We start from the raw sequence: 115343 nt of genomic DNA, 5'->3' as shown, positions 1-115343 counted from the left end.
CCACAATCATTTTCATGGATTGGTGAAGCTGAAATCCGCAATCACAACGCTTGCTGCCAAAAATATCCCCAGTATGGCAAATACTATGCATACGAACAAGTGCATTTTCCGACTGTTGAAGATCGCCATATACCAATACACTTGACTGTTGTCCCTCTGCCAAATTCAGTGTCGACAATCGCTTCACAATCGTGTCAGCGGTCGCGTTCAGCAAGTCCTGACGATCAGCCTCATCCCGCACAGGCAACCAGCAATACCATTGGAAAACAACGGTTTCCCCTTCCAGATTAACTGGCAGCTTGATCGGTCCTACCAAAATCGTCGAAGATTGCTCTCCACGAATCGTTTGAATCTTATCGTTAAGCAGCGTAGCTACATCTTTTTGGTTCATCTCTTTGCACCATCCTTTATATCACTCTATCTATTTGAAAGCCCTTGGTTATTCAAAGGCTAGTGGTTGATTTACACGATTGGGCTACCTATTTGTGAAAAATGCTCATGAAACGTGGATTCCATCGTCAGTTGCCGTTCCTGAAGCTCGGTCACAGCCGGTCGCCGTCCGTCTTCGAACGCCTTCAAGCCTGCTGCGGTGTATCGCCCCGCCTGACGTAAACGAAGAAGCTCGCTCGCCAGCACATCGGCATCCTTCAAGGCTGCATTCAGGCCAAAAGCTCCGGTAGGTGTCATCGTATGCGCCGCGTCTCCAATGAGGACCAGTCCGTTCTGCGTCCACGTCTCACTGCGGCTGCTGAAAATATCCAGCGGCACAAAGTCCTTCCATGAACGGATGTGATCATGCACGCTATGCTCCAAATCCGGGAACGCTTCTGTAAACAGCTGTATGAACGGTTCAAAAGATTGCTTAAACAGCGTCGAAAAGCTGCCCTCCTCCACATTCCAGCCAATTTGGATATAGCCCTCAGCCTGCGAAAATAAAGACAGCTGTCGTCCGTTGACCAGCGCCAGGCGTGTCACAGGCTCCCATCCGGCAGGTGCCGTGATTTTCGCCCATAGCAGATCATAGCCGTGCCGGATGTTCGTCACAGGCATCTGTGCCAGCTTGCGCACCGTTGAATAGCGACCGTCCGCCCCGACAATCACAGAGCTGTGAACCGTAATCTCATGGCCGCTTTTTTCGCGAGCGGTCAGGCCCGTGTAGCCCTGTTCACTGTCACCTTGCAAAGCAGTCACTGTCGTGCCAGCCAGGTAACGAAAGGATTCATACGTTGAAGCCTGTTTCAGCAGAGCCTCTAAAAAGCGGGGCTGTGGAATGTGAATCCCCACATTCCCGTCCGGGGAGTCCGGCTTGACCATTTTCATCTGCTGCTGATGCTCCCAATATTCGATTCTCGTTGAGGGAAGAATGTAATCCTCATGAATTTGTTCGAGCAGCTTATGCTTCCCAATCACCTGCTGACCTTCATCATTTAAAATTTCACCGCGGAAAGCCTTTCCCGCCACACTCTGCCGCTCAACCAATATTGTAGAAACACCGTGCTCCGCCAGCAAACAGGACAATAAAGTCCCTGCCGGTCCCCCGCCAACTACGCACACTTCACATTCCAGCTTCATCTGACTTCCCCCTACATCCAAACCATGACCTCAACGCTTAGTCCATACTTTATTCATTAAATCACATTATCATTATAATATTAAAATTTTAAGTATCATATATGAATGTACATATTGAATCCAACGAGTTACTTTATGTAACAAAGTATATTTATATCATACAATTTCGTCAAGTAATAAATTTATACAAAGTAAAATCATTTACTTTTAACAGTGAATCGTTAATAATAGGAGCATGAGGTGATCTTATGAACATTCCGCAAATGTGCCCACGGTTTGAAAAAGCTATGGAGCTACTGAGCAAGCGCTGGACGGTGTTGATCGTATTTCAACTAACTAACGGTCCGCAGCGTTTCGTCGCTATTGAGAATTCAATCCCCAATTTAAGCGGGAAGGTCCTTTCCGATCGCTTGAAGGAGCTTGAGGAAGAAGGAATCATACAACGTATGGTTTATCCTGAGAAGCCGGTTCGGATCGAATACTCCCTTACGGATAAAGGACGCGATTTAGCTCCATTGTTTGACCATATCGGTAGTTGGGCTACCCGCTGGATTGAAGTATGCCATGATAAATAACACGATCTGCTAACATGCCAAAGAACGCCTTTGCCCGGGTACAATTCGTACTCATCCGCAAGGCGTTCTATTTCTTTATGGACGTAGTAAGTGAAATGTTCCACTTATATATCGCTTATATCGCTGCCGCGCTCCATTTCCTCACGGATAGCTTGCACCCGTTTTTTCCCCCAGTCATACATCATCTCTACAATCGGTAAAATCGTCATCCCCAGTTCGGTCATCGAATACTCCACCTTTGGCGGCACCTCCGGATATACTTCCCGGTGTACAATACCGTCCTCCATCAGCTCCCGCAACTGGTTGGTCAGCACTTTATGAGACAGCTTCGGAAACAGCCTCTGCAGGTCGCTAAAGCGGTGCGGCCCTTCCACACCCAAATGCCACAAAATAACAACCTTCCACTTCCCGCTTAACACCGACAGCGTCAATTCCTTTTCGCAATTATAGTCTCCGTTGACGATCTTCTCCCGTATTTCTTCTCTTAGCGTATCAGACATATATCGATTAACTCCTTCTAATTCATCATGTTCCTACAGCCCATAGTAACCTGCAGGTAACCTCCTTACTTGAAAGTGCATTCTTCACAGCCTGACGAAACCATCCTACAATAATAGTATCATTTTACATTCAAGGAGGAATCAAGTATGAGTAAAAAAGCTCTTTTTATTATACCCCCGGAGCGCTTTAATGAGGATGAATTGTTTAAACCCAAGGAAGCGCTGGAGCAAGCAGGCGTTACGGTGACGCTGGCGAGCACAAAAACAGGTGAAATCATCGGTGACTACAACGGTAAAGCGACTGCTGAAATTATTTTCTCAGACGCGGTCCCTGCCGATTATGATGTAGTATCTGTGATCGGTGGTTCAGGAACGAATGACTATCTGTGGAATAACGCAGATCTCCAAGCCCTGCTAAAACAAACTCATGAGCAAAAGATTCTGTTGTCCGGTATCTGCGCGGGTTCCGTAGCTGTGGCCCAAACTGGACTGCTCTCCGGCAGAACGGCTGCGTGCTATCCAGTGGACGTACAGAAAGATCAACTCCAATCGCATCAAGCCAAATATGTGGCTCAGCATGTCGTTGCGCATAGCGACATTATTACAGCCGATGGTCCAGATGGCGCTCAGGCGTTTGGCGAAGCTCTCGTTCAAGCCCTGCAATAAATCACAGCCGAAGCTCCCGGCAGTTGTCCTTAGCTAGCAATACAAAAAACCGCTTCACGTTCTCGCCTTAGTGAAGCGGTTTCTTTGTGCCGATTTCGTGCCGATGTGTCCAAATGAATTGTCGTATCTGGATTGGCGTGCTAAGTTAGAGAAATCGACGTTTTAGCATAGGAGGCTTCTGCCGTGATTATGAAGGGCAAAATCCATTTACATCAGGTAACGTCCGAATCATTACGACTGGGCGCCTTACTTTCATTAGTAGGGGGCTTTTTGGACACATATACCTTTGTTGGAAGAGACGGCGTATTCGCCAACGCACAGACAGGCAATATCGTACTGCTGGCTGTCAAAATCATTCAGGGACACTGGGTTCAGGCGTTAGTTTATATCCCGCCCCTGATCGCCTTTACGCTGGGTGTTTTTGTTGCTGAAGGGATTAAACGAAAATCGACCCACCGCCTGACTCCAGACTGGACTCGCGCTATTCTTTTACTGGAAATTGCAATTTTCTTCATCGTAGGACTCATTCCGCAGGGGGTTCCCAATACCGTGGTGGTGGTGATCGTCTCATTCGTCACTTCTGTCCAAATGACTTCCTTCCGCAAGCTCATTGATGTGCCATATACCTCAACCGTCAGCACCGGCAACCTTAGATCAGCTTCTGAGGCTTTGTATATTGCCATTACGACCAAGGACACGAACGCTGCCATTCGAGCGATGCGTTACGGTGTCATCCTGGCAGCCTTTTTGGTTGGTGCCTTGCTGGGGGGATTTCTGACTTTGGCTATTGGGGATATTGCCATTTGGGGCGCTGTTGTTGCACTCATTTTTTCTTTTATTTTATTTACGGAAAAAGAAAAGTGGAAGCTGCCCCTGCGTCACTAAGTCTGTAGTATTACATTACCTCTGAACAAACTGCCGCTGGGCCGTTTCAAAAAAACTCAAAAGATCCTCGCGGGATGGGAATGCGGCCTGTGCTGATTGGTTGCTGCCGCCCCCCTTCCCTTGGAATGCGCCCAGATTCTCCTTAAAAAATGCCCCGCAGGCGACCGCCTGTGTGCCGTTATGTGCCAGAATGATTTTGTTGTCTGCTGTCGTCGCTAATAAAACAAGCAAATCATGTTCAGCTGTCAGCTTGGCAGCCATTTGCTGTACTTCCTGAAACGATTTTTGTTCAAACATATGGGCAAGAACGTGCCCCTGAACAGCAGACAGCAACTCTTTCGCCTGATACGAAGCATTTTCCTCCTGCAGGAGTTCCATTTGCGCCCTGAGCTGCTTGTGCTCCTGCTCCCACTTTTCAAATCGGGTCAAAATGTCCTTTCGCCCGGTATTAAACTTCGCAGATAACACGTCCAGAATCCGAACACCCTCGTTAAAGTCCTGAAGCGCACGTGCACCGCATTTGAAATGAATTCTCGCCATGCCCTTCTGCTTTTCCCATTTCAGACATTTGATCATCCCAATTTCCCCGGTCTGAGCCACATGTGTGCCACCGCAGGCATTATATTCAATGCCTTCAATCTCAACAATGCGAATATTCTCCGTCACCTTGGGCGTTTTCACAAGCGGGATATCCTTTAATTGCTCATGGGTTACAAAATAGCTTTTTATGCTGCGGTTGCTGTAGATTTGGTGATTTACTTCCTGCTCGATTGCCGATAGCTGTGCAGGTGTTATATCCGAACAGTTTACATCAATCGTGGCGTACTCTTGTCCCAAATGAAAGCTTTCTGTACGCGCGCCCAACAGCTCCAGACAAACCGCTGACAGCAAATGCTGCCCGCTATGCTGCTGCATATGGTCAAATCTGCGCTCCCAATCCAATTGGCAGGCCACTTTCCCCTCCTCCGGCAAACGTTCTACCTGATGCCAAATGTCCCCATCCTCAAGAACAACATCTAATACACGAATGCCCTGAATCGTTCCTGTATCACACGGCTGACCTCCGCCATTCGGATAAAAGGCCGTTTCCTCGAGCATAACAAAAAATGTTCCGTCTCTTTCCATGCTCTGTGTAATATGAGTGTCCCACTCCGTAAGATTCGGAGTGGTGTAATATAATTTTGTCGTCATTTAAAAGCTCCTCGCTTTAGGCATCAAATTAAAAGAACCTTCAGGCCAAACACCAACATCCACTTTATTATCGAGCACTTGATTGTAAATATCAATGGAGGGGATTATACCCGAAAGGATAAGCAGAATCAAAAGATAGTAAAAATAATTTATAATTCATGCATTTTTTTGATCTAACAGGCCCAAATTATCTCTAATAAAACCCAAATCGCCAAAGGGAGAGGAATATAATAATGACTACCACAAGCATAAACGGATACTCGATGCATTATATTGATGCTGGAAAAGGAATCGCTATCCTCTTCATTCACCCTCCGGTTCTCACAAGCTTAAATTTTACATACCAAATCCAAGGGCTAACCCCTCATTTTCGAACGATTGCTTTTGACATCAGAGGACACGGTCAGAGTCAGGCTTCCGAACAAACGGTTACTTACCCTCTAATCGTCCAGGATATGAAACAACTGATGGACCAGATGAGCATAGATAAAGTTTTTTTGTGTGGCTATTCTACCGGAGGCTCGATCGTGCTTGAATTTCTCCTGACTTATCCGGAACGGGCGTGGGGAGGGATCGTGATCAGTGGAATGTCGGAAGTAAACGAATGGCGGCTAAGAAACAAAATTGCTTGGGGCATTGCACTCTCCAAACTCAGAGCAGTCGGTACGATTGCACTTTCTAATGCTTGGTCGCAAACGAAACAGTTCTCTTTGTTCCGTGAATTATTCAACGATGCAAAACAGGGAAATTCGAGAAATGTCGAACAATATTACCGATACAGCTTGAAGTACAACTGTACCTCGCGGCTCGGGGAAATCCATCTTCCTGTCCTGCTCGTTTATGGGGAAGATGATAAGCTCTTTCATCCTTATGCCAACATATTACACCAACAATTGCCGAAGAGTGAGCTTGTTTTCATTAAAAAAGCCGATCACCGCCTTCCTACGAAGGCCGCCGAACCATTGAACGAACTGATCAAGCAGTTCGTAGACCGCTTCAGCCTTTAGTGCAAATCCTACAGGTAAATTCCGCATATGTATACCCATCTCCCCCACTCCTGATACCGCATCTTTGCCTGTATATGACCTCGCATATGGCCTGCTCATCAAAAGAAAAAACAATATATAATATTTTACACAATGTATTTATACAAATTATGCTAAAGTCATATATAGTTTAGATAGGATAGATACGTATTGTTCGGCTTCTAAATCCGAAGGGGTGTAAAAATGAAATGCTAAAGCGTATTCAAAATCTTTTCATTATCCCTAACTACCCACTATTCATGATCTGTATGTTATTGCAAGGCATGGCTATATCGATCAGCGCACCTTTTTTGGCTGTATATTTTACAACTACACTTGGCGTATCGGTTGGAACCTTTGGTGTTTTTACGGCTGTGACCTTGATTTGTGGTATATGGATAAGCTCTCTGATTGCCAAGCGTTCTGATACGGGATTGGATCGCAAACAAATTTTAGTTATTTGTACGTTGTTTAATGCGATAGCATTCGCAGGATATCTTGTCATTCAAAATTTTTATGTGCTTTTTGTATATATGACTGTCTTCACAGCCATGGGAGCACCTGGAATGCCGCAGTTATTTGCCAGTGCACGCGAAGCGGTAGATCGCAGTCAATCAGCTGATCATGCTTTTGCCAATTCAACACTTCGTTCCATGTTTTCTCTTGGCTTTATCACGGGGCCGCTCCTCGGTTCTTTTCTGATTGCACATACTGGTTTTAAAGGTATTTTTGCAGGAACGACTGCTATATTTATAATGATCGCTATTCTTCTATTTTGTTTTATTCAGCAATCCCCGGCTCGGCTCAAAAGCAAGGACCAGCTTTCACTTCATCACATTACATTGCATAAAAATATTGAAATTCTGATCCCTTTTTCAGTTCTTGCTCTGCTTTATACGTCTCACTGGATGAATAATTTGAATATTTCCTTGTTCATCATTCACAATTTAAAAGGGGACACGAGTGACGTTGCTCTAGTATCCAGTATTTGCGCAATATTAGAAATCCCCTTGATGCTCATGCTGGGCGTACTAGCAGCTAAATACTCCAATCGTTTGCTTGTATTTTCAGGGGCTTTAACAGGGGTGATCTATTATCTCCTTGTCCTGATGTCTACAGAGATGTGGCAGCTATTCGTGGGGCAGCTCCTTCTAGCCTTCTTTGTGGCAGTGATTTCGGCCATTGGCATCAGCTACATGCAGGATTTGTTGCCATCTCTTCCTGGATACGCCTCGACACTGTATTCCAATGCGACAACCATCGGAAGACTGGCGGGGAGCTTGATGGGCGGATTGACCGCTCAATGGATGGGTTATCGAAACTCCTATTGGGTATGCTTGGCCCTGGTAGTCTGCTGTCTTGGTCTGCTGGCGATTTCAAAAAAATTAGAGTTTGGCCAGTCGGATGTTCTACAAGAAAGAAATCACAGTCTATAGCGTGCCACAATCAAAAAACAACAGCCAGCGGTCAGCCTGACGTAATGATTCACCAATCACATTTGTTTTCAATTTTGAGATTGTCACATAAATAAGCGAGGTACACGCTTGAAGCGAATACCCCGCTTATCTATTGACCAGCCTATTTGGAAGAAACGGATTTATTTATTCATTTTTTTATTTATTCGCCTGTGGATTCCAATGATCTGTCCCGCCCAGAACGGCTTTGACTGTGTACTGACTGGCTTCGTTAGCAGTAAGCTGCTTGGCCCAAGGTACACGTCCGGCAATGGCTGCACCTGGCCCATTATTATCAAACTCTACGAATCTTGCAGTCTGCTCATTGGATGCCTTGCCCCAATTGTTCCAGCCGCCCGGCTTGATATGGTTATCCATGTAGGATTTGATATAAGCAACATGAGCGTAAGGACGCCATGGCCGTCCAAGATCCACCTTGCCTTTCAACCCATTTTCGGCTGTCAAACGACATTGAATAAATACCAAACCCAGCTTGTTCTCTTCTGTTGAAGCTGCTGTTACATATCCGGCACGCAAGCTGTGTATGACCGAGTTCTCAAATACGGCAGGTGAATTGCCAAAAATAAAATCGACGCTGCCGCTAATATAGCTGTCCTTAAAATACTGTCTGCCACGATTCACAAGCAAGGTATCCTGTAGTCCGGTAATTTTGACATTGCGGTACTGACCACGATCACCTTCAGCATATAACGCTACAGCCTGCACCTGTCCGGTCCCCTCTGTATTCGCAACCGTTACATTCTCCAGTATAAAATCAGGACTTTGCACACGCATCGTGTAGCTGTTGCTTGTTCCTAATTCTTTTCCATTCACTACGGTTTTGGCCGTATCGTTAAAGGCAATAATCGTTTTTTCCCGATCTTCTCCGATAATGCTCAGATTTTTTTTGGAGGAATTCACTTTTATTTTTTCACGATAGGTGCCATTTTTGAGGCGAATAACTGTCCTGGTGCTACTGTTGTCAGGGACTGCATCAATAGCTGCCTGGAGAGACGTAAAGCTGGCAGAGCCATAGGTCGCTACCACAACGCTATTCACCTCCCGGGCAACAGCATCTTGCTCTGTTTTAACGGGAACTGCTGCTGTTGCTGCCAGTTTGCGGATCGTAACATTGCTGAATTCCGACGTATTATAATTCCATACATCGTTTTGTTGTTTGGAGGCATCGGTGGCCAAGCCGAACAATAACGGCTGATGATCCGGCAAATTCATAACGGTTTCACCAACCTTCTCCCAGTTCGTCACACCATCTGCGGATACCCAGCCGGTAACCTTTTGTCCTTGTCGTACTAGACGAACCGAATATGGTGTTGTTATAAACGTCTCCATTGACGCACGTTTCGTCTTGCCATCCGTTTGATCACGACTGATGAGAATAACCTGTTTACCATATTTAACAAATGCTAAAGTCATATAAGCCATTTTCGATCCAGGCTTCAGCGATTCACGAATCATGACACCCGCTTCGGCATGATCATCGGTAGGTGTAATCTGCTCCACACGGGCAATAATTTCACCGTCTCCCTCCAATTTCTGATAAGCATAATGGAAAAAGTCAGCCTTGCCGTCAATGTCTCCCGCCGATTTCAGCCGTATGCTGCTTCCATTTTCGTCATCCTTTAATACCTGAGTATGTCCCTGGATATAACCGCTGAGGCGCTCAGAACCAATGTCTTCACTCAGCCAGTCTCCCGATGGTGCAGTCGTGTTCACATGAATGGCAACAGGATTGGAAAATGCAGCAGTCCCCTTGCGGTCGGTCACCCGTGCCACAATATAATGAGTGCCGTCCGTCACATGGTTCCAATCAAGACGATAAGGCGCAGTTTCTACCTTACCAGTAAGCACCCCGTCAATGATAAATTCAACGTATGCAATACCATCCTTGTCCTTGGCCGTTGCTGCTAATCTGGCATTACGTCCTGCCTCTAAAATATCGTTATGCTTTAACGAACGGCCGTTTTCGTGAGACACCTGAATGACGGCCTCCGGATTATCTACCTCGTTTCCATCCGACAGCTTCTCGATCAGATCATTTAAGTAGACCTCCAGATTAGTATAGCCCTTGGCAAAATGAGCATACGCCCCTGAGCCGGCAAGCCCCTGACCGTTACGGTCGCTCGCGTTATAGGGGTCCAGCCCGTTGGCACGTTCCCATTCATCGGGCATTCCATCGTGATCGCTGTCGGCAAGCTCCGTCGTAATTACATTACGATCATCGTAAATCCACCCTGCCTCACGCGAGGAGTTGATAAACGCACCCGTTCCATTCTTCACGTCATGCATAATACGAGCGTCCACTGCATCTCTTCTTGGCAGCGTGGCTCCCGAGCCTGCAAGCACCTCTGCATATGCCGTCTGCGCATCTGTCGCTTGGTAGGGACCATACGCATCGGAGGAAATTCCGTTGTCGTACTCCCCTCTTACTTCAATCGGCTCCGCCAGGCGGGTGGAAGGATCTATAATCGACCCAATCGATGTTCCAAGCTGCCAGTTATCCTGGGTAACCGAGTCGTTGCCGTACATGTAGTTACCACCAATGAACATGCGGGTTTTATATTTTTTACTCCCCACGTCCACAAAGATTTGACTGCGAACGTCCTGATATGTGTTAGGACCATATTTATAATAGTTATTCAGCACATTATACGATCCTTCACCGCCGCCATATGAAGAGAAAAACCCCCAGTTATAAATGACATTATTGGTCATTTCCACCGCGTCAATTTCTCTTTTATCCGTTGGAAAACGCGGATTGCGGCTTGCATTGTGAGCTAACAAATTATGATGATAGGTGGCGTTCCTTCCGCCCCATATGCCGCCATAGCCATGGCGCCCCTTTTGGTGTGTGGTCATAAGCATACTCTCGGAGGCGATGGACCACTGTACGGTCGTATTTACGTTGTCGTACAGGCTCAGTACTTCGTCCACCGACCAGCTAAAGGAACAGTGATCAATCATAATATTTTTATGGTACCTGGCTCCGAGCGCGTCATCCTCGCTGGGATAACGGTCGGTCAATCGGAAGCGCAGATAACGCAGAATGACATGATCTGCATCAATCCCTGTCGTGTAATCGCTCACAGTTATTCCGTCTCCAGGAGCTGTCTGACCGGCAACCGTCAGGTTGTTGCCCTGAATTTTAAGCGGCTCCTTGAGATGAATCGTTCCGCCTACCCGGAATACTACTGTCCGGTTATCGGAACTGACCGCTGCACGAAGCGAGCCGGGGATCGCCTGCTCTCCCTTGCCGTAGTCCTCCAGTGTAGTAACTTCGTATACTTCTCCTCCACGTCCACCGGTCACATACTTACCGCCACCCTCCGCTCCGGGGAACGCCGGAATGTCCGTTGCTACCTTGGCCAATTCTGTTGCGGTAACCACCTGACTCCCGGGAGCCGCCTCCGCTTGAATCAGTGGCGGGCATAAGGTCAACAGCAATGAACCCACAACCACATGGCATAGTACCTTTTTCCATGTACACTGCTTGCTCAAATTTATTTCCTCCCCTCAACATTTTCTTGCACACCAGCCGGCAGTTTTTTCACCTCCTTTACTTGCGAATCAGCCGAATCCCCAATCTTCTTGCTATAACAAACGGTGCTCACCGTGCTACGAATAGCTTGGTTCATCAATCTTTTCTGCTTTTACGGTTGGCGGGTGTCATATATACTATAGATATATGAATGCGCTTACTTATCTAATTTGCAAAGGAAGAAGCACATGAATAAAACGAACAACGACAAATATGTCATTGGAGAACAGCAATTCTCCATTCATCACATCTACCGTACCGGATTCACCGTTATGCCACGACCTCATGTCCATGAGAGCTACGAGTTGTATTATTTGCTGCGGGGCGAACGCATTTATTTTATGAACGGTAAGGTATACATCGCCCGCAAGGGTGATCTGATATTTATCATCCCTCATGAGTTGCACTCTACCGCCAGTTCGCAATTGGAGGAAACGGAGCGTATTCTGATTCATTTCTCACCGACATTTCTCCCACAACAGGATCGGGACATTCTTGGCCTGCCCCCGTATCAGCAATCTGCACTGCTGCGCCTACCGGTTAGAGAGCAGATCGAAGTTGAACGTTTGTTCCTGCAAATGAATACCGAATGCAGAAATCAGCAGCCCCTGCACGATCGTTGTGTACAGCATTTACTGCTGGAATTGCTCATTCTGGTGCACAGATCAGAAGCGGTCGAACGTAGTGAACCCGTTTCCTCTCATCCGATGCATCAGAAAATGACGGAAATTTCCTCTTTTATTCAGGACCATTACCATGAACCGCTAACCCTTGAGCAGATAGCTGCCTGCTATTTTATTAGTCCAGCTTACCTGAGCCGCATCTTCCCAAAATTGACTGGCTTTCATTTCAGCGAATACATCCGCGTGGTGAGGGTCAGGGCGGCCCAAACGAGACTGCGAACCACCAAAGACAAAATCCAGCATATTGCAGAGGATGTCGGATTCGGCCATGCTTCCCACTTTAATAAAATCTTCAAAAAAATAACCGGACTCTCCCCTCTTCAGTACCGCAAGCAGGTTCGCTAGATACTCAGTGTAATGAATTAGAAGGAAATTTTATACATCTGATCTTGTCTTGTTTTTCCATTTTTATATTTGCTTGCTCTTTCATGGAACTGAAGACAAGCCGCATGGAATCAAGTGCAACGGCAGCACAAAAAGCCCATACTTCGCTGCATTTATGCGATAAAGTATGAGCTTGCGGGTTTACTCCCCTATCATCTTATGTTTCCTTTACTGTAACGCTTGGATATCCTGAATCAGCCTTTCAACATTTTCTTTCTTCGTAGCCCAACTGGTACAAAATCGAACAACACTATGTGTAGCATCGGCTTTCTCCCAAAAGGAAAAAGTATATTTTTCGCTCAATGCTTTTAATGTACGATCTGGCAAAATCGGGAACTGCTGATTGGTTGGAGAATGATATAGAAAGCTAATTCCTTGTTTCGTTAACGCAGTTTGAAGCAACACAGCCATGTCTATGGCGTGCTTGGAAATGTCAAAGTATAAACCATCTTCAAATAAAGTTTCAAACTGAATGCCCAACATGCGTCCCTTCGCCAGCAGCCCTCCTTTTTGCTTGATCATATATCGAAAATCCTTTTTCAAAGCATCATTTACAATGACTACCGCTTCACCCATCATGGCTCCAATTTTGGTCCCGCCGATATAAAATACATCGCATAGCTTCGCTATATCTGCTAAAGATAAATCGTTGTCGTCTGCAACCAGGCCATAACCTAAACGAGCGCCGTCCATAAACAAGGGTAAACCGCAGGCCCGGCAGACTTGGCTTAACGCTTCCAGCTCGGATTTAGTATAGATCGTTCCATTTTCGGTAGGCTGAGAGATATAAACCATACCGGGCTGTACGCTATGCTCAGGAGCGGCATCATTCCAGTGAGCGTCATACAGCTCCTTTACCTGCTCGGCCCGGATTTTCCCATCATCACTTGGCAAAGTAAGTACCTTATGCCCAGTAGCTTCAATCGCTCCGGTCTCATGTACAGCAATATGTCCAGAAACTGCAGCAACGGCGCCTTGATGCGGACGCAAAATAGAAGAGATCACCGTTGTATTCGTCTGTGTACCTCCAACTAAAAAGTGTACATCTGCATTTTCGGAGCCACATGCCTTTTTAATATAAGCCCTGGCTTTTTCACAGTGCTCATCCACACCATAGCCGCCAGTTTGTTCGTCATTCGTCTCCAATAGTCGCTGTAATATACGCTCGTGGGCACCTTCGGTATAATCGCACTCAAATCGAATCATGTTATATTCTCTCCAATTTCTCCAGTTTGTTCTGAATGAACACCATAGAAGTATGTAGTTCTTTAATTTCTTCCTCTGATAGACCTTGAACTAATTTTATGATTTGCTCGTCGGACCTTTCATCCAGTTGGCGATAGAACGCTTTTCCTTTAGGCGTCAAACGAATCAGATTTGTTCTATTATCCACCGAAGAATTTTCCTTAACAAGGAAGCCCTCTTTGCAAAGTTTAGCTATGATTCTACTCATATAGCTGCGGTCAATTTTGAGAGAATCGACTAAAGTATTGGCTATACACGGCTCAATCATCCCAATCTCTATAATGACACGTGCCTCGGTAAAGGAATGTCCACTATCCAGCACATGTCGATCCAACAAACCGAGTATATTGGTATAAAATCGATTGAAACGTCTCATATCTGCTATAAATGCAGCAGCGATATTGATGATAACCCCTCCTTTTTAGTGGACTTTTACAACAATTATAGTAATAATTTTTGTGGACTATGTCAACAAAAATAAGCCGGGATTGCCCCCGGCTAAACGTTCTATTATTCTCCGTTTTCCGCAAAATGCTTAATGCGTTCTCCTACCTGATTGTCTTTTTCCCCATGATAAACGTCTCCTTCAATGTTTAATTATGAAATGACCAGCCATAGATACAGGCCTAACAGAGTAATAAAAAGTGCAGGAATCGTTAAAACAATGCCTGTTTTAAAATAAGCTCCCCAAGAAATTTTCACGCCTTTAGAGCCAAGCACATGCAGCCATAATAATGTCGCTAATGAACCAATCGGGGTTATTTTCGGCCCCAAATCCGATCCAATCACATTGGCATAAATCAGCGCCTCTTTGATCATGCCGGTGGTATGGGTGGCATCAATGGCAAGCGCATTAATCATGACCGTAGGCATGTTATTCATCACCGATGAGAGGACTGCCGCGATAAAGCCCATTCCCACAGTGGCCACAAACATGCCTTGACCAGCAGCCGCTTGAATCACATGAGCCAGCAGATCGGTTAATCCGGCATTACGCAGTCCATACACCACAACATACATCCCGATGGAGAAAAATACGATGGCCCATGGAGCGCCTTTGATGACAGCTTTTATCGGCACCGCAGTGCTTCTTCTCGCCATCAGCAAGAAAAATACGGCAATCACCCCAGTTACCGCCGAAACAGGAATATTAAAAAATTCGCACACAAAGTATCCAGCCAACAGCAACGCAAGAACAAACCAGGACATGCGGAACATTGTTGGATCTTTAATTGCTTCTGCAGGTGTTATTAACTGTGAAGCATCAAATGTTCTCGGAATCCTTTTGCGGAAAAAGAGATACAGTACCACGATACTGGCCGCTAAAGAAAATAAATTAGGCACAATCATGCGACTCGCATATTCCATAAACGTGATGCCAAAGAAATCGGCTGATACAATGTTCACCAGGTTGCTGACCACAAGCGGTAGCGATGTCGTGTCGGCAATAAATCCGCTTGCTATGATGAAGGGGAAAACCATTTTTTCATCCAGTTTCAGCGCTCGAACCATCGCAAGTACAATGGGTGTCAGGATTAAGGCTGCGCCGTCATTGGCAAAAAAAGCAGCGACAATGGCACCAAGAATGGTCACATACACAAACATCCGGGTTCCGCTTCCCCGCGCAGCCCGTGCCATGTGAAGTGCTGCCCATTCGAAGAAACCGATTTTATCGAGCACCAGCGAAATCAGAATAATGGCCACAAAAGTCAAAGTCGCATTCCAGACAATGCGGGTAACTTCCCAAACATCATGCAAATCGACGACACCCACTAGCAGAGCAAGTATTGCTCCTCCGCAAGCCGACCAGCCAATAGACAGATTTTTAGGCTGCCAGATCACCAACACTAAAGTGGCTAAGAATATAATGCATGCCAACAAAACCAATGCTCAAAACCTCCATCACCTTATAAGCATATACTTATATTAAAAATAACATTTATCCCTTAAGGAGATAAACAGAACAACCTTTAGGAGGAGCAGGTTGGGGAATCCGGTCCACAGGATGCTGTGGGTTCCTCTTTATTCAGCCATTTTAAAATATAGTTGGAATCCGGCATACACTCAAGCACAACTTGAATATGCGGCTTGTCGTCTACGTTTAAGGAATAGTATACCCACTGACTTCGTCTTTCTTCTTTTACGATCCCTTGCGACTTTAATTTCCTCAAATGTTGGCTAATGGCAGGCTGCGACATATCGAAGATGTCCACGAATTCGCAAACACACCATTCTCGTTCTTTTAACAGGGAGAGCATGGACAGCCGCGTTTTATCCCCCAATAGCTTTAAGTGATCAGCTACATAATCAAGTTGTTGCAATGTGTACCCCTCCTTTCATTCATATAACTATATGCTTATATACTAATCAATCCCAACTTTAAAAGCAAGACCCCACCAAAGGGTCCTGCTATCTTTTTCAATCATCTTCATTTCGGTATAAAAGCTTAATACTTACGACCCTCTGCATGCTGCCTACTTCATGATCCTCCTCAATCACCTGCCACTGTCTGCCAATAAGCCCCTGCAAGGTATCGATTTCACCAGGATCGAGATGCAGATTCTTTAATGTGATTCCATCCTGCCCATAATCGCGATCTATGGCTCGATCAAAACGGAAATAAAGCAGCCTTTTCAGTCCATTGATGTGTAAAAACTTAAATTCATAACCACTGTGAAGCGCTTCTTCCCACTCGTCCCCTATGTCTTCTGCCGTTTGACAACGTTCTTCAAAGTCCATTGTTCTTTCTTTAACTTTGCCAAGCAAAGGAGAAAAATCCCGCTGCTTTATACACTCAATGATGACGTCTGTCGGCTCACCGCTTGAACGTAAGTTCTCGATCAGCAAGGCAACCGGAATCGACAATTGTACTTTACTCATCGGAGTCAGCTCCTTTGCTCAAGTAGGAGTTAAACCAGGCGATCACTTGCTCAAAGTTGTCTACACGAAGGGACGGTTTGCCGCTTTTCAGCAAAGAATGATTGGACCCGGGATAGCGAATGAGTCGTGTTGTTTTACCCAGCCGCTTCAGGGCTGTATATAACTCATCCCCTTGTCCAACAGGACAGCGCAGGTCTTCCTCGCCATGTAAAATCAGCAGCGGAGTTTCGATGTAATTTACATGTGCCAGTGGGGACTTGGACCAGAGCAGCTCAGGATCTTCCCACGGATTGGCCCCGACAATTCCCTCTGTATAGGAAATCCCGATATCGCTCAAGCCATAGAAGGATAGCCAATTAGAGATGCAGCGCTGCGTAACGGCGGCACGGAATCGGTTGGTGTGGGAAATAATCCAGTTGGTCATCAAGCCGCCATAGCTGCCTCCAGCCACGCCGAGCCGGGTTGCATCTATAAAATCAAACTGTTTTAGTGCAAAATCCAGGGCGTCCAGCACATCGCGATAATCTCCTCCTCCAAAATCCCCCCGACAGGCTTGGGCAAAATCCTGACCATAACCGAAGCTGCCACGTGGATTGGTCATCAGCACGGCATACCCCTGTGCAAGGAGCGTCTGCATCTCATGGCTATATGTACTGGTATACATTGCATGAGGTCCCCCGTGAATTTGTAAAATCAAAGGAACCCGTTCTCCGGGACCGAGTCCAGAAGGTTTGAAGATCCACCCCTGTACCTTGAAGCCATCCGAAGCCTCAAACCAAAACACTTCCGGCATACTTACTTCCAGGGAGGCCATGTAATCGTCGTTATGGTGCGTGAGCCGCTTCTCTTCCCCTGTCTCCAGATTCATTTGATACAGCTCTCCAGGTCTATTCACATCAAGTGCTGCAAAAATCAGATAGCGACCATCAGCAGACAACGTGTACTGATAGACATCTCTATCGCTTCCCGCAGTCACTGCCTGAACACTGCCGTCCGCAGTGAACCGGTATACATGGACAGCTCCCTGTAACGTCCCGAGCACATACATTTCTGGCTTTAACCTCGCAGGAGCATATACCGGAGATGGAGACGGACCAAAGGATTTCATATCACTTAGGGCAAAGTTGCCAATTTGCATATCCAACTCAGGAAACAATAGCTGAGGCGCTCCTCCCGTCACAGGCACGGTATACAGGCGATTCTGGCTACCGCTGCCATAGATGCGATCGCTGGCGATCAGAGTCAATGATTTGCCATCCGGTGCATACGAAAATTGGCTGATCGCCAAGCTGGAATCCGTAGCCTTCACCAGATTGCTGCCGTTGTAATCAACCGTATAAACATCCGCGTATGAAAGAAGATCTGCATCCAGCTTGTCGTCTTCTACACGTTTGGACAAAAAGGAAATCCGCTTGCTGTCCGTGGACCATACCGGATAAGCAGCATTCCAAGGTCCCGAGGTTATTGGAGTTACCCGGCCGTTTTCAAGCTCCAATACAAATAAATGACTAAACAGACCGTTCCACCAGCCCGATCCTTCGGCTTTGGGAGTGGTACGATCCACGATACGTCCCCGCTCACCGGATTGCTTGGTATATTCCTCAAGCTCCATGGCTTCCCGCTCGGCGTTAATGCTAACCATACTTGTGAATACAATATACTGCCCATCTGGCGACCAGACGAATGCACTTACTCCACGCTTCACCCCCGTCAGCCGCTGTCCCTCTCCACCTTCAGCCGGAATCGTCCATAGCTGCTTGCTTCCATTCGCCACACGTAAAAAAGCAAGCTGCGAACCGTCAGGTGACCAGGCAGGAGACGAATCCTTGTTTCCATGGGTCAACGGCTTGTCTTCCTTTCCATGAAGCGATACGACACGGATGTGCGTCTGGTAGTCATTCTTTGAACGATCTATACTTTTGTTGACGTAGGCAATCGTTCCATCGGGGCTTATTGCCGGATCACTGATCCACTGATATCCGTACAAATCCTCCGGTACAATTGGTCGTTTATTCAAGAGTAGCCCTCCCTTTTCCGTTACATCATACTGCCGAACACACTGCCCAAGCATACCGCCAAAGGTGTATCTATTCGTGAGCCATCTGCTTTTGCAGAGGAAAATGACAGGCTGCAACATGCCCTGGCGTATGCTCTTCGAGCAGCGGGCTCTGCCCGCGGCATATCTCTTGTGCGTATGGGCAACGCGTGTGAAAAGTACAGCCCAAAGGCGGATTGGCCGGATTGGGGATTTCACCTGTCAATGTGATTCGCTCCTTGCGCAGCCTCGGATCAGGGACGGGTACTGCGTCAAGCAGTGCTTTGGTGTACGGATGCTGTGGCCGCGCAAACAACTCATCACGATCCGCAAGCTCCACGATTTTACCCAAGTACATCACCGCGATGCGATCGCTGATATGCTTGACAGAAGGCAGGCCATGAGCGATAAAAATGTAAGTGAGCTCGAACTGCTGCTGTAGCTCTTTTAACAAATTCAAAATCTGAGCCTGAATCGACACATCCAGCGCGGATACAGGTTCATCGCAAACAATGAGCTTCGGCTTCATGGCAAGTGCCCTGGCTATGCCGATCCGTTGCCGCTGTCCGCCACTAAATTCATGGGGATGCCGATCTGCCAGATGAGCGCCTAGTCCTACCGTCTGCAGCAGTCGGAAAACTTCGGCTTTAAGCTCTTTCCCTTTAGCAATCCCGTGTACTTGCAGCGGTTCAGCGACGATATCAAAGACCTTCATTCTTGGGTTCAAAGAAGAGTACGGATCTTGAAATACAAATTGCAAATCTCGTCTGACTTTGCGGACCTCTTCGTCCGTTAAATCAGACAGGCTTTGCCCTTGAAAACGGATTTCGCCTGCCGTAGGCTCCAGCAGTTGTGTAATCATTTGTCCCGTTGTTGATTTGCCGCAACCTGATTCCCCTACAATACCCAAAGTTTCGCCAGGCATAACCTTAAAACTCAAATCATCAACCGCCCGCACATAACCACTTTTTTGGGAGAACCAGCCCTTTTTCATCGGATAATATTTTTTGAGTCCATTCACCTCAAGAAGCGGTGTACCCTGTGCTGTCTCACTCATACCGACACCTCCTCCATCCGCAAACATCTGACATAGTGTCCTTGGTCCTTGGCCTGTATTTCAGGATGAACCTGGGTGCACTGTTCCTGGGCGTAAGGGCAACGGGGATGAAATGGACATCCACTCGGCATCTGCATCATATTAGGAACGGTGCCGGGAATGGAATCCAGCCATTCTCTCTGTTCTGTAAGCTTGGGGAGTGATCCTAGCAGCCCGATTGTATAAGGGTGACCCGGCTTTTCAAACAAATCAAATACGTTTGCTTCCTCGACCACTTCACCGGCATACATCACAACCACCCGATCGGCCATTTCCGCGACCACACCTAAATCATGGGTGATCAGAATGATACCTGTGTTCTCTTCCTTGCTTAGCCTGTGGATTAAATTCAAAATTTGAGCCTGAATCGTAACGTCCAGTGCCGTCGTCGGTTCATCGGCAATCAGCAGTTTCGGACGGCAGGCCAAGGCCATAGCGATCATCACCCGCTGACGCATACCACCGGACAACTGATGCGGGAAATAACCCACAACCTTCGAAGCACCAGGTATGCCTACCCTCTCCAGCATCTCAATACTTTTCTCCCGCGCCTCCGCTTTGCTCAACTTTTGATGCTGCCGAATCACCTCACTGATCTGATTGCCAATCGTAAATACCGGATTCAGCGAGTTCATCGGCTCCTGAAAAATCATGGATATCTCGTTTCCCCGATATTTACGCATTTCTCCCTTGGACAATTGGAGTAAATCCCGACCTTCCAGCAAAATCTCCCCGCCCACAACTTTTCCTGGTGCAGCGACTAAGCCCATAATAGACAAGGAGGTTACACTTTTACCGGAACCGGACTCTCCAACAATCGCTAAGGTTTCGCCCGGGTTCACAGTGAAGCTGACACCGTTGACCGAGGGAACCATTCCATCCTCTGTTTTAAAGTAGGTTTTCAATTGGTTCACTTCAAGCAGTTTTGTGGACATCTTTTCCGCCCCCCCTCTGTTATTCTTTCGCCTTCATGTGGGGATCTAACACGTCGCGAAGCCAGTCACCGAGGAAAATAACGCCCAGGACCGTGATGGTAATCGCCAGACCGGGAAACGTTGCCACCCACCAGCTTGTAGCTACATATTGTCTGCCATCGCTCAGCATACCGCCCCAGGACACGGCCGGTGGTGTGATCCCCAATCCGAGAAAACTAAGCGAAGCTTCCATAATAATCGTTGTCGCCACATTCATGCCGGAAATCACAATGAACGAAGACAGGACATTGGGTAAAATGTGCTTCAACAGAATCCTGCTATTTTTGGAGCCAATCGCCTTGGCTGCCTTGACGAAGTCCCGTTCCTTGATACTCAATACCTCGCCCCGGACCACCCTTGTATAAGCAACCCAATTCGTAACGCCAATAACAAAAATAAGTGTAGTCATGCCAGGCCCTACCACGGCCAAGACGACCAGCATCAGCAGAATGGCCGGAATAGCCAAAAATGCATCGGCAACTCTCATAATCACGGCATCCACCCATTTGCCATAAAAACCGGCAAGAAGTCCGAGGATCGCGCCAATCGTGCCTGAGACCAGAACTGCACCGATACCGACGATAAGCGAAACTCTGGCCCCGTACACGATACGGCTCCACATATCCCGCCCCAGATTATCTGTACCAAGCCAATGCTCTGACACTCCACCTGCCAGCCATATGGGTGGTTTCAGTCGGTTAAGCGGGTCAATATCCGCAGGATTGTGAGTGGCCAAAAGAGGTGCAAATAGAGCTGTTAAGCTAACGAGCAGTATCAGTACCGCACCGACCGTTCCGGTTTTACTTCGTAACAGTTGCTTCCACACGCGCCCAATAGCTGACAGCCGAAGGGTTTGCTTTGGGTTGTCCGGGTCCGAGCCAAGGGCTTGTATAGGATTGATGCCTGCCACATCTTCTCCTCCTCTCTCTAGTTGTATTTAATTCTGGGATCAAGCAATCGATAAACGATATCCGTTAAAATATTGCTGATGACGACAATCAAGGCGATCACAAATACAGCGGCCTGAACAATAGCCATGTCGTGTGTATTCACTGCGACAACAAGCAACTGCCCCAAGCCCGGCCATGCAAATACCGTCTCGGTAATCAGTGTTCCGCCGATCAAGCTTGTAAATTGCAAGCTCATGATGGTGACAACCGGAATTAATCCATTGCGAAAAGCGTGTTTTCCGATCACTACAATCTCAAAAATCCCTTTACTTCGTGCTGTCCGTATATAGTCCTGATTCAAAATATCCAGCATACTGGAGCGAATGAGTCGGGTCATTTGTGCAGAAAGACCGACACCCAGCGTAAAGGCTGGAAGTATTAAATGCTCCATCCCGCCCCGGCCAGACACGGGAAGCATCCCCAACATGACGGAGAATAACAAAATGAGCATAATCCCCATCCAAAAGTTAGGCATGGCCTTGCCGACGACAGACAAACTGGAAATGATTAAATCCATAAAGGTATTCCGCTTAACTGCCGAGATGACGCCCAGTGGCACTGCGATGATGACCGCAAAAATCATGGCGGCTACTGCCAATTCAAAGCTGGCAGGCAGCCGTTCCAGCACTAAGGGCAAAGCCGATTCACCATAGCGAAACGAGGTGCCAAAATCGCCCTGTAAGGCACTGCCAATAAATTTAATGTATTGCGTATATAATGGCTGATCCAGTCCGAGCGCTTGTGTCAATACTGCACGATCCTCGGCTGTAGCGGTCTCCGGCAGCATAAGGGCTACTGGGTCGCCGGTTACCCTCACCAGGATGAATACAATCAGAGAGACAATCAGCAGTACAGGAATCACCTGCAGCAGCGATTTGGCGATATAAGTTTTCAATCCGTCACCTCCGTAACCAGCAGGCTTTTTTTAAAAGGACGGGCAGGAACCTGCATTGAGGTCCCCGCCCGTTCACTTCTCGTTTTATTTTGCAGATGCAATATCCTCTGCATAGAACATTTCATCACTTCTCGGCTGGAAATTCACGCCGTTACCAGTGCCATAAATCCCTTCCATTTGGAACAGGTAGACGGCCGGACGGTCTTCAGCCAAAATCTGTTGCACTTGCTGATACTCTTTTTCACGCGAGGCTGTATCCAGATTTGTCAGAGCATGCTGCAGCAGCTTCTCTACCTTTGGATTGTTATAATCCGTTTCGCCTTTAGCCTCTTCCAGCAGGTAACGATTATAGTTATTGGAAGCATCGAACAGGGAATTACCAATGCCGATCATAAACATTTCCTTGAACGATTTGGAACTGTAACGCTCACTGAAAGCACTTGGCTCCAGCACGTCCAGCTTAATTTTGAAACCTTCTTTATTTAACATGGCGGCTACAACCTCAGCATACTCCTTGTATATTGAGGATACCGACAAGGTTAATTCCGGGCCTGCGCCAGCATAACCGGCTTGCTGCAGCAGTTCTTTGGCTTTAGCCGGATCATATAAGGTCTTCTCATACAGGGAAGGATCGGCACCAAAGTTGCCCGGCGTAACAGAAGTGCGAGTTACGATCCCGGCACCGCCTGCAATGCTGTCCACGATCCCCTTTTTATCGATTGCAAGGTCTATCGCCTCTCTCACTTTCGGGTTAGCCGTAACACTTCCTTGGCTTTGACGCAAAATCAATTGCAGCACTCGCTGAATCGGTGCCTTGACGATTTTTTTACCGTCTTCGCCTTGAATACGTGCTACATCGGTGGACGGAATGCCGGAAGCAATGTCAACCGAGCCTGCGAGTAGTTCAGACACACGCGTAGAGGCTTCTGGAATGGAGCGAAAAACAACCTGATCCCATTTCGGCTGACCTTCATAATATTTATCATTTTTAACGAGTACCACCCGGTCATCCTTAATCCATTGACTAAATTTATAAGGGCCTGTACCGATTGGATTTTTAAGGAATGCCTCGATCCCATTTTTCTCAATATACTTGGAAGGTAATATCCCTGCTCCCATTTTGGACAAACGATTCAGCAGCAGCGGGTCCGGTCCGTCCGTGATGATGTCTGCTGTATGTTCATCCACCACTTTTACTTCTTTAATGTTTTTAAAATAGGAATTTTGTTTGAGCGTGTTATCCTTTGCCACTCTTTCTATCGTGTACTTCACATCTTCCGCCGTGAATGGATCCCCGTTATGGAAGGTAACCCCTTCGCGCAAGTGAAAACGCCAAGTTGTATCATTTACTTTTTCCCAGGAAGTAGCGAGCCCAGGTACTTTCTTCTGCTGACTATCATTTTTCAGCAAGTAGTCAAATACGTTAACCAGAACGGCTTCACTCGCCGTATTGTTATTGTTATGTGGATCAAAACTCTCAATATCCGTAGCATTCGCAATCGTCAGCACTTTACTGTCAGTCGATGTCGATGCTGCACTATCTTTGCTGCCGCCTGTGGATGGAGCACCGCAGCCTGCCAGAATAATCGCTGCAATCAGTAATGTGATCCCGCCTGTAAACCACTTGTGTCTGTTCATTTTGTCCACTCCAGTCCATTAACGTTGTATTTTGCCACACAGCTGTTTCTCTAGCGTCTCAAACTTTATTGCTTCTTCAAAAAATTCAGCGCTATAGCCGACATCATGGCTACGCCATAAGGCAGTACCGATTCGTCCAAATCAAACTTGGGATGATGTAATGGATAGCTTGTTTCCTCATCTCCTCTCCCGGACCCCAGCCGGAAGAACACGCCGGGAACCTGCTCACAATAAAAAGCGAAATCCTCCCCGCCTGTTGACGGTTTGATGTATTCCCACTCTCTGGAGCCAAACAGCAGCTCACTCGTTTCTGTCATCAGGTCGACCATATCCGGGTCGTTCTGCACAACCGGGTAGCCATGCTGATAATTTAATTCATATCCGGCCCCAAACGATTCACACACCCCACGGACCACCTGCTCGATCAGTTCAGGCATTCGGCTGCGCAGCTCCGCAGATAGAGTTCGAACGGTGCCGATCATTTCTACTTCCGGTGCAATGGCAGCCCCCATGTAGCCGCCACTAATTTTGCCAATCGTAATGACAATGGGCTCAAGCGGGTCAACCAGACGGCTGGGTATATTTTGCAGGGCAGCAATCACCTGCGCCGACACGGCAATCGCGTCTATCCCCTCATGCGGACGGGCGGCATGACCACCTTTGCCTAAAATTTTAATGGTTAAGCCATCTGCTGATGCAAAAGCTACCCCTTTGCTGACCCCAAGTGTTCCTGTCCTCAGACCCGGGAACATATGTAGTCCTGCCATGGCATCTACTTTGGGATTGTCCAGCACACCGTCATCTATCATGGCCTTGGCTCCGGCCAAACCTTCTTCTGCCGGTTGAAAGACAAATTTGATATGGCCTCGTTCAGGTCTCTCCAAAGTAGCCAGTAACTGCGCGGTTCCCATCAGTATCGCAGTATGGGCATCATGTCCGCATAAATGTGCCTTTCCCGGAATCTGCGAACGATAGGGAGCCGTTTTTTCATCCTGAATCGGTAAAGCATCCATATCTGCCCTGAGACCGATGGTAGGCCCCGGGCTTTTTCCACGCAACAGCCCCACAACCCCGGTTTTACCTACCTGTGTGGTTACCTCCAACCCCAGACTTTGCAAGTGCTCAGCTACAATACCGGACGTGCGAATCTCTTCATATCCCGTTTCAGGATGGCGATGAAAATCCCTGCGCCATGTAATCAATTGCTCTTGAAGCGGTCTTGATAAAGCCAAGAGCTCATGTATGCTCGTGCATTCACCATTCATGCTTTCACCGTCCCCGCAAATTGTGTTCTTTGTTCCGTAAGACACCGTCTAGCCTTTTGCAACCAATCTTGCATAAATGGCATCAGCGGAATGTCCAATATGATGTCTCATTATTTCCCGCGACTTCTCAGCATCCCGTGCCCGAAGTGCACTCAGGATTTCCGTATGGACATCGTAGTTCACCGTCCGAATCTGGTTATCATAGGGCATGAGATCCAGCGCCGGGTTAATTTGAGTCCGAATCTGCCTAACAGCGGCTTCACAAAGTGGATTACCCGATGCCTTGGCAATGGCTAAATGGAACTTGACGTCCAGGGCCCGAAACCATTCTCGGGTACAATCTGCTTCAATACTCTGATCCAGATAATGCTGAAGCAAGTCCAGTTCATCCGCAGTGATCCGCGCAGCCGCTAAAAAAGCAGCCTCAGGCTCCACAATCATCCGATATTCAAAGACCTTCAGCATATGCTCCCAATCTTGTGCGATTTCTGCCCGGGTACGTTTATGAGAATTTGCTGTCACCGGAAGAACAAACGTCCCTCCCTTGGCACCTACTCTCTTTTCAATGAGTCCCTTGGACTCCAATTGAGATAATGCCTCACGAACTGTAATTCTGCTGGCATTAAATATCTCTGCGAGTTCCCGCTCTGTTGGCAGCTGCTCCTCGCTAAGCAACTCTTTTAGAATAATAGCCTCTTCCAGCTGCTCTCTAATAAAATCACTCACTTTTTTAGCTGATACTTTCTCAAAGCGCAGAGGAGATGGGATTAACATACGAACACTCCGATCCATAAATCTTTAAGGTCTAAACCTTATACCTTTAAAAGAAACAAAAAAATATAAATCTGTTGTTATCATAATACCTAGTAAACCTATATGCAATACTTTTTTCTGATATTATATAAAAAGCGCGCAGCAGGTTATCCTGTGCGCGCTTGGTCATTCTCTATTTTTCCTCCAGCTCATCCGGTACATCATATTTATTGATATGTGAGGTCATCGCTGCAACTGCTTCGCTGGCATCCGTCGTGGCCGGTACTTCTCTGACCACATCATCAGTCTGGTCACGAAAATTCAAACGGTCCGCCTCGACTACTTTCTGTTGATTTGGTTTCATTATTTATATCGCTCCTTTCTTATTCCAGGCTCTGATCTCGCTCTGTTAATGTGTACAAAGGTACTTCCCGCTCCTCCTCCGGATGATTCAGCGCATAGATGCGTGCCGTCTCACTCTGCTCGTTCACATGCTGAATGTAAATGGGTTGCCCCTCACACAGTACATTCGCCATTATGGGAGAGGATGCTATTTCTCGTGCTCTTTGAACATTCATTTTAGAAAAACCTCCCTTGCTGAGTAGAGTTCATCTTTACTATGCACGAGGTAAATATTTGTTATACAAATTTCACGTCAAACACCAAAAACATGCCATACAGCGGCTGTACTCTGTTACACCAGGAAAAATATTGATGCCATTTTAATGTGCTCGCACCACATTTACAGAAAGGATATCATTTGAAAATATAAATATTATTGTTATTATAAATAGAGAGATTCAGTGAAAGCTGCGATCTTCGATAAAATCGAACAGGAGTGATGATGAATGCTGCACATATTAATGGTTAACTTTCCGGCAGAAGGGCATGTGAATCCTACGCTCGGGATTACGCAAGCCTTTGCAGCACGTGGGGATCAGGTGCATTACATTACAACTGAGAAATACAAGGACAGACTCCAAGCAGTTGGAGCAACGGTTCACCTGCATCCCGATCTGATCAGAACGGCTTCCATTGATACCAGTACTCCGGCTGGGTTGAACGCATTTATGAATATTCATATCCAGACTTCGATGGACATATTAGCAATCACCAAGCAGCTGTCTGAAAGCATTGATTTTGACTTTGTGTTCTATGATAGATTTGGAGCCGGGGAATTAGTGAGAGATTATTTGAATATTCCAGGCATTTCTTCATCGCCATCTTTTCTGATTTCAAACCATCAGATGGCTGTCAATCTCTTTCGCCCTGATGCTAAAATACCGTTTCAGCCTAGTGAACAAGTCACGACTTCACTGCATTTCATGAAAGAAAAATTCGGTGTGGCTCCCAAAGAAATGGTTCAATTTATGAACAATTCAGGGGCTTTGAATGTTGTATATACGAGCAAATATTTCCAACCGAGAGGCGAACAGTTTGGGGACGAGCATCTTTTTATTGGTCCCAGCTTCCCAGAGCGCAAAGGGGCTAATTCATTCCCTCTGGACAGACTACAGGGTAAAAAAGTTTTGTATATTTCGATGGGAACGGTTCTGGACCATACTGAAGACTTTTTTAACACCTGTATTGAAGCTTTTTCCGATTTTGAAGGCATCGTCGTGATTGCAGCTGGCGAGAAAGCCGACTTTACGAAAATCAATCCGGCCCCTGAGCACTTTATCATTTCGCCCTATGTTCCTCAATTGGAGGTATTGCGTCATACAGATGTGTTTATTACGCATGGTGGAATGAACAGCGTGAATGAAGGGATTCACTTCAATGTACCCTTGGTCGTTCTACCTCAGGACAAGGATCAGCCAATGGTCGCGCAGCGGTTAACGGAGCTTCAAGCTGGCTATCGAATAACCAGAGACCGTATCCATGTACAATCGTTAAGAGAGGCCGTACATGAAGTGATGTCGAACGCAGCATATAAAGAGGGTGTACAAAAAATAAATGATAGCTTCCAGCAATCTGGAGGTACAGAGGAAGCCCTCGCAAAAATTGATGCATATCTTCAAAAAGAGCTCGCGTAAATGGTTTCCAAGAATTCCAAGCCGCTTAGGCTTGCGGCTAAGCGGCTTGGATAAAGGGGAATCTGCCTGAAATCGGCGATCTAATCGGTTGGCATTTACCACAGATGCCTGTTTGACGAAAAAGCGTCTACTTTTTAATTATTCAAATCTCGTGGGCTAGGAGGCGCACACGATTTACGCTCTACAAACCGGGTATCGACTGTAATTTTAGATTGCATTTTAGGGCCTGTTTCGATGGCTCTAGTCAACAGATCGACGGCAAGCTCAGCCATTCGCTCTTTCTCAACATGGATCGTTGTCAACTCTGGAGTAATAATTAATGATTCATTAATATTGTCGAACCCTATAACTGAGCATTCCTCGGGCACTTTAATCCCCATCTCGGTTAATGTTTTAATCGCACTTATCGCAATGTAGTCACATTCACAAAACCACGCCGTCGGAAGTTGTCGATCATCACTCAAATATTCAGTCAATTGTTTTTTAAGCGATTCCTGTGAGCTTAGAATGGTTGGGGCCACCGACAAACGCCGAGATGTGGGGATATCGATCTGAAATTCCTCTAATGCCTCCATAAATCCTCGCTGCCGCTCCTCAAAATTATGAATACGTACATTTGAAGCAATATAACCTATTGAAGTATGACCAAGTTGGCATAAATGTGCTCCTGCCTGGTAAGCTCCTATACGGTTATTAATACCGATAAATTGTACGGGCAACGTGTCAAAACAAGTATCCAGTACAACCAAATTAGGCATGATATGATGTATTTCTTCGATCTGCCAGCGTGTCAAATTTGTTCCGAGAACAATGGCACCATCACTATATTTTTCCTCAAACACATGTTTAATTTCTTCTTCAAAAAATTCTACATTTACTGTCGAAAAAATTAGTTTATAACCTTTTTGGCGGCAGTTTTCTTCTATGAAATAGATCAGTGACTTAAAAAAGGGCTGTTGATCATATTGCTCAAAAACAATACCGGAGCTAGTACACACTAGAAACAGCAACGCTTTATCGCCTTTCTTCTGATGTGAGGCTCGGCTCTTCGGCATGTAACCAACTTGATGAGCGATTTGAAGTATATGCTCTCGTGTTTCAGGACTAATCCCCGGCTTACCACTAAAAGCAAGAGAAACAGCCGATTTAGAAACATTAGCCATTTGGGCGATATCTTCCATTTTCATAAATTGATTCTCCATCTATATAAAATACGGCTAACCGTTAAAGTCAGTTTACATATATGAATAAACAGATGCAATAGATTAATATATTTATCGATATAAATTTAGTTTCTTTATTTATAATATTATTCATTTTATTCCTGAAAATTTGGTGAGAAAGCATACTATATATGTGATTTGTTCTAAATATAATCTATAAGTTTAGATAATTCAACTAGACTAACTAAACTAAATAATGATTTTTATTAGAATTCAGCCAATTGACAGCGGTTTATAGAGGTGATACGATGATTTCGAAAATAAAACTTCATACATTTTAGTTGATTTAGTTTAGTCTTGTTTAGTCTCATTTCAGTTTATTTACTTCTAGTAAAGGAGAGTTATTAATGAAAAAGCTGAAACTGGGTTATGCACCTACACGACGATTTACCTTCAGTGCTGAGGATGCATTCCGCTACAAAGTTGCCATTCGCAAACAAATCGAGAGCTTCGGGATGAACATTGATATTGTGGATTTGGAAGGGCTTAATGAAGAAGGATTGCTATACGACGATCATATTAACGCTGACTTGATTATCAAACGTTTTAAGGAAGAGGAAGTCGACGCCGTTTTCTTCCCCCATTGCAATTTTGGAACTGAGGATACGGTTGCCCGTGTGGGCAAGGCGCTTGGCAAGCCGGTTCTATTGTGGGGTCCACGTGATGAGGCCCCTTTGGCCGACGGCATGAGATTGCGGGATACCCAGTGTGGATTGTTCGCCAGCGGAAAAGTGCTTCGCCGCTTTAATGTCCCATTTACCTATATAACCAACAGTCGTGTGACTGATCCGGTATTTGAACGAGGGTTTAACAACTTTATCTCTGCCGCCAATGTAGTACGACAGTTCAATAGGTTACGGATTCTCCAGATTGGCCCTCGCCCCGCTTCCTTTTGGACCATGATCTGCAATGAAGGAGAACTGTTGGAACGATTCGGTATTGAAATCCATCCGATTACGCTGGTAGATATTCAGCTTCGTTCCAAGAAAATTGCATCCGGGAGCAGTGCTGAACTTTCCGAAGCGATTGATTACATCAAAGAGAAGCTGGATTACAGTGAAGTCACCGAAGATGATGTCAGACGAATCGCTGCACTTAAAGTAGCCATGAAATCCTATGCTGTCGAAACGGGAAGCACAGCCATCGCCATCCAATGCTGGTCCGCCCTTCAGGAAGCCATGGGAATTATGCCTTGCCTGGCAAATGCCATTTTGACAGATGAACAAATTCCGGTCACCTGCGAAACTGATATTCACGGAGCTATTACTTCGGTTATGGTACAAGCGGCTGCGATGAACGAACTGCCGACCTTTTTTGCTGATATTACGGTACGCCACCCTGAGAATGACAATGGAGAACTTCTATTCCACTGCGGGAATTTCCCAGTATCCATGTCCATTGAGAACAAACCCAAGCTGCGCAAGCACTTCCTGTTCGATGATCACGCGCCAGGCACACATGAAGGAGAAATTAAAGGCGGCGGCATGACCATCGCTCGTTTTGATGGTGACCACGGGGAGTATTCCATTTTCCTCGGCAAAGCGAAAGGGATTGAGGGACCTTATACCCGCGGCTCGTATGTTTGGGTAGAAGTCAACGACTGGCCGTTATGGGAAGAAAAGCTCGTCAAAGGTCCTTACGTCCACCACTCTGTTGGCATTCACGCTAACGTCATCCCGGCTCTCTACGAGGCCTGCAATTACCTTCCAGGCGTCAAGGCAGACCCGGTAGATCCTACCGAACAGGAGATCCAACGCTGGTTGCGCGGCTCCGATCTCACTGTCACTAAGTCGAACATTCTGGTTTAACTATATTATTTCAAGGAGGACACTATGGAAATCCAAGACTTGAAAATCAAAGCCGCACAAATCCGTCAGGATCTGCTCACCATTATTCATCGTGCCAAAACAGGGCATACGGGAGGCTCGCTGAGCAACACGGACATACTCACCGCTCTGTACTACGAAATCATGAATATTGATGTCGCTAATCCTAAATGGGAGGAGCGCGACCGCTTTGTTGCCAGCAAGGGACATTCCGTCGAATCTTTATGGTGCATTCTGGCAGACCGTGGTTTTTTCCCAAAAGAAGAACTGAAAACCTACAGCCAATTCGGAACCCGTCTGATTGGACATCCGAACAATAAAGTTCCCGGCATTGAGATGAATACAGGCGCATTGGGCCATGGCCTCCCCATCTCAGTCGGGATGGCGCTGGCTGCCAAGCGTGACGGACGATCCTACCGTGTATTCTGTCTGATGGGTGACGGGGAGCAAGCTGAAGGCTCCAACTGGGAAGCTGCTATGGCAGGTGCCCATTACAAACTGGATAATCTTGTCGGTATCATTGACCGCAACGGCCTGCAAATCAGCGGTACAACCGAGGAGGTTATGGGACTTGAGCCACTCGAGGAGAAGTGGGCTGCCTTCGGCTGGAATGTCATCTCCATTGACGGTAACAGCATGGAGGAACTGGTTCAAACATTCCGCAACGTCCCCGAAATTGAAGGCAAACCAACGTTGGTGCTGGCAAACACGATAAAAGGAAAAGGTGTATCCTTTGCCGAGGGTGTTCCAGGATGGCATCACCATGTTCCAAACGATGAAGAGCTTGAACGCGGACTGACTGAACTACAGCAAAAAATAGACGAATTATCCGGGGAAGGACAGGTGAAATAAACAATGAACAAAATCCCAAATCGTCAGGTCATCTGTGAAACACTGCTTAGCCTTGCCAAAGAAGATCGGGATATTATGGTGTTGGCTAGTGATTCCCGCGGTTCTGCTGCCATGGCTCCTTTTGCAGCTGCATATCCCGAACAATTTGTGGAGGTAGGCATTGCCGAGCAAAATATCGTCGGTATATCAGCCGGACTCGCCCACAGTGGTAAAAAGCCGTTCGTCACCTCTCCTGCCTGTTTCCTCAGCATGCGTAGTATTGAGCAAATCAAGGTAGATGTAGCCTATTCCGGGACCAATGTAAAGCTGATCGGGATAAGCGGCGGTGTCAGCTACGGTGCATTGGGAATGTCCCATCACTCTGTTCAGGATATTGCCGTGGCCAGAGCGATTCCAGGTTTAATGGTCTTGCTGCCCGCCGATCGTCATGAAACCAAAAAAATGACCGAAGCGCTGGTTCAGCATAACGGAGGTGCATATGTGCGGATCGGACGCACTGCTGTTGAAGATGTCTATTCGTCCGATGATTATCCGTTCGAAATTGGAAAAGCTGTCACCTTACGAGAAGGATCAGACATTACTCTGATTGGCGCTGGTGAAACCGTCCGTATCATTCTGGATGCGGCTGAGTTACTCCAGCAAGCGGGTGTGAAAGCACGTGTCCTCAATATGCACACCATCAAGCCTCTTGATGAGGAAGCAATCATCGCCGCAGCGCGCGAAACCGGAGGCATTATCACCGTGGAAGAGCACAGTGTATTCGGAGGCTTGGGTGCTGCCGTAGCAGAAGTCGTGGTTCAAAATCAACCCGTTCCAATGAAAGTACTGGGCATACCGGATGAGCCGGCGATTGCGGGCAAAACAGCTGAAGTATTTGAACATTACGGGCTTACACCTGGGAATATCAACAAGATTGCGCTCGAACTGATTAACAAGTAAGGAGCTGTAGCTGTAATGAATATCGAGACCTATATTCTGGCGATCGATCAAAGCACTTCCGGAACCAAAACACTGCTGGTCAATCGGCAGGGCGAAGTGATTGCCCGTTATTCTTTGGAGCACAAACAATATTACCCCCGGCCGGGCTGGGTTGAACATGATCCGCTTGAGATATATCACAATGTGCTTATTGCTGCGAAAGGCGTGCTGGAGAAAGCCGGGCTTTCTCCTTCCTCGCTGGCCGCAGTCACCATTACGAATCAGCGAGAAACGGCTCTGATCTGGGACCGTACTACCGGTTTGCCTGTCTATAATGCCATTGTATGGCAGTGCCAGCGGACGGCAGAGGTCTGCGCACAGTTGAAAGATGATGGCTATGAAGATATGATTCGCTCCAAGACGGGTCTAATGCTCGATCCTTATTTCTCTGCTGCCAAGTTTAAATGGATTTTGGAACATGCGCCTCATGCGCCCCAACTGCTTGCTGAAGGCAGATTGCTTGCAGGGACCATTGACAGCTGGCTGCTATGGAAACTTACTGGCGGTCAAATACATGCAACCGATTACAGCAATGCCAGTCGTACTTCCCTCTTTAACATCCATACCCTGGCTTGGGATATGGATTTGTGCAACATATTTGGTGTTCCCTCCTCCCTGCTTCCTGAGGTTAAAGCATCAGATGCCTTGTATGGCTATACACAGGAAGCGCAATTATGGGACGAACAAGTAGCGATATCAGGGATAATCGGAGATTCACAGGGCGCACTGTACGGACACCGTTGCTTTGAAACTGGCGACGCCAAAGCGACGTATGGAACTGGAACGTCGGTCCTTATGAATATTGGCTCACAGCCCGTACAGGGCGGTGAAGGTCTTGTCACAACGATTGCCTGGGGTGCTTCAGGCAAGGTTACTTATGCCTTGGAAGCCGTTATACGCACGACCGGAGACAGCATAAAATGGACAAGGGATAATCTGGGACTATTCTCGTCATTTGAGGAAATGCAAGCAATGGTCACCGAATTGCAGGACAATGAGGGCGTATATCTGGTTCCTGCTTTTGTCGGTTTAGGTGCTCCCTACTGGAACCCTTCTGCGCGTGCTGCCATTCTGGGCATGACCCGTGGAAGCGGCAAAGCGCATATTGTACGGGCAGCGCTGGAGAGTATCGGGTATCAGGTGAGAGATGCAGTAGAATTTATACGAGAACAATCCGGTGTACCTCTGACTAGTCTGCGTACGGATGGCGGAGCCTCATCTAACAGCTGGCTAATGCAGTTCCAGGCAGATATCCTGGGTACCCATGTTACCCGCTCTACCTGTGCCGAGCTGTCTGCAATGGGCTCTGTGTATCTGGGCGGTCTCGGAGTCGGATACTGGCCAGATCCTAGCATCGTCACCGGAAACACCTCTGATCAGAATCTGTATGAGCACTACACTCCTAGCATGGACGAAGTCAGCCGTCAGCGGCTTTATACAGGTTGGCAGAATGCAGTGCAGATGGTAATACGTTCAGAACAACCGCATACACCATCTTCTCCTATCAATTGATGATTCAGTCTTCTACATTTATTTTTGAGTTTACTACAAGCTTCCGGTTATTTTGCAGGTGTTACACTTGGAGTAATCGGAGGTTTTTTTAATTTAGTTCAGTGTACACTACATTTATTCTGCTTTACAGAAAGGGGGGCACCTTGAATGAATGCGCGCATGGTTTCAATTCTTCAGCACTTGCTGGCTGCCGACGCTCCTGTCAAAAGTGATTATCTTGCCAAATTGATCCAGGTTACTTCACGTACCATCCGCAGCGATATCCGGGAACTGGATGAATTTCTAACCAAACACGGGGCAGCAATTGAACCTGTTCGTTCAAGGGGATATGAACTGAAAATTACGGATAATCGTAGCTTTCGTGCGTTGCTGCAGCAGTTGTTCCTATCCAGCGAGCCCGATGATCCAGGTTCTCCCGGCTACCGGCAATTGTTTTTAATAAAGCGTCTCCTGCTCGCTGATCATTATGTGAAGCTGGAAGACCTCGCAGATGAGCTATATGTAAGCAAGTCGACGGTGCAAAATGATTTCAAAGAGGTTAAACAAACCTTGCAAAGCTACGGAATCACGATTCACAAACGGCCGAATTACGGAGTCAAACTGAAGGGTGATGAAGTTCAGCTTCGGTTTTGCTTGTCCGAGTTTATTGTAAGCCGTTCCGAGGAACAAGGCGGAACACTTCATGCAGCGCTGCGCATCGTCAGCCCCCGCGAAATGACGCTGATCTGCGGAATCGTTCTGGAACAGACTCAGAAATATGAAGTGACGCTCTCCGATATCGCCTTCAGCAATTTATCTATTCATATTGCGATCGCCTGTAAGCGTATCCGTGACGGAAACCGGGTGGCTATGCTCTCGACGGAAATAGGAGATCTGCGGGGCACCGATGAGTTTCGGGCTGCCGAGCATATTGTCGAGCTGATCGGAAAGGAATTGCAGTTGTCTTTTCCCGAAGACGAAATCGCCTACATTGCCATGCATCTTGCCGGAAACAAGTGGTTTGCCGGGATTGAAGGACAGCAAATAGAGGACATGGGACCCGAGAAGCTGTTGGACCGGAACATCTATGAACTGGGCAAAGGAATGCTCGCCGAGATCGACAGGGATTTGAACCTGAACATCAGCCGTGATACGGAACTGCTCATAGGTATCTGCCTTCATCTGAAGCCAGCGCTGAACCGGGTAAAGTACGGGATGAACATCCGAAACCCCATGCTGGATCATGTCAAGAGCAACTATCCTCTGGCTTTTCAAGCGGGTGTCATTGGTGCCAAGCTGATCGAGAGCAAGCTGAATATTGCGATCCCGGAAGCGGAGATGGGCTATCTGGCCATTCACATCGGAGCAGCCATCGAAAGACAGCGTATGAATACCCGGCCAAAACGCTGTCTGGTCGTCTGTACTTCAGGAGTCGGAAGCGCCCGGCTGCTTAAGTACAAACTGCAAAGCACTTTTGGCAGCCGACTTGAAGTGGCGGGTACAACGGAATATTACAAGCTTCAGCAGGTTCCTCTCCATGACATTGATTTCGTGGTGAGCACCATCCCCATTCAGCTTCCATTATCCGTTCCGGTCGTGGTGGTGCAGACGCTTCTTGGCGGCAGTGATATGGGCAAAATTGAAAGTTTGCTGGCTGGTGAAGCCGAGTTTGCTTTTCACTACATCCGGGAAGATCTCGTATTTCTGAGACAAAATTTTACCACCAAGGAAGAGGTCATCTCTTTTCTGGGCCAAAAAATATATTGTGAAGGGCTAATCCGCTCTGCCGAAGGCTTTATTGGACTCGTTCTGGAACGAGAACAGGCTGCACCCACGGCTTACGGAAATTTGGTAGCCATTCCTCATCCTATCATTCCGCAAAGCAATCAAACCGTATGGGCGGTCTGCACCCTTCAACAGCCTATCGATTGGGGCGACAAACCCGTGCAGTTCATCTGTCTCCTCAGCATTGAAAGAAACGGCAAAGAGCCGCCGGCCAAAATGTATAAACATCTCATGGAACTGGTCGACAATTCGGATATCATCCAGCAGATGTTAAAATGCGAAACGTACGAGGAATTTTCCAGGATTATCGTCAAATATAAGCTGTATTGATACCAAGCTCCAAAGAAGCATCCGGCTGATATCCACAGATCAGGTGCTGCTTCGGAGCTTTTTGAAATGGAAGAAGTATAATGAATGAATTTCCGCTACTGGCGGAAAAGGCTTGGGTTTAGATCTCGGCTGTAAACCTTTACACTGAATCTGTAAGCTAAAGAGAAAAAAGCATGAGGTGAAAGAGATGGATGAGTATCAGGAAATCATAATGGGAATTATAACCAATGCGGGCGTTGCCAAGAGTAAGGCGATGGAAGCGATTGCTCTTGCTCAAAAAGGTCAAACACAGCTGGCGGCAGAGCGTCTTGAAGAAGGCAAAGACGAGTTGGTGAAAGCGCATAAATTACAAACGAGGCTGATTCAACAGGAAGCGGGCGGAACCGTCCACGAAATCACACTGCTAATGGTGCATGCTCAGGATCACCTGATGTCGGCCATCACAACTAAAGATCTGGCTGGACATATGATCGAGCTTTACGCCAGATTGAATCGCTATGAAGAAATCACAAATCACACTTCAATCGGAGGGAACAACGGATGAAACAAATTACACTGGTATGTGCTGCAGGAATGTCTACAAGTATGTTGGTACAGAAAATGCAAAAGTCCGCACAAGCGCAAAACCTTGAGGTTGAAATCAGAGCTACTTCCGAAGGTTCTTTTAAAGAATATGCTGACAAGACGGATGTGCTGCTGATTGGACCACAGGTCGGCTACCTGGAGGACGATTTCAAGGCAAAATATGAACCTAAAGGCATTAAAGTAAGCGTTATCAACACGATGGACTACGGTATGATGAACGGTGAAAAGGTGCTGGGAGACGCGCTTAAGCTGTAAAGTTCAGGGGCAGGCGCTTACTCGCCTGCCAGGAAAAGGAGGCCCACGTGAAGCGCGAAAAATTGAATTATGATCTCATCAAATGGAAGCGTTCTCTCATTTATTATATAAGCGAATGCAAGTCTAAAGCAGGAGTTGAATAACTATGGCCAACCAACAAAAATTCTCTCATAAGCTTCAAAAAGTGGCGGGCAAAATTCAGCAAAACCGTTACATGAGCGCAATTTCCAACGGGCTGATGTCCACTCTTCCCTTTCTGATTATCGGGGCATTTGCAACCCTCTTCTCTGCGCTTGCTTGGGAGCCTTATCAGAATCTCATTGCACCCGTGAAGGGCATCATCGGGTTGGCATCGACGATGACCACTGGTATCATTGCTCTGTATGCGGTATTTTTTATAGCCTACAGGCTGGCGCAAGCTTTTGACAAGGACCCCCTTGTTCCAGCGGCAACCGCCCTGCTCTCTTTTCTGATCGTCACACCAGTCGAGACCTTTGATAAAGTCCGGGCTTTGCCGCTTCAATGGCTCGGCGCACAGGGATTGTTCGTCGCCATGTTCGTCGGCTTGATTGCCGCACGGTTGTATATTTGGATTGTCGACCGCAATTGGACGATCAAAATGCCTGACGGGGTCCCGCCTACCGTTGTCAAAACCTTTTCAGGTTTGATCCCGGCCGTCTTGGTAGCCCTTGTGTTTGTCATCGTGGCCGGTCTGTTCATGCAGACTCCGTTCGGTACGGTTCACGATTTTATCTACACTTATCTCCAAGTACCACTGGAAGGATTGGGCGGATCACTCGGTGCTTTGATTGTCGCGCTGATCATTATGCAGGCTCTGTGGATGTTCGGGATTCACGGGGCAATTGTTACACTCGCTATCGTTAAACCGATCTGGATGAGTCTGGATCTAGCTAACCTTGACGCTTTCCAGGCAAGCACTCCACTTCCGAACATTATCGGGCTGGCTTTTTGGTATATCTATTGCAACTATGCGCCGATGCTCGCCTTCGCCCTGCTGTTGGTTTTCCTGGCCAAGAGCAAACAGCTTCGCACAATCGGGAAGCTTGGTCTTCCGGGCACCTTTTTCTCGATTCACGAGCCACTGGTCTTCGGGATTCCCATCGTATTGAACCCGTTGCTGGCGATTCCGTTTGTCGTTACTCCTATCATTTGTGCAGTACTCGGCTATATTGGCACCAACATCGGCTTGTTGCCGGCACCCATCGGGATTTACCCGGCTTTCGGCACCCCTATCTTTGCTCTGGGCTTCATCGAGGGCAGCTGGAGACTGGCCGCCGCACAACTGGTACTCATCCCGATCAGTATGCTGATCTACTATCCGTTCTTTAGAGCGCTGGACAAACAGGCTCTGAATAAGGAACGCGAAGCGCAGGAGCAATTGGAACAACAGCAAGCGAGTGAAACCGCAGCAAGCCCTGTCATCTCATAATAGAAAAAAAGCAGAAACGGCGGACGGCAAACGATCGCCGTTTCTGCCATTACAACCGTTAGGAGAAGGAGCTTTTAATTAAACTGAGCATCGCTGAGAACAAACATTATTTTATGAATGAGGGTACTCCCTTTTTTATCTGCTGAACGCAGATCTTAGTGAATACAATTTTACGGTCATTGACCTGGAGAATCGTCGTTTTGGCACAACTTCAATCTCTGTGCAAGAGCAAATCACGACCATCGATATGCATGATTTCGAAGCGGATGTCCTGCTCATCGGCATTAGAAAGTAACCACGTTTCCTATTTATTTAAGTAGACATCCTAAAAAGACTATGTTGCTAGCGCATGCCGGTACTCTATCGGCATGCGCTGTTTGAGTTTGGTTTGAAAACGCTGGTAGTTATAAAAATAGATATATTTCTTCCACAGATGTAAACTTCGTACGCGGACGACCCTTGTGTGGGCATGTGGAACCTCTAGATACGCCTGAACAACCTCTGCTTTGATCACCTCACTGTAAGCCTGATAATGTTGGAAGTTAAGGTCTGCTCATTTATGTGGATTTTTCATTTCACGTCGCTTACAATGAATTTAACCATTGTGATCAGAACTTTAACTAAAAATATCATTAGGAGAATCAACAAATGATCAAATCGAAGCGAATTAATCAGATTAAGGAATACGTTTTTGAGCATGAATCGGTATCATTGGAAGAACTGGTGGAGCATTTTGGAGTATCCAAGAATACAATCCGTAGAGATATTCAGTCTCTTGTCGATTCCGGGATCATAAAAAAAGTATATGGCGGGGTTTCTGTCAATCATTCTACCCTTGTTGTCTTCAACGAACGACGCGATCAGAATCTTACCAAGAAGCAGGAGATTGGCAAGCTGGCTTCCCAGTTCGTGGAGGACGGGGATGTTATTTTTGTTGATTCGGGGACGACGACCTTGGAGCTTCTACCTTACATTCAACACAGGCAGCTTACGATTGTAACGAACAATTTTGATTTTATTCATGAAGCTAAGCCCTTCCCTTCCCTGTCTATCTTCTCTACGGGCGGCATGCTTGAGCGCAAAACGAATTCCTTTGTTGGCTTCCAAAGTATTGAGCTGCTAAAAAAATATAACATTAACAAAGCTTTTATCGCTTCAACGGGCATTTCGATTACGAACGGAGTAACGAATTCATCTCCGCTAGAGACTGACCTTAAAAGTACAGTTGTGGAGAAAAGCCTGAACGTGTATTTAATGATTGATGACAGCAAATTCGACAAATATGCCCTCACTACGTACTGTTCTCTTAGCGATATTGACTATTTGATTACCAACAGTATACCAAACGCAAGCTACCAGCAATATGCATTAGAACATGGTATCAAAATCGTGACGCCATAAGCCAAAGCCAAAAAAGCAGCACGTTCCGTCCTGGTTACAGTGAAGAACATGCTGCTTTTGTATAGAATGCTATTATTTATTTTTTTAAACTGACCGCTTTACGACTCGAGCCAAATTCACGAATTTTGGCACGCACCGTTTCCCGAATCGCGTCTCTCGCCGGAGTTAATATTTTTCTCGGTTCGGTCGTTTCCAAATCCGCCGCTAGCGTGTTACGCAACTGAAGTGACCAGGCCGTCACACATTCGGTGTTGATATTCACTTTTGCATGACCTAGCTTGATCGCCCGGTCGAGTTGATGCTTCGGTATCCCCGAAGCACCGTGCAAAACTAGCGGAATGCCGACTGCTCGCGAGATGGCATCCATCTCGTCAAAGCCGAGCTTCGGTTCTCCGGCATATTTGCCGTGTACGGAACCCAGTGCCGCTGCCAGTGCATCAATACCTGTTTCTTCTACGACCCGTATGCACTCATTCAGATCTGCATACTGAATACCGCCGATCAGGCCATCTTCCATACCGCCTACCGTACCGACTTCCGCTTCGACGGACACAGCATAAGCAGTTGCATATGCTGTGACCTTTCTCGTATCCCGGATATTGTCCTCAATCGGGCCATGGGAGCCATCGAACATGACAGAGGTGAAGCCCGCATCAATCGCACGCAGACAATTGTCAACCGTCTTGCCGTGATCCAAATGCAAAGCTACAGGGACCTGAATGTTCTTTTCCTCAACAAGCGTACTTACCATAGCCACAACAGTCCGGTAACCACCCAGAAAGTCGATCAGTCGATCTGATGCCGCCACAATGACAGGCGCTTCTTCCTCCTGTGCCGCATCAAGTATGGCGTGAACCCAAGATAAGCCGTTAATATTAAACTGGCCAACACCATAATGCTCCTGTTTTGCTTGCTGTAGCATTTCCTTCATGGAAACCAAGGGCACGCGCTCATCATCTCCTTTCCAGTCACTCTTCTAGCTGAGACCCAATCCTTCTTTCATTTTTTTCAACATGATTGCACTTGATTCTTCCGGCTTGTCGCTGTAAGCGAACACGGCATTCGTGGCAATACCGTCAAACTTCATCTCGCGCAGCTTACGGAACAAGGTGTCAAAATCAACATCGCCTTCACCGATGTTCAAGTGCTGGTGAACCGTTACTTTGGCATCAGGCGGATTGACGATGTAACGCAGTCCATAAGCCGCTTTATGATTAAAGGTATCGGCAAACAGCACATGATCGAGCAGATCACCCGCTTCGTCCAGCATTTTGGCAATATCACCTACCCCATCATCATAGAAGAATGTATGCGCGACGGAGTATACTAGCTTGATCCAAGAACGGTCAAGTGCACGGATCATATCAATAGCTCCGGTGTTCGTCTCGATAAAATCATACGGATGCGCTTGCAGATTTAGGCGAACTCCCTCCTTCTCGAATACCGGGATCAGTTCATCCATCGACTTGACGAACTTCTCTTCGCAAATGAACGGTTCGTACTTAGAGCCGCTGAATTCACTGTTCATCAGATCAATATCGAGTTCCACTGCGACCTCAATGGCACGCTTCCAGTTGCGGACAGCTGCCTGTCTTCTTTCTTCATCCGGGCCTGCCCAGTGGTAGAGAGGCAGCAGGGAAGAAAATTTTACACCAGCTTCACTCATCCATTTTTTGACCTGCTTGATCTTGGTTTTATCAACTTTAGGATACTTGTAAAATGGACAGAAATCTTCACGTGGAGATAGCTCGATGTATTCATAGCCCAGATCGGCTACCTTGAAAATCATTTCCTCCATGGATAGCGAATCTCTAAAATGTGTCGGATCATATGCCAGCTTCATGCTTGTTCCTCCTCTTGCCTGTATGGTCAGGATATTAATACTGTTTCGATTTTTTCAACATATCCACCTTACGTTGATACGCACGCTGGATGCCCTCTCTGTCCGATACCTCGGCCACACCGACATGCCACCAGCTGTCATAGCCGTCTGTCATTGTTTTAGGCAGCACTTTCATCTCGATCAGGGTGGAGTTCTTCTGCTTCTTCGCATCCTCCAGCGCTGCCTTCACCTCTTCAACGGTGTTGGCGCGATACACTTTCGCTCCGTATGCTTCTGCGACCTTGGCGTAATCAATGTTCATAATCTGGTTGTCCTGTGTTCTGAACTCGCAGTAATAGCTGCCAGAACCGTGATCCATCTGTAAGTTGTTAATACAGCCAAAGCCCGAGTTGTCGAACAGCAGAACATTAATTTTTTGATGATACTGAATCGCTGTAATCAACTCGGAGTGCAGCATCAGGAAGCTGCCGTCGCCGACGATGGAGTAGACCTCGCGATCCGGGTTCGCGAGCTTGATACCCAAAGCGCCTGATATTTCGTATCCCATACAGGAATATCCATACTCCAAATGGTACGTGTTGCTCACTTCAGATTTCCAGAGACGCTGCAAATCTCCTGGTAGTGAACCAGCGGAAGATACGATAATGCTGTCCTTATCAATGGTGTCGTTGACAGCAATCAATGCAGTCGTCTGTGCCATATCCGATTTAAGAGCATCTGCATATTCGTTCATCGTCTCCTGGGTGAAGTGCTGCTTGACTTCCGGCACAAAGCCCGAGCGTTTGAATTCAACCTTAGCGAGACGCGAACGCTCTTCATCCCATTCTTTTTGCAGTTCCGGAATAATCGTGCCGAATTCGCTGACGTATCCATCCAGACGGTCGTACAGCTTGCTTAACGCAGATTTAGCGTCGGCCACCACTTGCAGACCGTCCAGCTTGTAAGCCTGCATCCGGCTAACGTTAATATTAAGAAACTTCGTACGGTCAAAGTCGAACGCCGTCTTCGAGGAAGTGGCAAAGTCAGTATATCGGGTCCCGATACCGATGACCAGATCCGCTAAACGAGCGGCTTTGTTCGCTGCCAGCGTTCCTGTAATCCCCATACCGCCCAGATTGTTCTCAAAGGTACTTTCGACTGCCGATTTTCCGGCTTGTGTCTCCACCAGCGGAATATCGTACTTCTTCGAGAAAGCGATAACCTCATCCCGCGCTTCCGAATATTTCACGCCCCCGCCGACCAGAATCAGAGGCTTGCGGCTGCTGCGAATCAGATGTTCTGCCGCTTCCAGCTCCCGTTCGCTCGGCTGCAGCCGATCTACATAGTGAACGCGCTTTTCGAAGAAGGTCTCATCGAAGTCAAACGCTTCCCCTTCAACATCCTGGGAAATGCAGATGGTGACAGGTCCACTCTTGACGGGATCGGTCAGAACTTCGAAGCCGCGAATCAAGGTGCTCATTAACTGCTCCGGGCGCGTTACGCGATCCCAATAGCGGGACACCGGCTGAAGCGCATCATTGGTTGTGACAGCCATGCTGTACTCCTGTTCAATCTGCTGTAATACCGGGTCAGGCTGTCTAGTTGCAAAAGTATCCGCAGGCAGGAAAAGCACAGGCAAATTATTTGCGAGTGCCGTTCCGGCCGCTGTTACCAGATTGGCAGACCCCGGACCGGACGACGTGGATACCGCATAAATTTTTTGCCGCAAATTTTCTTTGGCATACGCGATTGCGGCATGAGCCATGCCCTGCTCGTTCTTGCCTTGAAACACTTTCAGATGGCCGGCATCCTGTTCCAGCGCCTGACCGATCCCAAGCACGTTGCCGTGACCGAAAATCGTGAAGATCCCTTCAACGAATGGCGTCTCACGACCATCGATATGAATATACTGCTGGTTAAGAAACTTGATCAGCGCTTGCGCTGTGGTCATTCTGATTTTGTTGCCCATTGTACAACTCCACCTTTATTGAAGTGTTATCACGATATCAGGAATGGATGACAGGCTGATTGGAAATCAATTCCTCAATCTCTTCCACCGTCGGCATAGCTTCCGATGAGCTGTGCTTACTGACTACAATGGAAGCGGAGGCGCTGCCGTATTTCAACGCAGTCCCAATATCCTTGCCGGTAATCAGGGCGTACAGAAATGCTGAGGCATACGAGTCGCCAGCACCGAACGTTTTGAGCACTTTCGTTTTGTACGCCTGCGCCCTGAATACTTCGCCGGATTTGGTATATGCATATGATCCTTCAACGCCATGCTTAATAACGATAATTTCCGGACGATGTCCGAACAGATAGCTGATGGTATTATCATTGGAGCCGCCTTCGCTGTTCTCCATCACGTCATATTCGTCTCGGGTCCCGATGACAATATCTGCCTGCTCCGCTACTATCGAATAATATACGGCCGTTTCTTCTTTGTTTTTCCACGTATACGGACGATAATCCAGTTCGAATACAATTTTTACACCATTGCGTTTAGCCAGTTGAACCGCTTTGAGAACCGCCTCGCGGGAAGGGCTTTGTGCAAGGGCCGTGCCTGAGACAAGCAGCATGCCTGCCTGTTGGATATATTCCTCGTCCACTTCATCTGTACGCAAGTACAAGTCAGCCACATCGTCGCGGTACATCAGGATGCTGCACTCTTCGGGACTTTTGATTTCCGTGAAGGCAAGTCCTGTCTTGTGGCCCTCCTGATCTACAACAAGCTGGGAAGTGTCGATTCCGGCATCACTCATATATTTCTCGATAAAACGCCCATGCTGGTCATCAGCGATTTTGCCGATAAACCCTGCTTTCAGTCCCAACCGCGCTCCCCCGATTGCAATATTTGCAGGGGAACCTCCAACATACTTGACGAATGTCATCGTTTCTTCCATCGGCCGATTGTATTCGGCGGCATTTAGATCAATACAAGCCCTTCCAATCGCAATAAAATCGAACTTTTTGGCGCTGTTTGCTCCATTGCTCATACTTTTCCGCTCCTTTCGGTTATTTCCGATCCAGAATCCATTCATGATCCGGGTCATTGTGGAATTTCCAAATGCGCCTAGGGCCTGCCATAACGTTCAAATAGTAGGATGTATACCCGTCTGGTACGCCTACCGGATGATATCCGGCCGGTACAATAACCACATCCCGATGTTCGACAGCCATTGTCTCATCCAGACTCCGGTCATCTGTGTATACCCGCTGAAATAAAAATCCGGCATGCGGCTCTATCTCATGGTAGTAGGTTTCTTCCAGGAACGATTCATCCGGCAGACGGTCCTGATCGTGCTTGTGCGGCGGGTAGCTGGAGAAATTGCCCCCCTCTGTATACACTTCCACGACAAGCAAGCTGCTTGCGGATGGGTCGTTATCCGGCAAAATGTTGTGAACCATGCGTTTATTCTGATATTTCCCGCGGTGCTCAACGCCGACGTCTTCGGCCTTGATCCACCTTGTCTGGAGCGGCATCAGAGCAGGAGCGTAGCACAGGGCGACGGTTGCATTCGTTACCGCTTCAATCGTGAAGCTTTTTCCGCCGGATACGAACACGCTGTCTGTCGGTCTTTTCTCAAAAACACTCTGTCTCGTTCCGATTCCTTCGAAAACATGCTTGCCTTCGGTAACGGTGATCTTGCCTGTAAGGGCAACAATACAGCATTCCTGATCTATCAGCACTTCTTCATGGCGTCCGTTCGCTTTGAGATCAATCATTTTGAAGCCGACATATTCCAGCTCCGTGTCTTGCGTCATTAATTGATGAACAACTGTAACATCGTTTTGTTGAACTTGATTGGGCTTGCGCAACAAATGACTGATCACGACTGAATCCCTCCAGTATTACTCAAATTCAGGTTCTGTATAACGTGCAGTTACGACTTTTTTTCGAGTGTAGAAGTCTACGCTGTCTTTACCGTTGGCATGAAGTGTGCCATAGAAGGAAGATTTCCAGCCCGAGAACGGGAAAAATGCCATCGGAGCCGGTACGCCAAGGTTTATACCCAGCATCCCTGCATCAATATTTTCACGGAAGTAGCGAATGGAGTGAGCGTTCGTTGTGAAAAGGCATGCTCCATTGGCAAATTCCGATTGATTCGCGATTTCCACAGCTTCCTTCAGGTTCTTCACCCGGATTACAGACAATACCGGAGCGAAAATTTCTTCTTTCCAGATCGTCATATCGGTTGTTACACCTTCAAAAATGGTTGGTCCAACGAAATAGCCATCCTCAAGCAAGCGGTCACGACCGTCAATCAGCAGTTGTGCTCCTTCTTCGACGCCTTTCTCAATGTAGCGGATGGTACGCTCTTTGTTCTCTTCACGGATGACCGGACCGAGGAATACACCGTCATCCAGACCGTTACCCATTTTCACGTTTTGTGTTTTTTCCTTGAGTAGAGCAATAAACTCATCAGCGATTCCCTCTTCCACAGTGACAACCGCGCAGGCCATGCAGCGTTCTCCGGCGGAACCAAAAGCAGCACTCACAACGTTCGTTACTGTATCTTCCAGGTTGGCATCATTCAGGACAATCGTATGATTCTTCGCTCCTGTCAGCGCCTGCACCCGTTTCAGGTGCTCGCTGCCTTTCTTGTACACATACTCGCCGACCGGCTTGGAGCCAACAAATGAAATCGCTTTAATTTCGGGATTTTCCAGAATACCGTTTACGACATCATGAGCCCCGTATACAATGTTGAACACACCGGCAGGTAATCCCGCTTCAGTGAACAGTTCAGCAATTTTCTCGGTAAGGAGCGGAGTACGCTCGGAAGGCTTCAAAATAAATGCATTACCCAGCGAGATCGCCATTGGAAACATCCAGCATGGTACCATCATCGGGAAGTTGAATGGCGCGATTCCGCCTACGACTCCGATTGGATAGCGATAATTGGTTGCCTCGACATCTGTTGCAATGGTTGCCAGTGAATCGCCCATCATCAGGGAAGGCGTTCCTGCGGCGAACTCGACGTTCTCAATTCCGCGCTGCACCTCGCCGAGTGCTTCCTGAAGGCTTTTGCCGTTCTCAATCGTAATCAGGCGAGCCAGTTCGTTTTTGTGTTTCAGAAGAAGCTGCTGGTAATTGAACAGAATCCGTGCGCGTCTTGGGACTGCGACTTTTTTCCATTTCTCGAACGCTTCCTTCGCAACTTGCACCGCATACTCCATATCTTCTTTCGTTGACAATGGAACTTCGCAAATCAATTCTTTGGTCGCCGGGTTGTAAACGCCTTCATATTTAGTCGCCCGGCTTTCTACCCATTTACCACCAATATAGTTCTTTAATTTTCTTGCCGCTGTGTTCATTGTTGTGGACATCGTCAAGCTCCTCTCCCATGTTGAATATGATTACTAATTGTAGGGGCAGTTTGTCACTCAAACTCAATTTTTGATTATATCTTGGTTATGTTTTTATGATATCCGATAAAAAAGTAACCGTCAACCTAATTAAAAAACTAAATGTGATCATTTTTTTGATTCGATACATGTCTATTGACAAATCATCACACCAACAAGAACAACAATGGTATGGTGAAGATGGAAATTAAAGTTGACATCACAACATATTGTGAAGCTTCGCGACCTCTACCTCCATACGTTTCAGCGAATACAGAGTTAGAGGCACCGGAAGGCATGGCGCTGACCAAAAAGGCGATGCCCAGCAGTACTCCTTCCTCCAGTATTGACTTGAACAGCACCAGGAGTATCACAGGGACTACAATCTGGCGCACCAGACTGAAGAGATACACCCGCTTGCTGCGTAGCAGTGATCCTAGCTTGCTGCTGGCGATCATCGCCCCTGTCATCATCATTGCAATCGGCACAGTCAATCCTCCAAGCGACTTGCTTGCATCAAGCAGAGGACCAGGCAGCCTGACGTTCAGAAAAAACATGCCAAATCCTACAGCGGTCGCTATAATCGCGGGATTGCGCAGCACTCCTGCAAGCGACACCGTACTGGCCTTATCCGCCGAGAAAATGCGTACTCCCATGCTGAACAGCGCAACATTGTATATCGCATTGTAGGTCACGAGTATAACAAGCCCTCGCTCTCCGTACATCGCCTCCACAATCGGCATTCCAATAAACAAGATACTGGAGAATACGCAGCAGCCCACCCATACTTCTCGTTCCCCAGTCTTTATTCCGAGCAGCCTCGCTGACAAGCTGCCGATAGCGAGGGTTGAGAACAATATAGCCACAGCAACGATTGAAGTGATACCGATATCACGCAACAATTCTCTAGAAAAGGGAATTTGAAGGCTATACAGAATGGCACTTGGCAGTGAAATGCCTAGCAACACTCTGGACAGCCCCTCCATGTGAGACGTATGCAGCAACTTTAACCTGAAGGCAAGAAATCCAATCGCCATGTAAGTCAACAAGATCATATTTTCATGAATCAAAATCTCCAGCATTGTGGCAGCTCCCTCCATAAATTATAACGTAAATATCATAAGTTGATTGTAATGTTTTTGTCTATTATTAATAATGTGTTGATTATATGTTGGTATTATTTTATATTAATTATATCAATTTATTTAACAGGAGAATGCTATGAAAGCTAGACGATTACAGGATATTGAAGAGTACGTTCACTCTCATAAGAATGTCACCTTGGATGAGCTGTGCCAAAAATTCGATGTTTCCAAAAATACGATAAGGAGGGATATAAGCCAGATTGTTCGCAAAGGTTCTATTGAAAAAGTGTATGGAGGAGTTGCCTCTACCACAGATCCTATTCCGTTTGAAAACCGGGGAAGCAAGCATTCGTTCGAAAAAAATGGCATTTCGCATTTGGCTGCCTCTTGCATTGAGGAAAATGACCTGATCTTTATAGATTCCGGCACAACTACTTGCCATATGGCCAAATACTTTCCCACTAACATTTCTTTCACGATACTGACAAACAGTCTGGATATCATTAACGGTGCTGCTGAACTCCCCTTAGTCAATCTACTGGTTATCGGCAATACATTTAAACAAAAGACCAAATCGTTTGTTGGTATAGACGAACCTCGCATGCTGGACAAATATAATGTGAACAAAGCGTTTATGGCGGCAACAGGAGTCAGCATAACTCACGGACTTACCAACTCGGATTTACTGGAGTTCGAGATTAAGAAGATTATTGCTCAAAAGGCGGAAAAATTGATTTTGCTTGCAGACTCAAGCAAGTTCGGTAAATCAACATTACTGACCTACGCCTCGCTTGAGGATGTAGACATAATTGTCTCTTCTAATCCACTTACAAATCAGTTCCAAGCTTTTTGCGCAGCGCATAATATTGAAGTCAAAACATCCTAATCCCACTCATTATAGGAGGAAAACAATATGCCATTATTGCGGTTTGATGTTATCGAAGGACGTAGCCCCGAGGAACTAAAAAAACTTCTGGATGCCGCTCACATTGCAATGGTTGAAGCCTTTGACGTTCCTGTCAGAGACCGGTACCAGATTGTGCATCAGCACGCTCCGCACGAGATGATCATCGAAGATACCGGTCTGGGCTTTGAACGCACCCCCGAGGTCGTTATCATTAGTGTTGTGAGCAAAGAGCGAACACCCGAACAAAAGAAGCTGCTGTACAAACTTCTGGTCGAGCGTCTAGAGCGGGAATGCGGTATTGCCCCTAGCGACGTGATGATATCCATTGTCGAGAACGGCACTGATGACTGGAGCTTCGGATATGGACGAGCACAATTTTTAACCGGAGAACTATAGACTTTATAGATTCATAAGTCATTATTGGGTGTATGGCCTTCGTCCCTAAGACGGAGGCCATACTGTTTTCATCAGAGCCAGCCCATTCCGTTTTCTGGACCCTTCATCGCTTATCCCCTGCATTTAAGGAACATAATGGGTCAGACACACTAATCTAAAGCAAAGGAGCTGTCTCATAAGTAGATTTCTACAAAAGAAACAGCCCCTAGTTATTCTAGAAGTCATATAAGGACAGCGAGGCAGCGATTCTCCAATAACGGGAGAATCGCTGCCTCGTGTTTTTGATCCACTGAAGCTTACTTCAGCACATTATGGGCAAGGGAAAGCCAGCCGACCTCAAGCGTCACTTTTGACAGCCCTCGAAGCAGAAAGCGCCGGAACCCCCGGTTGTTTTTCAGTTGGCCAAACATCGTAGCCTTTCCAGGCTTATCTGGGATCTGACGAACTTTTTCCATGTGCGGCTGTAAGCAGCGGGTATCCGTTGGTCTTTGGTGGACACCGTAGGCTAATAAACTGATTCTCCGTTCCGATCTGGACATTGTAACCCGGTTTCAGCTGTCCATTTCGCATGTGGTCTTCTTTCATGCGCATAAAAGTCGCATTACCGGAGGAATAGGTGCGCTGAGTGTAGGCGTAGATAATGACTTTGGTGAGCATTTTAGGGTGATAACTGTCGCGGCAGCGGTCGCCTTTGTCCCCTGATTTTCACCGCTAAGGAGAATAAATAAAATCTGGGGACAACAGCGATTGGAACAACGGTCCGTTCGCGGAGCGTCCACCCATGTGCTCACGTGCATCCTACTCAAAAAACCAAGGGGCGTCCCAAACAGCCATTTCATGGCTTTTGGGACACCCTCATTTGGTGCTATTAGATGAATGCATCAAGCTTGATATTCAATTCAGGACAGTTAAAAGTTATAGTGTCTGGAGACAACCTGCAATGTTGTTTCCTTGGCTGTTCGTATTGCTTCTTCCGCATCCAGTTCATAGTATTCTGGACGGAACAGTTCGACCGAAACGACGTGATCATAACCTTTTTCCTTAAGAGTAGCAAAAATAAAGTCAAGATCAATGGCTCCAAGCCCCGGCCATACGCGGTCTTCGTCGGTCAGGAAGCCGATCGGAAAATCTTCGGTATCGTCAATATGCACGATGAAAATTTTAGAGACATCGGATCGCAACAGGTCTTCACGCTTCGATCCCATTGCATGAAAGTGAAAGCAATCCAGCACAAGGCCAACATTGTCACGTGCCACTTCCTCAACAATGTCGTAAGCCTGACCGAAGGTGTTAACCGTACACTGCGGATGTCCGACGAATTCCACAGCTATTTTAATACCATAGGGCTTCGCCAGGTCCGATAATTCTCTCAGCACCTTGACAGAGCTCGCCTTGATATCAGCATGTGTAAATTTTTTCTCGGTCACAAGGGGGACCGCAACGATATATTCCACACCCAACCGTGAGCCGGTGTCCAGCATTTGGCGATATTCATCCAACAGTTTCTGATATTCGGCCTCATCCCTGTTGTTGAAGAACACCAAAGCATTGAATGCCAGTGGCTTGATATGATTAGACTGGAAATATTGTGCCAGATCGTCAATAGAATGATCCTCCAAATACTCTGGCAATTTGTCCATTGTTCGAATTTCGATGTAGTCATATCCATGCTTTTCACAATATTCCAGGTCTTTAACGAGGTTTGAGTTGTTCAGGGTTGTTGCTTGATTAAAACATAGTTTCATCGTTCATTCTCATCTCCATCATTTTTGTATGATTTTCTGTGACTCGTTAAACATGAACGTCGCTTTTTGCTTCCTTATTTGTATAAGGTCGGTTTCTCTCCCAGTTCAACAGATTCCTGACGGCCGGATTCCTGAGCTCTGACACATACGTCTGCCGTAACAGCAGCAATGTAACCGTCCCATGAAGTAGGACCTTGTGGCTCACCTGACAGGCGGATAGAATCAATAAAATCTTGCAATTCACGGTCATATGCATCAAGGAAGCGCTGCTTCCAGTCCATCAAAATATGTGTTCCGAGCTGAGCTTCTTTACGGAACGTAATGCTAGGCACCTCAGGCAGTTTGACAACACCTTCCTCACCGATAACTTCGCATTGAATATCGTAGCCGTATTTACAGTTAACGAAAATTTCCGCGTTGATCAGGATACCTCCCTGAGTTTCAAGCGTAACGACTTGCGGATCACGCAGATGGCTGGAAGCGTGTCTTGTTTTTTTCGGATAAGCGACTTGCACTGATTTGTAATCATCATTCACCAGCCAGTGCAACACATCAATCTCATGTACGAGTGTGTCTGTAATCGCCATATCCGTTGTATATTTGTCATCGACTTCCGGGTTGCGGTGCGCGCAGCGAATCATCAGAGGCTCACCAATGAACTTGGAATCAATTGCATGTTTAAGTTGCTGGTAGCCTTGATCATAACGGCGCATGAAGCCAACTTGAACAAGCTTTTTTCCATGTCTGACTTCAGCCTGAACAATTTCCATACATCCTTGAGCCGTAGTTGCGAGCGGCTTTTCGCAGAATACGTATTTGCCTGCTTCGATACCTGCCATAACACTTTGCTGATGAGCAGGACCCCAGCTAGTCACCAAAATGGCATCAACACCGCCGGACTCAATCAATGTTTTGTCATCAGGAAATACCTGTGCGTTCAGCTTGTAATTATCTACAGCCGCCTTGGCTGCTTCTGCATTAACGTCAGTTACGGCAACAATTGTGGCTCCTGACAAATTATTTGTAATTCTACGAATATGTTCTCGACCGATTGCACCTGTTCCGATAACACCAATTTTCAAAGTCATATTATTATTCCTCCTGATATTCTAAATTAAATATAGCGCTTTCAATTTAAACTTTAATCGGTAGACGCTGCTTTTGGGCTATAACTTTCCTGCAAACCTCCAGTATTCTTTCCGTGGTTGCGAAAATTTTGCTCTAACTGTTCCAGAGACAAACCTTTGGTTTCCGGCAAGAAAATTTTTACGAACATGATTGCCAAAACGCCCAATATAACGAAAACATAAAAAGTTGTGGAAAGTCCCAGGCTTCCAAGAAGTACCGGGAACAATAACCCGATGACAAAGTTAACAATCCAAAGGAAGAAGACCGTCAACCCCATCCCTAGACCACGCAAGCGAAGCGGAAAAATTTCTGATAGCATGAGCCAAGTTACAGGTGAAATTGCTCCCTGCTGAAAGGCAAGGAATGTAACGGTCAGAGCCAAAACGACGTAAGGCAGTGCGGTTGATCCATGCATTGTAGACGAAAAGATTGCAATCAACAGCAGTGCGGCAGTTGTTCCAGTCAGGCCGGTGATCAGCATCGGACGACGCCCTACTTTGCCTAGTAACCAAATTCCTACAAAAGTAGCCAGAACTGAAATGACACCGTTTGCAATATTGCCAATTAAAGCAGCATTTGTTGTAAAACCTGCGTCTTTCAGAATCTGAGTGCCATAGTACATGATCGAATTTACACCTGTAATCTGTTGAACAACAGCAATCCCTATGCCAAGGAACATTATACGACGAACCCACGGAGTCGCCAAATCCTTGAATCCTGCTTTCTTTACCTCTTGCTCCTGATTGACTGTCGCCTGGATCTGTGCAAGCTCTTCCGTAGCTTTCTCTTTACTAGAAATTTTGGCAAGCACAGTAAGAGCCTCGTCGTTTCTCTTCTTGCTTACAAGCCAACGTGGACTTTCAGGCACCCGAAACATTCCGATGAACAGGAATAGCGCAGGTAGGGCCGCAATAGCAAGCATATATCTCCATACATGGCTGGTATCACCGAATGCTGTACCCAAGATCGCATTGATGACAAAGGCAAACAGTTGACCACTTACAATCATCAGCTCATTCATGGTTACAATACCTCCGCGTCGGTCAGCCGGGGCAACCTCGGCCAAATAAGAAGGGACTGTTACGGAAGCGCCACCAACGGCCAAGCCCAGCAAAAAGCGCGATATGATCATAACTACCACATTCGGTGCGAGTGCACAACCAATCGTTGAAGCAAAGAACACTACGGACAACAGCATGATGTTCTTTCTACGTCCATTGTAGTCGGACAGACGCCCTCCAAAAACGGCCCCCAGAGCGGCACCGAACAGCAACGAACTGGCGACAAGCCCCCCTGTAAAAGAGGTAAGATTAAGCTGGTCTTTGCCAGACATAAAAGGAAGTGCCCCATTAATGACACCTGTGTCATAACCGAACAACAATCCTCCCAGCGTTGAAATCAAAATAATTTTGGTCAGAAAAGAATTTTTAGCTGCTTCGACTCTCATAAAGGCCACCTCTTTCCTAATTCAAATTCTGATCAAGGAGTTTTTCGTCAATATATTTACGTGCTATTAAAGCGTATTCAAGAGGATTAGCAATGCTCGGATCCTGCTCAGCTTCAACGACAATCCAACCTGTATATCCTTCAGCTACCAACTTGCCATACACCTGGGTAAAATCAATACACCCATCTCCAGGTACTGTGAACATTCCGCTAAGGAAGGATTGCAAAAAGGATTTTTCTGCATTTTTGCATTCACTCATCATTTGAAGTCTGACATCCTTGAAGTGCACATGTTTGATACGGTCAATATGCCGGTTCAATATGGTCATATAATCCCCATCCGAGACGAAGATATGGCCTGTATCATACAGCAAATGTACATGCTGCGGATCAGTACCTGCCATAAGCCTCTCGATCTCGCTGCCTGTCTGAACACCTGTACCCATATGGTGGTGATACACCAGTTTTAAACCATACTCCTCGGCAATTTCACCCAAAAGGTTCAGTCCCTGACACAATCTTTCCCATTCCTGATCCGAGAAATACGGCTTATCGGCAAACACATTTTTCTCTAAACCCTGAACACTATAAGTTTGCTCAGATACAACGATCGCGCTCGCTTGAACTGTATTCAGGTAACTGCATTGCTTACGGAAAAGCCCAATCACATCTTCAATACCATCACGAATAATAAAACTACTGAACCATTGAGCGGCAATCTTCAACTTGCGTAGCTGAAGTTCCTTATTCAGCACGCTTGCTTCTGGAAAAAAACCGCCGACTTCAGTTCCCTCAAACCCGGCTACAACGATATCACTAAGTAAATGCTGAAGCGTGTTTCCTGCCCCTATCTCTGGGATGTCATCATTGCGCCAACCTATGGGTGCAATCCCCCACATGATATCTTGATGTCTCATAAGCACTCTCCTTCAGATAAAAAATAAATGAGGCATTGCCCAGGAATCAATTCCCTCCATTGGAATGATAATATAATGATTAACTTTTGATCATTGTGTGATTATATAGTAATATTAAAAGCGCTTTCAGTCAATGTTTTTTCTTTTATTTTCTTATTTTTTTTAATTTCTATGTAAACTCGCTCATTTATTTGTTGTTTAATGTTTTTATCGATAAAGAAATGGTCATATTTTGGTTAAATATTATCATTTTTCGTTAATTTTCATCAACGTTAATGTATATATACACAACAGTACCTGAAAAAACATATACAAACAGGCCCTGGATTATCACTTTTGCGGCAATCGTAAAGAGAAGTCTTATTCTTTAGGCTGGTTTAACGAAGCATATATTCAGCGCTCGCCCTTAACACTGCTTCGTGATGCAGAAGGCCGCATCACGAAAAAAGTTGATTTAATGTTATAGGCGAGGGTTCAGTTTCGATATAAGTTGAAAATGAAAAAAGATATAAGTGCTCTTTGTGACATCTAGAGCGCTTATATCTTTTTTGTTAATAAAATTATTCGTATCTCAATGCATCTATTGGCTTCAATCTCGCTGCTTTATAAGCTGGGTATACAATAATACGATCAATGACGTTAGCCGTGTTGTCTACCTGCTCGCGAACCTTCTTAGGACTCATTAAGGCGTTTGACCAATGCAAATAATTGTGGATTCCAACAAGATGTCCTTCATTGTACATTCGTTTGATTAGACCGGGATATTTCTCTGCTTTCCGACCAAGGACAAAAAAGGTCGCCTTTATATTATGCTTCTTTAATAAATCAAGCAAAAGAGGCGTATATTCTGGGTCCGGGCCGTCATCAAAAGTCAAGGCAATGGGCTGCTCGTCCGTTCCCTTTTTATAAACCCCGATTCCAAATATTCGGATCATAAGGGTCGGAATAATCGTATAGACGAATAATGTACTAATGAGAATTATCAATGTCTGCTTCATGATCCTGCTCCTTTTTAACTATAATGAATCAATGCTTGCCTTTCTTCTAGGAGGATATCTTTATTCCACTAGCTCTATTCATTTCAACCGTTTCAATAATAGCTTTTAATGATGCAAACGCGGACTCTTTAGGATGGAACTGTTTAGTATTTTCTATCATATGCTGAAGAAGTTTGGCATCACCTAGTAATTCTGATAGACGCTCGGCTAGATCCCAAGATGTCTCTGCATGAATGGCCACCCCAGAATGAACTAAAAACTCGACATTATCCTGTTCTTGACCAGGGATTGGCTTACACAGAAGCATTGGCAGCTCCATGGCAATCGCCTCAAAAGTTGTGACTCCTCCTGGTTTGGTAATCATAATGTCGGATACGGCCATTAACTCATGAACATAATCTATATAACCTGTTAAATAGATGCGGTGTTTGGAACTTTTCAACTTCTCACTCAATTCCATTCGAAGTTTTTTATTATGTCCACAAACAATGATGAATTGTACAGGCTGTGGCAATTGATCAAATTCCCGGATAGTGGAGCTTCCATCGCCAATCATGCCGCAACCTCCTCCCATCACAAGGACGGTAGGCATATATGGATCTAAGCCATACTTCTTAGCTGTTCTCCCTCTTTCTATGGATTGCGAAAATTGCGGCCGAATGGGGATTCCTGTATCCGCAATCCGCGACTCTTCAACACCTAATTGAATCAAAGAATCACGTACACTTGTGGAACCCACGATATATTGATCGGTATAAGGATAAATCCATAAACTATGATCCGTATGATCGGTAATGGTAGTAACAGTAGGAATATCGATTAAGCCATATGATTTCAACTTTGACATCACGCCTGCCGCCAAAGGGAAGGTGCTTATTACAATAGCTGGTTGTATTTCATTAATCAATTTCATCATTCGTCCGATTCCTGTAGAAAAAACGGTCTTTATGATATTAGTTAGGGAGTTTTGTCTCCGCGTTTTCTGATATAGATATCCATAAACTTTGGGAAATGTTTTTACGGCTCGGAGATAAACAATCCGACTCAAATGATTCACATAGGGATGGACCCATTCCATAAAGTCAATAATGACAGGTTCCATATGAGGAAATCGAATTCGCATTGCATCTTGCAGTGCTTGGGCTACTTGAATATGACCATCTCCATAATTTCCGGTAAGAATCAATATTTTTTCTTTCGTTACTTTTTTCATTGATCACAGCTCTCCTTTACATCGTTTCAAAAAATCAAACTTCAGAAACTTTTAAGAAACTACTTTCCTTTATCTTAAGCAAAATCGACGGAAAGGAGACTTTCATATGACCCAAGAAACGATTCTTATTATACTGAAAAATAAATTCGGGATTCAGTGGGGATACATCTAACTAAGACAGATCAATATTCTTAAAGTAGCGGATGGTCTGCAAGAGTAAGAACACCTAGAAAATGAAATTGTTTATTTAGTGATATCCCACTTGAAATCAATTTACAAACAGACTGGCATAGGTTAATACAATGGTGAAACTGAAATATCCTACTTTGCTAACGGCTCCGCCGGTCAAATGACTCTCCCCCTTTTCTATTATTTTTTTCATTTGTTCATCGGCTTATGCAATAAAGGTGAGTTAGAAAATTTCGACTTGAACCATTTGATTATGATAAAAGTGCCCACGGCAATTATTAGAACAACCACGGCCAATTTAGGATCGATCAAATCTAGCAAATTCAATATATAATGTCCAAAGAATTTGCCAAAAGCAAAGAATGTAGCGGTCCAAACAAACGCGCTGGAATACGAAATTAAAGCGAACTTCTTGTACGAGACACCGCTTAGACCAATGAATACAGGCAGAATATACCGAACGACTGGTATTAAAAATCCAAGACACATTGCAATATCCCCGTGTTGTTCAAAAAGTCTCTCTGCTTTCTGGAAATGACGGTTATTTTGGAACTTTGGTTTGAATTTCTCCCCAAAGATTCTGCCCGTAAAATAAGCAAATGTAATTGCTGTAAATAAGCCAGCCAGGATAACAATATATACAATCCACGGATTTAAAGCTCCGTTGTTACTCAAAATACTACCTGTTAGTATGGTTAATTCATTAGGAACCGGGATTCCAAATGGGCCTAGACAGAAGGCTAGGAAAAAAAACAGATATCCGTAGTGACCGACTAGCTGTAAGACGATATCGCTGATCATGTTCTAACCTCCTCGTTAATGTCAATGAGAGTATATTAATATAAAAATCTTAGGAGATTATAAGGATATTTCTAAAGAAATTCTGAAGTAATGCAAAACGCCTTTAATTATCCCATCCAAGCCATGACTTGACATCTTAAGATTTTTTTACGCCGAATGTAAGAAAGGTCTGATCAGCTTTTAACCAAGCTAATCAGACCTCAACTATTTGATCCCAACCCTTTGGTGATGCTGCATCTCCGAACGCTAATAAAGAGATAATAAAAAAAATGTAACATCCTTATAATCATTATGCCTATAGATGATCTCCTTCCAATCATAAGCGTTTTCCCTTATAAAAAAGCCTTGCCGACTTGGTTGGTAAGGCTTTTTGAGGGTTGTATGAAATAGATTTTAAGACTTCCATAGACAAATTCTTTAGATTTTCTTTAGAAATATACTCATAAATTCCTTAGTTTTTTTCATTATGATTTCTGTATCAAAACAAGAGATGGAGGTGAAAAATGCTTCGCCCTGGTCTTTCTGAAATCCCAATCCCAAATCAATTCTTTCATTTTAATCGTTCCGGTATCCATCCGCTTCGATAAAAAGAAATGACATATTTAATATTTGAACTCAGCACTATGCCTGACAACAAAAGAGTAATGGAGGAAAATCAGTTGAAACTACATGAAAATTTTTTGTTTTTGCGAAGCTTTATTCACAGCCCGAAAAATGTGGGAAGTGTTATACCGAGCTCCCGGTTTCTGGCGACCAAAATGGTTAAACAAGCTCCCTGGAATGAGGTTAAGGCAGTCGCAGAGCTTGGATCGGGTACAGGTGCCATCACCCGTTTTATCAACACCCAGGTGAGTGAAACAACGAAAGTGTTATTGTTTGAGATGAATGAGACCATGAGGAATAGACTACAGACAGAATATCCAGACTTCTCCTGTCATCCGGACGCTGCTCAATTAGTAGAAACGATGAAGCAAGAGAACATTCATCAGTTGGATTGTATTTTTAGCGGGCTACCTTTTTTTTAATTTTGAGCGTGAATTGAGAGATACTTTGGTTGAACAAATCTATAAAGCACTCAAACCTGGGGGGTTGTTCATCGCCTTTCAATATTCGCTTCAAATGAAAAAGCAGCTTTCCAAAAATTTTAGTATTGAAAAAATTAATTTGGTGCCTCTTAATATCCCTCCTGCTTTCGTATACGTCTGTCGTAAAAAGGAGACAATTTAAGTGATGATGACACTTTAATTCACTCCATTGAATAGTTTGCTTATGCGCATGTAGAAAAAGTGAAGACTTTACTTTATCATCATGATATTTATACTAGTAACAGTGATTTTAGGCACCCTAAATACCTTAATTCTACCAAGTCAAAAAAGAAGGAGCAGCCGATAATGAATACAATCCTTGTTGTAGATGATGATTCCGAGATTCGAGATGTCATTCATGTATATCTACGTAATGAAGGATACCATGTGATTGAAGCAGCCGATGGTGAAGAAGCCCTAGATGCCATAAAGACAACACCGATTCAACTGGTAATCCTGGATGTCATGATACCACGAATGGATGGGATCAGAGCATGCCTTAAAATAAGAGAAATATCGAATACTCCAATTATCATGCTGTCAGCCAAGGAAGAAGATATTGATAAAATTAACGGGCTCACTACCGGGGCTGATGACTATATGATCAAGCCGTTTAACCCGTTAGAACTGCTCGCTCGCGTAAAAGCGCAGCTACGGCGTCAATCATTAATAGGAAACGAAGAATTTAATTCCCTTATCCTTATTAAAGATCTGGTGATTGATAAGAGCAAACATTCCGTAAAGTTAAAAGGAAACGAAATTTCGCTGACTCCTTTGGAGTTTGCTATTCTGGTCTTGCTTGCCAGCCATCCTGGACAGGTTTTTAGTTCGGAGCAAATTTACGAGAATGTATGGAAGATGCCATATGGTTTTTCTGATAATACCGTGATGGTTCATATTCGTAATTTACGAGAGAAATTAGAGGAATTTCCAAGAGATCCTCAGTATATTAAAACGGTGTGGGGAGTTGGCTATAAAATTGAGTGAACATATTCAAAAGCCAAAACGAAAAAAACGCATCCAGGTCAACATTTTAATCAGAATGGTGCTAAGCTTTATTATCGCCATTGCTATAAATGATATTCTCATTTTACTTTTCTTGAAAATTGAATGGCAATGGTTTCACGATTTTTTTCCTTATCTCCTCACTCCCTTGTTTATGGTAACCTTTATTTTTACTTTTTTAGTTTTGACACGACGAATCGTTAGAGACTTAATTGCACTGGAGCAAGGGCTTCAAATTATTTCCGAAGGTAATTTAAGTTATCGGGTACCTGTTGTTCGGCAAGATGAACTCGGGCGGGTCGCGCTCAACATCAATCGAATGACAGAACGTTTAGAGCAGCAGATTGTAAAAGAACGTGAAATTGAGAAATCCAAGATGGAGTTGATCACTGGTATTTCACATGACTTGCGTACGCCTCTGACAAGCATTATTGGCTATATCGAGCTTTTAAGAACAGACTCATATCAGGATAAGGATGAATATACGCGCTTTGTTCAAAACACCTATAACAAAGCGCTTCATTTGAAGAAGTTGCTGGATGACTTGTTTGAATATACCCGGCTCACTTCGGTCGATGTCCACTTAAATCTCAGAAGGATCAATTTATTTCAACTCTTGGATCAATTGCTGTTCGAGTTCGAACCCATTGCTCAAGAAAACGGTGTATATATCGTGAAAGATATCGGTGATTCCCCAATCGTTACCTCCATTGACAGCGATAAAATTGCCAGGGCAATCGATAATCTTCTCATGAACGCCTTAAAGTATTCCTTGAAGCCGGGAAGCATTTGCATTCGACTGAAAACGACTCCTGAGCAAATTACGATTGAGGTCGAAAATAAAGGAACTCCTCTGTCGCAAGATCAAGAGGAGAAGCTGTTTGAACGCTTTTATAAGGTTGACCATTCAAGAAGTAGCGAAGGTATCCAAACTGGAGCAGGCCTGGGTCTTTCCATCGCTAGGAATATTATTGAGTTACATCAAGGCACCTTAACGCTCACTCATATTCATAACGTATTTACATTCCAACTGAATTTGCCTTTTGAAAATAGCTCCAGTAGCTAACAGTGTCAGTTGAAGCTGCTTCTTCTCTACCTTCTATGAAATGCGGAGAAGCCCCGCTTCCTAAACCTGAGATTATTTATACAATGGCGGATTATTCTGATCCTACATCTTCATCTTCATAGTCTACAAGTTTATTTTCATATTGCCATGGTTAATAATGCATAAATTGATTACAAACAAGACCCTCGATGAGTGCAAGGGCCTACTTTTAATACTTGTACATTTTAAGTCCGTACGAACGATGAATTGATAATCACCATGTGCTCCACCTGTATGGTCGTCAGTTCGTAATTCAGTTACCCAAGATTGGTTCGATTTGCAAGCGAGGCCTAAAAGCCTTACATCATGCCGCATTCCACCTATGCTCCCCATGTCAGGCATTGCAGCCTTTTCTGGTTCTGGCTTGTCAGCGATAACTGCTTCAGTAGGTAAGAATGTGTATAACAAAAATTTATTGTTAACCAAATAAAGGTGCTTTCCCCTTTATGTTTGTCTTACTTTTTGTTATAAAAAAACAGGCTGTCCTTTTTCACCATAAAATAAGAAAACTTAGATATTCATTAACAGATGATTTTGTATTACTCCCAATTTTACTGGATTTTTTGGGATATTGGCTGTCTCAATTGATGCTATAACCCACAATCCCACCAGTAAAGCCAGTAGGGTGTTACACGTTTTTAATAAGAGATATCAAACTTATACTGAATGAAGTGAAGAAGTGTGTAATATAACGATCTTTTTTCACAAAATTTAATCCAAAGTGATTTAGTAATTATAACCAACATAATAAAGAGCTCCAAGATTGTCGCGTAGAAGTCCGCACACCGCCAACAGTTGGATTTATATTATCACATGCCCCCATAGCTCTAACCTCATTTACTTGTTGTATATCTCCAATATATGATAGATACATTCTGTAATAGGGCGCGCAGGTAAATGACATTGGACGCTACTTCTCCGTCTGAGCAGGCAACATTGATAAAAATACCATACCCTCCATTATTCGATACAGTATTGTTGATGATACGGAAATTGGTCACACCTGACTCCTCACTGTTGTAAATAATACCGTCTCCAGTTTTATTTCCATGCACCTCATTGTTGGTCACATCAACATAACTTCCTACAGCTACCCGAACTCCGCGGAAATAATTATCGTAAATTTTTGATGAATCAACGGTCACATGATCCGAATATGAAATATTAATACCATTCCCAGAATTTGATTTATAAATATCACAATTTTGTATTAAAACGTTAGTCACTCTTCTCAAGTATACATTATGCCAATAATCAATTGATCCTCCGTTGTCGTGAAATTCACTATTCTGTACTGTTACGTTGGAAGATCCTTTTATATGAAGTCCCATATTTGTATTTTTTATCTCGATGTTATCGAAGAGTACCTTGTCGTTCACATAGCTACTACCATCCAGTAATATACCGTAATTTGTAATTTTGTCATGGCTGGATGCTTTATCAGGCTCGGTTGCTGCTACACCATCTACTGTTAAATTCTTAATAATTATATTCTCTGCCGGGTTTGAATTGTTCGAAGTTAAAGCACCATTAGCCCCTAAATTAGCATCGATTTGCAGTACCGTATTACCTTTACCTGCTCCCGCAATCGTAACGTTGCTTTTTAGATAGATTGGTTTTTTAATACTATAGCTCCCCTTTTCCAAGGTAACAGTTCCCCCACCTGCAGCTGAAGCGCAATTGATGGCAGCCTGAATTGTTGCGTCAGTTGCATTAGCCGACACATTAACATCATGTATATGAAATTGGTTTGGCAATACAGGCGCGGATGCCGAAGCCCCAACTGACATTCCTACTATAGATCCAATCCCCACAACGATCGCACCAATTAAAATCTTGTGGACCATTCTAATTTTAAGACTCATCATGCTGTGACTAAATTTCAAATTACCCAACATCATTTAACCCCTCATTTCAAAATACTAGACTACACTATATTTCGGGAATTTCATCTGAATATAAATAGGTAACAGAAAAAAGTGACCTTAGACTTAAAACACTCAACGAAAGTATGAGTCTTTAGATACATGGAATTTATCACCATTAAACAAATATGAAATTAACAAGTAACTTTACGCAATGAATTGAATGTCTAATTGTTTAATTCTCATCGACGGATGAAAGTGGGTGTAATCAAAACGGTCATTCCGGTACACTAAAACTAAGCCGCCGTTAGATGCTTCCAGGGCCCAGTAACGCCTTAATCAAATCAGTACAATAAATACAACAGATATCTGATTATGTGGAACCTTTACCTGATCATCTATTGGTAGTTCGAATTCGTTGGTCTATTGTAGACATAATTGCCCTCCTAAGCTAGAAAGATCCCGATATATCATCGGGATCTTTCTTGATGTTTGTAAAATGACTAGTTCCAGACTTTTTTACCATCAGACAACAACACCTTGTGTACAGACAATAAAGTTGAGTTCTCGAATCATATTGAAAGCTCCCATTTTACCAATAAAATACATTTTAAAATTATCCCGTTATTAATCAACGGATTTTAATTTTAAAAAGTTGACCACTGAATCGGAGAAATAAATCATATAAACAATGTAGATTAGGGGATTGATTAACGTCTCTTTTCCCAGGAGCGAGGCTCTTAAACAAAAATTTGATGGAACATGATGAAAAACGTAACCCAATCAGTCCACAATACAGCCTATCATCTTTCTTACCCGGTTTCCCCGAGAGGCCCTTTCGAGAATTCGTTCCAGCAAGTCGTTCTGTTCTTCGAGAAAAGAATGGTCGAGTTGTGCCTACGAAGAGCTTGGCGCTCCGGCATACCCTTGCGGCTTAACCGCTACCCTTTGCCATGAGCCTTCATGTGAAGTTGGCTGCTTTCGTTGCTCTTCGCGCGAAACTGTTTTCAGGCAGAGTTTGCCAATGCGTTTGGTTATGTGTGGCGGAATCTTGCAATAAGATTGGGCACCGATTTTGTGAAGTCCATCGTACGTCCCATAATGATCGATGCTAAGAAAGTGTAGAATGCCGTCGTGATATCCATGACCAGCGCTCCAAGTATAAGCACAAAAAAATCAAAAGCAATATGAATCGTACCCATCTTTAGTTTAGGAAAATGAAGTTGAATTAACCGGCCTAACAGGCCAACGCCCCCGCTGGTCAGCCCTTGGCCAAAAACGATTCCCGATCCGAATCCCAAGAACGCCCCTCCAATCAAAATGCCTAACCATAAGGGAGGATGTACCCAATTTCGGATGGGATTCAACAGGTCAAGGAAGACGGACAAAGCCCCTGCAACAATCACAGTCTGGATGACGAAGGAGCGGCCAATCCGTTTCCAAGCCAGTAATAACAAAGGAATATTAAGAGCAAACACGACGATACCCGGATTCCAATTCAAAGTATAGAGCGTAAGGATCCCGATTCCCGGGAATCCTGTACTGAATAAGTGAACGGGTACATATCCTGCGTTTATGCCTAGACCCATAATAAAACACCCAATAAACGAAATCATAATGTTTTTCACTTTCAATATTAAAGAACCTCCGTCTAGACTAGGCCAACTGGTTATAGGAGATCAGCCTGTGAATATGCACGGCCAGATAGGTGAGCTCCTCGTTTGGAATGGTCTTTCCATACACTTGGTTAATATACTCCTTGATCTTGAAAGCCCCGTCCATCGCCTGCGGATACAGGCTGGCGATTTGCTCAAACAGGATGTTGTCCGTCGCCTCCAGCATTTTATCCGTATAAAACCGCTCCACAAAAAACTTCACATGGGTTACAAAACGGGTATAATGGATGTTTTCCGTATCCATGTCGATATTCATCGAATATCTCACCAGGTTGACGATGCTGCCGATCATTTTGGCCATCTTCATGCCGTCTTTGGATTCCTTCTCCCCGCTTTGAGCATTGATTAAATGAAAAGCGATGTTGGCCGCTTCCTCCTTGGGCATTTCGATGTGCAGCTTTTCTTTGATCAGCTCTAAGGAGAAGAGTCCGATTTCAAATTCCTCAGCATAGTAATTTTTAATTTCCCAAAACACTTTGTTGGTAATCGCGATTTTTTTAGACAACCGTTCCACCGCAAAATGCAAATGGTCCATTAGGGTAAAATAGATCCCCGTGTTGAGCTTGGTTTGCAGCTTCTTTTCCGCGTAAGCCACAATCTGCCCGGTCAGTTCCACGTATACCGGAGGAATGGTATCCAATACGTCAAGATACTCTTTGACTTTGACATTTTCGACGGGTACGAAGATTTGATCGGCTTGGTGTTCCTCGACGGTATTGCCCGCTTTTTGGCCGTAGCCGATGCCTTTGCCAAACAGAATGTACTCCTTGTTCTGCTCATCCTCCACCAAAACTACGCTGGAATTCAACACTTTTTTGATTTTGATCACACGGGTTACCTCCCTAATCGAAAGATGGGGAACTAATCCAAATCTTCGCCATTGCTTTCAATCACTTTTTTATACCAGTAAAAAGAACCCTTACGGCTGCGCTGCAACGTGCCGTTTCCTTCGTCATCCTGATCGACGTAAATAAAGCCGTACCTTTTGGACATCTGGGACGTGGAAGCGCTGATGATATCAATCGGTCCCCAGCTTGTGTAGCCGAACAGGTCAACGCCGGCTTCCACCGCTTCCTTCATTTGTTTAAAGTGTTCCCTAAAATAATTGATCCGGTAGTCATCGTGGATAGAGCCATCGCTTTCCACCCGGTCCACGGCTCCCATGCCGTTTTCCACAATGAGCAGCGGTTTTCTGTAGCGGTCGTATAACTCGATTAAGGAAATTTTCAGGCCAACCGGATCGACCTGCCATCCCCAATCCGTTACGGGCAAATAAGGATTTTTCACCCCTGTGATCGTATTGCCGGACGTTCGCTCCAGTCCTTCTTTGGCGGACTCGGTTAATGACATATAGTAGCTGAAAGAAACAAAATCGACCGTGTGCTTCCGCAAAATCTCCTTATCTCCCGGTTCCATTTGCAGATGAATATTTTTCTGCTCGAGCATGGTTTCGATCAGAGGCGGGTATTCTCCAAATACCTGCACATCCGCGTAAAAATAAGTGTGCAGATTCCTCATCAGCGTAATTTCCACATCTTTGGGATGACAAGTATTCGGATAGGTCGTCAGCATCGTCAGCATGCAGCCTACCTGGCTGCCCGGAATGATGCGGTGGCAATCCGCCGTCACCAGCGCCGAGGCGACAAACTGGTGATGCAGCGCCTGATAAATGGTTTCCTCAACCTTGCCCTCCGGACAACGCTCCGGGACAATGCCCGCGGTCGTGAAAGGATGGCGGATGATGCTGTCGATTTCGTTGAAGGTCAGCCAATATTTCACCAGGTCCTTATAACGCGAGAAGCAGACATTACTAAATTTCACGAAATAATCAATGACCTTTCTTTCCACCCAGCCGTTGTATTTGACGCTTAAAGCAAGGGGCATTTCATAGTGGGAAAGCGTGACGATAGGTTCGATGCCGAGCCGTCTCATTTCCGAGAACAAACCGTCATAAAACTTCAGCCCAAATTCATTGGGCTCGTTCTCTTCACCGGTCGGAAAAATCCGGCTCCAAGCGATCGAAACGCGCAGCGCTTTGAAGCCCATTTCGGCAAACAGGGCCAAATCCTCTTTATACCGATGATAAAAATCGATCCCTCTGCGTTTCGGATATTTTTTGACGTCCGGATCTTGCATCGCCCGTTCGATCATTTCGGTGGTAACGACCTGGTGCGCTTCGTAATCCTCGACATTCAAATGCGGTCTATACATGGCTATGTCAGCTACGGACAGACCTTTCCCATCCACGTTCCAAGCGCCTTCCGCCTGATTGGCGGCAATGGCGCCGCCCCATAAAAAGTTCTCTTGAAATCCTTTGCTCATTTCAGCTCTCTCCCTTGGTTTAGTTTTCTAAGGCGGTTACAACCATCAAAGTATCCTGGCGATTCACCTGTTTTAAATCCGCAACCTCGACCGCGTATTTGCCCTTATTGGTCACGATGGCGATGGTTACCGGATCGAAGCCTTCTTCAATAATTCTTTCAAGATCGAACTTCAGCAATAAATCACCGGCTTTCACTTCATCTCCGGGCTTCACCTGGGGTTCAAAATATTTGCCCCGCAACTGGACGGTATCGATCCCTACATGGAACAACAACTCGATGCCGTTCGCCGTACTCATGGCAATCGCATGGTTTCTGCTGTATACCACTTCAATTTTACCATCCACGGGCGCGTATAATTCGCCTTTGGCGGGAATGACCGCAATTCCCTCGCCCATCGCTTTGGTGGAAAAAACCTCATCCTTCACTTCGGACAAAGGAACCATTTCTCCGACTACCGGACTTTTGAACTCTTTCACCGTGGTAAGCTGGATAGCCAATTGCTGCTCTTCCTCTTTGGCTTTGTTGTCTTTGCCAAGGATAAAGGCCGAAACAAAGGCAACCGCAAAAGAAATGATGAGCGCGATGATGGCATTGATGATATTTCTCGGCAAATCTTCCGAGATAAACATGGATAAACTGGCTATCCCAGGTCCGACGAGCACATAAGCCTGCAAGCCGACGATACCGATGAACGCCCCCCCGACAAGAGAGCCGACAATGACGCTGCCGAGCACTTTTTTATTTTGCAGCGTGACCCCATACAAGGCCGGTTCCGTAATGCCGAATAAGGCGGATATCCCGGCGGAAATCGCCGTGGCTCTTAGCGCTTTGTCTTTGGTCCGTACCGCAACGGCGAAGCAAGCGCCGCTTTCGGCGATATTGTGGGCAAGCGAAGCAGGTAAATAAAGCAATTCCTTGCCGGTGCTTCCCATCGCGGTGAGAGCGTAAGGAATGAGCGCTTTGTGCATGCCGATGGATACCATCAGCGGCAATACGGCGGCCAATAACGCTACGGCAATCCAGCCCACTTTATCGAACAAGGTTAAGATGATGGATGAGAAACCTTCGCCGAGCGTATAACCGAGGGGACCCAAAATTAATAATGAAACCGGAACGGTAATGAGCAGCGACATCATCGGGACAAAAAAGATCCGGATCACCTTCGGCGATATTCGCGTAAACCATTTCTCCATTTGAGCGTAGAGCAACACGGTCAGAATCGCCGGGAAGACCTGGTAGGCATAGGCGATATTTTTAACCTGAAAACCGAAGAACTGAACGCCTTCTCCAAGCATAGCCGCCATGTTCGGTAGAAGCAAAGCGCCGACGGCAGCCAGAGCAACCAATGTACTGACTTTCAGTTTGTTGGCGGTGGTAACAGCCACCAATAATGGAAGAAAGTAAAGAGCGGCGTCTCCAATTTGAAACAAGATTTTATAAGTGTGGCCGTCCGGATTCAGAACATTCATTAAACCAAGCAGCAGCAGCAGCGACTTTAACATCCCCGCGCCGGCAATCGCCGGAATCAGCGGCTGAAACACACCCACGATAAAATCCAAAATAACGCTGCCGAGTTTTTTCTTCTCTTTCGGTTTAGCCTCGGATGCCGCAGCAGCGGATTCCGAGTTCGGGTTCGGCGCCCCCCCCAACAACTGATTGACCGCATCATAAACTTCAACGACTTCATTCCCGATGACGACCTGGCACTGACCAGTCATTTTTACAGCGATGACGCCGGGAATGCTTTCGAGCCGCTTGACATCGGCTTTACTATTGTCGATCAAGGAAAAGCGTAATCTTGTCGAGCAATGTTCTAAATGGGAGATGTTTTCCTTGCCGCCTACATGCTTCAGAACCTCCGCGGCGGTCTGTTTGTAATCCATGTCCATGCTCCTTCCTTTTGTAATTTTGCGAAAGGAAGCAGGCTTTTTATGCAAATAAAAAAGGACCTAAAACGACAAATATAATATTTGTCATTTTAGATCCTGCCTGCATTACCAGTCACATGTCTAATAGGTATATTCGATTGATTGAATTATAAATCAGATTTTTGAAAGCGTCAACATTTTTTCTCAGCCGGCAGTAATCAAGGATGGTTAGCAAGTTCGGTGATACTTAAAATTGGAATTAGCCCCTTTTTATTCAAAATAAATTGAACCAGGAATATATCTCCTTCACTAAACGTACCGTACTTTTCACTGATTACCTTGAGAAACACCAATAATTGATGAAAATTCATTACTGACTAAGCTTGTTTATTTTTCGAATACTTTTTATCTTTTCCCCTATAGTAGTCTTCATTGTTCCACCTACTTATCTATAAAAATACAAACAGTCCCGATGTAGGAAAATTTTCATCGGGACTGTCCTGAGTTAAGATACATTTTAATGTCGGGTGATAAAAAAGTACGGAACCAATTTTGTTGGTTTTATTGGGTTTGCCGCGGCACGTGATAAACACGAAAAATAAAAAGTTTGGAACCGCCTAAAATTTCCATACAAAAAAAGTTGGAAACCGACTCCCAAATGCGATCTTCCGCTTAGTTTATTCCATAATCCGCTGGTTCGCTTACATCATTATAAAGTTTAAACCCACAATTAGTACAAACTGTCTTACCCAATTTAAAGTAATGCTCTCCCTTATTAAGTTGTGAGGAGAAGAATATTTTATATCAGGATAAAGAAAAAGAGTGTCATTTCTGCATACAAAACAAGTTTTTTTGATTTATTTTGAATATCGTATATTTGCCTTATTAAATCTTCTTCATAAATTTGTTGTAGAAGATTGCCGACTGGTTTTTGATATGCTTGACAAAGATTGCGACAAGCTCGTCCATATTGTCAGAGCCATGTTCAAGCACATTCTCCCGCCGTATAAGGACTATGTCGTATCTAAAGGAGATGCTTCATTGATTCGCCCTGCCTACCGCTGCCGCGGTAGGTTCTTGCTGCTCTCCACTTCCATCATAGCTTCCTGTTCATCGTAGCCGAAGCGGGGGATGGAATCAGTGTAGCAATAAACAAGCAACTACGAAACCTCTCAAGAGATATCATACAGAACGACAAACGCCCGATGTGTTAGCCCAAACTTTTGAATGCAGTCTTTTACAGGATAATATAAACGACTTCTCCTTTCGAGATATTTCCTCTTATATGTAGATACTCTATAGGTAGGAATCACACACAGAAGCATAGGGCGATTATTTAATCTTGAATATGTCACATCGGAATAACATATCAATTCAATCTTAGCAGGGGGAAGAATAATCGAATTTGCTTGGCTTCGTTATCTACCGCCCGCTTAATCCAAGGAACATATCATCAAGTGGTTAGGTAGAATCATCTTACATAATTTTCTACACTGGCAAAGTAAAGATTACCTCAAGTGGATCTTTACCTGCGAAAAAATCTTCATACAATTTTCTAACTTCCATCGAATCTAATTCTTTTTCTTGCTTATTGATTAACCTATCCAACTCTTCTAAAATACTTACTTCCTTTGATGACAGCACCTTTGACTTAATAAGCGTGTCTTTCATATTGGGAAGTAACCCTCTTGGCCAGCAATCCTCATACACACCTCTGTATGAATCGTATAAGAACGTGATCTGACTTATTCCCGCATATTTCCGAACGTGTGGATGCACTAATAATAAAAATTGAGCGATAATTCCAGAACGCTGGATTAAATAATAAGCCTCTTGTACTTCCTTCATCAAGTAAGATTTGGCTTCTACAGAATTAGCAAGAAAATTGATGTACATTCTTGAGAGTACGTTTATTAAGTGTTCTTTCTCTAAATTCTCTTCCAACTTCTTAATTATTTCTTTTTCACTAATTCCCGCTTGTATAAACCCTATTAAACAAGCTGACATTCCTTTCACATTAACAGCTTTTTCAGCTACACATAACATATATTTATCAAAGATTTCCTTGAGGTAGTTTTCACTACATGTGTAAATGTCTAAACATTCAATGATTGTTTCTATTACTGAAGCTTGATCATACTTATCTTCTATACGCGGGAGAAGGTCTATCAAATGTTCAACAAATTCTTCTCCGTAATATTCTAGCAAGCTAGGATTATATTTTACTTTTTCTAGTAGAGCAAAAAACGTTTGATATTCTTTTGTATCATTATTTTGTGTTAGATATTTGAATAGCTCATTAATATATTTAACTTTCTCGTCCACTAGACTTTCTCCCTTTCTATTGTTAGTGTTACTTAATTTAACTTTTTACACGACTTTATATCAGATTAATGGCAATAAAAGCAATTCTACCATAGAAAGCCTAGTGCCATTGTACTACATGCCACTCAATCCCTTTAGGAGTTTGCTTATAAATAATTCGCATTACACCATTGTTTCCATGTTCATCTCGTATATATACAGAATTCCACCCTGCGAAATTCTGCCCATTACGCCTATTATCAAGAACATGATCGTTTAATGCCTCTAAACGCGCTTTAGCGCTTTTGTCACCCCGAGCTTGCGCTGAAATATCATCAAGAATTTGATTAGCTAAATTTCTCTCATGTTTAGTTAAATGACGACTTTCTGTTTTTCCTGATATACCGCCTCTTACTGGAATTTTTTGATTTAAAGAATCTCTTGGATTTAGTATATTTGCATGTTCAATTCCTAATAATTTCTCAGGTGGTATAGATTCTGGCCCCTCAGAGAGATGATCATCCTTCTTATGCGATCCTCCTGATGAAGCACCGTCATCTTTGGAATGTTTCTTTCCTTCCTTTCCTTTCTTTCCTTTCCTTCCAACTACAAACGCAAATGCTGCTTCTACTAACAGATGGGCATTTTCTTGTTTGGAGCTATTTTTTACTTTTTCATAAACAGCCTCTGGTTGCGTTATGACTTTAACAATTTTATCTGCTACGTCTTGTTTTCCTTTAAAGTTATCGGCTACCATTTGACGAATATCTAGATTAGGAAAGTTACGTATTCGCTCCCATGTTGCCTCTAGATATTCATGAGAGGAGTTTTTGATTTCATTGAACACAATCCGCTCAGTCTCATCCAGGTCTTTCATAAAAGGACTTTCCCTATACGGATAGTGCCCATACTCTTTTCTATATTCGTCAATCGAATTCAGAAAATCAATTAGATATTTCTTCTGTTCCGTCGTATACCCTTTCATATCATCCCGATAGTTGGGACTCATCAAAGCTCTGTCGCTATATCGAAAATGATTGCCTGTCTGCCGCTGATGTTCCATTAATGCGACTATATCTGAGAAGGGGGCCTGATCATTATAATAAGCATCCAGCGCATCCTCAAACTGTTGATCCACATTTCTTTGATACCAGCGTTCCCGTATATCAGAAGGAATATCACTATAGGCTTGGACGGAAGCCTGATTGACTCCTTTTACATAGTTGATGAAATCCGATATGGATTGTACTCCTCCATATCCTCTGGCACTCGTCCACACCTTGCCCAAGAAATCCATCATCGCATGTTGTTCACGCGCCTTCTGTTCCTCCGCATGCGCATGTAAGGTTTGGGCAGCAACGTTGGCAGTCTTCCCCAACACCACTCCCCAACCATGGGAAGGTACACTAGCAATCATGGACAAACCGGCTGCCGCATATTTAACTATGGATGACGGTCCGGAGGAAGCGACCTCGGAACGAATCGAAGCTATTTTTTGACTTGCTGCTTTTGGAATGGCTCCCAAGACAGGAATAGACCCAGCCACATCACATACTTTCTGGGCTAATCCTAATACGCCATCGAGTAGACTAGCCTTCGGTGAATTCGGAGTGTTTACGGCTGACTTAACGGCTCCCCCATCTTTCGATGTAACGCTTGAATTGGAGTTTCCTCCTGTACTGCTATTTGCTGCACTTTTCGCCGCCTGCGCCTCCGCATAGGCTTTTACAGACATTAATGGCGGCTCCCAGACTGGTGCCAGTTCAGCTACAAAAACCGGTTTTTTAACCGTACCCTCCAGTTGGACTTTAGCGGACCGGATATCCGTTTCACCGTCCAACACCAAGCTGCTACTGCCCGCTTTGAAATAGATGGCCTCGGCAGCTTGAATATTCAGTTCCCCATCTGCATGCAATGAAAGTGTATTGCCCGCCGACAATGACAATTCATGCTCACTGACGACCTGAACACCCGATGCATTCAATTGAATGTAAACCTGCTCCGACTTGGCCGTCATCTTCAACTCACTGGCACTTAGCTTGATGTCCTTGTCATGAGGTGTCCCCCAATACTTGGTGGCTGGGTCAGCGAGCTTTGGCGAGTTTCTCCCTTGTCGTATGGAGCTTGCCGCATATCCATCCGCCTCCTGCTCTGTAGGGAACCGGACGGATACCCTATCTCCTCGTTCCGGCATGACGTACCAACCGCTATTCCCTTCGGCTGTATAACTGCTGGCATATGGAAACCAACATGCCGTTTCCCGATCCTGCTTTTCATCCACTGTAAGATGAACACGTATTCGGCCTGACTGGACCTCTAATACATGCCCTTCCAGTGAGGCTCCGGTGAGGTTCGAGCACAAAATCTCTGTTTGATGAATTCCCTGTTCGTGAATCAGTTCATACTCGTGTAGCAGCACTCCTTTTTGCAATTCAGAAGTGACTTCCGCTACCATCCATTGTTCGCCATTCCAATCCGTCAGATCCCCGGGCCGGGCAAGCGTTTCACTCTGCAGCAAGTAGCTGAATTCCGTTTTGCTGTTGAGATCAAAACTGCGCCGGGTACGGTAAACCGGATGCTTCATCTCAACGTACTGCCCCTCTGGCATACCCAACCAGAACTTGGGTCCGTTTAATGAAATTTCCGGAATCAGCACAGCTCCAAATCGGGAAGCGATCCGTTTGAGAAAAGCCCAATCCGTCTCCTGATACTGTAAAGTAAATGCATGCAAGGTAGCACCGTTTGTTGCGTTATCGATAACATCGGCCTGACTGTACTTCTGAATGATTTGCTTGATCAACTTTTCATAGGGCATTAAGGAATGCTGATAAGAACGGGTCACAGGTGTAATATCTAACTGAATCGTATGAGATACCGCTTCAAGCTCCACATAATAGATACCACGCACCATTCGTGTTTCTGCACGAACCAATAAACCATGGAACAAAATCCGTTCAGGTTGGCCATTGTCTGTTTTGGTTCGGATGATGACAAGCTCGTTATCCTGATCCTGTTCTATGTAATGATCTCTCTGCTCTTCATCTATCCATCCACTGATCTTTAACCGGGCATGATCGTTCAGTTTCCGTTCAATACGCAGTTCATGGATCGTCTGAAGAGGATATGGACCTATACATTCCAACTCCGTATACGTTAACATTGTTTGTGTATGATTCAACTTGTGCCTCCCTACTCCAGCGTCTGGCCATCGTCTGTAATCCGAATCATTCCCCCGTATAGGCACGCATTCGAGCACTGGTCCAGCAAGGCCGGTTCTCCTTCCACAAGCACATCGCTTTTGCCCCCGATCCAGGGTCCGGTGATCACCGGAACACAGTTCGCTTTTTTGACCCCATAAATATCGACCATGTCACTGCTTTTGACCGCTGGATTGGCTGGGCAGGAGCAACGGCCAAAATTGCTGATATTGGTGCCGGGCAAGTAATCTCCAACATTCATTTGGGCTTTCTCCTTCACATATACGCCGTGACTGAACGGTCGTTTGAGCCGTGTCGGCTGCGTACCAAAGCTGCAGCTCAAGATGGCCCCGGCAACTACGTAGCCCTGCTTGCTTCCCCGTCCAGCCTGAATAGTTTCCTCTTCCGAATGAGATTTTTTTGCCATTCTTCTCTTCCCCTTCCCCATGTCCTTTCTTAGTTTGTTTTCACTTCGCTACCCAAAACATTGGTTATTCCACCCAACGATACGGTACTGCCTTTGCTCGTCATTTGAATTTCATCCCCGGCCGTGATTTTCACTTTACTGCCGGAATGAAGGGAGATATTCCCTCCTGCTGAAAATTGAATCTGTTTATCGCTTACAATGTGAATTCCATTTTTCTCATTTAACTGGATATACATCGTCCCCTCTTTACTGGTGATGACAATTTCATCAGGGGTTAATTTGATTTCCTTGCCGTGCAGGGTACGAAACAATTTGATGTCAGGATGTGCAAGAGCGTGTTGCCCCGCACTCCGATTCTTTTCGCGCAAAGATGTACTTGCCATGCCCTCTTCTTCTCGATGGACAGGGAAATAGAGCAGAACGGTATCCCCGAGCTCAGGCATTACGTACCATCCGCTATGTCCTTCTGCAGTATAAGGAGAAACATAGGTAAACCAGTGGGCCTTTGTAGGGTCCTGCGCAGCATCGATATGTAAATGTAGTTTGATACGATCTCGCTCTACCTGAATGACTTTACCAGGTAAAGACAGACCGATAAGCTGCTCGTTAAACACCTCTTGGTGTCTCAATCCCTTGTGGGAAGTCAGGGTATACACGTGCTGCATCATTCCTTTTTGCATATGAGTGTCTACCTTGTACACATACAGATTTTTACCCTTAAAGGTAACGGTGCTGCCGAGCTCCAATACCTGCTCCGCCTCAACCCGGTAATCAATAAAATCATGCTCGTTTACATGTGCTGTATCATTGCCGTTAAAATAACGATAATCTCCAACTCGCTTGCTGACGGTATAATGATAATTGGTTAAGTCCAGTCCAGACTGGGTTTCCTCGACTCCAAAATAGCACTTCGGCACATCAAATACCGACGCAGGCGTGAGTGAAGTATGGTAACGCGAAGCGATCCGCTTGAGGAACTCCCAATCGGTTTCACGATATTGGACTGCTATACGGCCTAAAGTCGCTCCCCCTGTAGCCGAATCAATGATATCAAAACCGGGATAATCTGCACCTACAGCTCGCAGCAATTCCTCAACCTTCATATTTTTATCTTGAAAGGACCTGTTCTTTTTACGAATATCCAGTTTATACGTGTGTGATATTGCCTCGACCTCCAGGTAATACACATCTCTGACCACTTTGACTTCCATATGGAGCACCGTTCCGTTAAATAGCGGTGTTGGAGTGCCTGCCTCATCTAGTTGTGATACACAAACCGGTGAATCGGCTTCGATCAACTGGACATAACTGTCCTGTAGTTCTTCAGGCAAAATAGCGGTAAAAGAGAGCCGGGTGTGCTCATTCAGTCGCTTGGTCATATGCAGTTCCTGAATGCTAACCACTTCAAATGGTGTAATTTGCAGCCGATCATATGTAATATGGGTTAATGTCATAAGGGTTGATTTTCCTTTCGCTCAGACTCGATTTTCAACGTTAGCAGCATACTGCGGGCTATTGGCTGCCAGGTCGCCATCTCTTCATCCGTACAGTTAAAAGTACACATGAGCGCACGTCCTTCCAGCACCGTAAAAAAGGATAAATTATACACACGCGCATTCCATACTGGTGTCATAAATTCACAGTATCCAATCTGACACTCTTCGTTCTCCAGCACTTCATGGCCAAACCATTCAGTCAACTTCTGGGTTTGTTTTACCACCTGAGCCATCTCATCCGTAAAGTTTTCCAACTCTTCGGTTTGTAATGGACTCTCGGTATGCTTGAAGGTTAAGTTAATCGTGCCTGTGTCATTGGTAAAAATAAAATCCGGACGATGATGAGAGGGATATTTTAATCGTTGCTCGTGCATGGGCATATCCCGAAAGCTCTTTGGCATTGTTATACTGATGCGTTCATCCAGCAAATGTCGCTGAGCAAAAATAAATCTTTCCCCACCGAGTTGCATAAATGTTTGTAAGAGCTGTCCAAACGGTTCCTTCCCGTGAGCGTGATTCACTCCTTCATCCTGAATTAAAGATTGATCATTTTCGGTATTTTCTGCTGTTACTGTGTGTAGCAACGAAACAATTTTCTTATCCAGATGTTCCATACATCATCCACTCCCATCTTTATTACTGCATGGCGACTTCCTGAAAGGTGATGCCACTTGTCCCTCTCCGCAACAGACTTTCCGCCAATGCCAGATTGACCAACATGCAGGTTTCACGCAACCCTTGGACTTGCAATAGGGATTTCCCCTCGGTACGTTTTCGATCTATGACCAGCTTCATCAATGTTCCTCCGGGACGAAATTGGCTTTGCTCACCCAAACAATCCACTAAAGGGGGTTGAATCATCCAATACAACTTTTGCTGCGAACGTTCCATATCCCGAAGCAAAGCCATACGGCTGAACAAGCTCGGCACATAGACCTGTAACAATTCATACACAGCATCAGATACCATCATCCTTGAACCCATTAGAATATCAGGGTAAACTGTATAATCGTGACCATTAACCTTAAACTGTGCAGCATAAGATGGGGGCCAATTCGTCCAGTCATTTAGGTCCATCATCTCTGCATTTGCTTCTTCATCCCATACGGGAACAGCAGCATACAACATCCGATCATCCTGCTGACAAAGGAAATACTTCACTATGCCACATCCCTTTCATTCCGTTTTTCCCGCATTGTGTTATACAAATTAAGTTAGACTCTGTACGACTGGATGCATGCCTAAACTAAACCGGCTTCCATCCAGCACCGCACCTTTGAAGCAGGCTCCCTCAAACGCTGCCCCCATAAAGTCAGCCCCCCGCAATATGGCCCCGGTGAAATCTGCATCCTTCAAGTAAGCTCCCTGAAATTGGGCTCCTGTAAGATCCGCTCCTGCAAAACTTACGGGTTGAAAACCGGGTCTTTCCCATCGTTCAGACTGGTAAATTCCAGGTACAGCTATTACATCCCGGAAAGATGCCCCTCTTAAGTTGGCTTGTTCAAAACGGGCTTCCTGAATCAAACAACCACTAAAATCCGCTTCTTGTAAACAGGCTTTATTCCAACAAGAACCAATCAAATTCCCTTCTGTAAAAACACTATTGTTGAAAGAACTTTCACTCAAATCGGCATATTGCAGACGTATTCCTTCATAATCTCCTTGAGATCCGTCAATTCCCCGAAAAACTTCATGTATGTAGTCATATGGCTTCTTTTCCTCAAGCCACTCTTTCATCACCGTCGAATCTTTGACACACACATCTCGTTTATAAACGACTTCGCTTCGATCTAAATACTCTCCGACTCTCAGTTCGAACACATCTTCCAACTGTATTTCATCCAACCATGCCTCTGTGATACTAAAACGCGCCAAAGCAATGATATATTGATGAATATGCATTGCTGCGTGTAATTTCATCCTTTCTATATCATCTAATCCGATTCTTCCACCATATTTCTTAGCTTGCTTACTTAATTCAGTCTTCCACTCGTCCAAATAGCAAAAGGCCCATTCTGCATCATAGGTATCCCGGCAAGGATGGCGATCCATAAACCACGTCTTGTCCATGGCCTCCACCAAATAGGTCGCCCTTCCGTTTGCTAATTCGGTACGAAGCATGGAGTAAGATATATATCCCAACGCCTGCTTGGTACCTTCTCGCTGCATCTGCTTGACTTTCCCGAGTAGTTGCTCCAGTGAATTACGAAATGTCTTCGCCAAAGCATGCTTACGATTTTGAAAAGAGGCTTCCAACGTAAATAACATTTGATGCTTTAACGGTTCGTAGACCTCATTTGCAAAATGTTGAAGAATTTCCTCACGATTCACGTTCCATCTCCTTTCTGGTTGCTGCGTTTACATACTGCTGTGCGTATTAAAGTAGCTGTTTATCTTAAACCGAAATCTAATATAAATGATATGTGAAATCATAATTTTCAAGGGTATATTTAACAATAAAACATCCTTATGTATGTATCGGATAGATTAGTGATTTTGTTTATAGAAAGAACCATAATACGTGTTATTTTCAATGTAAACAATAAAGACTTTGCTATACAACTAATCTATCAAATCGTATATCTTAGGAGAGTGAGTAAATATAATTAATTTCTCCCTCCATCTTTCCTCGTTTCATATGATGTTTATAAATCATAGTGAACCTTTAAGACTTAATAATCTCATTTCTATACTCTACTCAATAAAAAGCTAAAACCCGCTCAGAGAGCGGGATGAACAGATAGAAGTAACGAAGGTAGTCGGCTCCTGTTCCTTGACCTCTACCTTCTTTGATGAATCTATCAATTTTGGCATCTGTGATTTCACACTTACGGTTTTGCCATGGTTTCGCCTCCTATAAAAGAAAACAGGGCTACCCGAAGGCAGCCCCGTTTGGAGTCATGATGTTAAATCTGGATGTCAGCTCTGTAGACAGTAGAAGAGCTTCTAGTAGTAGTATGGCCAAATTTGTTAGTCTAATACTTTATTTTCCGAGTCTAACACTTTATTTTTCAGTCTAATACTTTATTTTCTTTTAACAACAGCTTTTTGTCGGATGATAAAAAAGTATGGAACCAATTTTGTTGATTTTATAGGGTTTGTTGTGGCATTTGAAACAGGCGAAAAATAAAAAGTTTGGAACCGCCTAAAATTTCCATACAAAAAAAAGTTGGAAACTAAAAAGAATTTCTAGATTTTTTCTTATTTATTTTTATTGCCACGTTTTCAATACTTTTAGCAATATTCAAAAAAGCATCATCTTTGTCTTCCCAAGATGAAACATGCTTCCCGTCTAATGGTAAAGCTAGTAATCCAGAGAAGGGGGCCGACTGCCAATCGCAAGATCTTAATATTATCGGAATAACTACTGCTTCTTCATTAGAATGCTTTCTCAAAGCTTCTTCCATTTCTATCTCATAGCAGTAGTTAGATGCAAGGAAATCCACGCTTACTAACAAAAGGATTATGTCAGCATGCTTTAAATTTTCATCAATTTCTTTATCTAATACTCCACCTGCATCAATCTTACGGTCATGCCAAGTTGAAATTATCTTCTTTCTTTTTAACATAATTAAATGTTTCTCAAGCTCATCCCTCATACCCTCATCTTTATGGGAATACGAGAAAAAAACTTTAGCTTGAGCTATTTCCCCATTTACTTGCCTGTCATTATTCAACTTTATATCTCCTTTAGTGAGATCCGCAATTCCCTCAATCTCTTCTATTGTTTGTAATATTTGTTGTCTATTCTCAGTATAAATGTTCTTTTCAAGCCTTAGACCCGTACCTGAATTTCCGTTCATTTCCAACCAACTGTAATTACCTATAGTCATAAAATTAGTATCACTTATCAGAACCTTTTCTTCAGTATCAACGATCTGCTTTATTTTTAAATATTTCCCATGTTTTTTTTCTTTGATGGCTCTTAGTTTGTTTAATATATTCTTTTCTTCTTTTAGCCTCCAGGAGTTTTTAGTTTCAGTATTAGTACCATATATTAAATATACCTTAGTGCTCTGCTGCAGTGTCTTATCAATCCTAGCTAGTAAATCGTCATCGAATGTATCTGATAATAAAAATGGTACTAAGATTATTACCCACTTTCTGCTCTCTTCAAGGCTTTTCTCCATTATCATTCGAAACTCAAATCTCCTAAGTAATCTAGTTGTTTTTTTCAACCCTTCAATATCACTCTTTAGAATTTCGACTTCATCAGTTTTAAAATATTTTATATTTGATTTATCTTGGGTTAACTGCAGTAATTTTTTCTCAATCTTAACAAGCTCCTCTGAATTGACCGAAGCCTCATTAAAGAGTACAGTCGTTAACTCTTGAGACAAAATTTTATTTTGTCTTAGTTCAATTTTCTCAACTGGTAAAACCCCTAACTGCTCCTCTATATCTGCTGTAAGTAATACTCCATCAAATTCACTTGCGCGATGATCACGGTCGAAAACCATATATTGATATTTTTTTGTTTGAAAGTCATAGAACACTAATACCCTAAGTTTTTTGTACATCATGAAAACTTTCTCAATGCTATTTATTTCTAAAATATCTCCTTTAGGAACAGCACCTTGACCCTTACGTTGCATATCTCTAAGTAAACTCTCAAGCTTACTAAAAGATATACTTTCTTCTACTGGTCTCGGTACATTTTTACTCGGGTGAATAGAGTGAATTGCTTGTTGCTTGATAGATTGTGGAGTATTGAAATTGTAACCTTCAACTGGACTATAAATTCCTGTAATTGCATCAATATAAAATGAAAAATATCTCTCCTCTGGCACTAGTATTTTAATGTTTTCCAAGGTTTCTTTCCCTTTATCGGTAAGCATAAAAGTCTTCGTACTGTTTTCAAACCTTAAATTATCACTTCTCATAAGATTGGCAGTAGCATCGCTGATGATCGCATCGTCAATACCAAGTATATTTGAAATAGCTTCTATTCTATCAATTTTTATCTCTACTAACTTCAGAATAAATTCATCCACAACATTTAATGGAACTTCCTGAAGCATCAATAATGAAAGATTGACTCTCCAAACTGGAAAAGCCACTTCAGAGAAATAGACTAAATCGTAACCAAGAATACTATATGCATACTTTGCAGCTAATTCTTCTATTTTCACTTAGGTAACACCTCTAAGACACAATTATCTGTATCAATTTTTTCAATATGCCTAATTACTTCAGCAAACGGATTTGCATCATTGTATGTGTTTGCTTCCAGTACCATTTCGTGATCACCTATAACAAGTAAGAGTTTTCTTGCACGTGAAAATGCGACATTTAATCTTCTAAAATCTTTCAAAAATCCAATATCACGTCGTTTGTTACTTCTAACAACGCTATACATAACAACTTCTCTTTCCTGTCCTTGAAAAGCATCAATATTATCAATATCAATAGTTAAATTATTCCATTTATTTCTATCTTTAGAATTTATTAATTGTTCAAGCAAATTTTTTTGTTCCGCATAGCCAGAAATGATACCAAGTGACATTTTTTGATTTGATAGTTTCAACTCTTTTTCAATTTGTTCACAATAACTCGAAATTATCCTTGCCTCTAACTGATTCTGCTTGCTTCTCCCAATAGATTTTTCATATCTTTCCTCACTGTTACTGGTAGATACCCACACCACACTTTTTTCTCTCCAACTTTTTAAACTATGATCTAGACTATTAGTAAACTCAGCATTTTCAATGCTGCCGTCATAAAATACTTGGCTAACCAAACGACCAATTCCTGTATGCATTCTATACTGGATATTTAATATTGATTTTATTTCATCATTTGATTTATGAAATATGTCCTCAAATAAGCTTCTTTCTAATACTCCCTCCGGCAATTCAAGTCTTTCTCTTTCTTCCTGACTTATATCTATGTCCACTACAGGGGGTAACTGTTTGTGATCTCCTACAAGGAGAATTCTCTTTCCTCGAACCAATGGAACAAGAATTTCTGGAGGGGTAGCTCTGCCCGCTTCATCAACGATAACCCAATCATATTCGGATGACCACACCCCAGGTATATTTGAAACTCCAAGACAAGTACTAGCAACGACCTGTGCTTCACTTGCACATATAGCTTCGAATTCCCTTCCCTTTCCTAATCTGCTCAACCACTCTTGTCTAATCAGCTCAACTTGCTCAAGATGATTAAGATTAATTAGCTTACGCTCCATCTCCTTCTCAAGAACTGATAAGTTACTTTTTATTTCTTCAAGGTTATAATAAGTCATTCTATTAGAGGGCAATCTAAGAAATTTCATTATTTTATTAATATCATTAATTAAGTCCTGAATATAACTATCCTTCTCCTTATCCATTTCATGTATTTTTTTTTCTAGCGTACAACAAAGTTCGAAATTAATATATTCTTCATTTTTTTCTTCAAATAATCTATACTTTATTTTCGACAATTCATTATCTAGTTCATATAATTCGTCGTACTTGCTAAAACACTGGCGTAGTATCGTTTTATACTCAGCTAATATATTGATATCTATACGATTCAAATCATATAAATCTTCCAAATAAGAGTCGCTTTTATTTTTTGTCTTTTGAATCCAAGAATTAAGGGTACCATCAAGCTGATAATTTATTAGCCGATCAACAATTTTCTCTTTTCTTCCAATTCTTAATAATGTCAAGTCTCCTGTAATTTTTGAAACAGCCTCTAAAGCATTATCAACTGCGGCATTTGATTGGGAAGTTAATAGTATTTTTGTAGAAGGATCGTTTTTTAACAATTGTACTATTATCTCACTGATAACTTTTGTCTTTCCAGTTCCCGGAGGACCTTGAATAAGGTAAATATCAGAACGTAATGTTGCTTTAATTGCTTCTTTTTTTGCTTCATCCAGATCATTTTGTATATATTCTGTAACATTAATAACTTCCTTGGATTCATTATTAACATTTGGGTTATCAATAATCTCTAATAGCTTAGGATTACTTGAATCACCATACCTTACCGCTCTAATTGCATCTTCCTGTCTTTTTAAAGCTGATGATACTTGACGATTATCTAAACTTATTTCCCCAAATTCCTTTATTTCGTCAATATTCACTTCACGTGCTAAAGCGATAGAAAGTTTTTTGCCTTCAAGTCCTGCAAAAGAACCTACACTGATTTTTTTACCATTAGAAGAATCTATCAATAGAGGCTGTTCATTATATAAGTTTGAAATTTCCTTCTCATCAACAAGCATAACTTCCAATTTAGAATGGTCTTGTGAAATATCCCAACTATCATATGATAAAGAGAAGTCCTTTTCTAATAATGCTTTTCTTTGTAATTTTAATACATTTTCCCATTGAGCAAGAATTCTTTTATGTTCAAGCTCTTTATTTCTTTTTATATCTTGTTGTTTCCTCCAATTCTCCGCCTCTTCTAACAATAATTTAATATTTGAGTCTTTCGGTACTATTGCCCTACCTGGAATTGAAATCCAGCAATTATTACATTCAAATGATAGTTCCTTATTTTTAGCCATATCAGCTGACAACGTATAGTGTATACTTTTAAGTCTAAGACTTCTTCCGTCTTTATCCATAACAGCATTGATTCTATACTGGTGAGTATATAATACCCAGTTAACGGAATCTCTCCCCTGCTCAATACTAATTAAACTATCATTAAACGCATTATCGAGCCACATCTTTGCTTCACTTTCTGTATTAAAATCAATTAAACCCAAAGAAACCATACCATTACAGAGATTTTGTGTTGTTTTTACATAATATGTGCTTTTATATTTTAATTCTTTCTTATAGACTTTCTGTATTTCACGCTTTGCATGCAAAACCGATGGGTATCTGTCTTCCTTCTCATATTGGACCATATTTATGATTATTTTTTTATATTCTTCAGGAATTGATGCATTTGCTTGTACCTGTTCAAACACTGATGTTATAATCGGCTGTTCACCTGTAAGCATATAGAAAAAAATTACGCCAAGGGAATAAATATCTGCTCTAAAATCAACATCCTTTTGTCCAATTTGTTCTGGTGCAGAATAAGGAGGTGTCCCAAATCCCTTTACTGTTGTTCCTTGTTGTAAAAGGGTTTTAATCTTGCATATACCAAAGTCAAGCACTTTAATATCTCCTGTATCCTCACACATAATATTTGAAGGTTTCAGGTCTCTATGAATAATTCCTTTGGCATGGGCCGCTGCAACCGCATCAATCACATCTATGATAAGTTGCACACCAGAATCCTTTAATCCATTTGATTTCTTTATCCTTTCTTCCAAAGTCACACCTTCTAAATACTCCAATGAAATCCAGTATTTTTTTTCGACGTTATCAAATCCCCAATCAAATAATTTTACAATCCCCGCATGCTTTATTTGTGTCAGTGCTTCAGTTTCACGTATGAAAAATTCTCTTAATATAAGATCACTATTACCTAAGAGAATTTTAATAACAACTAAAGTATCATTCTCACTATCCAAATCTCGAGCAACCCATACCTCACTCTGACCACTCCCATGTATAAGTCTTATAAGCCGATATCTTGAAGCAAATAATTTAGAAGCCATCTATTATCCCCCCCATTTTATAATGTAAAAATTCCCACTTAATACTTAATACTTAATACTTAATATTTAAAAAGAGTCTATTTAACTTTACTCACCAAAAACATTCCCTAATTAAATGAAAATTAAACATGAGTTGTTCTATTCTTAATCACTGACTCACAAATTCAAAGGGTATGCCATTCTTGCCTTGTCCACACACAGATTAAGTACACCATAAGATTTTCGTTCCTTTTGTAGAATGATATGCAATATTCTGACAAGTGCATACTATCTATATCCTTAATACAGCACATCATTCATACTATTTCCTAAAGTAATTACGCCTCTCGCTATTTGGCATGATTGAATAGACTATGATTTTTATATGAATGGCGGGCATCATATGCCAGTTAGCATGGCTGACTCCCTAGGTTCGCGACTTGGGCCAATGCCCCGCAGCGGCTCCACATCAAATCGCTCTATCAATGTATAGCAGAGAACTGTAATTTCATTCATAAACCTCCTATGTGCAATCATTCTTATGGATACACTGTCAGTTCACCCTACAAAGGCTACTTAAATATTCATACTCATAAGTCTGTTTACGCATATGAAGCCCCACTGGTGTTGCACATCACAGTATTAAAAATTAAGGGAAATAGTAAATTACACTTTAAAGCTAAAAATTCACATGCACATTATTATACAAAAAAACCAGATACTTTTTTTGATTAAGGCTCAATTAACACTTAAGAGTATGAATACAATTGGCCTATCACCTAACCTCATTTAGAGAGCTTAATTCCAAATACATACCGTCATATAATTTTCCTTATATTAAAAGGAAGGGAATATCCCTGTATTCTGTTTTTATAATGAATTGTAATATCCGATTGATCAGTTGAATTGGATTTCCCTGTACCAAATGCGGCCATACCTTTATCAATCATAATTAAATAATTTTCTGTGATAATATTTCGAGCATGCTGTTCTCTTTTTCCAGAAACAATATTTATCTCATTTATATTCCATGAACTGAATGGGGCAGCCTTGAATTTGTTTATTATATCTCTTTCAGTTATCTTTCCGTTTAGTTTAGTAATTAATTTAACGCTAGCCGAAACATCTATCTTGCTTAAAACATATTTATAAAAGTTATCAGAGTTCTCATATAAGTAATTATCTATAATCGTTATCTCTTTTTCTTCCAAAAGAAATCTTCCTAGCCATTCACTAAGATTACTACTATTTGCTCCTCGAGGAATACGTTTATAAATAGGTATTTTATATAAATTCAAAATTGTAGATTTTTTTTCATCTAGTATATCTACACTACTAAAAGTATTGATATTTAGTTTTTTTACCAATTCTGACTTTTCAGTACTATTTATCAACTCACTTAGTAGTATTCTATCCTTCGTATCATTACAAATACTACAAATGACAACATTATTTTTGCTGTGAGGAAAAATTGAATTTACAATCGCATTCTCATTAAACTCATCTATCAATTTGGAATAATTCTCATTGTTAAGTATGGAACTAACAAAAGTAGCATAAAGGTCAAATAATTCAGGCCTGTTAAGCCTAATGTAATCTTCATAAATATCCTCAATTTCCTGATGAATTACTATTTTCCTTCTTTTTATTTCTTTTAACAATATATTTTCGTGAAAAGCATCACTAAAACCATCAAAACATTTTTCAAGTAATGATGGACATATCGTTACTTCTAGATTCATTTATTTTGGATACCTCTCTTCTTTGACATTGTTAATAGTTCTTTGCTTAGTTCATACCCTTTATCAAAAAAACCAGATGGCCATTCATCGATAAATTGTCCTTTTTCGTTCAAATCCATTTTCTTTACACAAGAGGAACCATCATTATTTTTATCAACATAATAAAAAGCAACATCCTGATTATTGATTTTCACATCAGGGTCAGCTATTAAAACTTGTATTCTTCTAATTAGGTGTTCACTATGTGTTTCAATTAACATTTGACTATTGCCTTCAGATAAAACTTTATCAACAAATAAATTTGCAAGGTTTGCTTGTGCAGCGGGGTGTAAATGTAACTCAGGCTGTTCAATAATTACAACTGATTTTCTTGACATTCTATAGGCATATCTCTTGATTTCATCATTTGAGCTGTAATCTAAAAACACTTGAGTTACAATTGGTAGCACTTGGGCAATGCCATACCCTACATCTATTAAATTATCTTTATTTTTACCTTCAACTGATGAAACTACCACTTTGAAAAGATTACTATTCTCAATTTCATCAATATTAATTGTGTATCCCATTGATGACTCAAACCAATCTGAAACCTTACTTAACAAGTTATTTCTTTGTTGATCTGCTTGACGTAAAAGCAAACTAGTATTTTCTCCATTTTTCCCAACATCATTAAAACTGTTCTCCGAGTCTCTATAAACCCTTTCAGGATTTTCTCTAAAAGGACCGATATAAGTAACTTCATTCGAGAATTTATTAAGATTAGTGTAAATTGAAGATAATATTGAAGAATAGATCATTAATGATGTAATTGTTGTGTTCAAAAGTTCAAATTGAGTCTCTGTATTTGAGGAAATTACAATATTAGGATTTTTCATTTTCAAACTATTTAAATCAGGAATTTCCCTATTGAAAATAAAATCAAAAAAAGTATTATATAGTTCCTTATCTTCTTTCTCTAGATAACCAAAATTTTTTTCATAAAAATCCTTTAAATAATCACCATACAAATTTATATCTGGAATAAATTTATTGAAAGGAACGTTTATATTTAAGAGAGTAGATTCTTCTAACTTAATAAGTGTTAAATTTTCTTGGTTGAAAAAATAATGAATCCTAAGATCATACTTACTTCGTTTTGCATCTCTATCAATAGCCAATACCAAATTTTTATCTATAAATAGGCAAAAAGAGTCTACAATAATTTTTTTGTTTATTTTCTTTACTTTAATCTCAATATCAACGTTATCAAAGTTCTTATAAAAGTTTCTAATTAGACCTTTAATATCTTTTTTAAACAAGTAGAATCTGTTCAATAACCCCAAACGAATATCTTTTGAAGAAAAACCGAAGCCAAACCCAAAATTATCACCCTTATGATTATAAATAACATCATCGAAGTTTCCATAATCAATTAATTTGCCAAACAATAGTAATGGAGTTAGAATATCTTCCTGAAAAGTTTGACTTAAAACTACTGGAAATCTTATTAAACTACTTTTACCTGAACTATTCCTCCCTACAAAAATATTGATTTTTTTCAATTCAACTTCTGCATATTCAGAAAAGGATTTTATATTGAATAATTTAAAGGAATTCATTTTTTTCCCTCCACATTATTGAAAGAGTACCTACTAATATATATAATCCAACTTAAGACTCATACCTTATCTAGTAAATTATACACAAACACCTTGTCGTATTTTGTCGCTTTATGGTAAAAACAAAAAAATATTTGCTGTTCATTCTTCCTCTTGCAAAAGTTCATTTTTCACTAACACAACAGTCAGTGTTGAATACTCAGGTACAGAAACGCCTCGAGAAAAATATTACCTATCCCACAACTTTTAAGCTGGTTACCGTTCAGAGTTACGAAAAAGGTCAAACGCCGATGGAGACTTTTTTGGTACGAGATTGAGTCTATTTATCATCAACCGCAAGAAGCCAGCACTGTCTGAGCCAATGGACCTAAGCTTATGCTCTTCATGGAGAGTTTTGGCTACTTGAAGCAACTTGGAAAATGAAATGCTGACGGAAAGCCAGTAGAAGAATTTCATAGAGGAAAACTAAAACGTAAGGAATCACCTATTCAACTGCTACAGATGGAGAATAAATTTCTAAAAAGCTAGAAGCGCTTGAGAAAAATATATCTAGCGGAAGCGTTACCCCCTTTCGAGCGATACCTGAGGATTAGTCATTAAATATGGCTCGAGCGGAAGTATAGTATCGTCCAAACTCATGCATACATATAAACTTGTAACTTCTATCCGACGAGCCAATCCTCATCGTATAAAGGGTCAAAGCTACCAAAGAACACCAACCGTTTTCCCAAACAATTGAAACTTCTGATTGGTTCAGGATAATCGAAAAAAGTTTGTTTACCGATATTACGTACATACATTATGAAATGGGCAACATGCCTATCAGTACATAGTAAAAAGAGAGACGTCGGAATAATTGCTAGTCCACTAACTTTCATCTTCCTGTAAAACACTCCTTCTCCGCTGCCGTTTTTAAAATTCCTAATTGAAGGGGATACAATCCTTTTGAATAACATCGACTTAATAGTAGTGAAAACATGCTTTAAAATTATAAGCTCTTTAATTTCTCTGAAAGAATTTCTTTCATTTCGTCTGATATACCGCGATAGGATCTACGATAAGCCATTATAACTTCAATTGTTATACTCTTATAATTATAGTGATGGCGTAATTGCCAGACTAAGGCAGGTAGATGCCTAATTTGGTAATCCTCTTTTGTTTCAGCACACTCTTCTAAGGCTACTTTGCTCTTGGGCAAATGTTGTATGTAGCTTTTCAGTCTACCCCGTTCGATTTTTTCCATAGCATTAATAATTGTATAACTGCCTATTCGCATATTAGGATTGGATTTTAATAGAAGTTTCCCTACTTCTCTTATCCGTATTGCTAATGCCTCATCAACTACACTCCAGTCAAAGCGATTAAAGGATCTAGAAGGCTGGACGTGCCCCTCTAGCCAAGATCTATCATTACGTTTTAACCAATGATATTCAGACTTACATTTTAGTGATAATTGATATCTACCAAGTTCAGGATTATCTTTAATTATTTCCAGTATTTTTTTTCTATATAAATTTCTCTTGGAATTCTCCATTTCATTTTCAATAGTACTTGCTACCTCTTGAAAATATGTAGAGGAAATAATTCGAGGATTTGTCCTATATTTATTCTTCATAATCTCCTTTACTAAATATTCGGAACAATAGAGTTTTTCGGCAATTTCGGCAGGCACTTGGCCATTCTCTAAGAGGGCACATACTAACTCAACTTTTTTTTCTGGAAAGGTTATCATCTTATATTTTGGCTTCTTTATTTCTTTCCATTCCATTTTGTATTCTCCTTCGCAGAACTCACAAGAAAATTTCCCAATAATCCTTTTTGAGGGCATCTCCTCACATGTGCGCTTCTTAATAGTAAATTGTTGATACTTTGGGCAGAATTTATTCTCACAACGCCAAGGACCAATGGGAAACGGAATATCACAAGTATATGGCAACTGATCCTGTATAAATATTTTTATTGAACCTGCTAAATATCTTATTAATAGAAGATTGAACGGTAAATTTACAACTAAATTTTCATTATAGAGTACACTTTCAACAGCATACCTTTGTAACATATGTTTTTTATTAAGTCCAAAAGTCTCAAAGACACTCGGAGAATAATAATTCAAAAAATCTTTTATTAAGGATAAACGTCTGACTTGTCCATTTGAATCTAGGTATCCATTTGCATTTAAATATTCTATAAATCTAATTTTTATTAAAGATAGATCAATACTTGCAAAGTTTAAAAACAGATACTCTAAATCATTGTATAAATTCCTTTCAAAATCATTATTTATATCTTTAGTACTTGAAATGAGGATTTCATGGCCATTCTTACATGTTCCATTGACTGGAGAATACATAAATTCAAGTCCGCATTCATTACAATGTGTGAGTAGAGCTATTGAGTGAACATGACAATTATGTATGAATGCAAACTGGTGCTCTCGATGAATAAAACTCCACCCATACTTGGACATATCTTCTTTTATACAATAAGGGCAGTACTTAATATGAGGTGAAACAAGCTTACCATTTTTATTCCCTACCAACTTCCCTACGAAACTATCTTTCAATTCCTCTCCTCTTTTCACATCATTTAAGATATATTCTTTTTTACTTTTGGACAAAAAAGGGAAAAGTACTGGTATAAGCGTATGATTCTCTATAATTTGATTTACTGTAAGGACAGAAGTCGGGAGCTTTTCCAATAATTTGCCCAAAGCTCTGGGGAAAGTAGTAAAGTTTGAGCCTGACCCAAACAATTCTTTATTTGAACTTGAAATTTCCGGATTTAGCGAAAGAATATGATAACGATATAAAACGCTTCTAAAATCTTCCCCAGGAAATGGTGTAGGGAAAAAAGCTATAGATTTCATTCTTAATTCTCCTCCAATGTTTATTTTAAAACGAGCTCTTCGAATTTTTCTTCTACCTTTTTTAAAAGAGGATTTTTAAGTCCAGCAGTTCTTAGTAACTTCCAACCTTGAACGAAATATTCCGTAGCTCGTAATTCTTCATAAGCCCATACAAGCTTACGTATTTGAAACTGTTCTGTAGATTCTACATGCTTCTTTAAGAAAACATTAGTTTTGGGTAATTTGGACAAGTTTTTCTCCAACACAATGGGGACATTTCCCCCTACAGTCCTAGCCACCTTTGCAACTGTTATTTTCTGTGGTTTAACACTTGCCTTGATTTCAACTACTGCCCTCTCAACTTCATTCAAGAAGGTTTCATCTCTTTGCTTCCAATCTATATTCTGACTTCTTATATTGCTCTTTATTTTGTATTTGTCCATTGTCCGAAACAGTCTTTCTTTATCATTACGATACAACCACATATAATCTTTAGGATTTAACTTGCGAATAGGAACTTGAGATGCTTTAGATCTCTTTAAGGATATTACGAATCGTTCCCAACGAATATTTTTTTGCAACGAAATATCCCTTCGATGTTGTTTTTCCAAGTGTATCATTAACAGATTACTCTGCCTCTTTACAGTACCAGGATCGACTCCCAGCATGGAAGCTCTAGCTCTTAAAGACAAGTTTAAGGTATTAAGTTCAGTCAACTTTCCTTTCCAGACATGTCCAAAATGTTTTATTCTCCCGATTGTAAATTGGTCCTTATAAGTGTTGTCTGGTCCACTTCTTGAGTATACAAAGCCACAATCGCAGCTAAATTCACCCACAGGTAATCCACTTTTAGAGCTGCGTGTTACTTTACACTGCTGTATAATTAACTCCCCATAATGTGCAGCTGCCTTATTCAAACACGGCCATGGCCCTTCGCCGAACGGTTTATGTCCCGAGGACAATGTCTTTTTATTGAAGTCGCATTCTAAAAATCTAATGGCCAACAGATGTCGTAACGGATGTGAGATGGTATCGGTTCCACGGAACAACTTATGCAACCATGTCTCACTATAGTTTCTATTTACTTCACATTGCATAAACTTCAAAAATTCGTTTCCATAGAACTGACAAAAACTTTCTATCAGCTGATTAAAACGAATACGACCACCAACCGTAATAAATCCTCTTCTATTAAGATGCTGTAAAAGTATAGTGTGATCATTAATAAAGGAATTTTCTAAACTTAATAAAACAGCGGATTGTTTAGCTACTGATACAAGATGATCCATCCAAGACGGATTAATAGACATCTTTTCATTCTTATCATTAAGAACTTCAGTTAAAGTTATAAACTCAAACTTTTTTGACCGAGTAGAATACTGAACCTTAGTTTTAAATAAAATCTCTCGGTGTTTAGGACACACCACTACTCCTGGAACTTGATGAGACCTATGCCAATAAGCTTCGTGATAATTTGAAACATCATCATGTATACAAAGCTCACAAAATTTCAAGCAATCAGGTTGTTTTACCTTGGATGCTGGAATACCCAATACAGAATGAACCATTCCCCAAGGAGAACCCTCAATCATATATCGTTTGATACGCTCTACCTCTATTTTCTTCAAAAAAGGAATGTAGTAAGGGAATAAAGTATGGTTTTGTATAAAAAAATCGACCGAATATAGATTATTTAGATTCTTCGATAAAATACCAAGATGACTAGGTAAATCAACCGTTGCACATACAACAGAATTTCCAAATAAATCGTATATCGTTTGTTTTTGAGCGTTGTTACCTGTTGTTATATGATACCTGGCAATTGCACTATAGAGCAGCTCATCTGGGTAGAGAGAGGGAAAATAGGCTAACAATATAATCATCCTTTCAGATCTTATACTATTAGCTTTTCCCTAAAACCTCTCGTTATACGATATCAAGTTATAAGTTTAGATATATTCTCTTCTGAAGGGATAACCCCCATATTTTCGAGATTTTCATAAATTTCTTCTATTCCAGTCTTACTGCTTTTAATTGCATTTCTTAAATCATCTCCCTCCAGATTTTTAGATCTGGAACTGCTCGTACTTTTTTTCTTGCTTGGTGTTATTTGAGACACACTAGAAGAGCGATCGTCTTTTATAACGGTATATAGTTTAATCTCTTCCAATACCTCTTTCCTTAATAACACTATATCCTTTTCGGATTCGTTACGAAGTATAACCCGCTCTGCTAATTCTTCTGCTATATCTGCTTCAGCTCCAAATTCAATTGCTGTTTTTATAAGTTTTAAATATTTATCCTTCTCAAGCTCAATTTTACCATTCCTCATCACATTAGAGCGTAGTTCTCCTTGCACACTAACCTTTTCAGTTGCTTTTATTAAGTATTGGTCCAATACATCCCACTTGGGATAAAGGTCATCAACGAGTAATCTTGACGAGGGATCGTTTCTTTTTAAAATTTTCAATAAAGGTTGTACGAGTTGCATGTGTTGGTTTGCAACCCCTTTCAAAAGACTAACCGTAATTTTTTCTTTTTCGCAACCACATGTGATGGCTTCCCATTGGGAAAGCATATATAGTTTGACTGCAATATCAACAATTCCCTGTGATAATTCATACATCACTTTTTTTAAATTGTCATTCAACTTTGTACTATTGACTGTCCATTGATATTTCCATAACTGTTCAATAAAATAGCTCCACTCTTCCCCATTCGTTAAACGATCCATAATTAAATCTCCTTGTCCCGTACTTCTACGAGCTTGGCTGAAGGTTCCTGAAAGTAGTTTCATTGCCTTAAATGTCCCAATAAGTACTACAGGAACTCCGATAGTATTAATTAATTGCGCAAAATAGTTAAGCATTCTCTCTGCTCCTCCACTTTTCATGAAACTCAAATTTTGAATTTCATCAATGACTAAAACTCCAAGCCCATGTAGAGTAGCAATGTGAGCCATAACAGGAATAAGAATGTCTACAGAAGAACCTTTAGAAACAAATTTTGAGAAATAATTTGTACCTAAGTGAGAGTCTACTGCTTGGAAGAAATTAAAACATAATCCCTTTAAGGATCCATCATAGGGGCAGTTTAGCTTAAGCCAAACTAATTGTTTTCTGATAAAAAGTTGCTCTTTATAATACGAATGCTCAATAACCTGTGGATAAAGCAGAAGAGAACTCTCAACCGCTGTCGTTTTTCCTTGCCCACTAACACCTAAAATTGCAAAACCTGACGCAGTCGAACGAATTCCTGCCAAGTTCATCCCTTCATGATTGACCCCACCCGCCAGAATATCCTTAAAACCAATATGATACTGTCTGATTGATTGGGGGGCAAACGGATTTCTTGCTTTGTAACCATGGCGGATAAGTCTAGACAGTCTTTGTTCCACCAATAAATGAACAGGTAAAGGTTCCACATAATCAGATATCTGTTGTATAAGATGCAATCTTATTTGCTTTCCTAACTTACGTTGGGATTCGTCATAATCTGGGTACCTGCCTATATTTATTGCGACATGCTCTTCTTCAAGAATAGGAGGCAGGGCTTCAATGAAAGGATTATTTTTATACCCAGTAATTATTTGTTCCAAGTAATTAGCCCTTTCTTGTCTACCAATAAGTCCTGGGGTATATTGATACATGACATTCAAGTTAATTTTTCTTTCCATCTTTATGTTCCCTTTCTGATTTTAGATAACATCTCTAATTTTGACCGTGGATTGTATTGAACTTTCGGCTCACTTTTCTCACCAGTTCCTAAATTTTCCTCTAAATTCACATCTTTTTTACCACCTAGTTTTCCAAGATCAAAACTCTGAATTTTACGTAATTTTTCCCGTTCCTCCAACCTGTTTAATCGGATATTTGCTTTACGTTTAGTTTTCGGTAGAGAGACATCACGCTGTACTTCAGCACGTTTTATGGCACGCTCTCTTATAAATTCTAATTTTGCACTTAGTGTAACCTCACCTTGAACTTTGGTAGACTTATAGAGATCTTTCTGAGAGCTCTCATAAAATTGCTTAGTCTTCACTTCTTCCAAGCTCAAATTGTAAAACCTTGATGATTTCTCATGCAGGCTACATTTTATGAATTCATGTCCATTTTCAACTTTTACATAGACATGATTCATGCATCGTCTGTCATAAGCAATAACCGTTTTAATTGATTTACCTTTAACGAACCATCCCTGGTTAGCCAGTTCATCACAAACATAGCACATTTTCTTAAAATGGATTCCTTCTCTATCAGCTGTCACTTCCTCCTCAGGTAAAACATTTAATCGCACTATTTCCGAATCAATTTCCTGTAAAAAATGATCGTGAGCAATTCCCCATTTCCATAGCTCTCGCGCGATTGGCATAACATTATCTTTAGAAAGAGCTTTATCTAAAGGGTAGTGTTCCATATAATGATAATTATTTCGGTATAAAATTGTTTCAATTACCATTTGGGTGAAATCTTTCAAAGTCAGTGTAGCATCAAGCACATAATCTGGGCCGCCACGCTTCTGGTATTCTTTTTTTATAGCTCCAGGCATCCATGGCTGTAATGTCATATTAAGCGTATGAAATTGCTGCTCAATGATACCTTTAAGATCAGCTCGATAAGGAGGCGTGTTTTTTATTTTTATACCTAGTGCTTTACCCAGTGAATCTGCACTCTTACTCTCCATCTCTCCCCGGTCAGCATAAAATTGTTGAGGCATATGATGACATGGCCAATCATCCTCACTAATTTCAATATCGTACTGTTCACAAAATTCTACTTTATTAACTGCTGTATTCTCGATGGCCATCATAGCTCCTTGCCATGAAGGTCCTTCGAGGCCAATGTAGATACCCACCACCATATGGCTCCAAACATCCACGACAATGTATACAACTGGTCTCCCAATAATTTGGTTAACATCATCCGAACTAACCAAATAAACATCAGCAACCGTAGCATCAATTTCAAAAATCTGCCCCGGTCCAGTGGCACGCCTTGTTTCTGATCCCAGTAATGGCCTAAAATCTCTGTCAAAGCTAGACTTTCCTTCGCGTGCCATTAGTTTTCTTCTACGTGTATAATGTGTTCGGATATGATACCGAAATTGTGAGATACTTGGAATTTTATGATCGGGTGGTATGATTGGAACTTCAACTTCTCCCACCATCTTTGTACCTATACTAAAACGTTCCTTGAGCATCTGAATATAGGTATACTTTACAGAGTCCCTCCTATTAATTCTTAAATATACTTTTGCTATAAACTCATCGAAAATTTTCCGAGTATCTTCGTCTACAAGGACCCCTGTAAATTGAGGATCAACCAAAGTTGTCATTCTCGGTCTCCCCATCTTCTTTAGTGGATTTTTTCTTTTATTAGGTCCTCCACAGTTTCTAAACCTTGGAAGCAATGCATTAACTTTCTTTCCACCAACCCAAAAATAGCGAAGATATTTATAAATAAATTTCTTTCCTTTATTCGTACGGACACACACATCCTTGATCATTTGGTATCGCTCTTTAGGATTATAAATGTTGGGTTCGAGCTCAACTATTTCTTTTATGCATTCCCATGCGTGATCCCTTATAGTTATCTCTTTGTCATTCAGTTTCTCTTCAGGAATCATAAACTTTGAGTAGGGATCATAAGTTAGTTTCACTAATCTTCCACTATTTAATTGTTCTATTAACTCTGAAAGAACTTTAACTTGTGGAAGAGCACTTACTTCTGTCATAGATATAGTTATAACAGAGTCTTTCTCAGCATTAATCCATAATATTCTTTCACATTCAGGAACTACTTTGTTTCCTGATGCATGTTGTACAATGTTATTTATAAAAATATTCAAAAAAGAATACCTCCCGTTGGAAACCTATTTTCTAGAATAATCATGGATTGTAGAGTAGGCTGTATTAGATGAGTCATATCCACTATCCAATAACGATTTGCTATTAAATATTTTACGATTTGCATGCAGTACCCACTTGGTAAACCAAATAATTCATCTTGTTCTCTTGTAACTTTCGCAAGTGGTTTTTCACTTTGCTGAATAGCATAATAGAGATTTTCTTCGAGACTATTTATATGGTGATTTGACAATTTATCGTTGTTTTTAGCATTATGAAGCCATTCGACATTCCTGACCAAATTGTAGTTTATCTGTCTTTCCGTAATAAGTGCCCACTCTATCTTTTGGTCTTTAAAAAACTCTTTTTCAATCTGTAATTTTTCTACAACTCGTTTTGTCAACTTGTTAGAGGGTTTGATAGAATGTGCAATAAATTTTATACTTTCTTCTTGTTTTACTGTAAGTAACATATCTGTAGTCATAATGATGGGAAGCTTATTCTTGGGGTCAGTTGGATGTTTAATGCCTAACTTTTGTGCAATATAGAGGGTTTTATCTAGGGGTAACAAAGGGAATTGTTCGCGAATATCAATCACTTGCTCTGACCACTCCATTTGGTAATGATGTGCCAATTCAAAGTGTTCAGACAGATAATGGTGAAGTCGGCCACTTTTCCAACCAAGAATTCGAGTAACTATCCCTATTGAAGGTACATCATGTACAGTCAACCAAGGTTTATATTCCGAAAAGTGGCCTTGACGCTGAATAGATGCTATAGAGTTACTTGATCGAATTTTACTCATTATTCACCTTCTTTTTTAGAACTAACTAAATTAAAATAAAGCTCAGTTATCTTTTTCTACTCCTAAGATATATTTTAGTTTTACTTCAAAATACAAATGTAGAATATAACAACTCACAGCTTTATACAATAGCAAAGCAATATTTTTTTGGATAAATTTCACTTCGTAGCCTATTCATAGGCTACTCGTAGGGTATGAATAGGCTATAATATGGACTATAAGTAGGGTAGGTATAATTAGTAAGCAGACGGGTCGGGTTAAAACCTATTTGATATTCTCAATAGAGGTGAACTCATGAATACTTTGGGACAGCGATGTAGAAATTTAAGACTACTCCATAAATGGACACAAGAGGAACTTGCTAATAAAATCGGGGTAACTAAACAGGTTGTTTCTAACTGGGAGCGAAATGTAGCACGGCCTGAAATTAACCATTTAATATCTTTAGCAAAGGTTTTTGATGTTACAACCGATTATTTACTTTGTATTGCTAATCAAATGACGTTCCCTTACTTTTTGGACTCAATTGATACAATTCATTCGGACCTTAATAACGAGAAAATCAAAAAATCCTTTGATCTTTTAGCAATTCTAAATTCTGGTTTTCAAATTGAATTAAATGGACAGGTATTAAAACAAGAAGATTTGAATCTAATCGGTAAAAATATTACCTTTTTAATGGAGCATTTTGTCTCTCCTTTAAAGAAAAGATATAGTAAATAGAAGATTCGAAGATTCTAGTACCCATTAGTTCGCTTAAAGAAGTAGCGCCTCACACTTCTTTTACAATTTAATTAACTTTGTGATAGCTGAAGTTCTACTTTTATGGATAATCCTTCAATATTTCCTTTGCAAGTTTCATTAGTTGAACACTCTGTAGATAGGTCTCTATATTAAGACCTTGTAATGATTCTTTTACCACCAATCTACATTCTTCATAATCTTCAAATTCATTTCTTATGTAAATTGATTTTAGATCAGTTGGGGTATATCTAATGCTGAGGTTCCAACCGCCTTCTTTCAAAGCTCTTTCAAACCATTTCTCACGTATGGCTCTTGAGCAAGTATAAAAAACTTGCTGAAAACAGATACCGTGGGGTGTTACAAAAGCAATATCAAATATGCTAAGTGAATTTAGTGACATTGAATTATTACACTCCTTTCTCTAATCATATTATAGTCACTGTTAATTTTTCTATACATAAAAGTAAAAAATAATCGGAATACGGATAATTTGTGACTTTTATGTACCAAAATTTAAATGAGTGTTTCTAAGACATATTATCAAGGAGCTCTTGGGAAAGATTAGTACCGAACAATCTTCAGTTTTATAAAATCAATAATTTCATCTCTATCTTCTTTAGTAAGTCCCCGAAACAAAGAAATAAGTTCTAATTCCTGAGCTTCAATGGCTAAATTAAAAATAGTGTTCTTTGATATAGGCGTATCTCCAAAGATTAACCACTCTATATGGGAATTGAAGTTTTCTTTAATTGCTATAATTATATCAAGAGAGGGTCTGTATTTATCTTGCTCCAGCTCACTCAACGTTCCTTGAGAAATTCCAATTATATTTGCAAACTTTATTTGATTTAAGTTGTTTGTTTTTCTAATCGTTCGAATTCGTTGGCCTATTGTAGACATAATTGCCTCCCTAAGCTAAAAAGATCCCGATATATCATCGGGATCTTTCTTGATGTTTGTAAATGACTAGTTCCAGACTTTTTTTACTGGTTCCACAGTTTTTTTATTGGTTCCATACATCTTTTACTGGTTCCACACTTTTTTATCACCAGACATTTAAATCAAGAATTACTAATCCTTATTCTACAGTGACACTTTTCGCCAGGTTGCGTGGTTTGTCAACATCATGCCCCAGTGCAAGGGAAGCGTAGTAAGCCAACAGTTGGAGAGCTACAACTGAAATGGCAGCCGACAGAATTGGAAGTGTCTTCGGAATTGCAAATACTTGATCCACGGATTTCAACAGCTCAACAGCATGCTCTTCATACGTGATTGCAAGCACGTCACCGCCACGAGCCTTGACTTCCTTAATATTGCTCACGGTTTTCTCCAACACGGATTCCTGTGTTACCAAAGCGATAACCGGAATACCGTCTTCAATCAATGCCAGTGTACCATGCTTCAATTCACCTGCAGCATAAGCCTCGGAATGAATGTAGGAGATTTCCTTGAGCTTCAAGGAGCCTTCTTGTACTACAGCATAGTCCTGACCACGTCCAATAAAGAACAGGTGCTTGTGGCTCGCAATTTGCTCAGCATAGGTTTTGATTGCATCTGCTTTACCCAGCATTTCTTCCACTTGCTCTGGCAGTGATTCCATAGCAGCCAATACATGAGCAACTTGCTCATCCGTTTGTGTGCCACGTACTTGAGCCAGATACAGACCAAACAGATAGAAAGCAATCAACTGCGAAGAGTATGCTTTGGTGGAGGCTACGGCAATTTCCGGTCCTGCCAGTGTAACCAGCACATCATCTGCATCACGGGCAATGGAGCTGCCAACTACGTTTGTAATCGCCAGTACATGAGCGCCATTTGCTTGTGCTTCACGCAATGCTGCCAACGTATCGGCAGTTTCACCGGATTGACTCACCACGATCACCAATGTGTCTGGTGTTACGATAGGGGAGCGGTAGCGATACTCGGAAGCCACGTCATTTTCCACCGGAATACGAGCCAGACTTTCAATAACTGTACGACCAATCAAACCAGCATTGTAAGCTGTACCACAAGCAACGATTTGAATATTACGGATATTTTTAATTTGTTCTTCTGTCAGCTTCAGTTCAGGAAGAACAACTTTTTTAGTTTCTTTATCGATACGGCCCAACATAGTATCACGGTAAGCCTTAGGCTGCTCATGAATTTCTTTCAACATGAAATGCTCATAGCCGCCTTTTTCCGCTGTTACAGCATCCCATTCGACATGAATCATTTCCCGAGAAATAAATTGGCCTTCGATTGTCATTAATTCGACGGCATCACTGGTCAAAACAGCCATTTCGCCATCGTTCAAAATAAATACATTGCGTGTATATTTCAGAATAGCCGGAATGTCGGAACCGATAAAGTTCTCGCCTTCTCCCACACCGATAACCAGCGGACTCGCTTGACGAACAGCTACCAGCTTGTTAGGTTCATGTTCTGTCAGCACACCCAGTGCAAAAGCACCGCGCATAAAGGTAATTGCTTTTTGTACCGCTTTAACGATATCTCCTTTATATTCACGCGCAATCAGATGGGAAATAATTTCAGTATCCGTTTCGGAAATAAAGGTATGACCTTCGCTGATCAGCTCTTCCTTCAGTTCCAGATAGTTCTCAATAATCCCGTTGTGAACAACAGAGAACTTTTGGCTCTCATCCATATGTGGATGGGAGTTTTCATCTGAAGGCTTACCGTGCGTTGCCCAACGTGTATGCCCGATACCTGCATGGCCCAACAATGGCGCACCATCCAGCTTTGCTTCCAAATTCGCCAGACGACCTTTAGCCTTGGCTATTTGCAGTCCTGAATCTGTAAACACGGCAATACCCGCAGAGTCATAGCCGCGGTATTCCAGCTTTTTCAATCCGTCAATCAATACCTCTTGCGTATTCTGATCACCAATATATCCTACAATGCCACACATATTCGTTATCCTCCCGATCATCATTTCACAGGACGACCCATCACAGGACTAACGTGTGCGGTAGATTGAGGAATAAAGTTCATTCATCTATGAAGTTGTCAATGATAACTATAAAAATTACAGGCATCTCTTCACGAATGCAACGAAATTCCCGAACCGCGCACGCCAATGATGATGGCCGCACATTCATGAAATGAATCTTATAATTTAGGTTATAAAATATAATGGCATCTACCGGTGCGTTGTGTAAACAGTTGCCTGTTCATTTTCCGCTGCCGGTTTGCGGCTTAATGCTTCACCGGAAGGTCCCCGCCGAATGTTTCGAACACCTTCACCTCGTCAGCTTGCTTTGTCGTGAACTGATTTGCGTGCAACATCATCTTGACTGATGCATTGCTTACCTACCAGGTTCCCCCGCACAAAGTCAAGCTCTGGCGCTTGTTTTACGTTACCTCACAACCCTCGCTTTCTCTATCTGAGTCACAGCATTCCTATATTATATTCAGCCCTGTAACATTTGGCAATAACACTTTATTCATATTTACTGATACAGGTTAAGATTCAATGGCAGTTATATAACCGCAAACGCAGTTGCCTGCTTCTATTCAACAGGCAACTGACGTTTACAAAATTTTAAACTAATTCTTTTTTGACCACATCTACGATCTGTCCGACAAATTGCTCCAGTTCACCCTTGTCCGGGCCTTCTGCCATCACACGAATAAGCGATTCTGTCCCCGATGCACGGACCAGTACACGCCCATTATCCCCTAATTGCTGTTCTACCTGCTCAATCGCTTCTGCAATAGCAGGATTCCCCTCGTAATTGCGTTTATCCTGTACACGCACATTAACCAGCACTTGCGGGTACTGCTTCATGAGCGATTTCAGCTCACTCATCTTTTTGCCGGAAGCTTTCAGGGTATCTACCAGCTGAATCCCGGTCAGCATGCCATCTCCTGTCGTATTATGATCCAGGAAAATAACATGGCCAGACTGCTCGCCGCCCAGATTAAAGCCGCCCCGGCGCATTTCCTCCATTACATAACGATCTCCGACCGCAGTCTTTGCAGTCTTGAGTGCCAGCTTTTCCGTAGCCTTATAAAAACCGATATTACTCATTACGGTTGATACAATGGTGCTGTCCTTAAGCTTTCCAGCGCGGTTCATGGCATCCCCGCAAATGCAAAGGATATAGTCGCCGTCTACCTCTTCCCCGTTCTCATCAATTGCGATCAGACGGTCAGCATCGCCATCAAAGGCCAGACCAATATCCGCTTTCAAACGGAGTACTTCCTCCTTCAGCTTTTCCGGATGAGTCGAGCCGCAATGATCATTGATATTCAGCCCATTGGGCTCCGCACCAATCGTGTGTACTTCCGCTCCCAATTCCGTAAAAAGCTTCGGCGCCAGCTCATAAGCTGCTCCGTTTGCACAATCCAGTACAATTTTGAGTCCTTCAAAGGAATGACTAATTGTTGTTTTCAAATATTCAAGGTAATCGTAGCGGGAATGCTCATCTACAACAACCATCCCCAATCCTCCACCAATCGGACGAGGCAGCTGGTCTTCTTTTGCATCCATCAATTCTTCGATTTTCAATTCTGTTTCATCTGTCAATTTGAACCCGTCGCCGCCAAAAAACTTAATTCCGTTGTCTTCCACCGGATTATGGGAGGCCGATATCATCACACCCGCGTCAGCTTTCAGTTGCCGTGTAAGATAAGCCACCCCCGGCGTCGAAACGATCCCCAGACGAACCACGTTAGCCCCAATAGACAGCAAACCGGCTACAAGCGCCGATTCCAACATCAGACCAGACACTCGTGTATCCATACCAATAACAACGGTTGGTTTCTCCACATTACCTGCTAAAACGTATCCGCCGCAGCGGCCAATGCTATATGCCAGCTCTGCTGTAAGCTCCTGATTAGCAACGCCTCGTACACCATCTGTACCAAAATATTTCCCCATGTTAAAATGACTCCCTTTTCTTGTCTAATAAATCTCGATTAATTACTACAGATAAAACATGTTATGGCTGACTGCTGTCCGGGGTTCCATTAGCAGAAGAATCTGCGCCGTTATGAGGACTTGTCTTATCCTCCGCAGCTGCATTCCCCCCGGAATTAGCATCAGGGTATCCGCTCTGACTGTTTTGCCCCTCCTGTGGCCTCTCCTGACCCTTGTCGCCACTACCGGAAGGATTTGATTCATTCTCACTACTTGGATTCGTTACAGCAGGCGTTGAAGGGCCCACAATGCTTACTGTTGCTTTTAGCTGATCGTTGCTCCCGGCTTGCGTAATATATTTAGGCAAGCCTAGCTGCAATGTAACCTCATGCTGACCAGCCGCAAGGCCACTTACGTCTGCCACCAGACTAATATCATCATTGGTTAAATTGCTTACCATATCCTGCGGTCCCCTCACAGTAACATCCATCGTCTTGCTAGTGGGCGCTATAATGGTCGCAGTAGTTCCATCCCCTGTACCCTGTAAAACGATTGGAATGCCAGTGAGCGTCCGTTCCGTATCTGTGACCTGATTGGAAGGAACAACCGTCACCTCAATTTGTATCGATCCTGGCTCGATTTTATCAGAACCAGCGGGCGCTGCCAAATTAGCTTGGACTGTACGAGTACCTGCTTCCGTAAATTGACTGAGATCCACTGTAGCCGTGACGTAGGAGCTAAGGCTGCTCAATACATTCTGCGATGCATATACGGCCGCTTCCTTCACGTTTGCATTTACCTTGGAAAGTGCCAATCCGTCTGGCAAATCTCCCGAATAGACGATCTTAACAGGCACAGACTTTGCCTGCTGTGTTACCGGAATCTCGACGGACACTGTAGATGGCTCGATAACCGCTCCTGTAAGCTCCTGCCCCTTTTTGTTATAAGCCTTCAGTTTTACACGCTTCTGCTCGAATTTCTCAGTGATGCCATCCGTATCGACGGCCCCTTGCACTGCAGTTACGGTACTCAACTGACTCTTGGGTAAGGTCACCTGCACAGTTTGAGGAGTAATCACAGGCTTGCCAAGCTGCAAACCAGCATCCGGGCTGCCTTTGGGCACAATAGAAACATTAAAAGATTTCGTTTGCTTTTCCTCTATTGTTACTGTAACACGATTTGGAGTCATAGATACCAATTCTACCCCATTCGGTAAATCCGGTTCGAGTGCCAATGTTCGAGTACCTGCGCCCAGACCGCTTAAATTTAATTTTGCCTTATAATTATCCGCAAAAAAAGAAGTCAGCACAGAGCGCTGTCCTCTGACCTCCATCCTTACATGGTCAGTATCCATAGTAGACAACACATATTTGGACTCATCCAGACCACTGGCCTGAATGGCCACATTATCAATCACCTTATTATCATAAGAAACGGTCAGCGTAGATGAAGGTGTGCCTGTATCCAGATGAACCATTCCCCACAGCATCACGGCAACGGCCAGCGCCAATATTTTGGAAATCGTATTATTGTTAATCCATTTGTCCATCATGAATTTCCACGGCCTCCCCTCCGATTCCAGAATGAGCCGCGTTTTTCCTTCAAAGATGGTGTTGGCCGCAGCTCCTCATACAGCTTGGAAATTAAGGATTCTTCCTTAATGTCACGCACGACCTGTCCATTAATAGCCAAAGAAATTTGCCCTGTTTCCTCCGATACCACGACAGTTACGGCATCAGTTACCTCGCTCACCCCAATCGCAGCCCGGTGACGAGTTCCCAGTTCCTTGCTGATGAACGGATTTTCCGACAACGGTAAATAACAAGCTGCAGAAGCAATCTGCTTATTTTGAATAATCACCGCACCATCATGCAGAGGCGTGTTTGGGATAAAGATATTAATTAGCAGCTCAGAACTGACCACTGCCTGTGTCTTGATACCTGACTCCGTATATTCGTTCAACCCTGTCTCGCGCTCAAATACAACCAAAGCTCCTATTTTTCTACGAGATAAATAATTCAGCGCCTTAATCATTTCCCCAATTAACTTGTTAATCTCCTCATCATCCGCAGACGAACGCCCAAATAATTTGCCTCGCCCCAACTGTTCCAGAGCACGACGCAACTCAGGCTGAAAAATAATAAAAATAGCCACCACACCAAAAGTGAACATCTGATTCATCAACCACTTGAGCGTGTACAAATCAAACCAAGTGCTAATTGCCCAAATGACGACCAGAAACAGTATGCCTTTCAACAATTGAACTGCACGCGTTCCGCGAACAAGTAAAATAAGCTGATACATAATATAGGTAACGATCAAAATGTCGATAATATCTTTAATGGACTCTTTCCAAGTCAGGTCCGCAAAATAATCCAACATGCGCATGCCCCCGCAATTTTCTGTAGTGAGTGGGTGTAGTATGTACACAGTATGCTCTCTCTATCTAGGTTATAACGATAAGGCTCGCGTTGCAAGCTGCGCGACAAAAGAACCGCTAAAATCAGTAAAATACAGTACAATTCGCCAGCTTCATATACAAAAGAACGCCTTTTCCAGCGGAAAGAGGCGCTCGATATCGTTTTTGCCATTTCAAACTTCTTTTATGGAGAAGACGGGCCCCCAAACAAATCGGAAACTTTATACCAAATCCAATCCAAGGTTTGATCAATACTTTTGACCTGTCCTGCAATATGAGCTGTGGACGCTTGATAGTAGGAACCGTCAATCACAGTTACATTTCCTTCCACATCGCCGTATACCCGAGCCTTGCCATTTTGTACTGTCAAATCTCCGGCAATGGATTTCCCCTCAGGCACAATCACTGTATCGCCTTGAATAACGACTTGATCCAGATTGTTGCCTTTGACTACCAATTGATTATCCGTGCTTGAAAAGCTGGCCATACTTGAACATACAACAATAAGAAAGAAGGCAGCAGCTGTTACGGCGGGATGCCTTTTCACCCAAGACAGCATAGGAGCCACGGTCTGTCTTTTATGTGGCGGCAAAGCATTCATAATGCGAAATGTCAGCTCATCCGATACACACGGCACTTGATAATGGCGTGTACCATAAAGCATCGCATCCGTCCGCTCAAGCTCTTTAAAACGCATGCGACATTCCGGGCAGTCTAACAAGTGTTGCTCCAACTCATGTTTATCCCGCTCAGACAGGTCGCCATCCAGATAGTCATGCATAAAAGAGATGGCTAGTTTGCAATCCATATGAGCCAATCCTTTCTAGTATTCTTCCGTGTTTCTCAACATAACATGCTCCTTCTTAGAGCTTTACTCTTCTTACATACGTTATAGCGAGTATTATGTTTCATAAAAAACATCTATACAGATACTTCCCAAGTACTTAAGCATATGATTTACAGCTTGTGCTCCAATTTTTTTCGTAGAAAATCCCGGCCTCTATGAACCCTCGTTTTAATTGTAGTCACGGGAATATTAAGCACATCACTAATTTCCTGCAAGGAAAGCTCCTGCAAGTACCGCAACACCATAATCGTCCTGTATTTGTCTGGAAGACTGTCAATGGCATCATGAATCAAGGCCTGTGTCTCGGACAACAACGTACGCCCCTCAGGGGTAAGCTCTTCGCTAGCGAGCATAGCATACCCATCGACACCTTCCTGATCAGTCATTTCAGCATCAAGTGAGTATGTAGGTTTTCTCCTTCGCAGACGATCAATACATAGATTTGTAGCAATCCTGTAAATCCAGGTCGAGAACTTCTGTCCATGGTCATACTTCTCCAAATTGCGATACACACGCAAAAAAGTTTCCTGCACCAGATCCTCCGCCTCATGGCGATTACCAAGCATCCGGTAGGAAAGATGAAAAATTCGATCTTTATATAACTCGACTAGCTCCGCAAAAGCCCGCTGATCACCTTTCTGTACCAGCCTAACCAAGCGGCTTTCCATATTATCCACTCTATACTCCCCCAGACTTGCTGATGGGTTACCTATTGCATATTTATGATTATTCATCGTAGTTTAATTTTATCCGAAAATCAACTATAGTATTGACACCATCTGAACACTCTTCTGTCATATTTTATTCACACAGCACAATCGGGCACTCTATAAGCGCCCGATCATCTGTATTCATACAGCCAAGCTGTATCAGCCTGTGTTCCTTAATCCCGCGGCAATTCCGTTAATGGTCAATAATACCTCACGCAACAGCTCAGCATCATCTCCATTTTGATCACGCAGCTCCCGTAGCTCGCTAAGCAACTGAACCTGCAGATAACTTAACGGATCGACATAAGGATTACGTAACCTGATTGATTCCTGAATCACCGGCACGTCGTCCAAAATCTCGGATTGTCCGGTTATTTTCAAAATCAGCTCGGATGTAAGCTTGAACTCCTCTGAAATCTGTCCGAAAATACGCTCTCTTGCCTCTTCATTATCGGACATTCCCGCATATTCCTCGGCAATCAGCAAATCCGCTTTGGCAATCGCCATTTGCAGCGTATCAATAAGGGACCGGAAGAAAGCCGAGTCCCTAAACATCGTTTGCAGTACCTTGAGATTATCCTCATTGTTCTGATAAAAGCTTTGCAGACCTGTTCCAGCCGCATACCATGCAGGTAACAAGTAGCGACTTTGTGTCCATGCAAAAACCCATGGAATGGCGCGCAAGTCCTCAAAACGCTCGCTGTTCTTACGCTTCGACGGACGTGATCCAATATTCAGCTCGCCCACCTCAGGCAACGGCGTCGATTCTTTGAAGAAAGCGAAGAAATCCGGATCTCGGAAAATCAAATCCTGATACTTCTTCAGGGATACCTCGGAAATACGGGCAATGATCTCCTCCCAGCTTTCCTCAAACACTTCCTTCTGCCCGGAGCGATGATACGCAGCAGCCGTAATCAAGGCTGAGGTCGCCTGCTCAAGACTCCGATAAGCAATGCCTTTGAGCGAGTATCGGGATGAGAGCACTTCACCCTGCTCCGTAATCTTGATCCCGCCTCCAATCGTATGAGGAGGCTGAGCCAGGATGCTGCGGTTAAGCGGCATTCCTCCGCGGCCCAGTGCTCCACCACGACCGTGAAAGAACTTCACTTTTACGCCAAACTCATTAACCACTTCTGTAATGCTGTTCATCGCGACCCGAAGCTCCCAGTTGGCCGTAACCACCCCGCCATCCTTGTTACTGTCCGAGTAGCCCAGCATGATTTCCTGAAGCTGATCCATTGCGGCTACAGATTGTCGATATACAGGCAAGTTCAACAATCTTCTCATAATACTTGGTGCAGCATGCAGATCGTCTATCGTTTCAAACAAAGGAACGGATTGCAGTGTACATATGACAGTACCATCCTTTTCGATGCGGAACAGTCCCACTTCTTTGGCTAGCACCATAACCTCCAGCAAGTCACTGGCTCCCTGAGTCATACTGATGAGGTAGCTTGTAATGGACTGCTTGCCAAATTCCTTCTGAGCCATATATATCGTGCGATATACGTCAAGACATTCCTGCGTGTTATCGCTATATTTTAAATACGGCGAAGTAATTGGACGGGGTTCGTTCAACAGCTTTTCCAGCAGATCTATCTTTTCTTCCTCCGGCAACTTACCGTAATCTGACACGATATTCATTTTGGAAAGAATCTCAGTCATCGCATTTTCATGCTCCTGACTATGCTGTCGTACATCCAGTGTAGCTGTATGGAATCCGAATAGCTCTACCTGGCGAATCATCTTTTGAATATACGTATCTGCCACATAATCCGCAAAATGATGACGCAAACTGTTATCAATAACATTCAGGTCTGCAATAAGCTCTTCAGCAGTGCTATAACGTTCCCTGGTGTCCTGTTTATTTTCATCCAAAATGTTATTCACCTTGGCAATCATATATGCGAGTTTAATCCGATAAGGCTCTTTTTCGTTATGCCATACTTCCATCTTTTTGAGCGTAATATGTGAACGATCTTCTTCAATAGAAGCCAGCAGATCATCTGAAACGCGCACAATGCTAGTGCTAAAGCTCAAGTATCCCATAAGTTCTTTCAGTGTGTGCTGATATTCTCTCAGAGCCAGCTTGCGTTGCATACGTAACGTTTCCCAAGTTACATGAGATGTCACAGACGGATTGCCGTCTCGGTCCCCACCAATCCAGGAGCCAAATCTCAGGTAGGTTGGAATGTGCCATTTTTGCTCGGGATAATATTTGCTTAAACATCGTTCCAATTCTTGGTATACATCCGGCAATACATGAAACAAAGTCTCATGAAAATAATACATCCCATTTCTTACTTCATCTAATACAGTTGGCTTGCGGTCACGCAGCTCATCTGTCTGCCACAGTGTAATTACTTCATTCAGCAGATTCTCCCGCACCTGTTCCCGCTCGCGCAAGGTAAGCATCGGATTGTCCAGCAGCATGACATCCTCAGAAATCCGCTTATGAATATCCAGAATTACCCGTCGTGTTGCCTCTGTAGGATGTGCGGTCATAACCAGTTCCAGAGAGAGCTCTTTCAGCATATTACTGACGTCCTCGGCAGAGAATCCCCCTTGCTTAAGCTCCTGAACGGAACTTTCAATAGAGCCGCGTTGAACATCTTCACCAGCGGAATGCTCATAATCCCGCTTACGACGAATACGATGATTTTGCTCAGCGATATTCACCAACTGAAAATAAATCGCAAACGCGCGAATAACCTGGTGACGAATATCCGTATCCAGTCCGCTGACCATTTGTTTGAAATTCTCGTACAACTCCGGCTGATACCCGGCACGTAACGATTTACTTGTCTCACGTATTTTTTCCACGATATCCAAAAGTTCGTTGCCACCCTGATGAACCAAAACCTCACCAAGAATATTTCCTAGAAAACGAACGTCCCGCCGCAGCAGATTATTGGATTGGTTTTTGTTTGCGGTTAACGTAAGCTCGGTCATGCTTTTCCCCCCATCTGATCTGTTCCACACCATATACAGTCTTGTTGCAAAGGTACGTATACACACGAAATTTGACACTTTCTTAACATCATACAATAAAAACGTATGAAAAGCTGCAAAATTTACAGTAAAAAATCATGTATTTTAAATACTTTTTTTGAGAATATATTGGTTTTTTATGCATTAAAATGAAATTAGATGAACTTAGTTAAGAGTATCCAAAGAATTTCATGAAAATTTATACACAATTCTTATAGGCAGTGTGATTTCCAAAACAAAAATTCATGCATCATTATGTGTACATGTTTATGATTTGTTGACAATATGAAGCTAATCAAGCTTCTATCCACAAAGATATACACAAAACTTGTCACCGATCAATAATATAGATGTGTTTTTCATCCAATAATCTGCTATTACCCACATAAAAAGAAGATAATGTGTACAACTGGACAGTAACTTTTGAGTTATCACCATAAATTCATACCGTTAGCAGTCATAGGATTCCTATTTATAAGGGATTTGATCAGGAAATTAGTCTTACTACAGGAGAAAGATATATATTGGAGGACAAACTCGGGTTCTAGGCGTTACATTAACATGAGCCTATTTACAATATGCACAAGTCATCCCCAACTGTGCATGAAAGAGATACATTGGCAAAGAACTCTAAACAACAAAGTGGGTATAATGTGGACAAAATAAAAAGAAGCCTTTCGGCTTCTAGGTAATCATTAAGCGGGTGATGGGAATCGAACCCACGCTATCAGCTTGGAAGGCTGAAGTTCTACCATTGAACTACACCCGCAAAACAGTATCGGGATGACACGATTTGAACATGCGACCCCCTGGTCCCAAACCAGGTGCTCTACCAAGCTGAGCTACATCCCGATATTATAGATTTTGTAAAGATGGCGCGCCCTGAGAGATTCGAACTCCCGGCCTTTTGATTCGTAGTCAAACGCTCTATCCAGCTGAGCTAAGGGCGCAAATATGGAGCGGACGACGGGAATCGAACCCGCGACCCTCGCCTTGGCAAGGCGATGCTCTACCGCTGAGCCACGTCCGCAAAAACAATATGCGCGTGAAGGGACTCGAACCCCCACGTCAAAGACGCTAGATCCTAAGTCTAGTGCGTCTGCCAATTCCGCCACACGCGCATATAATGTAATGGTGAGCCATGAAGGACTCGAACCTTCGACACCCTGATTAAAAGTCAGGTGCTCTACCAACTGAGCTAATGGCTCTCAATGGCTGGGGATATAGGATTTGAACCTATGCATGACGGAGTCAAAGTCCGTTGCCTTACCGCTTGGCTAATCCCCAATATGCATATGATTCACAATTCCCCAACTTTTCATCCTTTTATTCGGATAAAAATGGTGGAGGCTGAGGGGATCGAACCCCCGACCCTCTGCTTGTAAGGCAGATGCTCTCCCAGCTGAGCTAAGCCTCCGTACTACTTATGACCCGTAGGGGATTCGAACCCCTGTTACCTCCGTGAAAGGGAGGTGTCTTAACCCCTTGACCAACGGGCCATCCTACAACAAGCTCTCAACCGGGATCGAACCGGTGACCTCATCCTTACCATGGATGCACTCTACCTACTGAGCTATGAGAGCAAATGGCTCCCCGAACAGGACTCGAACCTGTGACAACTCGATTAACAGTCGAGTGCTCTACCAACTGAGCTATCAGGGAATAATAATTATAAAGCTTGCTTGGCGGCGTCCTACTCTCCCAGGACCCTGCGGTCCAAGTACCATCGGCGCTGGAGGGCTTAACGGTCGTGTTCGGGATGGGTACGTGTGGAACCCCTCCGCTATCGCCACCAAACATGAATTTGCCTCGCAAATTCTTCCGTATTGAAACTCCGTTCATCACAGCCGTGTGAATGAATTTTAATGCGTTTTTCGTATGCACTTGTACATACTTTCAAGGTGTTACACCCTGAAAACTGGATCCGAAACTCCATTGCGTTTATCTTTAGGATAAGCCCTCGACCGATTAGTATTGGTCAGCTCCATGCATTACTGCACTTCCACCCCCAACCTATCTACCTCGTCGTCTTCAAGGGGTCTTACGTATTGGGAAATCTCATCTTGAGGGGGGCTTCACGCTTAGATGCTTTCAGCGCTTATCCCTTCCGTACATAGCTACCCAGCTGTGCTTCTGGCGAAACAACTGGTACACCAGCGGTACGTCCATCCCGGTCCTCTCGTACTAAGGACAGCTCCTCTCAAATTTCCTACGCCCACGACAGATAGGGACCGAACTGTCTCACGACGTTCTGAACCCAGCTCGCGTACCGCTTTAATGGGCGAACAGCCCAACCCTTGGGACCTACTTCAGCCCCAGGATGCGATGAGCCGACATCGAGGTGCCAAACCTCCCCGTCGATGTGGACTCTTGGGGGAGATAAGCCTGTTATCCCCAGGGTAGCTTTTATCCGTTGAGCGATGGCCCTTCCATGCGGTACCACCGGATCACTAAGCCCGACTTTCGTCCCTGCTCGACTTGTAGGTCTCGCAGTCAAGCTCCCTTCTGCCTTTGCACTCTTCGAATGATTTCCAACCATTCTGAGGGAACCTTGGGGCGCCTCCGTTACTCTTTAGGAGGCGACCGCCCCAGTCAAACTGCCCACCTGACACTGTCCTCGTACCGGCTTACGGTACCAAGTTAGAACCTAGATACGATCAGGGTGGTATCCCAAGGATGCCTCCCCTCAAGCTGGCGCTCAAGGCTCGACGGCTCCCACCTATCCTGTACAGATCGTACCCAAATTCAATATCAAGCTGCAGTAAAGCTCCATGGGGTCTTTCCGTCTTGTCGCGGGTAACCTGCATCTTCACAGGTATTAAAATTTCACCGGATCTCTCGTTGAGACAGCGCCCAAGTCGTTACGCCATTCGTGCGGGTCAGAATTTACCTGACAAGGAATTTCGCTACCTTAGGACCGTTATAGTTACGGCCGCCGTTTACTGGGGCTTCGGTTCATAGCTTCGCCCGAAGGCTTACCACTCCCCTTAACCTTCCAGCACCGGGCAGGCGTCAGCCCGTATACTTCGCCTTGCGGCTTCGCACAGACCTGTGTTTTTGCTAAACAGTCGCTTGGGCCTTTTCACTGCGGCCCCCTCGGGCTATTCACCCTACCGAGGCACCCCTTCTCCCGAAGTTACGGGGTCATTTTGCCGAGTTCCTTAACGAGAGTTCTTCCGCGCGCCTTAGAATTCTCTTCTCGCCTACCTGTGTCGGTTTGCGGTACGGGCACCTTCTCCTGGCTAGAGGCTTTTCTTGGCAGTCTGAGATCATGACCTTCGCTACTGCAATTTTCGCTCCCCATCACAGCCCAGCCTTATGATGTGCGGATTTGCCTACACACCAGCCTCACTGCTTGGACGGACATCCATCAGTCCGCGTCACTACCCTACTGCGTCACCCCATCGCTCATAGCGGATTACGGTGGTACAGGAATTTCCACCTGTTGTCCTTCGACTACGCCTATCGGCCTCGCCTTAGGTCCCGACTTACCCTGAGCGGACGAACCTTCCTCAGGAACCCTTAGGCTTTCGGCGGATCTGATTCTCACAGATCTTTTCGTTACTCATACCGGCATTCTCACTTGAATGCAGTCCAGCGCTCCTTTCGGTACACCTTCAACCCGCATTCAACGCTCCCCTACCCCTGATGCAAAGCATCAAGCCATAGCTTCGGTGGTGTGTTTAGCCCCGTTACATTTTCGGCGCAGAGTCACTCGACCAGTGAGCTATTACGCACTCTTTCAATGGTGGCTGCTTCTAAGCCAACATCCTGGTTGTCTGTGCAACTCCACATCCTTTCCCACTTAACACACACTTGGGGACCTTAGCTGATGGTCTGGGCTGTTTCCCTTTTGACAATGGATCTTAGCACTCACTGTCTGACTCCCGGAAGTAAGTCTATGGCATTCGGAGTTTGACTGAGCTTGGTAACCCTTGCGGGCCCCGCACCCAATCAGTGCTCTACCTCCACGACTCTATTTTCCGAGGCTAGCCCTAAAGCTATTTCGGGGAGAACCAGCTATCTCCGGGTTCGATTGGAATTTCTCCGCTACCCCCACCTCATCCCCGCATTTTTCAACATGCGTGGGTTCGGGCCTCCAGTGCGTGTTACCGCACCTTCACCCTGGACAGGGGTAGATCACCCGGTTTCGGGTCTACGTCCACGTACTCATTCGCCCTATTCAGACTCGCTTTCGCTGCGGCTTCAGCTCTTCACCTTAACCTTGCACGGGAACGTAACTCGCCGGTTCATTCTACAAAAGGCACGCCATCACCCCTAAATTGGGCTTTGACTTCTTGTAAGCACACGGTTTCAGGATCTATTTCACTCCCCTTCCGGGGTGCTTTTCACCTTTCCCTCACGGTACTGCTTCACTATCGGTCGCCAGGGAGTATTTAGCCTTGGCAGATGGTCCTGCCGGATTCATACGGGGTTTCACGTGCCCCGCACTACTCGGGATCCGTCTCGGAGGGAACAGGTTTTGAACTACAGGGCTTTTACCTTCTCTGGCGGGCCTTTCCAGACCTCTTCATCTAACCGGTTCCTTTGTAACTCCATGTGAGACGTCCCACAACCCCAGGGAGCAAGCTCCCTGGTTTGGGCTAATCCGCGT

The 115343-nt window shown here is 43.4% G+C and carries 87 protein-coding genes, 11 tRNA genes, 2 rRNA genes and 2 pseudogenes (2 of these 102 cut by a window edge); 23 read left to right on the top strand and 79 right to left on the bottom strand.

Annotation, left to right across the window (positions count from 1 at the left end; all coding sequences use genetic code 11):
• Nucleotides 1-391, bottom strand: partial view of a GTP cyclohydrolase II gene (locus B4V02_RS03600; protein ID WP_007432264.1) — the 5' portion only. It extends 374 nt beyond the left edge of the window; 391 of the gene's 765 nt are visible here — the first part of the coding sequence; it begins with the start codon at nt 389-391; the stop codon falls past the left edge of the window.
• Between the two features lie 71 nt (nt 392-462).
• Nucleotides 463-1572, bottom strand: coding sequence for an FAD-dependent monooxygenase (locus B4V02_RS03595; protein ID WP_094153771.1), 1110 nt, complete (start codon nt 1570-1572; stop codon nt 463-465).
• Nucleotides 1573-1820: 248 nt separating this feature from the next.
• On the opposite strand from B4V02_RS03595, the gene B4V02_RS03590 reads away from it, so the two are divergent.
• Entirely contained in the window at nt 1821-2147 is a 327-nt protein-coding gene (locus B4V02_RS03590; protein WP_007432266.1) for a winged helix-turn-helix transcriptional regulator, read from the top strand.
• A 104-nt stretch (nt 2148-2251) separates the two neighbouring features.
• Here B4V02_RS03590 and B4V02_RS03585 read toward each other — a convergent pair whose 3' ends face one another.
• Entirely contained in the window at nt 2252-2647 is a 396-nt protein-coding gene (locus B4V02_RS03585; RefSeq protein WP_007432267.1) for a winged helix-turn-helix transcriptional regulator, read from the bottom strand.
• 147 nt (nt 2648-2794) lie between these two features.
• Here B4V02_RS03585 and B4V02_RS03580 point away from each other — a divergent pair, with 147 nt between their 5' ends.
• Nucleotides 2795-3313, top strand: a complete 519-nt coding sequence (locus B4V02_RS03580) for a DJ-1/PfpI family protein (protein WP_094153770.1) — start codon at nt 2795-2797, stop codon at nt 3311-3313.
• Between the two features lie 183 nt (nt 3314-3496).
• A complete protein-coding gene (locus tag B4V02_RS03575; protein WP_007432269.1) occupies nt 3497-4198 on the top strand; it encodes a YoaK family protein in 702 nt (233 codons plus the stop codon).
• 15 nt (nt 4199-4213) lie between these two features.
• Here the strand turns inward: B4V02_RS03575 and B4V02_RS03570 are convergent, their stop codons facing one another.
• The gene (locus tag B4V02_RS03570; RefSeq protein WP_094153769.1) at nt 4214-5389 is read right to left on the bottom strand and encodes an alanyl-tRNA editing protein; all 1176 of its coding nucleotides are present in this window, start codon (nt 5387-5389) and stop codon (nt 4214-4216) included.
• A gap of 233 nt (nt 5390-5622) precedes the next feature.
• Here B4V02_RS03570 and B4V02_RS03565 point away from each other — a divergent pair, with 233 nt between their 5' ends.
• Complete coding sequence (locus B4V02_RS03565; protein ID WP_094153768.1) at nt 5623-6396, top strand: alpha/beta fold hydrolase; 774 nt, start codon at nt 5623-5625, stop codon at nt 6394-6396.
• Between the two features lie 227 nt (nt 6397-6623).
• Complete coding sequence (locus tag B4V02_RS03560; protein ID WP_094153767.1) at nt 6624-7850, top strand: sugar efflux transporter; 1227 nt, start codon at nt 6624-6626, stop codon at nt 7848-7850.
• A 177-nt stretch (nt 7851-8027) separates the two neighbouring features.
• Here B4V02_RS03560 and B4V02_RS03555 read toward each other — a convergent pair whose 3' ends face one another.
• The gene (locus B4V02_RS03555; RefSeq protein WP_094153766.1) at nt 8028-11384 is read right to left on the bottom strand and encodes a pectinesterase family protein; all 3357 of its coding nucleotides are present in this window, start codon (nt 11382-11384) and stop codon (nt 8028-8030) included.
• A gap of 228 nt (nt 11385-11612) precedes the next feature.
• Here B4V02_RS03555 and B4V02_RS03550 point away from each other — a divergent pair, with 228 nt between their 5' ends.
• A complete protein-coding gene (locus B4V02_RS03550) occupies nt 11613-12452 on the top strand; it encodes a helix-turn-helix transcriptional regulator (RefSeq protein WP_094153765.1) in 840 nt (279 codons plus the stop codon).
• A gap of 207 nt (nt 12453-12659) precedes the next feature.
• Here B4V02_RS03550 and B4V02_RS03545 read toward each other — a convergent pair whose 3' ends face one another.
• The 15 genes from B4V02_RS03545 to B4V02_RS03480 all read right to left on the bottom strand — a co-directional run bounded on the left by B4V02_RS03545 (nt 12660) and on the right by B4V02_RS03480 (nt 26800).
• Nucleotides 12660-13697: a threonine aldolase family protein gene (locus B4V02_RS03545; protein ID WP_094153764.1), complete on the bottom strand. Its 1038-nt coding sequence runs from the start codon at nt 13695-13697 to the stop codon at nt 12660-12662.
• A gap of 1 nt (nt 13698) precedes the next feature.
• A complete protein-coding gene (locus B4V02_RS03540) occupies nt 13699-14112 on the bottom strand; it encodes a MarR family winged helix-turn-helix transcriptional regulator (RefSeq protein ID WP_244188444.1) in 414 nt (137 codons plus the stop codon).
• 221 nt (nt 14113-14333) lie between these two features.
• Nucleotides 14334-15623, bottom strand: coding sequence for an arsenic transporter (locus B4V02_RS03535; RefSeq protein WP_007432281.1), 1290 nt, complete (start codon nt 15621-15623; stop codon nt 14334-14336).
• Between the two features lie 83 nt (nt 15624-15706).
• On the bottom strand, nt 15707-16057 hold the full coding sequence (locus B4V02_RS03530; RefSeq protein ID WP_007432282.1) for an ArsR/SmtB family transcription factor: 351 nt from the start codon (nt 16055-16057) through the stop codon (nt 15707-15709).
• A 97-nt stretch (nt 16058-16154) separates the two neighbouring features.
• On the bottom strand, nt 16155-16616 hold the full coding sequence (locus B4V02_RS03525; protein ID WP_094153762.1) for a hypothetical protein: 462 nt from the start codon (nt 16614-16616) through the stop codon (nt 16155-16157).
• Nucleotides 16609-18633 carry a S9 family peptidase gene (locus tag B4V02_RS03520; protein WP_094153761.1) on the bottom strand — a complete coding sequence of 675 codons (2025 nt, stop codon included), beginning with the start codon at nt 18631-18633 and terminating at the stop codon, nt 16609-16611. Before B4V02_RS03520 ends, B4V02_RS03525 begins: the two co-directional genes overlap by 8 nt.
• 70 nt (nt 18634-18703) lie before the next feature.
• A complete protein-coding gene (locus B4V02_RS03515; protein WP_094153760.1) occupies nt 18704-19708 on the bottom strand; it encodes an ABC transporter ATP-binding protein in 1005 nt (334 codons plus the stop codon).
• Nucleotides 19705-20682 carry an ABC transporter ATP-binding protein gene (locus tag B4V02_RS03510; RefSeq protein WP_094153759.1) on the bottom strand — a complete coding sequence of 326 codons (978 nt, stop codon included), beginning with the start codon at nt 20680-20682 and terminating at the stop codon, nt 19705-19707. Before B4V02_RS03510 ends, B4V02_RS03515 begins: the two co-directional genes overlap by 4 nt.
• A 19-nt stretch (nt 20683-20701) precedes the next feature.
• Nucleotides 20702-21631, bottom strand: coding sequence for an ABC transporter permease (locus tag B4V02_RS03505; protein ID WP_094153758.1), 930 nt, complete (start codon nt 21629-21631; stop codon nt 20702-20704).
• Nucleotides 21632-21648: 17 nt separating this feature from the next.
• Complete coding sequence (locus B4V02_RS03500; RefSeq protein WP_007432288.1) at nt 21649-22566, bottom strand: ABC transporter permease; 918 nt, start codon at nt 22564-22566, stop codon at nt 21649-21651.
• Between the two features lie 84 nt (nt 22567-22650).
• Nucleotides 22651-24204 carry an ABC transporter substrate-binding protein gene (locus B4V02_RS03495; RefSeq protein ID WP_094153757.1) on the bottom strand — a complete coding sequence of 518 codons (1554 nt, stop codon included), beginning with the start codon at nt 24202-24204 and terminating at the stop codon, nt 22651-22653.
• A 65-nt stretch (nt 24205-24269) separates the two neighbouring features.
• Nucleotides 24270-25469: a M20 metallopeptidase family protein gene (locus tag B4V02_RS03490; RefSeq protein ID WP_094153756.1), complete on the bottom strand. Its 1200-nt coding sequence runs from the start codon at nt 25467-25469 to the stop codon at nt 24270-24272.
• 48 nt (nt 25470-25517) lie between these two features.
• Nucleotides 25518-26243: a FadR/GntR family transcriptional regulator gene (locus tag B4V02_RS03485; protein ID WP_094153755.1), complete on the bottom strand. Its 726-nt coding sequence runs from the start codon at nt 26241-26243 to the stop codon at nt 25518-25520.
• Between the two features lie 172 nt (nt 26244-26415).
• On the bottom strand, nt 26416-26586 hold the full coding sequence (locus tag B4V02_RS26070; protein WP_007432293.1) for a hypothetical protein: 171 nt from the start codon (nt 26584-26586) through the stop codon (nt 26416-26418).
• 19 nt (nt 26587-26605) lie between these two features.
• The gene (locus B4V02_RS03480) at nt 26606-26800 is read right to left on the bottom strand and encodes an H-type small acid-soluble spore protein (RefSeq protein ID WP_094153754.1); all 195 of its coding nucleotides are present in this window, start codon (nt 26798-26800) and stop codon (nt 26606-26608) included.
• Nucleotides 26801-27070: 270 nt separating this feature from the next.
• Between B4V02_RS03480 and B4V02_RS03475 the strand changes: the two genes are divergently transcribed.
• On the top strand, nt 27071-28258 hold the full coding sequence (locus B4V02_RS03475) for a macrolide family glycosyltransferase (protein ID WP_094153753.1): 1188 nt from the start codon (nt 27071-27073) through the stop codon (nt 28256-28258).
• A 134-nt stretch (nt 28259-28392) separates the two neighbouring features.
• Here the strand turns inward: B4V02_RS03475 and B4V02_RS03470 are convergent, their stop codons facing one another.
• Nucleotides 28393-29445 (bottom strand): LacI family DNA-binding transcriptional regulator, encoded by a 1053-nt coding sequence (locus B4V02_RS03470; protein WP_094153752.1) that lies wholly within the window; start codon nt 29443-29445, stop codon nt 28393-28395.
• A 383-nt stretch (nt 29446-29828) separates the two neighbouring features.
• On the opposite strand from B4V02_RS03470, the gene B4V02_RS03465 reads away from it, so the two are divergent.
• The 10 genes and pseudogenes from B4V02_RS03465 (at nt 29829) to B4V02_RS03425 (ending at nt 40434) form a co-directional block, all read left to right on the top strand.
• Nucleotides 29829-31289, top strand: a complete 1461-nt coding sequence (locus B4V02_RS03465) for an L-fucose/L-arabinose isomerase family protein (protein WP_094153751.1) — start codon at nt 29829-29831, stop codon at nt 31287-31289.
• 24 nt (nt 31290-31313) lie between these two features.
• On the top strand, nt 31314-32159 hold the full coding sequence (locus tag B4V02_RS03460; RefSeq protein ID WP_007432298.1) for a transketolase: 846 nt from the start codon (nt 31314-31316) through the stop codon (nt 32157-32159).
• A 3-nt stretch (nt 32160-32162) separates the two neighbouring features.
• Nucleotides 32163-33098: a transketolase family protein gene (locus B4V02_RS03455; RefSeq protein ID WP_094153750.1), complete on the top strand. Its 936-nt coding sequence runs from the start codon at nt 32163-32165 to the stop codon at nt 33096-33098.
• 15 nt (nt 33099-33113) lie between these two features.
• Nucleotides 33114-34649, top strand: a complete 1536-nt coding sequence (glpK, locus tag B4V02_RS03450; protein WP_094153749.1) for a glycerol kinase GlpK — start codon at nt 33114-33116, stop codon at nt 34647-34649.
• 147 nt (nt 34650-34796) lie between these two features.
• On the top strand, nt 34797-36743 hold the full coding sequence (locus B4V02_RS03445; RefSeq protein WP_094153748.1) for a BglG family transcription antiterminator: 1947 nt from the start codon (nt 34797-34799) through the stop codon (nt 36741-36743).
• Nucleotides 36744-36930: 187 nt separating this feature from the next.
• Entirely contained in the window at nt 36931-37287 is a 357-nt protein-coding gene (locus B4V02_RS03440) for a PTS sugar transporter subunit IIA (protein WP_094153747.1), read from the top strand.
• Nucleotides 37284-37583: a PTS sugar transporter subunit IIB gene (locus B4V02_RS03435; protein ID WP_094153746.1), complete on the top strand. Its 300-nt coding sequence runs from the start codon at nt 37284-37286 to the stop codon at nt 37581-37583. Before B4V02_RS03440 ends, B4V02_RS03435 begins: the two co-directional genes overlap by 4 nt.
• Nucleotides 37584-37728: 145 nt before the next feature.
• A complete protein-coding gene (locus B4V02_RS03430) occupies nt 37729-39033 on the top strand; it encodes a PTS sugar transporter subunit IIC (protein ID WP_094153745.1) in 1305 nt (434 codons plus the stop codon).
• Between the two features lie 142 nt (nt 39034-39175).
• Nucleotides 39176-39328: pseudogene (locus B4V02_RS26450) on the top strand (apiosidase-like domain-containing protein); the annotation flags it as partial.
• 353 nt (nt 39329-39681) lie between these two features.
• Nucleotides 39682-40434, top strand: coding sequence for a DeoR/GlpR family DNA-binding transcription regulator (locus tag B4V02_RS03425; RefSeq protein ID WP_094153744.1), 753 nt, complete (start codon nt 39682-39684; stop codon nt 40432-40434).
• A 76-nt stretch (nt 40435-40510) separates the two neighbouring features.
• On the opposite strand, the gene fba is transcribed toward B4V02_RS03425, so the two are convergent.
• The 7 genes from fba to B4V02_RS03390 all read right to left on the bottom strand — a co-directional run bounded on the left by fba (nt 40511) and on the right by B4V02_RS03390 (nt 48687).
• Nucleotides 40511-41380 (bottom strand): class II fructose-1,6-bisphosphate aldolase, encoded by an 870-nt coding sequence (gene fba / locus B4V02_RS03420; protein WP_094153743.1) that lies wholly within the window; start codon nt 41378-41380, stop codon nt 40511-40513.
• A 30-nt stretch (nt 41381-41410) separates the two neighbouring features.
• Nucleotides 41411-42277 carry a sugar phosphate isomerase/epimerase family protein gene (locus B4V02_RS03415; RefSeq protein ID WP_094153742.1) on the bottom strand — a complete coding sequence of 289 codons (867 nt, stop codon included), beginning with the start codon at nt 42275-42277 and terminating at the stop codon, nt 41411-41413.
• Nucleotides 42278-42311: 34 nt separating this feature from the next.
• Nucleotides 42312-44225, bottom strand: a complete 1914-nt coding sequence (gene iolD / locus B4V02_RS03410; protein WP_094153741.1) for a 3D-(3,5/4)-trihydroxycyclohexane-1,2-dione acylhydrolase (decyclizing) — start codon at nt 44223-44225, stop codon at nt 42312-42314.
• Between the two features lie 37 nt (nt 44226-44262).
• Nucleotides 44263-45252, bottom strand: a complete 990-nt coding sequence (gene iolC / locus B4V02_RS03405) for a 5-dehydro-2-deoxygluconokinase (protein WP_094153740.1) — start codon at nt 45250-45252, stop codon at nt 44263-44265.
• A gap of 19 nt (nt 45253-45271) precedes the next feature.
• A complete protein-coding gene (gene iolB / locus B4V02_RS03400) occupies nt 45272-46087 on the bottom strand; it encodes a 5-deoxy-glucuronate isomerase (RefSeq protein ID WP_244188525.1) in 816 nt (271 codons plus the stop codon).
• Between the two features lie 21 nt (nt 46088-46108).
• Nucleotides 46109-47575: a methylmalonate-semialdehyde dehydrogenase gene (gene iolA, locus B4V02_RS03395; RefSeq protein ID WP_208618719.1), complete on the bottom strand. Its 1467-nt coding sequence runs from the start codon at nt 47573-47575 to the stop codon at nt 46109-46111.
• A gap of 197 nt (nt 47576-47772) precedes the next feature.
• The gene (locus B4V02_RS03390; RefSeq protein WP_094153737.1) at nt 47773-48687 is read right to left on the bottom strand and encodes an AEC family transporter; all 915 of its coding nucleotides are present in this window, start codon (nt 48685-48687) and stop codon (nt 47773-47775) included.
• Between the two features lie 139 nt (nt 48688-48826).
• Here B4V02_RS03390 and B4V02_RS03385 point away from each other — a divergent pair, with 139 nt between their 5' ends.
• Together B4V02_RS03385 and B4V02_RS03380 are read left to right on the top strand one after the other, a co-directional pair.
• A complete protein-coding gene (locus tag B4V02_RS03385) occupies nt 48827-49576 on the top strand; it encodes a DeoR/GlpR family DNA-binding transcription regulator (protein ID WP_007432027.1) in 750 nt (249 codons plus the stop codon).
• 27 nt (nt 49577-49603) lie between these two features.
• Nucleotides 49604-49993: a tautomerase family protein gene (locus tag B4V02_RS03380; RefSeq protein WP_094153736.1), complete on the top strand. Its 390-nt coding sequence runs from the start codon at nt 49604-49606 to the stop codon at nt 49991-49993.
• A 296-nt stretch (nt 49994-50289) separates the two neighbouring features.
• On the opposite strand, the gene B4V02_RS26445 is transcribed toward B4V02_RS03380, so the two are convergent.
• The 8 genes from B4V02_RS26445 to B4V02_RS03340 form a co-directional block, all read right to left on the bottom strand.
• Complete coding sequence (locus tag B4V02_RS26445; RefSeq protein ID WP_244188524.1) at nt 50290-50403, bottom strand: transposase; 114 nt, start codon at nt 50401-50403, stop codon at nt 50290-50292.
• 498 nt (nt 50404-50901) lie between these two features.
• Nucleotides 50902-51738, bottom strand: a complete 837-nt coding sequence (iolI, locus tag B4V02_RS03370; protein WP_094153735.1) for a 2-keto-myo-inositol isomerase — start codon at nt 51736-51738, stop codon at nt 50902-50904.
• Nucleotides 51739-51812: 74 nt separating this feature from the next.
• On the bottom strand, nt 51813-52826 hold the full coding sequence (iolG, locus tag B4V02_RS03365) for a bifunctional inositol 2-dehydrogenase/D-chiro-inositol 1-dehydrogenase (protein WP_094153734.1): 1014 nt from the start codon (nt 52824-52826) through the stop codon (nt 51813-51815).
• A gap of 53 nt (nt 52827-52879) precedes the next feature.
• Nucleotides 52880-54313, bottom strand: coding sequence for a sugar porter family MFS transporter (locus B4V02_RS03360; RefSeq protein ID WP_094153733.1), 1434 nt, complete (start codon nt 54311-54313; stop codon nt 52880-52882).
• A gap of 16 nt (nt 54314-54329) precedes the next feature.
• A complete protein-coding gene (iolE, locus tag B4V02_RS03355; RefSeq protein WP_094153732.1) occupies nt 54330-55229 on the bottom strand; it encodes a myo-inosose-2 dehydratase in 900 nt (299 codons plus the stop codon).
• A gap of 560 nt (nt 55230-55789) precedes the next feature.
• Entirely contained in the window at nt 55790-56227 is a 438-nt protein-coding gene (locus B4V02_RS03350) for a polysaccharide deacetylase family protein (RefSeq protein WP_244188443.1), read from the bottom strand.
• A 46-nt stretch (nt 56228-56273) separates the two neighbouring features.
• The gene (locus B4V02_RS03345; RefSeq protein WP_094153731.1) at nt 56274-57440 is read right to left on the bottom strand and encodes an MGDG synthase family glycosyltransferase; all 1167 of its coding nucleotides are present in this window, start codon (nt 57438-57440) and stop codon (nt 56274-56276) included.
• 378 nt (nt 57441-57818) lie between these two features.
• Nucleotides 57819-58430: a DedA family protein gene (locus tag B4V02_RS03340; protein WP_094153730.1), complete on the bottom strand. Its 612-nt coding sequence runs from the start codon at nt 58428-58430 to the stop codon at nt 57819-57821.
• Nucleotides 58431-59089: 659 nt separating this feature from the next.
• Here B4V02_RS03340 and B4V02_RS03335 point away from each other — a divergent pair.
• The 3 genes and pseudogenes from B4V02_RS03335 to B4V02_RS03325 all read left to right on the top strand — a co-directional run bounded on the left by B4V02_RS03335 (nt 59090) and on the right by B4V02_RS03325 (nt 61586).
• A pseudogene (locus B4V02_RS03335) lies at nt 59090-59657 on the top strand (class I SAM-dependent methyltransferase).
• A 164-nt stretch (nt 59658-59821) separates the two neighbouring features.
• Entirely contained in the window at nt 59822-60502 is a 681-nt protein-coding gene (locus tag B4V02_RS03330; RefSeq protein WP_094153729.1) for a response regulator transcription factor, read from the top strand.
• On the top strand, nt 60495-61586 hold the full coding sequence (locus B4V02_RS03325) for a sensor histidine kinase (protein ID WP_094153728.1): 1092 nt from the start codon (nt 60495-60497) through the stop codon (nt 61584-61586). Before B4V02_RS03330 ends, B4V02_RS03325 begins: the two co-directional genes overlap by 8 nt.
• Before the next feature lie 872 nt (nt 61587-62458).
• On the opposite strand, the gene B4V02_RS03315 is transcribed toward B4V02_RS03325, so the two are convergent.
• From B4V02_RS03315 to B4V02_RS25795, 21 genes are all read right to left on the bottom strand, one after another.
• Nucleotides 62459-63526: a right-handed parallel beta-helix repeat-containing protein gene (locus tag B4V02_RS03315; RefSeq protein ID WP_094153726.1), complete on the bottom strand. Its 1068-nt coding sequence runs from the start codon at nt 63524-63526 to the stop codon at nt 62459-62461.
• 998 nt (nt 63527-64524) lie between these two features.
• Nucleotides 64525-65118 carry a YitT family protein gene (locus tag B4V02_RS03310; protein ID WP_244188523.1) on the bottom strand — a complete coding sequence of 198 codons (594 nt, stop codon included), beginning with the start codon at nt 65116-65118 and terminating at the stop codon, nt 64525-64527.
• Nucleotides 65119-65146: 28 nt separating this feature from the next.
• Complete coding sequence (locus B4V02_RS03305; RefSeq protein WP_094153724.1) at nt 65147-65995, bottom strand: PRD domain-containing protein; 849 nt, start codon at nt 65993-65995, stop codon at nt 65147-65149.
• A 32-nt stretch (nt 65996-66027) separates the two neighbouring features.
• On the bottom strand, nt 66028-67488 hold the full coding sequence (locus tag B4V02_RS03300; RefSeq protein WP_094153723.1) for a glycoside hydrolase family 1 protein: 1461 nt from the start codon (nt 67486-67488) through the stop codon (nt 66028-66030).
• Nucleotides 67489-67507: 19 nt separating this feature from the next.
• Nucleotides 67508-69373, bottom strand: a complete 1866-nt coding sequence (locus B4V02_RS03295) for a beta-glucoside-specific PTS transporter subunit IIABC (protein WP_094153722.1) — start codon at nt 69371-69373, stop codon at nt 67508-67510.
• A 1473-nt stretch (nt 69374-70846) separates the two neighbouring features.
• A complete protein-coding gene (locus tag B4V02_RS03285; protein ID WP_094153720.1) occupies nt 70847-71683 on the bottom strand; it encodes a hypothetical protein in 837 nt (278 codons plus the stop codon).
• Nucleotides 71684-71783: 100 nt separating this feature from the next.
• Nucleotides 71784-74840: a phage baseplate assembly protein V gene (locus B4V02_RS03280; protein ID WP_094153719.1), complete on the bottom strand. Its 3057-nt coding sequence runs from the start codon at nt 74838-74840 to the stop codon at nt 71784-71786.
• A gap of 11 nt (nt 74841-74851) precedes the next feature.
• The gene (locus B4V02_RS03275) at nt 74852-75286 is read right to left on the bottom strand and encodes a DUF4280 domain-containing protein (RefSeq protein ID WP_094153718.1); all 435 of its coding nucleotides are present in this window, start codon (nt 75284-75286) and stop codon (nt 74852-74854) included.
• A gap of 29 nt (nt 75287-75315) precedes the next feature.
• Nucleotides 75316-76740, bottom strand: a complete 1425-nt coding sequence (locus B4V02_RS03270) for a phage baseplate assembly protein V (protein WP_094153717.1) — start codon at nt 76738-76740, stop codon at nt 75316-75318.
• Entirely contained in the window at nt 76737-77396 is a 660-nt protein-coding gene (locus B4V02_RS03265; protein WP_094153716.1) for a hypothetical protein, read from the bottom strand. Before B4V02_RS03265 ends, B4V02_RS03270 begins: the two co-directional genes overlap by 4 nt.
• Before the next feature lie 22 nt (nt 77397-77418).
• Nucleotides 77419-77943: a hypothetical protein gene (locus tag B4V02_RS03260; RefSeq protein WP_244188442.1), complete on the bottom strand. Its 525-nt coding sequence runs from the start codon at nt 77941-77943 to the stop codon at nt 77419-77421.
• A 48-nt stretch (nt 77944-77991) separates the two neighbouring features.
• Entirely contained in the window at nt 77992-79113 is a 1122-nt protein-coding gene (locus tag B4V02_RS03255) for a pentapeptide repeat-containing protein (RefSeq protein ID WP_094153714.1), read from the bottom strand.
• A gap of 845 nt (nt 79114-79958) precedes the next feature.
• Nucleotides 79959-81914 carry a TIR domain-containing protein gene (locus B4V02_RS26255; RefSeq protein WP_208618702.1) on the bottom strand — a complete coding sequence of 652 codons (1956 nt, stop codon included), beginning with the start codon at nt 81912-81914 and terminating at the stop codon, nt 79959-79961.
• Nucleotides 81911-85336, bottom strand: coding sequence for a serine/threonine-protein kinase (locus B4V02_RS03245; RefSeq protein ID WP_094153713.1), 3426 nt, complete (start codon nt 85334-85336; stop codon nt 81911-81913). The genes B4V02_RS26255 and B4V02_RS03245 overlap by 4 nt, the downstream gene beginning before the upstream one ends.
• Nucleotides 85337-86133: 797 nt before the next feature.
• Nucleotides 86134-87057, bottom strand: coding sequence for a hypothetical protein (locus tag B4V02_RS03240; RefSeq protein WP_094153712.1), 924 nt, complete (start codon nt 87055-87057; stop codon nt 86134-86136).
• Complete coding sequence (locus tag B4V02_RS03235) at nt 87054-88658, bottom strand: DUF3696 domain-containing protein (RefSeq protein WP_094153711.1); 1605 nt, start codon at nt 88656-88658, stop codon at nt 87054-87056. The genes B4V02_RS03240 and B4V02_RS03235 overlap by 4 nt, the downstream gene beginning before the upstream one ends.
• Nucleotides 88659-89646: 988 nt before the next feature.
• Nucleotides 89647-91524 (bottom strand): TnsD family Tn7-like transposition protein, encoded by a 1878-nt coding sequence (locus B4V02_RS03225; RefSeq protein WP_094153709.1) that lies wholly within the window; start codon nt 91522-91524, stop codon nt 89647-89649.
• 20 nt (nt 91525-91544) lie between these two features.
• Nucleotides 91545-93377 (bottom strand): TnsD family Tn7-like transposition protein, encoded by a 1833-nt coding sequence (locus B4V02_RS03220; protein ID WP_167383740.1) that lies wholly within the window; start codon nt 93375-93377, stop codon nt 91545-91547.
• Between the two features lie 62 nt (nt 93378-93439).
• Nucleotides 93440-95179, bottom strand: coding sequence for an ATP-binding protein (locus B4V02_RS03215; protein WP_094153707.1), 1740 nt, complete (start codon nt 95177-95179; stop codon nt 93440-93442).
• Between the two features lie 2 nt (nt 95180-95181).
• The gene (locus B4V02_RS03210; protein ID WP_094153706.1) at nt 95182-97350 is read right to left on the bottom strand and encodes a Mu transposase C-terminal domain-containing protein; all 2169 of its coding nucleotides are present in this window, start codon (nt 97348-97350) and stop codon (nt 95182-95184) included.
• Nucleotides 97347-98153: a TnsA endonuclease N-terminal domain-containing protein gene (locus tag B4V02_RS25795; RefSeq protein WP_157739701.1), complete on the bottom strand. Its 807-nt coding sequence runs from the start codon at nt 98151-98153 to the stop codon at nt 97347-97349. The genes B4V02_RS03210 and B4V02_RS25795 overlap by 4 nt, the downstream gene beginning before the upstream one ends.
• A 294-nt stretch (nt 98154-98447) precedes the next feature.
• Here B4V02_RS25795 and B4V02_RS26440 point away from each other — a divergent pair, with 294 nt between their 5' ends.
• Nucleotides 98448-98876: a helix-turn-helix domain-containing protein gene (locus tag B4V02_RS26440; protein ID WP_244188441.1), complete on the top strand. Its 429-nt coding sequence runs from the start codon at nt 98448-98450 to the stop codon at nt 98874-98876.
• A 100-nt stretch (nt 98877-98976) separates the two neighbouring features.
• Here the strand turns inward: B4V02_RS26440 and B4V02_RS03195 are convergent, their stop codons facing one another.
• The 22 genes from B4V02_RS03195 to B4V02_RS03090 all read right to left on the bottom strand — a co-directional run.
• Entirely contained in the window at nt 98977-99297 is a 321-nt protein-coding gene (locus B4V02_RS03195) for a hypothetical protein (RefSeq protein ID WP_094153705.1), read from the bottom strand.
• A 161-nt stretch (nt 99298-99458) separates the two neighbouring features.
• Nucleotides 99459-99797: a helix-turn-helix domain-containing protein gene (locus tag B4V02_RS03190; RefSeq protein ID WP_094153704.1), complete on the bottom strand. Its 339-nt coding sequence runs from the start codon at nt 99795-99797 to the stop codon at nt 99459-99461.
• A gap of 178 nt (nt 99798-99975) precedes the next feature.
• Entirely contained in the window at nt 99976-101808 is a 1833-nt protein-coding gene (gene glmS, locus B4V02_RS03185; protein ID WP_094153703.1) for a glutamine--fructose-6-phosphate transaminase (isomerizing), read from the bottom strand.
• A 633-nt stretch (nt 101809-102441) separates the two neighbouring features.
• On the bottom strand, nt 102442-103782 hold the full coding sequence (gene glmM, locus B4V02_RS03180; RefSeq protein WP_094153702.1) for a phosphoglucosamine mutase: 1341 nt from the start codon (nt 103780-103782) through the stop codon (nt 102442-102444).
• A 61-nt stretch (nt 103783-103843) separates the two neighbouring features.
• The gene (locus B4V02_RS03175; RefSeq protein WP_094153701.1) at nt 103844-105313 is read right to left on the bottom strand and encodes a CdaR family protein; all 1470 of its coding nucleotides are present in this window, start codon (nt 105311-105313) and stop codon (nt 103844-103846) included.
• The gene (gene cdaA, locus B4V02_RS03170) at nt 105310-106143 is read right to left on the bottom strand and encodes a diadenylate cyclase CdaA (RefSeq protein WP_007432541.1); all 834 of its coding nucleotides are present in this window, start codon (nt 106141-106143) and stop codon (nt 105310-105312) included. The genes B4V02_RS03175 and cdaA overlap by 4 nt, the downstream gene beginning before the upstream one ends.
• A 221-nt stretch (nt 106144-106364) precedes the next feature.
• Nucleotides 106365-106988 carry a zf-HC2 domain-containing protein gene (locus B4V02_RS03165; RefSeq protein ID WP_007432542.1) on the bottom strand — a complete coding sequence of 208 codons (624 nt, stop codon included), beginning with the start codon at nt 106986-106988 and terminating at the stop codon, nt 106365-106367.
• Between the two features lie 149 nt (nt 106989-107137).
• On the bottom strand, nt 107138-107704 hold the full coding sequence (gene sigW / locus B4V02_RS03160; RefSeq protein ID WP_007432543.1) for an RNA polymerase sigma factor SigW: 567 nt from the start codon (nt 107702-107704) through the stop codon (nt 107138-107140).
• Nucleotides 107705-107896: 192 nt separating this feature from the next.
• Complete coding sequence (ppc, locus tag B4V02_RS03155; protein WP_094153700.1) at nt 107897-110689, bottom strand: phosphoenolpyruvate carboxylase; 2793 nt, start codon at nt 110687-110689, stop codon at nt 107897-107899.
• A 737-nt stretch (nt 110690-111426) separates the two neighbouring features.
• Nucleotides 111427-111497: transfer RNA gene (locus tag B4V02_RS03150), tRNA-Gly, on the bottom strand.
• A 9-nt stretch (nt 111498-111506) separates the two neighbouring features.
• Nucleotides 111507-111580, bottom strand: a tRNA-Pro gene (locus B4V02_RS03145).
• A gap of 21 nt (nt 111581-111601) precedes the next feature.
• Nucleotides 111602-111678, bottom strand: a tRNA-Arg gene (locus tag B4V02_RS03140).
• A gap of 5 nt (nt 111679-111683) precedes the next feature.
• A tRNA-Gly gene (locus B4V02_RS03135) sits at nt 111684-111758 on the bottom strand.
• 10 nt (nt 111759-111768) lie between these two features.
• A tRNA-Leu gene (locus B4V02_RS03130) sits at nt 111769-111849 on the bottom strand.
• 11 nt (nt 111850-111860) lie between these two features.
• Nucleotides 111861-111936, bottom strand: a tRNA-Lys gene (locus B4V02_RS03125).
• A gap of 4 nt (nt 111937-111940) precedes the next feature.
• Nucleotides 111941-112015 (bottom strand) — tRNA-Gln (locus tag B4V02_RS03120).
• Between the two features lie 54 nt (nt 112016-112069).
• Nucleotides 112070-112145 (bottom strand) — tRNA-Val (locus tag B4V02_RS03115).
• Nucleotides 112146-112155: 10 nt separating this feature from the next.
• Nucleotides 112156-112227, bottom strand: a tRNA-Glu gene (locus B4V02_RS03110).
• Nucleotides 112228-112238: 11 nt separating this feature from the next.
• A tRNA-Thr gene (locus tag B4V02_RS03105) sits at nt 112239-112311 on the bottom strand.
• Nucleotides 112312-112314: 3 nt separating this feature from the next.
• A tRNA-Asn gene (locus B4V02_RS03100) sits at nt 112315-112390 on the bottom strand.
• 18 nt (nt 112391-112408) lie between these two features.
• Nucleotides 112409-112525, bottom strand: a 5S ribosomal RNA gene (gene rrf, locus B4V02_RS03095).
• 151 nt (nt 112526-112676) lie between these two features.
• Nucleotides 112677-115343, bottom strand: a 23S ribosomal RNA gene (locus B4V02_RS03090) (it continues 259 nt past the right edge of the window).

The sequence above is a fragment of the Paenibacillus kribbensis genome, from assembly GCF_002240415.1.
GTDB classification, from domain to species: domain Bacteria; phylum Bacillota; class Bacilli; order Paenibacillales; family Paenibacillaceae; genus Paenibacillus; species Paenibacillus kribbensis.
This window is presented reverse-complemented; position numbering and strand designations above follow the sequence as displayed.

Coding starts and splice junctions, on each gene's coding strand:
- B4V02_RS03595 (WP_094153771.1), bottom strand. CDS start 1,572: ATGAAGCTGGAATGTGAAGTGTGCGTAGTTGGCGGGGGACCGGCAGGG.
- B4V02_RS03590 (WP_007432266.1), top strand. CDS start 1,821: ATGAACATTCCGCAAATGTGCCCACGGTTTGAAAAAGCTATGGAGCTA.
- B4V02_RS03585 (WP_007432267.1), bottom strand. CDS start 2,647: ATGTCTGATACGCTAAGAGAAGAAATACGGGAGAAGATCGTCAACGGA.
- B4V02_RS03580 (WP_094153770.1), top strand. CDS start 2,795: ATGAGTAAAAAAGCTCTTTTTATTATACCCCCGGAGCGCTTTAATGAG.
- B4V02_RS03570 (WP_094153769.1), bottom strand. CDS start 5,389: ATGACGACAAAATTATATTACACCACTCCGAATCTTACGGAGTGGGAC.
- B4V02_RS03565 (WP_094153768.1), top strand. CDS start 5,623: ATGACTACCACAAGCATAAACGGATACTCGATGCATTATATTGATGCT.
- B4V02_RS03560 (WP_094153767.1), top strand. CDS start 6,624: ATGCTAAAGCGTATTCAAAATCTTTTCATTATCCCTAACTACCCACTA.
- B4V02_RS03550 (WP_094153765.1), top strand. CDS start 11,613: ATGAATAAAACGAACAACGACAAATATGTCATTGGAGAACAGCAATTC.
- B4V02_RS03545 (WP_094153764.1), bottom strand. CDS start 13,697: ATGATTCGATTTGAGTGCGATTATACCGAAGGTGCCCACGAGCGTATA.
- B4V02_RS03540 (WP_244188444.1), bottom strand. CDS start 14,112: ATGAGACGTTTCAATCGATTTTATACCAATATACTCGGTTTGTTGGAT.
- B4V02_RS03525 (WP_094153762.1), bottom strand. CDS start 16,616: ATGAGTAAAGTACAATTGTCGATTCCGGTTGCCTTGCTGATCGAGAAC.
- B4V02_RS03515 (WP_094153760.1), bottom strand. CDS start 19,708: ATGAGTGAGACAGCACAGGGTACACCGCTTCTTGAGGTGAATGGACTC.
- B4V02_RS03510 (WP_094153759.1), bottom strand. CDS start 20,682: ATGTCCACAAAACTGCTTGAAGTGAACCAATTGAAAACCTACTTTAAA.
- B4V02_RS03495 (WP_094153757.1), bottom strand. CDS start 24,204: ATGAACAGACACAAGTGGTTTACAGGCGGGATCACATTACTGATTGCA.
- B4V02_RS03490 (WP_094153756.1), bottom strand. CDS start 25,469: ATGAATGGTGAATGCACGAGCATACATGAGCTCTTGGCTTTATCAAGA.
- B4V02_RS03485 (WP_094153755.1), bottom strand. CDS start 26,243: ATGTTAATCCCATCTCCTCTGCGCTTTGAGAAAGTATCAGCTAAAAAA.
- B4V02_RS26070 (WP_007432293.1), bottom strand. CDS start 26,586: ATGAAACCAAATCAACAGAAAGTAGTCGAGGCGGACCGTTTGAATTTT.
- B4V02_RS03480 (WP_094153754.1), bottom strand. CDS start 26,800: ATGAATGTTCAAAGAGCACGAGAAATAGCATCCTCTCCCATAATGGCG.
- B4V02_RS03475 (WP_094153753.1), top strand. CDS start 27,071: ATGCTGCACATATTAATGGTTAACTTTCCGGCAGAAGGGCATGTGAAT.
- B4V02_RS03470 (WP_094153752.1), bottom strand. CDS start 29,445: ATGAAAATGGAAGATATCGCCCAAATGGCTAATGTTTCTAAATCGGCT.
- B4V02_RS03465 (WP_094153751.1), top strand. CDS start 29,829: ATGAAAAAGCTGAAACTGGGTTATGCACCTACACGACGATTTACCTTC.
- B4V02_RS03460 (WP_007432298.1), top strand. CDS start 31,314: ATGGAAATCCAAGACTTGAAAATCAAAGCCGCACAAATCCGTCAGGAT.
- B4V02_RS03455 (WP_094153750.1), top strand. CDS start 32,163: ATGAACAAAATCCCAAATCGTCAGGTCATCTGTGAAACACTGCTTAGC.
- glpK (WP_094153749.1), top strand. CDS start 33,114: ATGAATATCGAGACCTATATTCTGGCGATCGATCAAAGCACTTCCGGA.
- B4V02_RS03445 (WP_094153748.1), top strand. CDS start 34,797: ATGAATGCGCGCATGGTTTCAATTCTTCAGCACTTGCTGGCTGCCGAC.
- B4V02_RS03440 (WP_094153747.1), top strand. CDS start 36,931: ATGGATGAGTATCAGGAAATCATAATGGGAATTATAACCAATGCGGGC.
- B4V02_RS03435 (WP_094153746.1), top strand. CDS start 37,284: ATGAAACAAATTACACTGGTATGTGCTGCAGGAATGTCTACAAGTATG.
- B4V02_RS03430 (WP_094153745.1), top strand. CDS start 37,729: ATGGCCAACCAACAAAAATTCTCTCATAAGCTTCAAAAAGTGGCGGGC.
- B4V02_RS03425 (WP_094153744.1), top strand. CDS start 39,682: ATGATCAAATCGAAGCGAATTAATCAGATTAAGGAATACGTTTTTGAG.
- B4V02_RS03415 (WP_094153742.1), bottom strand. CDS start 42,277: ATGAAGCTGGCATATGATCCGACACATTTTAGAGATTCGCTATCCATG.
- iolD (WP_094153741.1), bottom strand. CDS start 44,225: ATGGGCAACAAAATCAGAATGACCACAGCGCAAGCGCTGATCAAGTTT.
- iolC (WP_094153740.1), bottom strand. CDS start 45,252: ATGAGCAATGGAGCAAACAGCGCCAAAAAGTTCGATTTTATTGCGATT.
- iolA (WP_208618719.1), bottom strand. CDS start 47,575: ATGAACACAGCGGCAAGAAAATTAAAGAACTATATTGGTGGTAAATGG.
- B4V02_RS03390 (WP_094153737.1), bottom strand. CDS start 48,687: ATGCTGGAGATTTTGATTCATGAAAATATGATCTTGTTGACTTACATG.
- B4V02_RS03385 (WP_007432027.1), top strand. CDS start 48,827: ATGAAAGCTAGACGATTACAGGATATTGAAGAGTACGTTCACTCTCAT.
- B4V02_RS03380 (WP_094153736.1), top strand. CDS start 49,604: ATGCCATTATTGCGGTTTGATGTTATCGAAGGACGTAGCCCCGAGGAA.
- B4V02_RS26445 (WP_244188524.1), bottom strand. CDS start 50,403: ATGTTTGGCCAACTGAAAAACAACCGGGGGTTCCGGCGCTTTCTGCTT.
- iolI (WP_094153735.1), bottom strand. CDS start 51,738: ATGAAACTATGTTTTAATCAAGCAACAACCCTGAACAACTCAAACCTC.
- iolG (WP_094153734.1), bottom strand. CDS start 52,826: ATGACTTTGAAAATTGGTGTTATCGGAACAGGTGCAATCGGTCGAGAA.
- B4V02_RS03360 (WP_094153733.1), bottom strand. CDS start 54,313: ATGAGAGTCGAAGCAGCTAAAAATTCTTTTCTGACCAAAATTATTTTG.
- iolE (WP_094153732.1), bottom strand. CDS start 55,229: ATGAGACATCAAGATATCATGTGGGGGATTGCACCCATAGGTTGGCGC.
- B4V02_RS03350 (WP_244188443.1), bottom strand. CDS start 56,227: ATGAAGCAGACATTGATAATTCTCATTAGTACATTATTCGTCTATACG.
- B4V02_RS03345 (WP_094153731.1), bottom strand. CDS start 57,440: ATGAAAAAAGTAACGAAAGAAAAAATATTGATTCTTACCGGAAATTAT.
- B4V02_RS03340 (WP_094153730.1), bottom strand. CDS start 58,430: ATGATCAGCGATATCGTCTTACAGCTAGTCGGTCACTACGGATATCTG.
- B4V02_RS03330 (WP_094153729.1), top strand. CDS start 59,822: ATGAATACAATCCTTGTTGTAGATGATGATTCCGAGATTCGAGATGTC.
- B4V02_RS03315 (WP_094153726.1), bottom strand. CDS start 63,526: ATGATGTTGGGTAATTTGAAATTTAGTCACAGCATGATGAGTCTTAAA.
- B4V02_RS03300 (WP_094153723.1), bottom strand. CDS start 67,488: ATGAGCAAAGGATTTCAAGAGAACTTTTTATGGGGCGGCGCCATTGCC.
- B4V02_RS03295 (WP_094153722.1), bottom strand. CDS start 69,373: ATGGATTACAAACAGACCGCCGCGGAGGTTCTGAAGCATGTAGGCGGC.
- B4V02_RS03275 (WP_094153718.1), bottom strand. CDS start 75,286: ATGGCAAAAAAATCTCATTCGGAAGAGGAAACTATTCAGGCTGGACGG.
- B4V02_RS03270 (WP_094153717.1), bottom strand. CDS start 76,740: ATGACATTAACCCATATTACATATGATCGGCTGCAAATTACACCATTT.
- B4V02_RS03265 (WP_094153716.1), bottom strand. CDS start 77,396: ATGGAACATCTGGATAAGAAAATTGTTTCGTTGCTACACACAGTAACA.
- B4V02_RS03245 (WP_094153713.1), bottom strand. CDS start 85,336: ATGGCTTCTAAATTATTTGCTTCAAGATATCGGCTTATAAGACTTATA.
- B4V02_RS03240 (WP_094153712.1), bottom strand. CDS start 87,057: ATGAATCTAGAAGTAACGATATGTCCATCATTACTTGAAAAATGTTTT.
- B4V02_RS03235 (WP_094153711.1), bottom strand. CDS start 88,658: ATGAATTCCTTTAAATTATTCAATATAAAATCCTTTTCTGAATATGCA.
- B4V02_RS03225 (WP_094153709.1), bottom strand. CDS start 91,524: ATGAAATCTATAGCTTTTTTCCCTACACCATTTCCTGGGGAAGATTTT.
- B4V02_RS03215 (WP_094153707.1), bottom strand. CDS start 95,179: ATGGAAAGAAAAATTAACTTGAATGTCATGTATCAATATACCCCAGGA.
- B4V02_RS25795 (WP_157739701.1), bottom strand. CDS start 98,153: ATGAGTAAAATTCGATCAAGTAACTCTATAGCATCTATTCAGCGTCAA.
- B4V02_RS26440 (WP_244188441.1), top strand. CDS start 98,448: ATGAATACTTTGGGACAGCGATGTAGAAATTTAAGACTACTCCATAAA.
- B4V02_RS03195 (WP_094153705.1), bottom strand. CDS start 99,297: ATGTCACTAAATTCACTTAGCATATTTGATATTGCTTTTGTAACACCC.
- B4V02_RS03190 (WP_094153704.1), bottom strand. CDS start 99,797: ATGTCTACAATAGGCCAACGAATTCGAACGATTAGAAAAACAAACAAC.
- glmS (WP_094153703.1), bottom strand. CDS start 101,808: ATGTGTGGCATTGTAGGATATATTGGTGATCAGAATACGCAAGAGGTA.
- glmM (WP_094153702.1), bottom strand. CDS start 103,782: ATGGGGAAATATTTTGGTACAGATGGTGTACGAGGCGTTGCTAATCAG.
- B4V02_RS03175 (WP_094153701.1), bottom strand. CDS start 105,313: ATGATGGACAAATGGATTAACAATAATACGATTTCCAAAATATTGGCG.
- cdaA (WP_007432541.1), bottom strand. CDS start 106,143: ATGTTGGATTATTTTGCGGACCTGACTTGGAAAGAGTCCATTAAAGAT.
- B4V02_RS03165 (WP_007432542.1), bottom strand. CDS start 106,988: ATGGATTGCAAACTAGCCATCTCTTTTATGCATGACTATCTGGATGGC.
- ppc (WP_094153700.1), bottom strand. CDS start 110,689: ATGACCGAGCTTACGTTAACCGCAAACAAAAACCAATCCAATAATCTG.